Origin of the sequence: Paraburkholderia sp. J7, from assembly GCF_905220155.1 — a bacterium.
In the GTDB taxonomy this organism is placed as follows: Bacteria; Pseudomonadota; Gammaproteobacteria; order Burkholderiales; family Burkholderiaceae; genus Paraburkholderia.
In genome coordinates, this window is the sequence record NZ_CAJMYZ010000004.1 from 285849 (window position 1) to 399784 (window position 113936).

Below are 113936 nucleotides of genomic sequence, written 5' to 3' on the forward strand. Positions count from 1 at the left end.
CGAACCACGACGGGTCCGAATTCGGCGTGGCGTGCGGCAGCAGCAGGAATTCCTCGGCGCTTGCGAGGCGCGTCTTGAGGAAGTCGAAGTTTGCGCGCCGCTTGGCCACGAACTCGTCGATGCGGTCGATCTGCGCGAGCGCGCAGGCCGCCTGCATGTCGGTGATCTTGAGGTTGTAGCCGAGGTGTGAGTACGTGTACTTGTGATCGTAACCTTCGGGCAGATTGCCGAGCTTCCAACAGAAGCGCTTGTTGCAGGTGTTGTCCTTGCCCGGTGCGCAGTAGCAGTCGCGGCCCCAATCGCGGAACGACTCGGCGATCATCTTCAGTTCCGTGTTGTTCGTGAACACGGCGCCGCCTTCGCCCATCGTGATGTGGTGCGCGGGGTAGAAGCTCAGTGTGCCGATGTCGCCAAACGTCCCGACTTTCTCGCCGTTGTAGGTCGCGCCGAGTGCGTCGCAGCAGTCCTCGATGAGCCACAGATTGTGGCGCTCGCACAGTTCCTTGATGATGCCAAGGTTGTACGGATTGCCAAGCGTGTGCGCGAGCATGATCGCTTTGGTCTTGCTCGAAATCGCAGCCTCGATGCGGGTAGCGTCGATGTTGTACGTACCCAGTTCGACGTCGACGAACACCGGCACCGCGCCGAATTGCAGAATCGGGTTCACGGTGGTTGGGAAGCCAGCGGCCACGCCGATCACTTCGTCGCCCGGCTTGATGGCGCGGTCGCCGAGCTTGGGCGACGTGAGGGTGCTGAACGCGACCAGGTTCGCCGACGAGCCCGAGTTCACGGTGATCAGATGCTGCACGCCCAGATACTGTGCGAGGCGTTTTTCGAATTCGTCGTTGAAGCGGCCCGTCGTGAGCCAGCCATCGAGCGAAGCCTCGACCATGTTGCGCAGTTCGGCCGCGCCGATCACCTTGCCTGACGGCGGAATCGTGGTCTGTCCGGGAACGAAGGGTTTGTCGGCGAAGGCGAGGGCGGCGTATTCGTCCACCAGCGTAGCAATCTTGCCGCGAATCGCGTCTTGCGCCTGCTTCTTGGAGTCGATGATTTCGATATTCATTTGGGAGACCTTTAGCAATCCTTGAGCTACTGGGTGCCGGCGCGTTGTTTCGCGGCTTCTACGTAATTTCTGATCTGGGTGAGGCAGACCTGCTGCATGTCCTCGCCGCCCGAGCGGGCGCGGTGCCAGTCAACAGTGGCGCCGATCGCCTGCTCGAGATGCCAGCTCGGGCGCCAGCCCAGGTACTGCTTTGCCTTCGAACAGTCGAGCTTGAGGAAGTGCGCTTCGTGCGGCTGCTCGGCCCCGTCCTGTTCCCAGCGTGCGCAATCGCCCCACTTCTTGATGACCAGTTCGACGACTTCGCGCACGCTGCGCGCATCGTCGTCGCTCGGGCCGAAGTTCCAGCCGCCGTCGAAGGCGACGCCCTGTTCAACAAGCGCTTGTGCGAGCACGAGGTAGCCAGAGACCGGCTCCAGCACGTGCTGCCACGGGCGCACCGCGCCGGGGCTGCGGATTTTGAGCGAGACGCCGTTCTGGAACGCGTTGATCGCGTCCGGCACGAGTCGGTCCGCAGACCAGTCGCCGCCGCCGATCACGTTGCCCGCGCGGCCCGATGCGATCGCCACGCCATGTTCAGCGTAGCGCCCAGCAGGGAAGAACGACTGGCGGTACGCTGAAGTCACGAGCTCCGCGCAGCCCTTGCTGTTGCTGTACGGGTCATAGCCGCCCATCGGTTCGTCTTCGCGGTAGCCCCACGGCCACTCGTTGTTCTGGTAGCACTTGTCGGAAGTGACAATCACCGCGGCGCGAACGCCGGCGCACTGGCGGATTGCGTCGAGCACATGCACTGTGCCCATCACGTTGGTGGCGTAGGTCTCAACCGGCTCGGCATACGAAAAACGTACGAGTGCCTGTGCCGCCATGTGGATCACGACGTCCGGGCGGAACGCCACCATCGCCGCAGTGAGCTTCTCGCGGTCGCAGATGTTGGCGCTATGGTTTTCTTCGAGCGCGGCGGCCACGTTCGCGACCTCGAAGAGGTTGGGCTGCGTGCTGGGCGGCAGAGCGTAGCCCGCCACCTTGGCGCCCATCGAGGCGAGCCAGAGCGACATCCAGCCGCCTTTGAAGCCCGTGTGCCCGGTCAGGAAAACGCGCTTGCCTTGCCAGAATGCCGGATTAACGGTCATCGTCATTCCCACGTCTTCCACGGCGCGCGGCCCGAGCTCCACAGCTCTTCGAGATGGGTCTTGTCGCGCAGCGTGTCCATGGGCTGCCAGAAGCCGCGGTGGAACCATGATTGCAGCTCGCCGCTGGTCGCAAGCGTTTCAAGCGGCTGGCGCTCCCAGAGGGTTTCGTCGCCTTCGATCAAATCGAGGACCGACGGGTTCAGTACAAAGAAGCCGCCGTTGATCCAGCCGCCGTCACCAGTCGGCTTTTCGATGAAGGAGTTGACTTGCGTGCCGTCGAGTTCGAGCGCGCCGAAGCGGCCCGGCGGCTGCACCGCCGTCATCGTCGCCTTCTTGCCGTGTGCACGGTGGAACTTGATCAGTTCGCTCACGTCGATCGAGCCGACGCCGTCGCCATAGGTCATGCAGAAGTCGCCGTCGATGTAGTCGCGCACGCGGCGCAGGCGGCCACCCGTTTGCGTGGTTTCGCCCGTGTCGACAAGCGTGACGCGCCAAGGCTCGGCTTTCTTCTGGTGCACTTCGATCGAGTTCTTGCCGAGGTCGATCGTCACATCGGACATGTGCAGGAAATAGTTCGCGAAGTATTCCTTGATCAGATATCCTTTGTACCCGCAGCAAACGACAAAATCTGTCAAGCCATGTGCGGCATAGATCTTCATGATATGCCAGAGAATGGGCTTGCCGCCGATCTCCACCATCGGCTTCGGGCGAACGGACGTCTCTTCGGAGATGCGAGTCCCCAGACCTCCAGCAAGCAAAACGACTTTCATCTAAGCATAGCTCCTTCAGAATTGGTGATTGAACGATCCCGCGCTCAACGACTGATCATCGCTCCGGCACATGCTTCATGCGGCGGCAGCGCACTTTGGGTCCGGGGGGGGGCCGTCCATCGTGTATGAACCGGGAAATTCTCTAGCGATTCCTCGCCAGTGGTGCAGGACACTCAAGACTACGCGCATTGAAAGGAGCTCGTGATTCCTCGCCGAACAGACGCGGCGCGAGCGACGACCCATGCCGCTGCGGGCAAGCGTAGAGCGCGAAACGTTCGACGATTCGCAATGCGTTCGGATATTCGCAATGCACCTGATCGAGCAGACCTGTAGAAAGCGATTCTGAATTGGAACTTCCAGCGCGGCAATAATACCCCACCAATGGAGCAGCGACGAACGCTTTCTTCCCGCGAGCCCGCATAGGTCACGCGCGCCTGCGCCGGTAGTGCTTGCGCAGTCATCGCCGGGCGATGACGGATGTTGTTTCTGCCCTCATTGCCTTGCCAGAGCGCGAGAAACGGTTGCGCGTTCAGGCATCTATCGGAAACAGCGCCAACTCCACTGACTCGCAAATGCTGTGCGCGAGCACGATGTGCAATTCCTGGATCGTGCTGGTGCGATCGCCCGGGACCACCAGCGGGAAATCGGCGAGCTCTGCAGCGGGGCCGCCGCCGAAGCCGGTGAAGACGATCGACTTGACGCCTTTCTGCCTACAGACTTCCAGGGCGGTGAGAACATTCTTCGACTTGCCGGACGTCGTGATGCCGAGGAACACATCGTTTGGCTGCAGCTTTGCGAGCAACTGACGCGAAAATACGTGCTCGTAGCCGTAGTCGTTGCCGATTGCGGTGAGGATAGACGTGTCGGTGGTGAGCGCTTCGGCCGGCAGGGGATTGCGGTCGCGCGCGAGCTTGCTGACGAACTCTGCAACGAGGTGCTGCGAGTCGGCTGCTGAGCCTCCGTTGCCCGCTACGTAAAGTCGGCCACCGGCCTTGTAGGAGGCGATCAGATGTTCGCTTGCCGCTGCGAACGTTTCGATCAACCCGGTATTCTCGAGAAGTGCAGCCTTTGCACGCAGCGATTGATCGACGTTCGTTCGCAGCGTTTCAGCCGGGCTGTATGTAGTAATCATGGGGTCCGTCATCCGTGAATCGCAGTAGTATAACGAGAATACCTTTGGCGCGGTAAAGTTGGGGCGCTGCAGCGAAGCAAAATGTATCTATTTGTGCATACATGTGGCCCCTCTACATGTTGTAACGACTGAAAACTACTCGCCGTCAGGCGCCGCCCCCTTTCTCATGCGAAATGGATTTTCATCTGCGTCATGCGGTGCCGAGCGAATGACACATCTAGTGCGGTAAGTATTTCCAATAGATAAACGGGATCTCGGAAAAGATTGCATTCGTATGTTGATTGTTCGAGTGCAAATAATTTATTTTTGCCTTGGAATCACTACTTGGGATTACTAATGCGTTAGTTTTTGCGAAATATCAAGGACAGGCGGTGCAAAGCGAAGTGCCAGCCGCGCACAATTTCGCCGTTCCAGATTCGCCCAACGAATACTGCGCCCCATCCCCACGCGATGGCGAGCGGACGCGGCAGCGCAATGATCGGTGCGCAGAACAACAGGAACGCGGGCTGCCAGCCGAAATGCGCTGCGAAGCGCCGCCAGGTCGCGCGGTTGTCGCCTTGGCGCGCGAGGCGCTGCCGCAGCAGATTGAACGGGTAGTAGGTGATCAGTAGCTTGGTGCCAAGGCGTTTGACAGCGTCATGCGACAGTCCGGATGCTTCGTAGTGCTTGAGGATGCTGAAGAAATTCGCGACGAAAATCTCCGAAAAATCGTAGCCACCTGAATTCGCGCGCTTGCACGCAAGCGTGTAGTCGAGCACGTAGGTGTTCAGTGTGCCGCGCAGCATGGCCTGCACAACGAGATGGACCTGCACGAGGTTGCTGCCGCAATAGGCGCGTGCGTCGACGTCGGGCAGCCGCCGCTTGTTGACGATGCAGGACGAGATGAACGTGATGAGCGGCCCGACTTCACAGAGAAAGTCCGTCGCGCGTTCGCAGTCCACCCGGCCTGTGGCGCCGGTCGGGAGTTCCTTCAGAAAGTCGTGCTCGTAGCCATAGGGTTTCAGGCAGACAAGCCCACGCTCGCGTTCGCCGAGCATCGCGATGACCTCACGAAGCCGGCCGGGCAGGTAGAGATCGTCGTCGCCAAGAATCTGTACGTAGTGTCCACGTGCCTCGTTGAAGCACTGTGCGATGTTCGCATCGGAGCCGATATTGGTTCCGTTGCGAATAGAGCGGATGGCCAGTCCGCGTGCGCGGAGTGCATCGACGACTTCGGCGGTCGAGTCGGTGGAGCAGTTGTCGGAGACGAGGATTTCGAGCGTGCCGCTCTGGACAAGATCGGCCTCAGGAACGAACTGAGCCAGACAGAGATCCAGATAGCCCGCGCGATTGAACGTGGGAATGGCAATGCTGAGAAGCGGGCGGGGTGGATTTCGGCCATCCATGTTGAGGTGGGAAAGTGATCGGTATCTTGGAACAGGGGTGCACGAGGTCGTGGGCGGCGCGGAGTTTAGCTTGCGTGTTGGCGTGTCAAATTTCCGTGCGCAGCCAGTCGATCGCGTCGCGCGGCGTGGTGATCTGCACGCCCGGCGCGTAGTCGGCCTCGTCGCCGAGATAGAGCAGCGTCCCGACACCCGCGCGGCGCCCGGCTTGCATGTCCGAGCGTTTGTCGCCCACGAAAATGGAGTGCGCGAGGTCGATATCGTAGTCGCTCGCGGCTTGCAGCAGCATTCCGGGTTCCGGCTTTCTGCAAGTGCAGTCGACGCAGTATTCGCCGATACCATGCTCTGGATGATGGGGGCAAAAATAGGTGTGCTCGATTCGGCCGCCGGCCTGCACGAACTGCTCGTGTATCCACGCCGTCAGTGCGTGGAAATCCGCTTCCGTGTAATAGCCCCGGCCAATGCCGGCTTGGTTTGTTATCACGAAGACCTTGTAGCCGCACGCGGTGGCCGCGGCCACAAGTTCGAAGATGTGGTCGACGAACTGGATTTGGTCGGGGCGATGGGCATAGCCGGTATCGACGTTGATGACGCCGTCCCGGTCGAGAAATAAGGCGAGAGTGCGCATTGGGTTTGATCGTCGTGCTGGTGCGGTCAACGGGCAGGGCGGACGTCCGCCGCGTCAGCCATTCCGTGCCGGTTCGTTGACGGCATGACCCGTTCCGCGGGTGCGGTCGAAGCGCACGCGCTTCAGGATGAGCTTGCGCAGCGGCAGTTCGATGAGCTTGTAGCAGATTATCGAGAGAATGACGCTCGCCACCAGGAACACTGCGATGAGGACCACTGCATGCGTCTGCACGTGCAGTGCGTGGACCGCGCCCGCCATTAGGCCGAGGAGCAACGCGTGAGTCATGTAAAGCGAGAACGACGCTTCGCCGATCAACTGGAGCAAACTGTGCGTCAAGAGACCGGTCTTGCGCTGAATGTCGTTCGCGGCGCCGCTGCAGATAAACAGCAGGAACGCAGGGACGCAGAGGTTGACCATTGCCACGGCGCTGCGGTGATCGTTACCGATCAGGTAGAGTGTGATGGGCACGAAGGCCGCGACCTTCAACGCTAAGCCGGCGTGGATTTCCATGCCGCGCTGCACCAGCCGCGCGGCGATGATGCCGTAAATGAATTCGGGCAGGCGCGCGACCGGGTTGTACTGCATGAAGTCATAGATCCGCTCCCAATTGAAGGCCGCGCACGCAATTCCGAAGGCGCTGATCAGTAGGTAGAGTGCGGCGCCCACGTTCAGCAGCGTTGCGCTTTTGGCCTTTGCAGACCATTTGAGCAGTGGCGGCGCGCAGAGATAGAACGCGAATTCGGCGCTCAGCGACCAGGAGACGCCGTTCCATGCCTGACGCACGTTGGGGTGGCCGGGCAGCCAGTCGTGAATGAGAAAGAGTTGCGCGGCCGTACCCCAAGGCGTGCCCACGTAGCCGGCGAGCGGACTACCGAGCAGCCAGAAAGCCATTAGCGAAACCGCGAGCGTGATGATGTGCAGCGGATAAATGCGCGCGATGCGGTGCACATAGAATTCCGTGGTGGCGCGCTCCGGCGACCACGACCAGGCAAGGACAAAACCCGAGAGGACATAAAAGTATGCGACGCCGAGCCATCCGACATTGCCGACCGGCGTCAGGATGCCGCCCCAGTCTAGGCAGGCATGGTGGATCGCAACCAGCAGGGCTGCGATGCCACGACCAGCCGTCAGGGAGGGGAGCCTTTGATAACCTTTCATTTCATCATATTTTTGCGGCCGGCGGGGATGCCGTCCATCATTCGAGGGACGGAGCAATGTGCGATCCGGTCGAATATTACAATTGCAAGCTTTCAGCCTTGCGGGCGGACGCCCGATAGTCTAGCAAGGCTGTCTCACTAAGGCACTATCTCCACGCAACTGGCTGGTCGGCGTCGAATTGGGGAGCTAAAAGACCGATGAGGGCTGATCAGCGGATTCCGCACGCGTCGGCAATACCCCCTTGATGTCGTGCGGTGAGAAGCGCGTGCCCATTCGAGACGCTGGCTGCTTGCTTGCGCGGCCTCCCGATGCCGCGAGCGGCATGTCCGTTCAGTTAGAATTCATGCTTTGCTCCACCTGCAGTCTATTCGAATCCCCTGATGAAGGTTACTAGCGACGTAAAGAGCGACGTTAAACGCGTGATTGAAGGCGCTGCGAGAAGCGCTGAAAACGGCGTGGCGCCGGACGAAGGCGAAGGCTTGTCGATTTCCATCGTCGTTTATCACCCCGACGTGGCGCTGCTGGGGCGCACGCTGCACACTCTGGGGAGGGCGTGCGAGCGTTTGCGCGCCATGTCGCCGGGTCTGCCGATCGAGGTCTTTCTCGTCAACAACGGCGGCTTCGACAGCGGCTCGGCCATCCTCGGGGAGTTGGCTGCGTACGATATCCGCTGTGAGGTCATCGCCGGTCACGGCAACGTCGGGTACGGATGCGGTCACAATCTCGCTATCGTGCGGGCGACGAGCCGCCTGCATCTGATTCTGAATCCCGATGTGGATCTCGATGCGCAGGCGTTCGTTGTAGCGGCAGCGTTCTTCGACGCGCATCCCGAAGTCGGACTGCTCACTCCGCGCATCGAAGAAGAAGATGGCTCGCTCCAGTATCTGTGCCGCCGCTATCCGTCGCTGTTCGATCTGTTCGTCCGCGGCTTCGCGCCCGCGAGCGTGCGACGCCTCATGGCGCGGCGTTTCGCGCGCTACGAAATGCGCGACACGATCGACGGGACCTCGACCGTTTGGGATCCACCGATCGTAAGCGGCTGCTTCATGCTGTTCCGGACCGGGCTGCTTCAAAAGCTCGGTGGCTTCGACGCGCGCTATTTCCTCTATTTCGAGGACTACGATTTAAGCCTGCGCGCGCACGAGTTGATGCGCGTGGCCTTCGTGCCCGACGTCCGCGTCGTGCATCACGGCGGCGGCGCCTCGCGCAAGGGTATGAAGCACATTCGCCTCTTTGGCGTGTCTGCGTTCAAGTTCTTCAACCGCTTCGGATGGAGACTGTGGTGAGCCATATCGTCGTAACTGGCGCGAACGGCTTCGTCGGGCGCGTGTTCTGCACGCTGGCGCTCGAGCGTGGTCATGAGGTCACGGCGCTGGTGCGCCGTGCGGGCAGCGCGGTGCCCGGCGCGCGGGAATGGGCGCACGATGCGCGCGATTTCGAGGGACTCGGTGAGGCGTGGCCCGCCGGTCTTCATGCCGATTGTGTTGTCCACCTTGCCGCACGCGTGCACGTGATGCGCGAAGAGGCGTCCGACCCGGACGCCGCCTTCGAGGCGACCAACGTGACGGGCACACTGCGCGTCGCCGAGGCGGCGCGCGCACATGGCGTATCGCGTTTCGTGTTTGCAAGCAGCATCAAGGCGGTGGCTGAGCGCGACGCCGGCGTGCCGCTCGCAGAAGACGCGGCCCCGGCGCCGGAAGATTCGTACGGCCGCTCGAAGCGGCGCGCGGAGGAGTGCCTCGAGCAGTACGCAGACGCTTCCGGTCTCGATGTGGTGATCGTGCGTCCGCCGCTCGTTTACGGTCCCGACGTGCGCGCCAATTTCCTCAGCATGATGAACGCGGTCGCGCGCGGTGTGCCCTTGCCGCTGGGCGGAATCGCTGCGCGGCGCAGCCTTGTCTACGTCGGGAATTTTGCCGATGCGCTACTGCATTGCGCTACCGATCCGCGTGCGGCGCACGGCTGTTTTCACGTCGCCGACGACGACGCGCCCTCGATCGAACAACTGCTGCGCATGCTGGGCGAGGCGCTCGGGCGTCCCGCGCGTCTGATTACGGTGCCGGCCGGGCTGCTGGGCGCACTCGGCAAGCTCACGGGGCGCGGGCCGCAAATCGATCGCCTGACCGGCAACCTGCAGGTGGATACCGCACGCCTGAAGCAGGTGCTCCAGTGGCACCCTCTCTACAGCACAAAACAAGGCCTCGCCGCGACCGCAAGCTGGTATCGCGCGCGCAACCTTCGATAGCCGCAAACATGAATTTCACGAGTGCCTCTCCCGGTCTTTGCGCCGCTGTCATGCTCGCCGCGGCGATTCTCGCGACGCTGATCCTGCGCGTGCTGATCGCGACCGGCTGGGCTTGGCGAATTGCGACGGACATTCCGAACCATCGATCGCTGCACACGTTGCCGACGCCGCGTGTGGGCGGGCTCGGCATCGTGCCTGTGAGCGCCGCATTCATGTTCGTTGCCGGCCACTCGCTGTGGCTGATCGTCGTGCTGACACTTGGATTGGCACTCGTCTCGCAGGTCGACGACCGCAAGGGATTGCCGGCGCGTGTCCGCTTCGCCGCGCATCTGGTGGCAGTCGTCGCGCTACTGGCCGTGTATCCGGCGCCCACGCCCGTCTGGCTTCTGGTACCGGTCGGTTTTTTGATGCTGTGGCTGATCAACCTCTACAATTTCATGGACGGCATCGACGGGCTGGCAGGCGGTATGGCGCTGTTCGGATTCGGCGCCTATGCGCTTGCCGCACTCGGCCACCCGCACGTGTCGCCCGAGTTGTCGATATCGGGTGCAGCGATTGCTGGCGCTGCGCTAGGCTTCCTGCTTCTCAACTTCCACCCGGCGAAATTGTTTCTGGGCGATGCAGGGTCCGTCCCGCTTGGCTTTCTGGCAGGTGCGCTCGGTTATTGGGGGTGGCGCGACGATGTCTGGCCGATCTGGTTCTCTCCGCTCGTATTTTCTCCGTTCATTGGCGATGCTTCGGTCACGCTTATCCGGCGTCTGTTGCGCGGCGAGAAATTTTGGCAGGCCCACCGCGAACACTACTATCAACGCATGGTTCGTCTCGGGACAGGGCACACGGTGACGGCACTGATTTGGTATCTGGTGATGTTTGTCGGCATAATGCTTGCCCTCTGGGCCTTGGGATGTTCGACGATCGTTCAATGGGAGATCGTCGCAGGTTGGGCTGTCGTTCTTTTTCTGATGGGCGCGGCAATCGACATGCGCTGGCGCCGTTTCCAGTCCCTTACCAGACAACCAGAGGTAGACGCCGATGCTTCGCACTAAAGCCTCCTGGCTCTCGTTCAGTGCCTTTCTGTTCGACTGCACTGCGGTGGGTGCCGCATGGCTGGCCGCCTATCTTTTGCGCTTCAATGCGTCGGTTCCGCCTGAATTCTGGCATGGCGCGCGCAGCAGTCTCGTCTGGGTGTCTCCCGTTTATGCAATCATGTTCCGCATATTCGGGCTCTATCGCGGCATGTGGGTGTTCGCGAGCCTGCCCGATCTGATGCGCATGTCGAAGGCGATCGGCGCGGCGGCGCTGATCGTGGTGATCGGTTCTGCCATGCTCCAGCCGGCGCCGATCATTCCGCGCTCCGTGCTGATCGTCTCGCCACTCCTATTATTCTTCATCATGGGAGGCGCGCGGGCGCTCTATCGTGCGACGAAGGAGTTCTACCTGTATGGCGGACTCGTCGCACAGGGGAAACCGGTGATTGTGGTGGGTGCCGGCGGCGCAGGTGCGAGCCTCGCGCGTGAGCTGTCGCGCTCGGCTGATTGGCGCCTCGTCGGGCTGCTCGACGACGACCCGGCCAAGCAAGGGCGCGAAATTTACGGCTACAAGGTACTGGGCCCGATCGGCGAGATCGCGCGCTGGGCGGAGGCGCTGCGCTGCGAGTTCGCAATAATCGCTATTCCATCAGCCTCGGCAGAAGTGCAACGTCATACCGCCACGCAATGTGTGCGCGCGGGCATGAAAGCGCTGCTGCTGCCGGCATTGACGGAACTCATGCCGGGCCAGGGCTTCCTCTCGCAAGTCCGCAACATCGATCTCGAAGATCTGCTTGGACGCGATGCGGTCGAAATCGACACGCCACACGTTGAGGCGCTGCTCAGCGGCCGCGTCGTCATGGTGACGGGCGCCGGTGGCTCGATCGGATCGGAGTTGTGCAGGCAGATTCTGCGTTTTGAGCCCGCGCAGCTGGTCGCGCTCGATTTATCCGAATACGCAATCTACCGGCTGACCGAGGAAATTCGCGAGCGTTTCCCCGATCTTGCCGTAGTCCCGATCATCGGGGACGCCAAAGACGCGCTTCTTCTCGACCAAGTCATGGCGCGCTACACGCCCCATATCGTGTTCCATGCGGCCGCATACAAGCATGTGCCGCTCATGGAAGAACTCAATGCTTGGCAGGCGATTCGCAATAACGTGCTTGGCACTTACCGCGTAGCTCGTGCAGCGCTCAAGCACCAGGTGCGGCATTTCGTTCTCATCTCGACCGACAAGGCAGTCAATCCGACGAACGTGATGGGCACGAGCAAGCGCCTTGCGGAGATGGTTTGCCAAGCGTTGCAGCAGTCCAGCGAGCGCACCCATTTCGAAACCGTACGCTTTGGAAACGTGCTGGGCAGCGCAGGCAGCGTGATTCCGAAGTTCCAGCAGCAGATCGTAAAGGGTGGCCCGGTGACGGTCACGCACCCGGAGATCACGCGCTTTTTCATGACCATTCCCGAGGCATCGCAGCTCGTGCTGCAGGCGTCGAGCATGGGGCACGGTGGCGAGATTTTCATTCTCGACATGGGCAAGCCCGTCAAGATTGTCGATCTTGCGCGCGACCTGATTCGTCTCTATGGATTCACCGAAGAGCAGATTCGAGTGGTTTTCACGGGTCTTAGACCGGGCGAAAAGCTTTACGAAGAACTGCTTGCGGACGACGAAGCCACGACGCGCACCCCGCATCCAAAACTGCGTATTGCCCGTGCTCGCGAGGTGCCGGGCAACTTGCTCGACGAGTTATTGCCATGGCTCATGCAACACCGCATACCCGGCGACGACGAGGTCCGGCGCGATTTGCGCCGTTGGGTGCCGGAATATCAGCCATCAAGTGCGCCGAAGCTGCAAAGTGTGGGCGGCAGCGCGGGAAGAGTCGCTGGCTGAGCAGTCAGGCAGAACGATGCGGCCGTTTTGCCTGCGATGTGCCGGGTGGTGCGCCAGCCCTAGCGACCGGCGAGGCGTTCGAACCCGTCGGCGCCCGTTCAAACGAGGTTCAAGGTGCGGCGTGTGCGGGTGAGGTAATTGACAATCTGGTCGACACATTCTTCGACACGGCTTTCTTCCGTACGCAGGGTGAGTTCCGGGTGGGTCGGCGGATGATACGAGGAATCGACACCCGTAAATTGTGAAATTTCACCATTGCGTGCTCGCCGGTAGAGGCCTTTGGGGTCGCGCCGTTCGCAGACTTCCAGCGGCGTGTCAACAAACACCTCGACAAACGAGTCAGCGCCGATAATTTTCCGTGCGCTCTCGCGATGCTCTGGTTCGGGAGAAATGGTCGCCGCGACGACGACAAACCCTTCCTTGCAGAAAAGTGCCGCCACATGGGCGACGCGGCGAAGGTTTTCTGAACGTTCTGCTTCGCTGAAGCCGAGATCTGAATTGAGGCCCGTACGCAGCACGTCGCCGTCGAGCATCGTTGCGTGAAGTGCAAACGTTTGCATTCGATTGACCAACGCGCTCGCGATGGTCGACTTGCCCGCCCCGGACATCCCGGTGAGCCATATCACAACCCCCGCCGACGTTTTTGTTTCCACGTGCACTGCCTCAATCCAAAACAAGACTGATCACTAGTCTAGCTTTCCAATCGTCATCTGTAACCTCGACGTAATAAGCCGAAACAAAGTTGCAGGCTTGTAACTCTATGTGATGGCGGGCGCTTGAGGAAGGTCGTTTGCCGACGTCCCGTCATTGCACGCAAACCCATTGGGCTTCTTTTGTTGCCAGAGGTGGTGATCGACGTTTTGGGCTCGCTTCAACCAATTGACACGCGGCCTGGGCCTTTGAGGTGATGAGCGATTTTATGGCGCTCGTGTCGCCCAGCAAATCCTCAAGTCAAGTATTGAGGCGCTGTCAGGCACGCCATGTGCTGCCAATGCCGCCATATCCAACACTTCGAATACCAGCAAATCGATGCAATCCACGGAAAAACCAAAAAAAAAGTCATCGTCGAGGGATCAATGGGCACTGCTCGCATTCGCGCGCTTCCTGCTTGCCTTCTGCGTTGTGATGACCCACTCGGGTATCGTTGCCCCCGACTATTTTTTTGCAAGGCATTTCGGCGCCACAGGCTATCCGGCAGTATTTGGCTTTTTCATGATCAGCGGCTATAGCATCGCAGCTAGTCTTGCATCGCGCCCGGAAGGCTATGTTGCTCGCCGTCTGCTGCGTATTTACCCCACCTACCTGTGCGCCCTGGCTTTCTCAGTCGCCATACTCATTCCAGGGCCGCTGCATTTGCCGCTCGGGCAGGTGCTCGTGCTGGACAACTGGAAGACCATCCTTTCCAACGTGTTCATGCTGCAAGGGGTACTTACGGAATCCATTACGTCGAACGGCGCAGTGTGGTCGCTGGCCGTTGAGTGGTGGTGTTATATGGTTGCCATTCCACTGATTCGCGTGAGCATAAAATGGACGTTTATCCTCATTGCAGGGTCGTTCACGGCCCTGATGATTTACATGAGGGCACACGGATACCTGTTCGGGAACTCAGACATGCCCCTCAACGGTATGGCGATGCTCGCGCTATCCTGGGGTTGGTTGACCGGCTTCCTGTTTTACCGTAGACGGTCAATGGTGACTTTCGCGGCCATGCTACTGCTGCCGCTCATCATGTTCGAGGTGGGATTTCGTCTGCCGCTGGCGTCGGTGATCATCGCCGCAACTGCCGCGGTGGTTTATTTCTCGAAGGAAATACGCATCAAGTGTCAGTTGATCAAGCGCGTGATGCAATGGCTCGGAAACATGTCATATCCGCTCTATCTCTTCCACCCGCCGCTGCTGTATGTACTGACGTCGCACGGCATCATCAAGAACGGTAATGTGTTGATTGTCGCGGTCGTGATTGTTGTATCGATCGGCTACTTCATCGGCAGTCGCGTGATGGACTTCATTATCGAACGCTTTGGCACAACGAACGACCGCGATCCCAATCCGTCGGTATCGTCAGCGACTTGACGGTAGTGGGCACATCACTATCGATAATTAGTCGAATTGCGCGGTGCTGCTCGCACCGTGCAACATCGGTCAGCCTTGCTCAAATCCGCCCGGATTCTTCTCTTGCCAGCGCCAGTGATCAACGCACATCTGCTCGATCCCGAACTGTGCCTTCCATCCAATGAGGCGTTCCGCTGCACGCGGATTCGCATAGCATTCGCCAATATCGCCAGGTCGCCGTGCCACAATCTCATAAGGCACGGGCCGCCCCGAAGCCTGCTCGAACGCCTTCACGACTTCCAGCACGCTATAACCGCGACCGGTCCCGAGATTCACGACAAAGCCTTCGCCGCGCGAACCGAGTGCATCGATCGCCTTGAGGTGGCCCTTGGCCAGATCGACGACGTGAATGTAGTCACGCACGCCCGTCCCATCGGTCGTCGGATAATCGCCCCCGAAAACGCGCAACTTCTCGAGCTTGCCGACCGCCACTTGCGCAACATACGGCATGAGGTTGTTCGGAATGCCGGCCGGATCTTCGCCGATCAGTCCGCTTTCATGCGCGCCCACCGGATTGAAATAGCGCAGCACGGCGATTCGCCACGACGGGTCCGAAATCTCGACATCGCGCAAGATCTGCTCCGCGATGAGCTTCGACTGACCGTAGGGGTTGGTCGCGGAAAGCGGAAACGATTCGTCGATCGGCGAGCGCTCGGGCACGCCATACACCGTGGCCGACGAACTGAATACGAACTGCTTCACGGCGTGCTGGCGCATGACGTCGAGCACGACCAGCAGGCCGTCCACATTGTTGCGGTAATAATCAATAGGTTTCGCGACCGACTCGCCCACGGCCTTGAGCGCCGCGAAATGGATCACCCCGGTGATGCTATGCGCTTCGAAGATGCGCGAGAGGGCAGCCACGTCGCGCACGTCGGCCTCATAAAAGACGACCGGCTTGCCGGTGATCTGCTCGACGCGCTTGAGCGATTCGCTGCGGCTGTTCACGAGATTATCGACGGCGACCAAGTCATAGCCGTCATTGAGCAGTTCGACGCAGGTGTGAGAGCCAATATAGCCTGCGCCGCCAGTGACGAGGATGGTGCCCTTTGAATTCGTCGCAGTCATACCGTGTTCGTTCCCGTGAAAGCCAGACTCAATCAAAACGTCGACCCGGTAATTTCCCGAATCAGTTCCCGGTAGCGTTGTACCACAACGCGCTCGTCGAATTCTTTCTCGATTTTTTTTCGGCCACGCGCGGCCATGGCGGCGCGCGCGGCGTCACCCAGGTCGAGCATGCGCGCGAGCGCATGCTGGAGCGAGTCTGCGTCGCGCGCTCCGCACAGCAGGCCGTTCACGCCGTCGGCGACCACTTCACGGCAGCCGGGCACGTCGGTGGCCACGATCGGCCGGCCCATCGCGCTCGCCTCCATCAGCGTGCGCGGTACGCCTTCGCGGTACGATGGCAGCACGACGCAATCGGCATCGGCGATGTAGGGGCGCACGTCGGCAGTCTCGCCCAAGTATTCGATCACGCCTTCGCGTTCCCACGCCGTCACATCTTCGCGTGAAATTGCGCTCGGATTGTCCACGCCCACTGGGCCGAGCAACTGAAAGCGCGCATGCGGATAGCGCGTGCGCAGCGCCCGCGCGGCCTCGACATATTCGCCTACGCCTTTGTCCCACAGCAATCGGCCAATCAAAACGAAGGCAAATTCTGTGCGCACGGGCAGCGACGTGAACGGGAAGTCTTCGAGGTCGACGCCTTCGCCGTGGAGAAGCCGGGCGCGCTCGGGATGCGCGAGGAGATTGCCGTCCTTGAAGGTGGCTTCGTCGTCGCGATTGAGGAACCAGACTTCGCGCGGGAAACGAAATGCGAAACGGTAGAGGCGCTTGGCGACTTCCGCGGCGCGGCTCTTCTGGATGAATACGTAACCCAAGCCGGTCGTCACCGCGACAGAAGGCACGCGTGCTAGCCAAGCGGCGATCGAGCCGTAGATGTTGGGCTTGATCGTGTAATGGAAGACGACGTCGGGCCTGAGCGCGCGATAGTGGCGATAGAGCGCAAGTAGTGTCCACAGGTCGTGGAGCGGGTTCGTGCCTTTCGATGCCACCGGCAAGTCGATGCAGCGGCAGCCCATTTGCTCGAGCGGTTCGAATGTGCGGTCGCGCGGGGCGATGATGGTGACCTGTGCGCCTCTTTGTGTGAGCGCACGCAGGAGGCCGCGGCGGTAGGTGTAGATCGCCCAGGCCGTGTTGCAGACGAGGGCGATGCGCAGAGGATAGGCGAGGTCGGCTTGACGAGGCGCGACCGCGGCCGGGCTTTTGCTGGTTGTCACGAAGGTAATGGCGGTATTCAGTGGGAGTGGACGGCTGTGCCCGAAGAACCGGCAGTTTACCGAGGAATGGCAGGCTCGCGCGGAAGACAGCTTTGGAGGTCAGTTCAAAAAGCCGGCTCCGCTCGTTTGAATATGTTCCAGTAGACGGTGACGTCGTGACGGTCTGCGTCGGTCAATGTCAAACTGCCCGGTACTCCGTTGGCGTCTGCGAGGATGTGGTGCTTCGAACCCGGTCGCGCGCGATCCGTCGGGGTTGGCCCGGTTTTTCGCCCGCCCCAACAGCCCGCACAGAGGAAGAATCGACGGCAGCATACGAAAGTCCAGTTGCCCGGATTCGCGCAGTTTGTCGAGCAGCAGCGCATGCAGCCTGTTCCAGCGCCCGCCTTCAGCCATGCGTCCAGGCGACGCCAGCAGGTCGCGCCCGCGCCAAACTCCAGTGCGCTCGGCAAGTGGTTTCATCGCATCCCGGTGCGTAACACGAACAGGACGCCATTGAGCGCTGCCCGGTCCGACACACGAGGTCGGCCTCGACGTTCGTTGTTTCGACGCTTCGGCTTCGGCACTGACGGTTCGATCAGTGTCCACAATTCGTTGTCAATGATCGGCGCCTGCATCCCCTCGGTCTCCGTTGTCTGGACGGCTGAGGTTAACTTCGTTCTCGGAAAGTAAACAGCCGCTTACAGGAATTTTTTTGAACTGGCCTCTTACTTTCGGGCAGGCTGGTCGGCTCGACGGCCGACGCCTCGGACGCGGGTTTCTGGTGCCGCCCGCAACTCCACGTGCGCCGCAAGCTTCTCGCCGCAAGCTGCACAGCAAACGTGCCCCGAAGAAAAAGCGCCCGCTTATGCGGGCGTTCGAGAGTCAGGTCGCTGGCGCGGTCGCTGCCCGCTTCTTCCTGAAGATCCGGCGCGCCGGATAGTCGACCGCATACAGGGCGATTAGCGACACCAGAAACGCCGAGCCGAGCGTGATGGCCGATCTGTTCGATCCGAAGGTCAGCGCGACCAGAAATGACGGGAAATGAAACAGGTAGAGCGGGTAGGACCAGTCGCCCAAGAAATTCAACGATGCGATAGCCCTTTTTGAGAAGCCTCTTCTGCTTTCGCTAAGAATCAAAACGAAGGCCGTGATGAACATCGGAACGCCGGGAGAGTGCTGAATCGTGAGGGCAAACAGAGCTGGCGCAAAGAGGACGGTGAACCCTGACGCGGTGCCGCGCAGCCGGTAATACACGAAGCCCGTAAGCCAGACCCAGGAGAGTGCGGCAACCGGGATTGCATCCGGAAAACAACCGATGCAGCCTATGCCCGGGCCCGGTTCGTGCAGATGGATGAAAAGCACAAATGACGCCGCCATCCAAACCAGAAGAATTTTGTTCGAGAGACGATTCAGCGCTGGAGCGATCATATAGTGCCACCACTCGCCCGAGATCGACCAAATCGGGCCAATCGTTGCAATAGGAGGACTGATGATCGTCTGTAGCATCAGCAAGGATGCCACGATTTGCAGTACGTCCGGAACCGACGCTATCTGCGGCGCGACTGGCCATGCGAAACCCGTCGGAGATAGTGAAAATATCGCCAGCCCAAATGCGATGGCTGCCAGATAGAGCGGCCAGATTCGCAGTACGCGTCGACGACAGAAACCCGCGCTTTCACGATCCAGACTAGCCGCAATGCTATAGCCAGAAAGGATAAAGAATCCAAATACTGCACTGAGAGGATTCAAGTATCCGTCACCGAAGATTCGGTAGGGATCTGGTCGTATAAAGAGGGAGAAATGCCCGAGTACGACGATCGCCGCGAGGAAAAATCGCAGTCCGGCGAGAATAGCCCAATGCGTTTCGGTGGTAGTCGATGGACTCTTCATCGTAGGAAAATTTAGCCTGCCTCGCCAGCGAGTATAACCGCAGTCACTTCCCCACCACTTTCTACGCAGGGAGGCAGCACCGAAAAACAGGACGCCTGCTCGAACCGGTAGCCTGCATCGCTTGCGTGGACGCCGTCGACGTACATCATCCACCTTGCGTAAGCATGCGATTCCGAGTGGGGAACAGCGAGCGATCACGCGGCTGCCCTGACTGCGCAACGAGTGTCTTCACTCGCGTGACCGATGATTCAACGCTCGACAGTTGCTTCACGCAGATACAGAAGGCCGGCGATATGCAATTCTCCGCATTGCACTTTTAACGGCCGGTTCAGCAAACTTTGCAATGACCCAACCAACAGTAATGACAAGCGCCATTCCTACTATCGCTACGACCGTTGGCGGCATGAATGAAACGTGCGCACGCAGCTTGAGCATCGTCGATACCATCATGTTTTGATGGACCAGATAAAGCGGATAGGAAACGAATCCCATGAATACAAGTATCGGATTCCCGAAGAATTTCCGGGCTGACGGTATCGCACATGACATCGGGATAAGGCACATTAGCAGCGTGCCCATGACCATGCCGCCCAACACGTGTCCGATTCCTGGGTTACTGCATCCGAGCATCAGGCCTGACGTCAGTCCAAGGAAAAATGACAACGCGAACAACCATGGATTACGTGAAATCATATAGCGCGAAAATACAGCACCACATGCAAACATGCCGTAATAAATGGAGTCACTCAGGCCGTAAGACATGAACTTCGCATAGACCACGTCAGCCCGCGAGGCGACGTAGTGCCACGCCGGGATCGTTTCGAGGAACGGCACCGAGTGCATGAATCGGATGTAAAGGCCGACGATATAGAAAGCGATCAATGCCCCGATTGCCTTTCGCGCACCGAAAAGGAAGTAGACGATTCCAAAGAAGACGTAAAAACGCATCTCCACATAGAGGGACCAAAACGATCCCTCGAGGATCGGTTGCGGACGCTGCAACAAGTCGCCGATCCATTGTGGTTCGATGAACGTGAGACCGGGGATGAGGCTCGCCAGCGTCGGGGTGCCGAGCGGACGTTCGTGGAAAATACCTGCTGTGCAATAGACGATCAATGAACAGATCAACATCGCTGGAAACAGTCGAAGCCACCGTCGACGCATGAATTCCCAAAAGCCTTTGCACTTCTCAAGCGTGATAAGAATTACGTATCCGGAAATAAAGAAGAAGAGCTGGACCGCCAGATAGGAGTACAGGATTGGTGGTGCAAATGCTACGCGGTCCGAAAACGGCGAGACGATGGCCGGATTGTGGAACATGACGGACCACGGTCCGAGAGCGTGGTGAAAAAGGACGAGCAAGATCGAGACGCCTCGAAGTCCATCAAGGAATGCGAGGCGCTGTCTATGGCTATTGCCCTCGAGGGACGGTAATGTCATTGGGCTTTTCGAGTGTGTATTTACCATGAAGACTCAAGTGATCTTGCAGTTTCGCGACCGTCTCGCCAGTTCAGTTTGCTTGAGGCTGCGTTCCTGCCCTATAAGGATCGAAGTTATCCTCCCGGTAGGAGCCGTCGTAACCAGGCTAGTAAGCATAGGTGCTCCCGGCGTCGCAGCCGCCTGCAGACCGAGCAAACCGCTCAACAAACGCTCGCGCAAACTCCGGTAGCACGGCCCAGACCGTGTGCGATGTAAGTATTTTGTTAGGTATTTTGAGGTAACAGGAGTATAGCGCGTCATTTGCCAAGCAACTTTTGCAGGATTGGCAGCGGCGTCGGGGGGGCGGTTTGCCTTTTTCAGGGCATGGCCCGGATCGTTCGGACGCACGCGATTCGATGAGACCAGTTTGAAATCCCACAGTTCGCAGGGCCTGCACACATGATAGGTCGGTCGAATCGCGAGATTTTGGATTGTGGTGAACCGGCGGATCGTCGCGACAAATTCGTTAGTCAGCGGAATCTCGAAACCCGGCTCGCAGATCGGGGTTGGGACGGCAAATGTGGCAGGCTCTCTCGTGGAGGGGGCTATGTCTCTCTTCACGCTTCAATCGCACGAAGAAGACGCCGTCGAGACGGATTTACCTGCCCGTGAGCGCAGTCTTCAATTTGCGTAATGGAGCTGTCACGCGCCAACTCGTTGAAGCGTGCAATTTCGACAGCCTCTCCTGCAACTCATCGACTCGCATGTCGCGAATGTGGAGTTGCTCTTCCATGGCAAGCAGCCGCTGGCTGGTCTCGGCGAACTGGCCACCAAGAACTTTTAACTGTTTGTTGACGTCGCCTAGCATCTCGGTCTTGCTGCGCAAGTCTGATTCGATCTTGCCAATATGCGCGCGAGCCTCGGCCAGCTCGATCTCCTTCGACATCGCCGTCTCGAATGCCTCTTCGTCGAACTCGTCCGTCGAACGGACCATTGGCGCCGGGTAGCGATAGACGAGATGAGGGTAGGCCTGTTCTGCGTGTAATCCAATTGTCTGAATCATGTCCTCAACTGCTTCGAGCGCGCCAAGGCAGGTTGCCTGCAGAGGGTCGTCGAAGGCAAGGTAACCGCCGGCGGGATGCATCTTGGGCCGCACGGCCGCGACCGCAAACTTCACTGCGGGGTAGATGTCGCAATCGATATGTGCCAGCGTGACCGCACTGATCTTCTCCAGGAGTGCGGGCGCCGTGTCTTCGAACAAGCCTTGGACGGGCGTGAGATTCGTCAGCTGATGCTCTTCCACAAATGCGCGGAGTTTGACAAGCGACGCGTCATTGAAATCACCCGCAATATGGAGGTCACGCTCCTGATCGGTCTCGGGCATGCCCGCAAAGGTATCGAGCGCATAGATTCGGGCTTTCATCCCGAGCCGGCGTGCGACGTTCGCCATGAATACTGCCGAACCGCCCTTGTAACTTCCGAATTCGACGATGTCGCCGTCAGCCCCGGCGAGACCATACTTCATGATCAGGAAGAGGTTCATCAGCTTGTGCTCGGCGACCAGAGTCAGGCCGCGCGCGAGTTCCATACTCTCCTGATAGACGGGATCTTGTGCGATTGCACGTGCGAACCCGTCTTCTTCGGAAAGCCCCCAGGAACGAATATACCCGGCGGTTACGTTCCTGCCAGCGACAATGTTTTTCGACGTGTTGATGTGGAGCCTGGCAAGCGCGCGGTCGAGCGCGGGTCCGTACGATTGATTTCTGACGAGCGAGATTGCCGCGAGATGAGAATTCATGATTTCTACTATCTGGAATGGCGGTTCACAAAGACAACTGAATGGCGAGGATATTACCTCAGATCATCGTGCAAGCTCGCGCAGCGAATTACGTCCAACAGAGTATCCCGCCAGTTCAGCACGTTCAGATAGCGCTGTTGCAGAGGCAGCGTGGACACGATCTGCCGCCGCGGCTTCGTCGCGGTGATGCCGCGTCCATTCAGTTCGCAGTTCAGCCCAAGTTCCCTAAAATTTTCACACTCGTAGCTTGCTGCGCGTTCACTCACGAAAATCGCCTCGGCGGTGGGCGTCGCGAGCTCTTCGGTGCCTCACATAGGGCGAATGTAAATTTGTTAAGCCGCGCGCAGGCGCCTAATCCACCTTACTTAAACCGTCGCGGACACCGGCCGGATCTTCGCCGATCAAGCCGCTCTCGTGTGTCCCCACCGGATTGAAATAACGCAGCACGGCAATGGTTGAACAGCGCGAGCAGCGTGCGCAAGTCGTCGCGCGGGTTCGTACCTTTCGAAGTCACTGGCAGCGCGATGCAACGACAGCTCATTTGTTCGAGCGGTCTGAACGTGCGGTCTTGTGGTGCGATCACGGAGACTCGCGCGCCGGACTGCGTGAGCGTGCGCAGGAGGCCGCGGCGGTAGGTGTAGATCGCCCAGGCCGTGTTACAGACAAGAGCAACGTGGAGGAGGGCGGGCGCGGCCGGTTTGCAGGGCGTTGTCGTTGGTGCGGAAGTTCACAGGCGGGGCGATCCGGAGCGTGGCTGAATGCGTGCGGTGCGCACATACGCGCTGGAACCGGCGTGTTTGGTGCGGTGTGCAGCATTCTAACCGAGCGCAGACCGTCCTCGCGGACACGTTAGATTGCCTGAAGGAATTCGCGTCCATCGCGCAGTTCGACAGACGTCGGAATTCAGGCGCCCCCGACAGGCAGTTTTTGCAGGATCGCTTCGACGCAGTCCTGCTTGCTCATCTGAGCCGTCTGCACATGGACATCATGGAACGCGGGCGGCTCATAAACCGAGCCGATGCCGGTGAACTGGCGGATAGCACCTTGGCGGGCTAGTGCGTAAAGGCCTTTTACGTCACGTGCTTCCGCAACTTCGATGGGCGTGTCGACGAACACTTCAAAGAACTCGTTCTCATTGAAGAGGGCGCGTGCTGATTCACGTGCTGCGCGAATCGGCGAAATGGTCGCGACGATCGCAATCAGACCGGCGTTGACCATGAGCTTTGCCACCTCGGCGGCTCGGCGGATGTTTTCACCGCGATCGGAGTCGGAGAAACCGAGATCGCTGTTCAGGCCGAGACGGAGGCTGTCGCCATCGAGCAGTGCGGTATGCAGGCCACGCGCATGTAAGCTCTGCTCAAGCAGATTAGCGAGGGTGGATTTGCCTGCGCCGGATATCCCCGTCATCCAGACAACGAATGCTCGTTGCCCTTTGATCCGCGCGCGTTCCGATGGCTGAATGCTCGTCTGGCTTTCGACGACGATCTGCGCTGGCTCTCGTTTCATGTGGCGTTGTGTTCTTCGCGCTTTCTGCGCCTGGGCGCTTGCGCGATCTGAATCTAGTTTTGCTGCGCTGGCAACACTCTCGTGGCGACGATGGGCGACCGGGAAAGCGTGCGTTGCTGCACGTGGGCGGTGATGTGCTGCGCGATGGCAGACATGGTTAGAGCAGCCGGGGCGGGGACATCTCGCCCTGGTAGCGCGGTTGATAGTAAAACAAGAAGGATTGATGGCGCCAGAACGCTGAAGCTGTCATCGAGCGGGTGATAGGCATCGCCGCGTTGCGACGCATGCGCCAACGCACTAAGGGCATCCGTCTGGAAGACGTCGTATTCGGCGCAAAACAGATAATCGGGTCGTGAGGGCTTGTAGAATGATAGCGCGGTCGCGTGCCGGGATGCGAAAAAGCGTCCCGGCAAACGGTGTCGCCGGGGCATTGTATCCCGTTGCCCGCTTTCTCCGCTGCGAACTGCTCATGGCGACGCCAGACTCTCTCTCGCCGGTGCGATGGTCCTCTCGCATATCGCGGCGTTGCGTTAGGTGCGAGAAGGTGGCTGACATGTTGCTTCAATCGCAGGCGAAGGCTCGGTGTTGCGTTGTCTATGCCGTAGGTGCAGTCCTCATCCCCGCAGCAGTCACATTCGAATTGCGTCCAGCACGCTCTCTCACGACTGCTCTATCGCCAGCGAGCCGAACTCAAACGCGGTGCGCTGCTTGTGCTCAGCCGCCTCTTTGCGTGCTCGCTCACGGCAACGTCTCGGTGGTCGGCGTCGCCATACTCTTCGGTGCCTTGCTTCAAACGATCGCCTTGCTCGCGGCTCAGTCTGGTGCCACACCGAATGCCATAGCCGTCGCCGAGAGACTGCCCTGGACTCCCTCGTTCACCCCTGCCCTTGAAGCTCAGCGTTCGGGAGAGTCGTTGGTATCCGTGCGTTCGGCAATCGCCGCGAGAACGGCCAGCATGGTCGCGTAGAAAGAAACCGTACTCTTCAGGTCGAAGGTCTCGACCGTCAGTCCGAAGACGAAGAACATCAGGGCAAAGGACAGGCCCATGAGCGCCGTGCGCCGCGTCGTCCTCGATGCGGACTTGAGCTTCGCCGCGAAAAAGACCGCCGGCACGATGTAGATCGCAAGCAGCGCGAGGCCGCCCACAATGCCGTAGTTGGCCATGTAGGCGAGCAGCTGGTTGTGCACTTCGCCCTCGCCGAATGCCGCCGCCGTGGGTGTGAGCGCGCCTTGCTTCGCCATCAATGTCATCTTGTCCCGAAACCCGTCGCCACCGAGGCCAAGAACCGGATGTTCGGCGATCAGCGTGGATGCTGCCTCATAGAGCTGCAGACGGATGCCAACCGACGTGTCGCGGTGGCCTTGCGTGTACTGCGTCAGGTCGGAGGACACGCCGTTGACGCGCTCGCGCACGGTCCCCGAAAGTCCGTACACGAGCCCGAGCAACACCGTAACGGTCACCGGCATCAGCACCTTCCAGTGAAGCGCCTTGTTGCGGCCGAGCTCCCACACAATCAGCAAGGCAACCAGCGGAATTGCCGCCCAGCCGCCGCGCGCTCCTGAAAGCAGCGAAGCCGCGAGGCCTGCAAACAGTCCCGCGATCTTGAGTGCGCGCCAGAGCGCCGAATCCTTGCGCCACCAGTTGATCGCAATTGCGGACAGCACGCCGAGCGCGAGCGCGAGATCGCCAAAATGGATCGGGTTCAGGAACGCACTGCCGATGCGGCCATCGCCCCAATCGCGCGGCATGAAGAGGGCCAGCGCCAGCGCGGATAGGGCGCCCAGCGTAAAGGAGAGGTCCGCCCAGACGAAAATTCGCTGCGGCGCGCGCCGCAGTGCCAGAAAAATCGGGATCGCGAGCAGGAACCGCGACGGCGAATCCCAGGTCCGGAACAAAGGATGCCCATGCGAGAGCGTACTGAGGGCCACGGCGCAAACGGGACCGCACAACGCAATGCAAAACGCGAGTTCGTGACGCTCAAGTGGCGCATACCCATAGGGTGCGCCTGAGGGCCGCCAGCACAGCGCCGCTAGTGCAATGACGCCCGCTCCGATGGAGACGGCGCTCGAGGCGCCTTGCACGAGCATGGCGAGGGAGGGAAAAGCGAGCAGGAAAGCCGCGGTCAGCCAGTCGCCGGGCACGGTGCGTCGGGAATCAATCGTAACTGCTGTGGGCATCGCTATACTGCTGTTGTCTGTAAGGGCGGGTTATTTGCACTACGTCCCCGTGTTACGTCCTCACTGCGCAGCCTTGTGGGCGAGGAGCATGACGCGAAACCCGCTATTGTACGCGTAGATGTTTCTTGCTCGCGGTTGCCCCCGTAATCGGCGCACTATGTTGGTGATCACCGTCGGGCCGATAAAAATCGGGAGCAAACGCGATGTGTGTAGTCTACAGCGTCCGTGCGGAGGGGCGCGCATCGCCCGTTGGTATGACGATTCGCTGCACCTCGAGCCCCGTTGGGCTACACTGCGCGCGCCGCGCATGTTTCCAGTTTCGCCCGACCCTCAGCCATGCTTCGTTCCCTTGCCGCCCTCCTGATCTTCCAGTGTCTCGGCGAGAGCGTGTCCTACGTGTTCTCGCTACCCGTGCCCGGTCCCGTGATCGGCATGCTGCTCCTCTTCGCCTTCGCGTTGATGAGGCCCGCCGCCGTAGTGGCCATAGAGCCTACTGCACTCGAATTGCTGCGGCATCTTTCTCTGCTTTTCATTCCGGCGGGCGTGGGCATCATGGTGTCCGCGCAGGCGGTGCGCGGCGAGGCGCTTGCCGTGATCGCGAGTCTTCTCGTGAGCACGACGCTTGGCATCGCCGTGACCGCGATTGTCACGCGCGCATTGTTGCGTCGCCAGCTGCGAAGCACGACGGCTGGAGAGGGCGCATCGTGAACAGCCACCTGCCCATGACGAAGCTCGACGCGATCTGGGTTTATCTCGCCGCCACGCCGCTGCTCGGTTTAACGGTAACGCTCGTCGCCTATCTCATCGCCATCAACATCTATGCGCGTGCGAAGCACAATCCGCTCGCGAACCCAGTGCTCATCGCCGTCGCGCTCGTCGTTGTCGCGCTCAAGGTCACGGACACGCCGTATCGCACCTATTTCGAAGGCGCTCAGTTCGTGCACTTCCTGCTCGGCCCCGCCACGGTCGCGCTCGCACTACCGCTCTATCGCCAGTGGGACAAGCTCAAGCGCGGCGCGCTGCCATTGCTTGGCGGGCTCGTTGCGGGCTCGCTCACGGCGATCGTGTCCGCGGTCGGCGTTGCGAAGCTGTTCGGCGCTTCGCATCAGACCATTGCGTCGCTCGCGCCGAAGTCTGTCACCACGCCGATTGCCATGGCCGTCGCCGACAAGATTGGCGGCATCCCGTCGCTTACTGCCGTGCTCGTGATATCGACGGGCGTGTTTGGCGCGGTGACCGCGCGCTGGATTCTCAACGTCATTCGCGTGCGTGAGGCCGAGGTACGTGGCTTTGCGATCGGCGTGGCGTCGCATGGCATCGGTACTGCGCGCGCGTTTCAGGTGAGCGAGGAGATGGGTGCATTCTCCGGGCTCGGCATGGGCCTTAACGGTGTTTTTACCGCCTTCGTTGTGCCGGTGCTGTTGCCCGTGCTGCTGCGCTGGATTTAGGTCGAGCGGTTCGCAAACAGCGCCCGTTTCATCTTCTGCAGCGTGCGATACGGCGTCACGAAGTGCAGCAGGCTCTTCGCAATGCCTGCCCAGTCGCGCCAGTTCAGCACGTTCAGATAGCGCAGTTGCAGGCGCAGCGTGGAGACGATCTGACGCCGCCGCTTCGTCGCGCTGATGCCGCCTTCATTCAGCTCATAGTACAGCCCAAGTTCCGGCAGATTCGCGCACTCGTAACGCTCCATCAGCCGCAGAAACAAGTCGAGGTCCTCGGCGGCCGGATACTGCACACGATAGTTGCCCACAGCAAGCACAGCATCGACGCGCAACATCACCGACGGATGCACGAGCGGCGAGCGCATGAGCCGCGTGCGGCGCAGCGTGCGCGCATCGGCGCTCGGGCGCAGCATGAAAAGCGGCTCGCCCGCGCGATTGACCACTTGGGTCCACGTGCCGAGCGCTGCGAGCGCGGGCTCGGCCTGCATGCGCGCGCGTTGCTTCGCGAGGCGCTGGGGCGCGGCGAGATCGCCCGCGTCGATACGCGCCGCATAGCGAAAACCGCGCGCCGCAAGCGCGTCGACGCCCGCCTCCAGCGCGCGCTCGATGCCGCCGTTTTTCGCCATACGCAAGACTTCCACGCACATGCCAGGCACCGCGGGCACGACGATAGGCGGCGTGCTGCCATCGTCGACGACGAGCGCATAGATGGTGGCGTCCTCATCAAACGAAGCGAGCGTGCGCGCGACGTCGTCTTGCCCGTTGTACGCGGGCATGAGCACGGCGACGTCGGCGAGGGCGCCTTCGCGTGCATCGCTCGCTGGGAGCGCGGCGGAATTCATCATGAAGCTAGCTTGAAGCGGATGTAATAGAGATTCACGCAGGCGGCCGCGAGATAGCCCGCCGCGAGCCCGCAAAGCGCGCCATACGAGCCAAGCCGCGGAATCGCAACGAGATTCACGGCGAACGCCACGGCGAGCGCGAGCAGCCATTTCGCGAGCAGCACGAACTTCGCCTGGTATTTGAGCACGACGAGGTTGCCGATGGCTTCGAGCCCCGCCGGCACCGAAAGCCATACGGCCCAGCGGAAGATGCCGATCGCGCCTTCGTAGTCCGGCCCGAACACGCGGCCGATGATGAAGCCCGCGAGCGCGTCGAGCACGAGCGCGCCCGCCACCATCAGCACGGCAGTCATCGCGAAGAGTCGCACGAGGTTGCGGCGCAGTTGCGCGGTCTGCTGCACGCGGTAGATGAAGGCGGGTGCGATGGTTTGCGAGAGCATGAGCGCGAGCGTGATCCAGTTCTCGTTGAGCTGCTGCGCGGCCGAATAGCGGCCGAGATCGGCGAACGAAATCGTGCGTTCGAGCATCAGGCGGTCGAGCTTCAGGAACAGATACATGCAGATGAGGCCGAGCCAGAACACCGTCCCCGCGCTCGCAAAATGCTTGAAGAGCGAGCGGTCCACGTGCCAGCCGAGCTTGCCGCCGTGGCGGTGCCGGAAGTAGAGCACGAGCGCAGCGCCAATCGCCGCCGATTCGAGCGCCCAGAGCCAGCCGAAGGTGGCGGGCGCGAACGCCGCGCGCGCGAGCAGGTAGACGAGCAGCGCCTTGATCACGGCCGTCGTCATGCTCGCGAGCAGCTGCGGCTTGCTGTACGTCATGCTCTGCAGCCAGGCGTTGATCACGCCCACGAACGGCTCGCGAAACAGCATCGTCACGGCGAGCCCGGCGAGCATGGCGCCGACGAGCGAGTCGGTCACGCCAAGCGCAATGCCGGCCCACGTGACAAGGAGCGCCGCCGCCGACACGCCAATGCGCAGCGCGAACGCGCTCCCGAGCACGGTGCCGAGTTGCGCGGGAGGTTTGTTGACGATGGTGGGCACGAGAATCTCGGCGCCGCAGACCCACGTGATGGGCGCGAGTACGAGCAAGAGCGTGTTGGCGTACTGCCACTTGCCGAATACGTCGGGGCCGAAATAGCGCGCGAGCACGCCGCTGATGACGATGGCCACCGCGATCTGCGTGACGCGCTCGAGGCCGAGCCACACGATGTTTGAAAACGCGCGCGCGACGTCCGGGTTGCCAAAGCGCTTGAGGCTCAGCATCGCGCCTCGCCATCGCGGGCGGCGTTAAAAAAGGGGCAGGCACGCGGCATGCGCGATCTCTCCGCCATTTTTGACGAATATTTTGGCGATAAAAGGAAACGGCGAAGCATTAAAATGGGTGCATACCACTGCCGAAAAACGGCAATTATAGTTTGTAACGGATCCCACTTTTCGTAACGTCAGAGGCTTTCAACTGCCTGTCCGTGTTACGAATAGACCCGAATCCCCATCTGGACGTGAGCCTCAACATGATTTCCAAATCGATTTTCAAGGCATATGACATTCGCGGCGTGATCGGCAAGACGCTCGACACCGACACTGCGCGCGCCATCGGCCGTGCCTTCGGCAGCGAAGTGCGTGCACAGGGCGGCGACGCCGTGGTGATCGCGCGCGATGGCCGGCTCTCGGGTCCGGATCTCTCGCGAGCGCTCGCCGACGGCCTGTGCGACGCCGGCGTGGACGTGGTCGACGTCGGCATGGTGCCTACGCCCGTGGGCTACTTCGCCGCGAGCGTGCCGCTCAAGCTGGTGGGCGGCGAGCGCAACGTGGACTCCTGCATCGTCGTGACGGGCAGCCACAATCCGCCCGACTACAACGGCTTCAAGATGGTCCTGCGCGGCAAGGCGATCTACGGCGACCAGATCCAGGGCCTCTACGAGCGCATCGTTGCAGAGCGTTTCGACGCGGGCGAGGGCAGCTACACGCAGTACGACATCGCCGACGAATATGTGGCGCGCATCGTGAGCGACGTGAAGCTTGCGCGTCCGCTGAAGATTGTCGTCGATACCGGCAACGGCGTGGCGGGGGAGCTTGCACCGCGTCTGTTCAAGGCGATGGGCTGCGAACTGGTCGAGCTGTTCACGCAAATCGACGGCAACTTCCCGAACCACCATCCGGACCCGGCGCACCCCGAAAATCTGCAGGACGTGATCCGCGCGCTCAAGGAAACGGATGCGGAAATCGGCTTCGCGTTCGACGGCGACGGCGACCGTCTGGGCGTCGTGACCAAGGACGGCCAGATCATTTACCCCGATCGCCAGCTCATGCTGTTCGCCGAGGAAGTGCTCTCGCGCAATCCGGGCAAGCAGATCATCTACGACGTGAAGTGCACGCGTAATCTCGCGAAGTGGGTGAAGGCCAAGGGCGGCGAGCCGCTCATGTGGAAAACGGGCCACTCGCTCGTAAAGGCGAAGCTGCGCGAAACCGGCGCGCCGCTCGCGGGTGAAATGAGCGGCCACGTGTTCTTCAAGGACCGCTGGTACGGTTTCGACGACGGCTTGTACACGGGCGCGCGTCTGCTCGAAATCCTCTCGCGCGTGGCCGATCCGAGCAAGCTGCTCAACGACCTGCCGAACTCGCACGCCACGCCCGAGCTGCAGCTGAAGCTCGAGGAAGGCGAGAACTTCGAGCTGATCGCCAAGCTGCAGAAGAACGCGAAGTTCACGGGCGCCGACGAAGTCATCACCATCGACGGCCTGCGTGTGGAATATCCGGACGGCTTTGGTCTTGCCCGCTCGTCGAACACCACGCCCGTGGTCGTGATGCGCTTCGAAGCCGACAACGATGCGGCGCTTTCGCGCATCCAGGCCGACTTCAAGCGCGTGATTCTCGCCGAGAAGCCGGACGCGAAGCTGCCGTTCTAAGCCGCGGGGGCCGTTTGTGCCCCCTCGCGCCCCTTACGGCCCCTTGCGGCCAGATGACGCGCCCAATGGCGCCGCGCCAGTCATGGCGCGGCGCCGTTTGCATTCCTTTCCGCGCATTTCCCCGGTTTTTCTTCGCATTTGCGTGCGGCGCGCTAAAATTGCGCACCTTTTTAATCTGTCTGGCCCAAAAGCCTTGAGCGTGCAAAAGATCCTCATCGTGCGCGTGTCGTCGCTTGGCGACGTCGTCCATAACATGCCCGCCATTGCCGATATCCGTCGGCGCTACCCCGACGCGCAGATCGACTGGCTCGTCGAAGAGAGCTTCCAGTCGCTCGTCGAGCTCGTGGAGGGCGTGCGCCGCGCGATTCCGTTCTCGCTGCGCCGCTGGCGCAAAGGCCTCTTGTCGAGCGCCAACTGGCGCGAGATCGGCGAGTTCCGGCGCGCGCTCGCGGCCGAGAAGTACGACCTCGTGATCGACTGCCAGGGGCTCATCAAGACAGCATGGGTCGCGAGCTGGGCGCGCGGGCCGCTCGTCGGGCTCGGCAACCGCACCGATGGCGCGGGCTACGAATGGCCCGTGCGTTTCTTCTACGACCGCTCGATCCGCATCGAGCCGCGCACCCACGTGGTCGAGCGCACGCGCCAACTGGTTGCGGGCGCGCTCGAACTCGCGCCGCCTTCTGTCACCGACGACATCGACTTCGGCCTCGACACCTATCGCGCCGCTCAGGCGCTCGCGGGTGTGGGGCTCAACCTGCCGGTGCCCTATGTGGTGTTCGTGCACGCCACGTCGCGCGCCGACAAGCAGTGGCCGGACCAGAACTGGATCGAGCTGGGCCAGGCGCTCGTGCGGCGCGGCGCGTCGCTCGTGCTGCCTTGGGGCAGCGAGGCCGAGCGCGCCACCAGCGAGCGCCTTGCGCGCGAATTCGGCGAAGCGGCGATCGTGCCGCCCAAACTCTCGCTGCCTGCCGTGGTCGGCCTGATCGACGGCGCGGCGGCCACGGTAGGCGTGGACACGGGTCTCGTGCACATCGCGGCGGCGCTGAAGCGCCCGACCGTCGAGTTGTACAATTTCGCGACCGCCTGGCGCACGGGCGGCTACTGGTCGCCGAACGTCGTCAATCTGGGCACGGCAGGCCAGCCGCCAACGCTCGCGCAGGTGAAGGGCGCGCTGGCGGGCTTCGGGTTGCTGTAGCGGCGCGCCGCCGCAGCGCGAGCGCTCGCCAGACTGAGGGGCTGCGGCGCGTCAAGGCGCACCCGGGAGGCTGCGGGTATAAGAATCGGCGCGCACGAGGGTGCACGAATGTGCACAAGCGAGCGCCAGGGCTTGTCCGGCATGAGCCGCGCGAGATCGCAAAAGGCGGGCAACGAAGCGTGCAACAAGCCGCGCCACGCGCGCACCGCGCCACACCGGCAGGCAATCAGATCCATCGCTTCCAGGGGCGACCATGAACGAATCCCAGATCATCGAAATCACTTCCGCCGACTGGCACGGCCAGCAGCTCTCGCAACCGCGCGAGACACTGCTCGATGCCGTCGAGCAGGGCAAGGTGCTGTATTTCCCGAACCTGGCCTTTGCGATCGAAGGCGGCGAGCGTGCGCTGCTCGACCCCGCGATCGCCGACCCGAAGCGCAAGAACATCAGCCTCGACCCCAACGGCGGCGCGCTGCATGGCGTGCTCGGCGACGCCGTCACGCAGTCGGCTGTGCGCGCGTTGATCGCGCGTTACCAGACGTGCGCCCGCACGCTGGTTGACGGACTCTTTCCCGAGTACACGGGCAAGCTGCGCGTGGCGCCCACGAGCCTGCGCCTGCACCAGGTGGAAACGCGTGAGACCTCGTGGCGCAAGGACGATTCGCGCCTGCACGTGGATGCGTTTCCCTCGCGCCCGAACTACGGCGAGCGCATTCTGCGCGTGTTCACCAACGTCAACCCGAACGGAGTGCCGCGCGTATGGCGCGTGGGCGAGCCGTTCGAGGACATGGCAAAGCGCTTCCTGCCGAACATCAAGCCGCAGTTTCCGGGTTCGGCGTGGCTGCAGAACCTGCTGCACATCACGAAGTCGCCGCGCAGCGAGTACGACCATCTGATGCTCAACCTCCACGACGGCATGAAGGCCGATCTCGGCTATCAGAAGGCGTGCCCCCAGGAGACCATCGGCTTTCCACCTGGCAGCGTGTGGGTGTGCTTCTCCGATCACACCTCGCATGCCGTGATGTCCGGTCAATTCATGATGGAGCAGACCTTCTTCCTGCCGGTGAAGGACATGGTGCATCCCGAATGGGCGCCGCTCGGCATTCTCGAACGCCTCAAGGGCAAGGAACTGGTTTGAATCCACACGCGATGAGCCTGCAGATCGACGTGCCGACCAACGTGCCAACCGACGCTTCCAGCCGCGCGGCCGCGGCGTTTTGCATGACCCTGGCCGTCGCGGAGGCCCGATGCTAAGAGCGATCTATCGCGCGGCCTGGTGGCTCATCGCACCGCTCGCGGTGCTGCGGCTATTGATTCGCTCGCGCCGCGAGCGCGGCTATCGCGAGCATATCGGCGAGCGTTTCGGCTATTCGGCGGGGCGCTTGCCCGAAGACGACGCGCCGCTCATCTGGGTGCATGCCGTCTCCGTGGGCGAGACCCGCGCGGCGCAGCCGCTCGTCGACGCGCTGCTGGCGGCACGCCCCGACGCGCGTGTCCTGCTTACGCACATGACGCCGGGGGGACGCGCCACCGGCGAGCAGCTTTTCAGTGATCACGTGCTGCGCTGCTATCTGCCGTACGACATGCCGCACGCGGTGCGGCGCTTCCTGCGCGCATGGCGGCCGTCGCTTGGTCTCGTGATGGAAACCGAGGTCTGGCCCACGCTCATCGACGAATGCAAGCGCGCCGATGTGCCGCTCGTGCTCACCAATGCGCGCATGTCGGCACGCTCGTTCAAACGCGCGGCGAAGTTCGGCGCGGGCGCGCGCGAGGTGTTCGGCGGCTTTACGCGCGTGCTCGCGCAAAGCCCCTCGGACGCCGAGCGCCTCACCGCACTTGGCGCGCGCAATGTGGCGGTGCTCGGCAACCTCAAGTTCGACATGGCGAGCCCGCCGGCGCTGATCGCGCGCGGCCGCGAATGGCGGCGCGCGATAGGCGAGCGGCCGGTGTGGGTCGCGGCGAGCACGCGTGAAGGCGAAGAGGAACTCGTGCTGCAGGCTTTCGCTGGACTGAACGTACCGGACGCGCTGCTGATCCTCGTGCCGCGCCATCCGCAGCGTTTCGATGAAGTGGCGGCGCTCGTGGAGCGCAAGAACTTCAAGCTCGAGCGGCGCTCGCGCTGGGCGCCGGCCGCAGCTGCCGCGGCCGCGGCGCATGAGGGCGTGCGTGTGTTGCCGCAGGACGTGAGCGTGCTGCTCGGCGACTCGATGGGGGAGATGGGCGCGTACTACGCGGCTGCCGACCTCGCGTTTATCGGCGGCAGTCTGTTGCCGCTCGGCGGGCAGAACCTGATCGAAGCGTGCGCCGTGGGCGTGCCGGTGCTGATCGGGCCGCACGTGTTCAACTTCACGCAGGCCACCGCCGACGCCACGGCCGCGGGCGCAGCCCTGCAGGTTCAGGACCCCGCCGATCTCGCGCGCGCCTTGCGCGAACTCTTCAGCGACAAACCGCGCCGGGTCGCCATGGGCGCGGCTGCGGCCGCGTTCGCGTCGCGCCACCGCGGCGCGACGGCGCGCACGGTGGATGTTATCCAGGCGCTCGTCTCGGATGTTTGACTTCGCGTGCGGTTACGCGTAGCCCGCTCAGTTTCAGCGCGTTCGCCGCACGCACCCCAATGGCAAGGTTGAGCGTTCATCGCCTGGAAACGATGTCTGCGAATCGGACGATTCACCCCAGCAGAACATTTCTTATGACATTCACCACATCTTTGGGCTCGATGCTCGTCACATCACTCGCCCCCATCAGTGGAGAACATTTGAAAAAATCATTCTCGACGTATCGGGTTCTTGGGTCGATGTCATTGCTGAACAAAGCGATGGTCGGCGCGCCGGCAGCGTGAGCAATATGCAAAAGTCCGCCGTCCGCCCCGACAAATAGCCTGCTCTGCGCTATCACGGAAAAGCATTCATGAATCTTCAGTTTGCCCACTAACGAGGTCAGCTTCAAATTCCTGTATTGCATACCGATCAGATCGTTTGCTTCCTTGAGTCCGTTATCCGATCCGATCAGGACATACTCAAAACGCGACAACCCCTCATCGTTGTCAAGCCGGGCTAGAACATCCGCCCACTTACCGTAGATGCGATGAGACTCCCTGCCGCCGACAGAGATGGCGACCCTCCCGGCACGGCTTTCCGATGCATAAGCATCACACCTGGGCGCGTCGAGAACCAGACGTGAACTTTTATAGAGATCGCTGCCGTCGACTCCGCATTTCAGGATCTTGTTGAACGAGTAGTAGCTAAACTGTATGTGATTGTAATTGCGCCCTGCGTACCATCCGATCAGGCTCGTAAATCTGGATTGACTCGCATGTTTGACTTTCTCTTTAATTACGCGAATTCCGAGCTTGTTCAGTATGACGAAATCGTATTCACCGAAATCGACCTCACGAAAATCCGTGTAGATTCGCGAAAAGTACCGGTCATGCCGAAAGAGTTCAGCCAGGGACGGATCGAGCAGCACATCCAGTTTGTACGGGGTGCCGCCAATGAGCGCCCGCCCGGAAAGATCCATCAACGCGTCGCCGATGTTGTTGACGCCGCTGTACATCAATAAAATCCGGGCGCCAGGACGCAAGTCCGCAGCTTCTGCGTAGAGACCGAGTTGCCGGTTAAGTGCGAGTAGCGACCATTTATGCAGCTGCTTTTTCAGGAGCGGAATCTTCTTATAAAAAGAGAGATTCTCGACCTCATCCTGGATAATTTCCGGATGAGGAACGCGAAGGCTTTTGCTTATAAAACCACGGACCGTTTCGCCTTTCCTTTTTTCACTCTGCATGAGCTTGCCCGCAACATCCGTATCCTTTGATCGAGGGGCTATTATGCCACCGTGCGGGTTGCGCTCTCGCTGTCCAGCAGCCCTGACGTCAGGGCGTCTTCAGTCATTCCTTCGGCCTCGAATCAGATCGGTCATCGTTCTGATGCACACACGTCATTTCGCTTAGCAGGCGTCGTCGCCTGCAGCAACGCACAGCCGACTTGGCCAGGCGAGTTCCTCTGGGCTTTCCTCTGATTTTTCCGTAGCGGATCGTTTCGCACACAAGCGATCCGGTTGGCTACGCGCGCCACAAACGTTTGCGAGGAAGCGTTTCCATTACGGCAAATTACCGCATACACGGGCGTCTCCACGAACGTTGGCCGCCGAACATACTTCCATTTCTATGCGCTTTAGCTTTCACCGGACGAAACGTTGCCTATCAATAATTACGTTGCCAACGCAGAGCCGACATGTACATTATCTTTCTCCTACTAAGTGGGACGTTTAGCGCGATCGCCAGCATCCTGCTGCGCGTGGCAGGGCGCTCGACCGAGGATTTCACTCATCTGACGAATGCACTCTTCGACCGCCCGATGTTATTTCGGCTCGGCGCGCTTTGCGCATATGGTCTCGGCTTCATCTGCTACGCGGTCTCGCTCAAGAAGATCGAACTGGGCATCGCGTATCCGTTGATGGTCGGCATCACGATCCTCGAGATCTTCTTCTTCGGCATCTTTAGCAACGAAGCGGTCACCTTGCGTTCGGTGACGGGCGCCGGCTGTCTTATCGTCGCGATGTTCCTCCTGTACTCGCCGAGGTTCGAGCATGGGTAATCCGGTCGATCTCGCAAATCGCCCCGCCGGGCACGAAAGCACGTCGTCGCTGCATGGCATGGACCTGCCGGTCTCCGGGGAGCGTCGCGCGTCGCGTGACGCCGCGCGGCTCCGGCAATTGCTGCTGGTGGCGACCACGCTGCTGGGCGGCGTGCTGTTCTGGATCGCGCCGCGCCCGCCGATGGGCGATCTCGCGCAGCATGCTGCGCAGATCGCGCTGCTGCACGATCTCGTGACCGGCACCTCGCCGTGGACCGATATCGTGTGGATCAACTGGTTCACGCCCTATCTGCTTGGCTATGGACTGGCCTTCGCGTTTTCGTTCGTGATGCCCGTGCTCGCCGCGCTCAAGCTCTTCATGATGCTCGCGTACTTCGGCACGGTGGCTGCGGGCGTCGCGCTGCGCAAGACGTTTGGCGCCGACGGCCGCCTCGACTGGCTCCTCGTGCCCGGCTTCTTCGGCTTTGCCTGGCAGTACGGCTTCTACACGTTCCTCGTGGCCGTGCCGCTCGGCTTGCTGTTTCTGATCCTCGCGCGCCGTTACGCGGTGTCGCCCACCGCGGGGCGCGGATTCGGCGTGTTCGCCGCTGGCGTCGTGTTGTTCTTCTCGCACGGGCTCGTGTTCGTGTTCGCTTGCGGCGTGGGCGCAGCCTTTATCCCGTGCTTTACGCGGCGCATTGGCGCAATCGCGCGGACAGCGTTGCCGTATGTGTTCCTGGGACTGCTGATCGTTGCGTATCTATGGTTCGTCAAGCACAGTGCGCTCGTGATACCGGGGGACCCCGGCAACTCGCAGTCGGCGCTGTCGTGGGACTGGACGGGGCCGTACGGCTGGCATCGCGCGTACAACTTCGTGCTCGACACGGTCGCGACCGAGATGAAGGACTGGTACCTCATGCTCGGTGCGGTGTTCATGCTGGCCGCGCCGTGGCTCATGGGTGCGAAGCTCAACCGCCATGATCCCAGCGCATGGCTGCCCATGATCGCGATACTCGCCGTGTGGTTCCTCGCGCCCGAGGAAGGGCTCGGCATTGCTTTGCTCTATCCGCGCTTTGCCGTGTTCTTGCTGCCGGCGTACGTGCTGCTGTTCCGCGCCGATGACTCGGCGAGCGAGCGGGCGGCGTTTTCGGCGATCTCGCCGCGTATCTGGCTCACCGAAGCGCTGCTCGTGCTGTTCTGTTGGGGCTACTTCGGCACGCTCGCGGTGCGCGAGCATCGCTTCGCCGTCGAGAACGAGCCGTTTGAGACGCTGCTCGCGCTCGCGCAGCCGGGGCAGCGCGCGCTGGGTCTCATCTACTCGCCCGAGAGCGATATCGTCCACAACCTGTGGACCTATCACACCTTCGCGCTCTGGTATCAGGCGGAGGACAAGGGCTTCGTCGACTTCAACTTCGCGTTCTTCCTGCCCGAGGTCGTGCGATTCAAGCCTGACCATATTCCACCGCTGCGGCCGGGGCCCTTGATGAGCGAACCGTCTGCGTTCGACTGGCACAAGGTCGACGGGCGGTTGTATCGCTACTTCTTCGTGCGCCATACGAAGCCGTTGCCCGCGCATCTGTTCGACAACGACGAATGCGACGTGAGGCTCGTGAAATCGGTGCAGGACTGGTCGCTCTACGAGCGCGGCGCTTGCCGCTGAAGCGTTCCATGCGCTCGCCCGCAAGCCTCTCTTTTCGATGAAAGGGATCGTCTGGGGCCTGCGCACCCACACCGATCAAAAGGCGCCGGTCTCCATTGTTTAGTCGTTCGAGCTTGCGCTCGGGCGGCGGTCCCTCGGTTGATGATTCAGTGCCAGGTCGCTTCGCGTGAAAGCGATCTGGCGGCACGCGCACACCGCCTGCGAAAGGGACTCACCCATCACATCTATGGCGGCACACGTGGGAGGCATCAGTAACGTGATCAGCCGAACATACTTTCATATCTATTAATAATAGCTTTCGTGTATCGGGGATGCGCACTGTTGTACCAGCCTGGCATGACCCATGGCTGAGTTGCTCAAGCGTTCAAAATGACCTGCCGGACCGGAGGCTGGATTGCCCATGAATACCATTCTCAATCTCCCACTTGACGCGAGCCATGCAGTCAGCGGAGCCGCGCGATTGAGGTTGATTTTGCTCGTTACGACAACGCTTTTGGGCGGCGCGTTGTTCTGGATCGCACCGCGTCCGCCGATGGGGGATATCGCGCAGCATGTCGCGCAGATCGCGCTGCTCCAGGATCTCGTGACCGGCCCCTCGCCTTGGGCAGATATCGTGTGGGTCAACTGGTTTACGCCCTATCTGCTGCCCTATGTATTCGCGTTAGCGCTGTCGTTTGTGATGCCGGTGCTCGCGGCGGTCAAACTGGTCATGATGCTCGCGTACTTTGGCTTCGTGGCGGGGGGCGTGGCGCTGCGCAAGACCTTCGAAGCGGACGAGCGCCTCGACTGGCTTCTCATGCCAGGTTTCTTTGGCCTCGCCTGGCAATACGGCTTTTATCCATATATCGTGGCGGTGCCGTTGGGCCTGTTGTTCGTGATCCTCGCGCGCCGGTATGCCGCTGCACCCACGGTGGCGCACGCGCTTGGCATTTTCGCCGCCGGCGTCGCGCTGTTCTTTGCGCATGGACTCGTGTTTCTGTTCGCATGCGCGGTAGGCGTCGCGTTCATTCCTTGCTTCACGCGCCGGGCAGGCGCGATTGCGCGAACCCTGCTGCCTTATGTGCTGCTCGGTTTGCTGATCGTTGGGTACCTGTGGTTCGTCAAGCGCAACGCACTCGTGATCCCTAACGATCCGGGCGCCGCGGATCCGGTAGCGGTCTGGGACTGGGCGGGGCCGTATGGATGGCATCGTGCGTACAATTTCGTGCTCTACACGCTCGCTACTGAAACGCGCGACTGGTACTTCCTGCTCGGCGAGGTGTTTCTGCTGGCCGCACCGTGGTTAATGGGTGTGAAGCTCAACCGTCGTGCTCCAGGAGCGTGGGTGCCCATGACGGCGATTCTCGCCGTCTGGTTCCTCGCCCCAACGAACGCACTCGGCATCGACCTGCTTTACCAGCGCTTCGCGATCTTCCTGCTGCCGGCCTATGTCTTGCTGTTTCGCTCCCAAAGCACGGGCGAGCGGTGGACCCTGCCCGCAGCGCGCATCGGCGTAGTCGAAATGCTGCTCGTGCTTTTCTGCTGGGGCTACTTCGGCACGCTCGCCGTGCGCGAGTATCGTTTCGCCGCCGAGAACGAGCCGTTCGAGGCACTACTCGCGCTCGCGCAGCCGGAGCAGCGCGCGCTCGGCCTTATCTATTCGCCGGAGAGCGATATCGTCAACAACCGGTGGACGTATCACACCTATGCGCTTTGGTATCAGGCGGAAAACAAGGGCTTCGTCGATTTCAACTTCGCATTCTTCCTGCCGGACGTCGTCCGCTTCAAGCACGATCGTATTCCGGTGGTTCGCCCCGGTCCCTGGATGGACCAGCCCGGCACGTTCGACTGGCACAAGGTGGACGGCCGGATCTATCGCTACTTTTTCGTGCGCCACACCGAGCCGTTGCCAGCGAACTTCCTGCGCAACGACGAGTGCGAAGTCGCGCTCGTGAAGTCGGTGCCGAACTGGTCGCTGTACGAGCGGCGTGCGTGTCATTGAAAACCGACGCGCGCGTGCTGGTGACTCAGCCGATCAGCAATCCTTTCTTTTCGATGAAGGCAATGACCTGATCGAGCCCATCGAGCGCCTTCAGATTGCACATCACGAAGGGCCGCTCGCCGCGCATTTTCTTCGCGTCGGAGGCCATGACGTCGAGATTTGCGCCCACGAGCGGTGCGAGGTCGGTCTTGTTGATGACGAGCAGGTCCGACTTCGTGATGCCGGGGCCGCCCTTGCGCGGGATCTTTTCGCCGCCCGCCACGTCGATCACGTAGATCGTGAGGTCCGAAAGCTCGGGGCTGAAGGTCGCCGCGAGATTGTCGCCGCCCGATTCGATGAAGACGATGTCCGCGTCCGGAAAACGCGTGAGCATTTGGTCGACGGCTTCGAGGTTGATCGACGCGTCTTCGCGGATCGCCGTGTGCGGGCAGCCGCCGGTTTCGACGCCCATGATGCGCTCCGCGGGTAGCGCGCCAGCAACGGTCAGGAGGCGCTGGTCTTCCTTCGTGTAGATGTCGTTCGTAATGGCGACGAGGTCGTAGCGCTCGCGCATGGCCTTGCAGAGCATTTCGAGCAAGGTCGTCTTGCCGGAGCCAACGGGGCCGCCCACGCCGACGCGCAGCGGCGGCAGTTTCTTCGTTCGTTTGCTGGATGCGTGCGAATTCATGGTTGGTATCAGGTTCAGGAGCGGAAAAGCCGCGAGTATTGCGATTCATGGCGCGCGGAGAGCACGCCGAGCTGCGGCGCAAACGTGTTGAGCGCTTCGGGCGGCGTGGCGAGCGCGCGCGCCACGGCTTTTTCGATTTCGGGCCGCAGCGCGACGATAATGCGCTGCCCCGCAAGCTGGCCGAGCGGCACGGCCTTGAGGGCGGCGGCCGTTTGATTTTCGATCCAGCTGAACGCGTAGGCGGCGAGCGCGGCGTCGGGCGCGGCCTCGTGCGCCCACGCTGCGAATGCGAAGGCTGTGGGTTGCGCAATGGGCGTCATCCGCTCCAGCGTGGCGCGCCGCTCTGCATCGCCCCATTCGAGCTGTGCGCAGAGCTGACGCAGCGACCAGCCCATCTGCGCGGTTTCACGCCGCAGTTCCGACGATTCGCGGCTCGCGACGAGTTCGTCGTTCGCCACGACGAGCGCGTGCGCGTCATGCGTGCGCCAGCGTTCCATCTGGTGCGCCAAAAAGGGTAGCTCGCCGCAAGCGAGCACGTTCGCGAGGCCACCCGCTATCCAATGCGCGGCGTCGTCGCCGTCCTTCACGAGTTGTGCATCGATTGCGGCTTCGAGGCCCTGCGAGTAACTGAACGCGCCAATGGGCAGTGCTGGCGAAGCCAGATGCAGCAGGGCAGTGAGTTCAGCGATGTTCATGGCTGTGGTCGTGCGCGTGGCCGTCGCAATGACCGTGATCGTGTCCGCATTCGTGGTCGTGCGCGTGATCATCGCCATGAGCGTGATGGTGCGCGTGACCCTGCGAATGGTCGTCAGAATGCGCGTGTCCGTGATGTTCGTCGTACACGCGTTGCGCAAGTGCGTAGTCGTCGGCGAAGGTTTCGTCGTGGCCATGTCGGTGGCCGCCGCCGTACGCGCCCGATTCGGGCTGGAACGGCAATTGCACGCGCTCGACTTGCGCGCCGAGGCGCTTGAGCATGTCTTCGAGCACGGGGTCCGCTTCGAGCTTGAGTTCCTCCGCGCCGACTTCCACCGGGGTATGACGATTGCCGAGGTGATACGCAGCGCGCGTGAGCGTGAGGCGATCGGGCGCGCGAACACGCAGCACGCTCTCGGCTGCCGCGATCACGCGCACGAGGCCGCCGTCGTCGGCCACGAGCATGTCGCCGTCGCGCAGCACGGTGCCGCGCGGCATGACCACGCCCACTTCCTCGCCGGTGTCGAGCGTGGCCGCGAAGCGGCTCTTGCAGCGCGCGTCATAAGGCAGCGTGAGCGTGGGCGCGCGCTGCCTGAGCACCGGCGCGAGCTTCGCGTTGAGTCGTTTGTCGATCGTGCGCATGGCCAAAACTTTAGAACAGGAAGTAACGCTGAGCCATCGGCAGCACCGTGGCGGGCTCGCAGGTGAGCAACTGGCCGTCGGCGACGACCTGGTACGTTTCGGGATCGACGCTGATCGTGGGCTGCCAGGCATTGTGAATCATGTCGGCCTTCGTCACGCTGCGGCAGTTGCGGACCGCCACCACGCGCTTTTGCAGACCATAGCGCTCGGGAATGCGCTTGTCGAGCGAGAGCTGCGAAACGAAGGTGAGCGACGTTTGCGCGAGCGCCCGCCCGCGCGTGGCGAACATCTCGCGGTAATGCACGGGCTGCGGCGTGGGAATCGAGGCGTTCGGGTCGCCCATCTGCGCGAGCGCGATCATGCCGCCCTTGAGGATGAGCGAAGGCTTGATGCCGAAGAACGCCGGCTCCCAGAACACGAGGTCGGCCCATTTGCCTGGCTCGAGCGACCCTACTTCATGCGCAATGCCATGCGTGAGCGCAGGGTTGATCGTGTACTTCGCCACGTAGCGCTTCACGCGGAAGTTGTCGTGGCGCGCGTTATCACCGGGCAGCGCGCCGCGCTGCACCTTCATCTTGTGCGCGGTCTGCCACGTACGAATGATGACCTCGCCCACACGGCCCATTGCCTGGGAATCCGAAGAGAGCATCGACAGTGCGCCGAGATCGTGCAGGATGTCCTCGGCGGCGATAGTCTCGCGACGGATGCGCGACTCGGCAAACGCAATGTCTTCGGCAATCGACGGATCGAGGTGATGGCACACCATCAGCATGTCGAGATGCTCGTCGAGCGTGTTGATCGTGTACGGGCGCGTGGGATTCGTCGAGGAGGGCAGGACGTTCGCTTCGCCGCACACCTTGATGATGTCCGGCGCGTGGCCGCCGCCCGCGCCTTCGGTGTGGTACGTGTGGATCGTGCGGCCCTTGAAGGCGGCCACGGTCGCTTCCACGAAGCCCGACTCGTTGAGCGTGTCGGTGTGAATGGCCACCTGCGTGTCCGTTGCATCCGCAACGCTCAAGCAATTGTCGATGGCGGCGGGCGTCGAGCCCCAGTCCTCGTGCAGCTTCAGGCCAATCGCGCCCGCGGCGATCTGCTCTTCGGCGGGTTTGGGCAAGCTCACGTTGCCCTTGCCGAGAAAGCCGAGGTTGATTGGCCAGCCGTCCGCGGCCTGGAGCATGCGCTCCATATGCCACGGGCCCGGCGTGCAGGTGGTCGCGTTGGTGCCCGTGGCGGGGCCGGTGCCGCCGCCGAGCATGGTCGTCACGCCCGAGGCGAGCGCTTCGTCGATCTGCTGCGGGCTGATGAAGTGAATATGCGTGTCGATGCCGCCCGCGGTGACGATCTGGCCTTCACCGGCGATCACTTCGGTCGAAGCGCCGATGGGAATCGTCACGCCCGGCTGCACGTCGGGGTTGCCCGCCTTGCCGATTTTCCAGATGCGGCCGTCCTTGATGCCGATGTCGGCCTTCACGATGCCCCAGTGATCGATGATCACGGCGTTCGTGACGACGGTGTCCGCAACTTCCGCGTGCGTGCGCTGCGACTGGCCCATGCCGTCGCGGATCACCTTGCCGCCGCCGAACTTCACTTCGTCGCCGTAGACGGTGTAGTCGCGCTCGATCTCGATGATGAGTTCGGTATCGGCGAGGCGCACGCGGTCGCCGGTGGTGGGGCCGAACATCTCCGCGTAGGCGCGGCGGCCGATCTTCAATGTCATGTCGGATTCCTGATGAATTCGCCTGAATTCGCTGGCCGCGCTCAGAGCGGGCCCATTACGCGGCCGTTGAAGCCGTACACGGCGCGCTCTCCCGCGAGCGCCACGAGCTCCACGGTGCGCTCCTGTCCTGGCTCGAAGCGCACGGCCGTGCCCGCTGCAATGTTCAGGCGAAAGCCGCGCGCGGCATCACGGTCGAACGAGAGTGCGTCGTTGACCTCATAGAAGTGGAAGTGCGAGCCGATCTGCACGGGGCGGTCGCCCGTGTTCGCCACCTTCACGGTGACGGTCTCGCGGCCTGCGTTGAGTTCAATTTCGCCGTCGTCGATCAGCATTTCGCCGGGGATCATGGCTGGCTCCTCCCGACTCAAGGGATCGGATGGTGAACGGTGACGAGCTTGGTGCCGTCGGGGAAGGTCGCTTCGACCTGAATGTCGGGGATCATCTCGGGCACGCCTTCCATCACGTCGTCGCGCGTGAGCAGCGTGGTGCCGTAGTGCATGACCTCGGCGACGGTCTTGCCGTCGCGGGCCGCTTCCATGAGCGCCGCGCTGATGAAGGCGACGGCTTCCGGGTAGTTGAGTTTGAGGCCGCGGGCGCGGCGCCTTTCGGCGAGCAGCGCGGCGGTGAAGATCAGGAGCTTGTCTTTCTCGCGTGGCGTGAGCTTCATCGTTCTGGGTCGGTTGGGGCAAGGCTGTCGGCCCAGCTTACGGGAGCCGGGTTACGCGCAGCTTGCGGCCTCGCGCGCGGCGCGCACGAATCGATGCAAGCTCACAGCAAGGTGTGTGCCAATGAAGGGGATAGCGTCGATGCACCAATTTAATGACGGATTTGCACCGTATTGGCGTTGCTGCGCTGCGCTACTGTGCGTGGAAGTGCTAACGAGCACCGCTGCGGTGCGCGCTCAGGTCGTCCACAAGCGCAGCGGCGCGGCCTTCACGCCATGCACGAACGGACGCAGCGCCGTCCAGCACTGCGTGAGCGTGTGCTGCAGCGGTTCCATCGACCGCGCGACCACGCGCACGAGCAGGACGCCCGGCACGATGCAGGTCGCGCCCGATCGCTGGGCGTCGTCGAAGGGCAGGATAGCGGCGAGGTCTTGCGCGAGCGCGTCGTTGCACGCCGGGCCGATCGCCCACAGCACGCCGAACGCGGGGTAGCCCGCGAGCCCTTGCGGTGCGTCGCGCAGCGGGTCGTTGGCGTCGATGAGCGCGCGCTCGAGCCAGAGCAGTTGATCGTCGCCGTCGCTTTCCGGCGCTGCGCGCGTCACGCGCGTGAGCGCCCGCACCATGCCCGCCGACCAGCGCTCGCCCGCGGCCTGGCGGCCTAGCTGCGTCGCATCCCAGCCAATGGCTGTGGCCCCCGCGCCAAGCGTGAGCGCGAATTCGAGTTCAGCGTGGGCGTGATCGAACACGAGGTTGTTCTGCGGCAGCCAGTCGAGCTTCGCGCCTGCGCCCACGCGCACATTGATGCGCTGGCGCGCCACACGGCCGTTCGACTTGTACCACTTGGTCGCGCCCGGCGTGGTGAGTACGGCGTGAGCGCCATCGCCCACGTTCACGTCGATGTCGAGCCGGTCGCCGCCAGCAATCCCCGCGGGCGGATGCACGATCACCGCGTGGCAGATCGCATCGCCTTCTGGGTAGAGCGGCCGTTGCACGCGCAACGGACCCGCGTGCAGGCGATGGGTGAGCGCGGTGCGCGCGCCCTGGCGCTCGAAGCCGAGTTCGAGCTTCGCGGCCCATTCCTGATGCGCGGTGCTGCGAAACGTGGTGTTGGCGAGTGAGGCGTGATCGACGTGGAGCGTCATGCGTAGTGAAGGGGAAGAGGCGAACAATGGCGTGCAGGATAGCACGCTCGCCCACGCGCGCTGGTCACGCGCGAGGGCACTTGCGAGGGCACTTGCGCGCCGGAAACGATGGCATTTTTTTCTCCGCCTATACTCACTTTCGCCTGCGCGGCTCACGCCCAGGCCCCACGCTGCACGCCGAAAAACAAGCATGACATCCGTCGACAACACGGCACGCGATTCACTTCTCGCAACCGCAGTTCTTAAACAAGGTGGGGCCTCTTATGCTAAATCGTGCTTTTGGTGCGGTGCTTTCGTCGTTGTTCATGGCCAGCGCGGCCGTTGCACCGGTCGTCGCGCATGCCGACGACAGCTTCTCGCAGGACGACGGCGGCTCGCATGGCCGTCCGGTCAAGGTGATGATCATTTCGATGTTCGGACCGGAAGGCCAGGTATGGCTCGATCATCTCGGACCGTGGCAGGACATTACGGTCGCCGGTCTGTCTCCTGACTACCCGGCCGTGCACTGCAATCGCCAGGATGTATGCGTGATGACGACGGGCATGGGGCACGCGAATGCCGCCGCGTCGATCATGGCGCTGACGTTCTCGCAGCGTTTCGACCTGCGTCGTACGTACTTCATGGTGGCGGGCATCGCCGGTATCGATCCGGGTCAGGGGACCGTCGGTTCCGCTGCGTGGGCGAACTGGCTCGTCGACTTCGGCATTCAGTGGGAGATCGACGGGCGCGAAATTCCCCAGGGCTGGAACACCGGCTATCTCGGCATCAACACGACGAACCCGACGCAAAAGCCGCCGCTCGACTATCGCACGGAAGTGTTCCAGCTCAATCCGGCGCTCTCGAACGCGGCATACGCGCTGTCGCGCAGCGTGACGCTCTCCGACGACGCGCAGGCGCAAGCCGCCCGCGCCAAATACGGCTATGCGCCCGCGAACCGACCGCCCACCGTCCTCCAGTGCGACACGCTGGCGGGCGATACCTGGTGGTCGGGCACGGACCTCGGCGAGCGCGCGCGGCAATGGACGAAGATCCTGACCGACGGCAAGGGCACCTATTGCACGACGCAGCAGGAAGACAACGCCACGTTCGAGGCGCTCACGCGCGCGGCGACCGTGAAGCGCGTCGACCTGAGCCGCGTCGCGGTGCTGCGTGCGGGTTCGGACTTCGACCGGCCGTATGCGGGCCAGTCGAGCGCCGACAATCTGCTCAACTACGCATCGCAGGGCGGCTTCACGATCGCGATCGACAACCTGTACCTCGCGGGCAATCCGCTCGTGCAGGACATCGTCACGCATTGGGGCGAGTGGCGCGACGGCGTACCCAAGCGGTAGCGCGTTCGCGCGTGCCATCCTGTCTGCCGGGCAAAAGACAGGATGGCAGCACAAACCTTGATGTCCCTTAAACGGCGATCAACTCCCGCACGCCATCCGCATCCATGTTTGCGCCAGCACCGCCCGCCACGATTTCGCCGCGGCTCATCACCCAGTAGCGGTCCGCAATGGCCTTGGCGAAGTCGTAGTACTGCTCGACCAGCAGCACCGTCATGTGCATCTCTTCCACGAGCCTGCGCAGCGTGCGGCCGATGTCCTGGATGATCGAAGGCTGAATGCCTTCGGTAGGCTCATCGAGAATGAGCAATTGCGGATCGCTCATCAGCGCGCGGCCGATGGCGAGCTGCTGCTGCTGGCCGCCTGAGAGGTCGCCGCCACGCCGCGCCTTCATGTCCTTGAGCACGGGAAAGAGTTCGTAGATATGCGCGGGCACGGCGGAAGGCATGCGTTTCTTGCTCGCCGCGCCCACCAGCAGATTCTCTTCGACGCTCAAGCGCGGAAAGATATCGCGCCCTTGCGGCACGTAAGCGAGGCCCTGTGCCACGCGCGCATGTGTGGGCAGCTTCGTGAGCGCCTCGCCGCGCCACGCGATCGCGCCGTTTTTCGTCGGCACGACGCCCATGAGGCAGCGCAGCAGCGTGGTCTTGCCCACGCCGTTGCGCCCGAGCAGCACGGTGAGTTCGCCTTCGGGCACCGTCATCGAGACATTGCGCAGGATGTGGCTGCCGCCGTAATACTGATTCAGCGATTCGATAGTTAGCATGGCTGATATTGTCGATACGGCCTAGCGGCCCAGATACGATTCGATCACCGTTTCGTCGCGCTTGACTTCGTCGAGCGTGCCGTGCGCGAGCACGCTGCCTTCGGCCATCACCGTCACGCGGCCCGTTTCGCCCGCGAGCGCCGCGACGAACTCCATGTCGTGTTCGACCACCATCATCGAGCAGGTGCCGCGCAGGCGGTTGAGCAGGGTGGCGAGTTCCATGGTTTCGTCGTCGGTCATGCCTGCGGCGGGCTCGTCGAGCAGCAGCAGTTGCGGCTTTTGCATGAGCAGCATGCCGATTTCGAGCCGCTGCTTCTGGCCGTGCGAAAGCTCGCCCGCGAGGCGCCGCGCGTCGCTCTCGAGCCGGATCACTTCGAGCGTTTCCTCGATCTTCGCCTGCGCCTCGCGCCCAAGGCGCGCGCGTAGCGTGGCGAACCATCCCTTGTCGGCTTTCATCGCGAGTTCGAGGTTCTCCCATACAGGATGCTGCTCGAACACCGTGGGCTTCTGGAACTTGCGGCCAATGCCCGTGCGCGCGATGGCGGGCTCGTTCATACGCGTGAGGTCGAGCGTCTGGCCGAGGAACACCTTGCCCGAGTCGGGCGAAGTCTTGCCGGTGATGACATCCATCATCGTGGTCTTGCCCGCGCCGTTCGGGCCGATCACGCAGCGCAGCTCGCCCACGTCGATCACGAGCGAAAGCTTGTTGAGCGCGCGAAAACCGTCGAAGCTCACGGTCACGTCTTCCAGGTAGAGGATCGTGCCGTGCGAGATATCGATGGCGCCGGGTTCGACCACGTGCCCGAGCGCCGCCACGCCCGAGAGGGCGAGTTCGTCGTGCTTGAGGGCGTCGTCGAACGGGTTGTGGTTGAGCGGGTCGTTGAGCAGGATATGTCCGTTCATGGGCGTTCGCTCCGCGCCGTGATTCGCGCATGGGTCCGGTCAGTGATCCGGTTCCGGATGAGTTCGATGAGACCCATGATGCCGTTGGGCAGCAGCAGCGGCACGAGCACGAACATCAGGCCGAGGAAGAACAGCCAGTACTCGGCGAAATGCGCGGTGAAGAAGCTCTTCGCGCCGTTCACGGCGAAGGCGCCGATGATCGGCCCGATTAGCGTGCCGCGACCGCCCACGGCCACCCAGATCGCCATTTCAATCGAATTGCCGGGCGACATCTCGCTCGGGTTGATGATGCCGACCTGCGGCACGTAAAGCGCGCCCGCGATTCCGCACAGCACGGCCGAGACGGTCCACACGAACAGCTTGTAGCCGAGCGGGCTGTAGCCGAGAAACATGAGGCGCGTCTCGCCGTCGCGCACGGCGGTCACCACGCGCCCGAGCTTCGAGGTGACGATGGCCCGCGCGCCGAGAAACGCGAGTACGAGCACGGCGAACGTCAGCAGGAACAGCACGGTGCGTGTGCCTGGATGCGTGATCTGCATGCCCGCAATGCGCTTGAAGTCGGTGAAGCCGTTGTTGCCGCCAAAGCCCGTTTCGTTGCGGTAGAACAGCAGCATCGCGGCGAACGTCATGGCCTGCGTGATGATCGAGAGGTAGACGCCTTTCACGCGCGAGCGGAACGTGAAGAAGCCGAACACCCACGCGACCACGGCGGGCACGAGCACGACGAGCAGGAGCGCATACCCGAGATGCTCCGTGCCTTGCCAGTACCACGGCAGCGCGTGCCAGTCGAGAAATACCATGAAGTCGGGCAGGTCGCTGCCGTACTTGCCGTCGTGACCGATTTCGCGCATGAGGTACATGCCGATGGCGTAGCCGCCCAGCGCGAAGAACAGGCCATGACCGAGGCTCAGAATGCCGCAATAGCCCCACACGAGATCGAGCGCGAGCGCCGCGATCGCGTAGCACATGAGCTTGCCGCCCAGCGTCATCGCATAGGCGGAAAGATGCAGCGCGCTCGATTGCGGCAGCACCAGCGCGCAAAGCGGCACGCCCACGCCGATCGCGAGGATCAGCACGATGAGCGCGAGCCATGCGCGCGGCGAGAGCAGGGCGGGGCGCGCGGGCAAGCCGAGGGCGAACGTTTCCGCGTCGCCGCCAGGGCCATGCGATGCGCCCAGCGTGTGACGCGCGGAAGAGGAAGTGACGCTCGTCATGTCATGCCTCCGCGCTGCGGCCCTTGAGGGCGAAAAGCCCCTGCGGACGCTTCTGGATGAAGAGCACGATCAGCACTAGCACGGCGATCTTCGCGAGCACGGCGCCCCAGAACGGCTCGATGGCCTTGGAGACGAGCCCGAGACCAAAGCCGCCGATCACGGTGCCCGCGATCTGTCCGACGCCGCCCAGCACCACGGCCATGAACGAATCGATGATGTAGCTCTGGCCCAGATCGGGACCGACGTTGCCGATCTGCGAGAGCGCGCAGCCGCCGAGGCCCGCCACGCCCGCGCCGAACGCGAAGGCCCATGCATCCACGCGCGCGGTGCGCACGCCCACGCACGCGGCCATGCGGCGGTTTTGCGTGACGGCGCGCACGAAGAGGCCAAGACGCGTTTTCGTGAGCACGGTCCACGCAATGCCCACCACGATCAGCGCGAACGCGAGGATCGCGAGACGGTTGTAAGGCAGGATGAGGTTGGGCATGACGGTCACGCCACCGCTCATCCACGAAGGGTTTTCGACCTGCACGTTCTGCGCGCCGAAGATCATGCGCGTGGCCTGAATGAGAATGAGGCTGATGCCGAACGTGGTGAGCAGCGTTTCGAGCGGGCGGCCGTAAAGATGGCGGATCACGAGCCGCTCGATCACGGCGCCGACGAGCGCCGCGGCGACGAACGAAGCGGGAATCGCGAAGAGCGGATACCAGTCGAACGCGCCGGGCGCATAGCGCTGCACGAGCGTTTGCACGACATAGGTTGCGTACGCACCGATCATGAGGAACTCGCCGTGCGCCATGTTGATGACGCCGATGAGCCCGTAGGTGATGGCAAGACCGAGCGCCGCGAGCAGCAGCACGCTGCCGAGCGACAGGCCCGCGAACAGCGTGCCGAAGATCTCGCTGCGGCGCTGGATCGAATCGAGCGCGTCGATGCCTTGCTGGGCGGCGGCGCGCACGTCGGCATCGGGCTCGTTGTACGCGCCGCTCGCGTTCTTCGCGACGAGCGGGCGCAGCAGTTCGTACATGTCGAGATCGTGCCGCGCCGCGACGAGCTTCGCCGCTTCGAGACGCGTGGCCGTGTTCGGATCGTGCAGCGCCGTCATGGCCCACAGCGTGTCGAGGCGGCGCTTGAGGGCGGGGTCGGTTTCCTTCGCGCGCGCGGCGTCGATCATCGGCTTCATGGCCGGGTCGGGGTTCTTCAGCAGTTCCGCGATGGCGGCGCGGCGCGTTTCCAGGTCAGGCGAGGCGAGTTGCAGGCCCGAGACCGCGCCCGCCACCTTCGAGCGCAAGAGGTTGTTCAGCGTGATGGGCTGGGCGCTCGACGCGGCGTTTGCGGCGACCGGCTTGCCCGTTGCGGCATCGCGCGCAGTGTCGCCATCCTGCACGAGCACTTCGCCGGAATCGGTCGCCGTGACGTTGTCGTCAGCGAGCGCTTTCAGGAGCGCAAGCGAGGCGGCGTCATGCGTGGCGATGAGCTTGTCGATGGCCGCGGATTTCGCGTCGAAGTCGTCGCCGCCAAGCGGCGCGACGTCGGCCGCATCGAGTGCGTGTGCGCCAGTGCAGAGCGCCGAAAAGAGCGCAGCCGCGGCGAGCGCGTGGCGCAAGCCCGCGCGCGCGTACCTCGGGAGTGAGAGAGCCATGATGTTTTCTTTTGGTGCGGACCGCGGCAACGGCCTGGCCGTTACGCCGCGTGTCCGTAGACAGAGCACGCAAGCGCACGCCGCGGTGCGGCGCTTGCGAAGGGCAACGTCAGGCTACGCGCGAGCGGCGCAGGAAGGCGGGCAATGTGGTCGAGGTGACCACGTCAGGCTTGCCTTCGTTGCCGGCGATGAACGGGCTCCACGGTTGCGCGCGGATGGCGGTCTTCGTTTTCCACACCACATTGAACTGACCGTCGCCGCGAATCTCGCCGATCATGACCGGCTTGTGCAGGTGATGGTTGCCGTCCATCGTGAGCGTGAAGCCCGAGGGCGCCGCCACGGTCTGGCCGATCATCGCCACGCGCACCTTGTCGACGTCGGTGCTCTTCGCCTTTTCCACGGCTTGCTTCCACATATGGATGCCCACGAAGGTCGCTTCCATCGGGTCGTTGGTCACGCGCTTGGCGCCGCCGGGCAGGTTGTTCGTCTGCACCCAGGCTTCGAACTGCTCCTTGAACTTCGTGTTGCTTGCGCCTTTCACCGACATGAAGTAATTCCACGCCGCGAGGTGTCCCACGAGCGGCTTCGTGTCGATGCCGCGCAGTTCTTCCTCGCCCACGGAGAACGCGACCACGGGCACGTCGGTCGCCTTGATGCCCTGATTGCCGAGCTCCTTGTAGAACGGCACGTTCGAGTCGCCGTTGATGGTCGAAATGACGGTGGTCTTGCCGCCTTGCGAGAACGTCTTGATGTTCGCGACGATGGTCTGATAGTCGCTATGGCCGAACGGCGTGTAGACCTCCTGAATATCGGTGTCGCTCACGCCCTTCGAGTGCAGGAACGCGCGCAGGATCTTGTTGGTCGTGCGCGGATACACATAGTCCGTACCGAGCAGGAAGAAGCGCTTCGCGCCGCCGCCTTGCGCGCTCATCAGGTATTCGACAGCGGGAATGGCCTGCTGGTTGGGCGCGGCGCCCGTATAGAACACGTTGCGCGACATCTCTTCCCCTTCGTACTGCACGGGGTAGTAGAGCAGGCCGTTCAGTTCCTCGAACACCGGCAGCACCGACTTGCGCGACACCGAGGTCCAGCAGCCGAACACGCACGCCACCTTGTCCTGCGTGAGGAGCTGGCGCGCCTTTTCGGCGAAGAGCGGCCAGTTGGAGGCGGGGTCGACCACCACGGGCTGGATCTGACGCCCCATCACGCCGCCGTTCTTGTTGATGTCGGCAATCGTCATCAACGCGGTGTCTTTCAGTGAGGTCTCCGAAATGGCCATCGTGCCCGAGAGCGAATGCAGGATGCCGACCTTGATCGGCCCGCTGCCGGTGTCCGCGTGCGCGAACGGCATGCGCCCCGCTGCCGCGAGTGCGCCCGACATCGTCCCGAGTTTCAACAGACTGCGACGTTTCATTTTTGTGCCTCTTGTCCGTGAGTGAGTCGTGGGCCGTGGCGCGTGGTGGTTTGTCGTCGTGCGCGCCGCCCGGTGTGTGTGGCCTGTCTTGCGCACACCCTTCTGCAAGCGTTGTGCCAGCGCGAGGGGAAAGCGCGAGGCTTGCCCCATAAGGCACGCGGCGATGCGAGGCGCATCGGTGCACGTGCGGCGGGCGGGCGATTGTGGTGCAGCGAGATGCATGTTCGGGCGCGCTGCATCGTGTCAGTGCGCGCCTGCATGAAGCGGGCCGACCGGGATCGCCGGGCACGCTGCATCGTTGTGCATGAGCGCAACGCTGGTGCTGCGCGAGGTGGACCGCGATGGAACGGAGGGGGAACTGAGTTAGAACTGAGTCGGAACGGAGTCGGAACTGGGCGAGCGGCCCAGAAATGACAAAGGGCGCGGCCTGAGCAGCCGCGCCCCTTCTTTAAGCTGGCGTGCGCCGGCTTAGTACGTGGGCACCTTGGGGTCGACCTGACGCGACCAGGCGTCGATGCCGCCTTGCAGGTTGAACACCTTCGTATGGCCGCGCGATTCGAGGAACATCGCCACCTGGGCGCTGCGCGCGCCGTGGTGGCAAATGCAGACGATCTGCGCCTCGTCGTCCAGCTCCTCGCTGCGCGCGGGGATCTCGCGCATGGGGATCGACGTGCTGCCGGCGATCTTTGCCGTTTCGATTTCCCACGGCTCGCGCACGTCGAGCAGCACGGGGGCCTCGCGGGTGGTGTCGGCAAGCCATTCGGCGAGGGCGGGGGCGGTCAGATTCTGCATGGAAGACTCGATCGGGTAAAAGGCCGGGCAACCATGAAAGACACCCGGCGATACAACAGGTTAGCTGCGCTCAGAACTTGAAGCGCGGCGGATGCACGGCGTTCTGCAGCGCTTCGACATACGTCTCGAACACGCCCGCAATGCGGAACTGCTTCTCGTCGATGCGCGTGATGATCTGCGCTTCCATGACCGGCGCGCCGCCCACGAAAGCGGCGAGACGCCCGCCCACCTTGAGCTGCTCGAGCAGTTCCTGCGGCACGACCGGCAGGCCGCCCGAGACGCAGATCACGTCGTACGGCGCATTCGCGGCCCAGCCGCGCGCGCCGTCGCCGACCACGACTTCGGCGTTCAGCACGCCGTTCTTGACGAAGTTCGCGCGCGCGAATTCGGCGAGTTCCGTATCGATTTCCACGGTCAGCACCTTCTGCGCGCGGTGCGCGAGCAGCGCCGCCATGTAGCCGGAGCCCGCACCGATTTCCAGCACGCTCTCGTGCTTCTTCACCGCGAGTTCCTGCAGCACGCGCGCTTCGACGCGCGGCGCCAGCATGTGCTGGCCGTTCGGCAGCGGCAGTTCGAGGTCGGCGAACGCGAGGGCGGTATAGGCCTCGGGGACGAAATGCTCACGCTTGACGATCGCGAGCAGGTTCAGCACGTCCTGGTCGAGCACTTCCCAGGTGCGAATCTGCTGTTCGATCATGTTGAAACGCGCTTGTTCGATGTTCATGGTGACTCGGCGTTGTGGTCGGGATCGGTTCGTATCAAAGCCCGGCAAAAAAGGCGTCGGGCAATCGGAGAATTGTAGCAAACCGGCTTCCGGCCCGGCCGCGCCGCCGGCAGCGGGCGGGCGTTGCGGGGGCGCTAACGGATCGGTGTTTGTCCTGGCTTCGTGAGCCTTGCGATTTTGCGGTTCTCGTACCAAAAATGTAATCGATTACATCTGGCCGCGCCCGCAGGCCCCGTGCCTGCGCCGCCGCGCCGTTCCGAACCGGTCACGATCGCTTCTCGCCCATGCCCGCTCGCTCGTCCCGATCGCCGCAAGCGCAACACGAAGACGCCAGCGCCAGCGCCGCCGAGCGCGGCGGCTCGATCGCGGCGGTGGCGCAGCGCGCGGGCGTGTCGGTCGCGACGGTCTCGCGCGTGCTCAACGGCCACGCGAACGTGCGCGCCGCGACGCGCGAGCGCGTGCTCACCGAAATCGAGACGAGCGGCTATCGCGTGAACGAACTCGCGCGCAACCTGCGCACCGCCGAAAGCCGCCTGCTGCTGACGATGGTGCCCGACTTCGGCAACCCGTTTTACGCGGAGATCGTGCGCGGCATCGACAGCGTGGCGCGCCAGCACGGCTTTTTCCTGCTGCTGTGCGACACGGGCGCCGACGCCGGCCGCGAGCGCAGCTACTTCGACCTGCTGCGCCGCCACCGCGCGGACGGGGCGATCTGCCTCGACCCGGCCACCGTCCAGCACGCGCTTGCGGCGGAATCGACGGCGCTGCCGTGGGTGGCCTGCTGCGAGTTCGATCCGGACGTGGGCGTGCCGTATGTGGGCATCGACAACTACCGGGCCGCACACGACGCCGTGCGGCATCTGATCGCGCGGGGGCGGCGGCGTGTCGCGCTCATCAACTCCGACGAGCACTATCTGTACGCGCAGCAGCGCCGCGACGGCTGGCGCGATGCGCTCGCCGAAGCGGGCATCGCAGTGCGCGACGCCTGGCGCGTGAACGTGAACTGCCTCGACTACGACGCGGGCGCGCAGGCTGCCGCCGCGCTCATGCAGTTGCCCGCAGGCGAGGCGCCCGACGCGATTTTCGCGGTGTCGGACACGCTCGCGGTGGGCGTGGTCAACGGCTTGCGCGGCGCGGGGCAGCGCGTGCCGCAAGACGTCGCCGTGGTCGGCTTCGACGATATCGCGCTTGCCGCGCAGATCGACCCGCCGCTCACGACGATCGCGCAGCCCATGCGGGAGCTGGGCGAGACGGCTGCGCGGCTGTTGCTGCGGCGTTTCGCCGACCCGCGCGCGAGCGTGCCGGGCGTGCTGTTGCCGCACAGGCTGGTGGTGCGCGAGAGCGGGTGAAGTCGGCAGACGTCAGTGAACACATAGCAGGGGAGACCAGCGGAGCAGAGGCTGACGGCGCGAGCCGTCAGCCAAAACCCGCAGACAAGGCCACTGGAGGAGCGCACGCGCATGAGCGTCGCCGTGAAGTTCAACGACATCCGCAAGGACTTCGGTCCCGTGCGCGTGCTGCACGGCGTGAGCTTCGAGCTTGCGCCGGGGCGCATTCACGGGCTGCTGGGCGAGAACGGCGCGGGCAAGTCCACGCTCATGAAGATCCTCGCGGGCTACGAAGAAGCGAGTGCGGGCGAGATGCTGGTGGACGGCGTGGCGCGCCGCTTCGAAGGCTCGCGGCAAGCCGAGGCCGCCGGCATCGTGCTGATCCACCAGGAGTTCAACCTTGCCGAGCACCTGACGATCGCGCAGAACATTTTCCTCGGCCACGAGAAGCGCAAAGGCTGGCTGGTGGACGACGCCGCCATGCGCCGCGAAGCGCGCGAACTGCTCGCGCAGGTGGGGCTCGCGCGCGACCCGGACGTGAAGGTGCGCGAGCTGATCGTCGCCGAAAAGCAGCTCGTGGAGATCGCCAAGGCGCTCTCGCGCCACGCGCGCCTGCTGATCATGGACGAGCCCACGGCCACGCTCACGCCCGCCGAAACCGCACGGCTTTTCGCGCTGATGACGAAGCTGCGCGCCGCCGGCACGACGCTCGTCTACATCTCGCACAAGCTCGACGAAGTCGAGCGCATCACCGACGACGTGGTCGTGATGCGCGACGGCCGCTTCGTGGCTGCGAGCGCGACGGCGGGGCTCGCGCGCCAGCAGATGGCGAACCTCATGGTGGGCCGCGACGTCTCCGACATGTTTCCGGAGAAAAGCGCAACCAGCGCGGATGCGCCCGTCGCGCTGCGCGTGACGCATCTCGCCGTGCCGGGCTGGGTCGAGGATCTCTCCTTCGAGGTGCGCGCGGGCGAGATTCTCGGCTTCGCGGGGCTCGTGGGCGCGGGGCGCAGCGAGGCGTTCGAGGCGATCGTGGGCTTGCGCCACCGGCACGCGGGCGAGATCGAGATCGACGGCCGCGCCGTGACGTTGCGCCACCCGCGCGACGCAATGCTCCACGGCCTCACGTACCTGAGCGAAGACAGAAAAGGACGCGGCCTGCACATGAACCTCACGCTGCAGGACAACCTCACGCTCATGACGCTCGAGCGCTACGGCCATCCGCTGCTCGACCTCAAGGCGGCCCGCCGCGCGCTGGAAAAAGCGGTGCGCGAATTCGGCATCCGCACCGGCGACCTCGACAGCCGCGCGCGCATGCTCTCGGGCGGCAACCAGCAGAAGCTCGCGCTCGCCAAGTTTCTGCAGCCCGACCCGCGCGTGATCGTGCTCGACGAGCCCACGCGCGGCGTGGACGTGGGCGCGAAACGCGACATCTATTTCCTGATCCAGCGGCTCGCGGCCTCGGGGCGCGCGGTCGTCGTGATTTCGTCCGAACTGGTCGAGCTGATCGGCCTGGCGCATCGCGTGGCCGTGATGCGCGCGGGCCGCCTCGTCGCCACGCTCGGGCGCGAACATCTGAACGAAGAGGAGCTGATCGCTCATGCAACCGGCACCCACTGATGCACCGTCCGAAGGCCGTGGCGCGCGCTCGGCCGCAGCGCGTTTCGTGCATCGGCTCGCGGGCGTCGGGCCGCTCATCGGCCTGATCCTGCTGTGCGTGCTCGGCACGCTGCTGAACCGGGATTTCGCCACCGCCGGCAACCTGCTCAACGTGCTCACGCGCACCTCGTTCATCGGCATCATTTCCGTGGGCATGACGTTCGTGATCATTTCGGGCGGCATCGATCTTTCGGTCGGGTCGATGGCGGCGCTCATCGCGGGCGTGATGATCTGGGTCATGAATACGCTGGCCGCGAGCGAACACGCGTTTGCCCCTTTGGCCATCGTCGCGATCGGCATCGCGATCGCGCTCGTGCTCGGCGCGGTATTCGGGCTCGCGCATGGCTTGCTGATCACGCGCGGGCGCATCGAGCCGTTCATCGTGACGCTCGGCACGCTCGGCATCTTCCGCTCGGTGCTCACGTGGCTCGCCGACGGCGGTGCACTCACGCTGCAAAACAATCTCGTCGATCTGTATGGCCCGGTGTATTACGCGAGCCTCTTCGGCATTCCGGTGCCCGTGTGGGTGTTCGCGCTCACGGCAGCGGGCGGCGCGCTCATTCTGAACCGCACCGCGTTCGGGCGGCACGTGCAGGCGATCGGCTCGAACGAGCAGGTCGCGCGCTATGCCGCGATCCGCGTCGACCGCGTGAAGTGCGCAACCTACGTGCTGCTGGGCGTGTGCGTGGGGGTGGCGACCGTGCTCTATGTGCCGCGCCTCGGCTCCGCCACGCCGACAACGGGTTTGCTGTGGGAACTGGAGGCGATCGCCGCCGTGGTGGTGGGCGGCACGGCGCTCAAGGGCGGCGAAGGCCGCGTGGCGGGCACCGTGGTCGGCGCGGTGTTGCTATCGGTCATCGCGAATATTCTCAATCTCACGAGCATCATCAGCGTGTATCTGAATGCGGCGGTGCAGGGCGTGGCGATCATCGCCGTGGCCTTCCTGCAGCGCGGCAGACGATAAGGATCACGAAACAGATCTGGCAAGGCAGTCGGGAAGTCGAAGGAGGCAGCGAAAACTCAACGCAAGAACGGGCGCGGGCCCGCACGAAAAGGAGACGGCATCATGAAGAAGATGATTCGAACGATGTGTGCGGGCGCGCTGGCGCTCGGCGTGGCGGCGACGGTCGGTGCGGGCGCGGCGCGCGCCGACGACAAGGTCACGCTGGGCGTGGCCATTCCCACCGCCGACCACGGCTTCACGGGCGGCATCGTCTGGTGGGCGAATCAGGCGAAGAAGGATCTGGAGAAGGCGCACCCGGACCTCAAGGTCATCGTCAAGACCGCGGCGAACGCGCCCGATCAGGCGAACCAGTTGCAGGACCTCGTGACCGTCAACAAGATCAACGCACTCGTGATCTTCCCGTATGAATCGGCTTCGCTCACGCAGCCGGTCGCACAGGTAAAGAAGCAGGGCGTGTACGTGACGGTGGTCGATCGCGGCTTGACCGACACGAGCGCGCAGGACGCCTATGTCGCCGGCGACAACACGGCGTTCGGCAAGATCCCCGCCGAATATCTCGCGAAGCAACTGGGCGGCAAGGGCGATATCGTCGCGCTGCGCGGCATTCCCACCACGCTCGACAACGAGCGCTGGACCGCGTTCACGTCGGTGCTGAAGAACTATCCGGACATCAAGATCCTCGACGCGAAGTACGCGAACTGGAACCGCGACGACGCGTTCCGCACGATGCAGGACTACCTCACGCGCTTCAAGCACATCGACGCCGTCTGGGCTGCCGACGACGACATGGCCGTGGGCGTGCTCAAGGCCATCGACCAGGCCAAACGCAACGACATCAAGATCGTGTTCGGCGGCGCGGGATCGAAGGAGATGGTCAAGCGCGTGATGGACGGCGATCCGCTCATCAAGGCCGACGTGTCGTATTCGCCGAAGTTCATCTACGACGCGATCAAGCTTACGGCCGAAGCGCGCTTGCAGGGCAAGTCGCTGCCGCCCACGACGATCATCCCTTCCGTGCTGATCACCAAGGAGAACGCGAAGCAGTTCTACTTCCCTGATTCGCCGTTCTAAGGACGGGGCGTGCGATGAAGACGATCAAAGGCCCGGCCATATTCCTCGCGCAGTTTCTCGGCGACGACGCGCCGTTCGACAGCTTCGGGCACATGGCCGGCTGGGCGGCCCAGCTCGGCTACAAGGGCATCCAGGTGCCCACGGACGCGCGCCTCGTCGATCTCGCGCAGGCGGCGTCGAGCACCGCGTACTGCGACGACCTGCGCCAGCAGGCCGACGACGCGGGCGTGACGATCACCGAGCTTTCCACGCATCTGCAAGGACAGCTCGTGGCCGTGCATCCCGCCTACGACACGCTATTCGACGGCTTCGCGCCGCCGCAGGTGCGGGGCAATCGCGAAGCGCGCACTGCGTGGGCCATCGAGCAGTTGATGCTGGCCGCGCGCGCCTCGAAGAATCTGGGGCTCAGCGCGCACGTGACGTTTTCGGGCGCGCTGGCGTGGCCGTACTTCTATCCGTGGCCGCAGCGGCCGGCGGGTCTCGTCGAAACCGCCTTCGACGAACTCGCGCGCCGCTGGCGGCCGATCCTCGATGCGTTCGACGCGGCGGGCGTGGACGTCTGTTACGAACTGCATCCGGGCGAGGACCTGCACGACGGCGTGACGTTCGAGCGCTTTCTTGCGGCCGTGGACGATCATCCGCGCGCGAACATCCTCTACGACCCGAGCCACTTCGTGCTGCAGCAGCTCGATTACCTTGCGTTCATCGACCTCTATCACACGCGCATCAAGGCCTTTCACGTGAAGGACGCCGAATTCCGCCCCACGGGCAAGCAAGGGGTGTACGGCGGCTACAGCGGATGGGTCGAGCGTGCGGGGCGCTTTCGCTCGCTCGGCGACGGGCAGATCGACTTCGGCGCGATCTTCTCGAAGCTCACGCAGTACGGCTATCCGGGCTGGGCCGTGCTCGAATGGGAATGCGCGCTCAAGCATCCGCACGACGGCGCGCGCGAGGGCGCCGAATTCATCAAACGGCACATCATCCGCGTGGCGGAGCACGCGTTCGACGACTTCGCGGGCAGCGGCGTCGATGCGGCGCAGGTGAAGGGCGTGCTGGGCCTCTGAACGCGTTTCTCACGGGAGCCAGGCAATGACACGAAGACTCAGGCTCGGCATGGTCGGCGGCGGCGAGGGCGCGTTCATCGGCGCCGTGCATCGCATCGCGGCCCGTCTCGACGATTGCTGGGAGCTTGTAGCGGGCGCGCTGTCGTCCGATGCGGCGCGCGCGCAGGCGAGCGCCGAGGCGCTCGGCCTCGCGCGCAGCTATGACCACTGGCGCGAGATGGCGAGCGTGGAAGCCGGGCGCGAGGATGGCATCGACGCGGTGGCCATCGTCACGCCGAACCATCTGCACGCGCCGGTCGCGCATGCATTCATGGATGCGGGCATTCACGTGATCTGCGACAAACCGCTCGCGGTCTCGCTCGCCGAGGGCGAAGCGCTCGCGCAGCACGCGCGCGACGCGAATCTCGTGTTCGCGCTCACCCATACGTATTCGGGTTATCCGCTCGCGCGGCATGCACGTGAGCTGGTGGAGGCGGGCGAGATTGGCGACGTGCGCATCGTGCAGGTCGAGTATGCGCAGGACTGGCTCGCCAACCCTGTCGAGCGCGGCGGCGCGAACCGCCAGGCGGTGTGGCGCACCGATCCGGCGCTCGCGGGGCCGGCGGGGTGTCTGGGCGATATCGGCACGCATGCGTATCAGCTGGCGGCGTTCGTGAGCGCGCTCGTGCCGGAATCACTTGCTGCCGAAGTGCATACCTTCGTGCCGGGCCGCCGCGTGGACGATCACGTTCAGGCCATGCTGCGCTATGCCAACGGCGCGCGCGGCATGTTGTGGGCGAGCCAGGTGGCGAGTGGTGCGGAAAACGCGTTGCGGCTGCGCGTGTATGGCACGAAGGCGGGGCTCGCGTTCGATCAGGAGGAGCCCAACGTGCTGTGGTTCACGCCCCAGGGCGGCGAGGCGCAGCGCCTCACGCGCGGCCGCGTGACGGGGGCGGCCGCGCTGCACGCCACGCGTGTGCCGCCGGGGCATCCGGAAGGCTATCTGGAGGCGTTCGCGCAGCTCTATCGCGACGCCGCCGTGCAGATCCGCGCGCGCGAGGCGGGCGTTGCGGCGCCGCCCGAGAGCCGGCTGCTGACCACGGTCGACGACGGCGTGGAAGGGTTGCGCTTCATCGAGGCCGTGCTGGCGAGCAATAAGGCCGGCGGCGCGTGGTGCAGCATCGTGCGGCCGTGATTGGCCATTCGGATGAATTGAGCGCGCAGGGCCAGGCAACGAAACTTGCGACATGTTTAACCCGCTTCAAAGGTAGCGCATGTCTAACGTCATTCAATTGAATTACACTGCGTATTCGACGAGGCCGGCCTCAAGGCTAACGGCCAAACCAGGGAGTGAGTCGATGAACGCAAACGCATTGGTACAGGTTCGCATCGATCACGCGCTCAAACAGCGCGCGGCCGAAGTGCTCGACAACATGGGGCTCACGGTATCGGACGCCGTGCGCATTCTGCTCACGCGTATTGCGAACGAGGGCGCGTTGCCGTTCGATTTCGCCGTCGATCCGGTGGCGCACGACGCGTGGTTCCGGGCCAAGGTGCGCGAGGCGCTGGAGGACCCGCGGCCGGCAGTAGCAGACGAAGCGGTGGAGGCGCACTTCGCGAAGCGGCGCGCGGCGGTGGCCGGCGAGCCTGAGCGTGCGCGCAAGCGCCAGGCGAAAAGTTGAAGGTATGCTGGTCGCCGTTCGCGCTGGCTGACCGCGAGGCGACATTCAACTTTACGGTGATTAACAGCCCGCGCCGGGCTGTCGTGTGGGACGAGCGGATTTCGGCATCCGTCCGACGGTTACGACTTTTTCCCAACCTTGGCCGGGTCGGCCGCGTGAGCGGCACGCGCGAGCTGGTGGTCGAGTCAACGCCGTTCGTGCTCGCTTACCGGTACGAAAACGAAGCGCTCACGATATTGCGTGTCCTGCACAGCGCGCGCCGCTGGCCGGACACGGTCGACTGAGCGGCGGCAGGGCGCCGCCGCTCGCGCAACTTATTGCCCCAGATACACGAACTTGCCGCCGCGTACCGTGCCCATCACGCTCGCGCGCTGGTCGAGGCCCACGTGGTCTGTCGGGCTCGTGTTGACCATGCCATTGGGCACGACGACTTCGTGCGCGTGCTCCAGTTCGCTGCGTAATGCCACGCGGAACGCTTCCGTGCCCGGCTGCGCGGTCTTGATCGCGCGTGCGACCGCGTCTTGCAAGCGCGGATACACGCCTGCCGCGTCGCCCGCGAACTGCGTGACCGTGCCCGGGCCGTACTTCGCCTCGTAGGCATCGACGAAGGCGAGCGCCGCCTTCTGCGCCGGCTGGTCGGCGGGCAGCGTGCGCGCCACCACCACGGGCTGAGTCGGGAACAGGGTGCCTTCCACGTCCTTGCCGCCGAGCTTGATGAATTCAGGCGTGGCGATGCCGTGCGTCTGGTAAATCGGCCCCTTGTAGCCGCGCTCGATCAGCGTGCGTTGCGGCAGCACGGTCGGCGTGCCTGCGCCGGCAATCAGCATGGCGTCGGGTTTGGCCGCCATCAGCTTGAGGATCTGGCCCGTCACGCTCGCGTCGGTGCGGTTGTAGCGCTCGGTCGCCACGATCTGGATGTTGCGTTCCTTCGCGTACTTCGTGAATTCATTGAGCCAGCTGTCGCCGTAGCTGTCGGCAAAGCCGATGAAGCCCACCGTCTTCACGCCGTGCGCGGCCATGTAGCGCGTCATGACGTCGGCCATGGCGGCGTCGGTCTGCGCCATCTTGAACGCCCACACGCGCGCGCCCTGCTGCGGCTCGACCACCGAGCCCGAGCCGACCAGCGTGATCATCGGCGTCTTGCTTTGCGCCACCGGGTCGAGCGCCGCGAGCGCCGCCGGTGTGATGTTCGGCCCGACGATCACGTCCACGTGATCTTCGTTGATGAGCTTGTGGATGTTGCGCACGGCGGCGCCCGGGTCGGAGCCGTCGTCGAGCACGATGTAGTCGGCCTTCTGTCCCGCGATCGTGTCGGGCCACATCAGCATGGCGTTCTTGCTCGTGATGCCGATGGCGGCTGCCGGACCCGTGCTCGAGAGGTCGATACCGACCTTGATGTCGGCATGCGCGACAGACGCGCAGGCGGCGGCAGCAAGGGCGGCGGCCACGACGAGCGGGCGCAGGGACTGCACGAAAGTAAAGCGCGGCTTCATCCGTTGAATCTCCAGGCGAGAAGTGATGTTGTTGTATTGCGGATTTTGTCTGTTCTTTCTTCCGGCACCGATCCTGCGGCGGGCCGCTACAGCTCGTAAGTCTCGTGCTCGCCCTTGAGCGCCTGCTCGATCAGCTTGCGGTTCAGGCTCGGCGAAAGCAGCTCGACGAGCGTATACACATAGCTGCGCAGGTAAGCACCCTGCTTGAGCGCCACGCGCGTGACATTGCTGCCGAAAAGGTGCCCCACGGGCACCGCGCGCAGGTGCCGGTCGCGCTCGGCATTGAAGGCGATGTCGGCCATGATCCCCACGCCGAGACCCAGCTCGACATAGGTCTTGATCACGTCGGCGTCGATGGCCTCCAGCACGATGTCGGGCGAGAGGCCGCGCAGGCGAAACGCGTCGTTGATCTTGGTGCGCCCGGCGAACGCGTTGTCGTAGGTGATCAGCGGATATTGGGCCAGATCGTCGAGCGAGAGCGGCTTGCGCTCGAGCAGCGGGTGGTCGGGCAGCATCACCGCCACGTGGTGCCAGGTGAAGCAGGGCAGCGACACCAGTTCCTTGTAGCCCGAGATGGCCTCGGTCGCGATACAGAGATCGGCCTGGTCATGGAGCACCATTTCCGCGACCTGCGTGGGGCTGCCTTGCAGGATCGAAAGGTGCACCTTCGGGAAGCGCCGCTTGAACTCGGCAATGGCGGCCGGCAGCGAGTAGCGCGCTTGCGTGTGCGTGGCGGCGATGGTCAGGTTGCCCTGGTCCTGTGCAGCGTAGTCCTTGCCGACGCGCTTCAAGCTTTCCACTTCCTGCAGAATGCGCTCCACCGAGGCGAGGATGATCCGGCCCGGCTCCGTGAGCGAGCGCACGCGCTTGCCATGTCGTGTAAAGATTTCGACCCCAAGCTCGTCCTCCAGCTCGATGATCGCCTTCGAGACGCCCGGCTGGCTCGTATACAGTGCCTTGGCCGCTTCCGTGAGGTTGAAGTTCTGGCGTACGGCCTCGCGGACGAAACGGAACTGGTGCAGGTTCATAGATAACCCTTATAACCTGATTGCATATCGACCTGATTTTTGAGTCGTTTGAAATATAAAGCGAGTTTATTACCATTCCTCCAACTTTTCCAATATGGATATCTGTTTTGGTCATTAGCAAATGACCGGCGCGATTGAAGGCGCGGCCGCCTCGAGCAGGCAAAACAGTGCGGAAAGAACGAAGTCGAGAAGTCGGAGCGCGGCGTAACCGGAACGCCGCGATTGAACCAACCCTGGGGTCCCCGAATGTACCAATACGATCAGTACGACCAGACCATCGTCGACGAACGCGTCGCGCAATATAGCGACCAGGTTCGCCGCCGCCTGTCGGGCGAATTGAGCGAAGAAGAGTTCCGCCCGCTGCGCCTGCAGAACGGCCTGTACTACCAGCGCCATGCCTACATGCACCGCATCGCGATTCCGTACGGCAATCTGCGCAGCGACCAGCTGCGCATGCTCGCCACGATCGCGCGCGAGCACGACCGCGGCTACGGCCACTTCTCGACGCGCTCGAACATCCAGTACAACTGGATCAAGCTCGAAGAAACGCCGGAAATCCTGCGCAAGCTGGCCTCGGTCCAGATGCATGGCATCCAGACGTCGGGCAACTGCATCCGCAACATCACCGCCGACCAGTTCGCGGGCGTCGCGCCCGACGAAGTCGTCGATCCGCGTCCGTGGTCCGAAATCCTGCGTCAGTGGTCGACGTTCCACCCCGAATTCGCGTGGCTGCCGCGCAAGTTCAAGATCGCTGTCTCGGGCACGAAGGAAGACCGCGCCGCCGTGCAGATCCACGACCTGGGCGTCTACCTCGACCGTAACGAGCAGGGCGAAGTCGTCGCGAGCATCCTCGCGGGCGGCGGCCTTGGCCGCACGCCGATCGTCGGCGCCATCATCAAGCGTGACCTGCCGTGGCAGCACCTGCTGACCTACTGCGAAGCCGTGCTGCGCGTGTACAACCGCTACGGCCGCCGCGACAACATGTACAAGGCGCGCATCAAGATTCTCGTGAAGGCGCTCTCGCCGGCGAAGTTCGCCGAGCAGGTCGAAGAAGAGTGGCAGCACCTGAAGGACGGCCCTTCGACGCTCACGCAGGAAGAAGTCGACCGCGTCTCGCAGTACTTCGTGCCGCCGGCGTATGAAAAGATCGCCGACACGGACACGTCGTACGAAAAGCATCTGCTGGAAAACCGCGCCTTCGCGCGCTGGGTCGAGCGCAACGTGCGTCCGCACCGCGTGACGGGCTATGCGTCGGTCACGCTCTCGCTCAAGCCGCGCGACATCGCGCCGGGCGACGCCACCGACGCACAGATGCAAGCCGTGGCCGACTGGGCCGACGAGTACTCGTTCGGCCAGATCCGCGTCTCGCACGAGCAGAACCTGATTCTCGCAGACGTGAAGAAGCGCGACCTCTTCGCGCTGTGGGAAAAGGCGAAGGCGCAAGGTTTCGCGACGGCGAACATCGGCCTGTTGACCGACATCATCGCGTGCCCGGGCGGCGACTTCTGCTCGCTCGCCAATGCGAAGTCGATCCCCATCGCGCTGGCGATCCAGGAACGTTTCGACAACCTCGACTTCGTCTACGACCTCGGCGACCTGTCGCTCAATATCTCGGGTTGCATGAACTCGTGCGGTCACCACCACGTCGGCAACATCGGCATTCTGGGCGTGGATAAGGACGGCTCGGAGTGGTATCAAGTGTCGCTCGGCGGCGAGCAGGGCAACGGCGCCAACGGCGCACGCCTTGGCCGTGTGATCGGACCGTCGTTCTCGGCGGAAGAAATGCCCGACGTGATCCAGAAGGTGGTCGACACGTTCGTCGAGCTGCGCATCGACGGCGAGCGCTTCATCGACACGTACGACCGCGTCGGCATCACGCCGTTCAAGGAGCGCGTGTACGCATCGCGCCAGCCGGCCCACGCTTAACCGCACGCAACGAGAGACGAGATTCGAGCAATGGCATTGATCATCAAAAACCGCGAGATCGTTGAAGACAACTGGCAAGTCGTGCGTGCGGCCGAAGACGGCGCGCTGCCCGAGGTGTCGGCGCTGCCCGCAGGCAAGGTGCTGGTTCCGCTCGCTTACTGGCAGGCGCAGCGCGACGCGCTCGTCGCCTCGCGCGGCAAGGACGAACTCGGCGTGTGGCTCGCGCCGGACAGCGAACCGGCCGATATCGCCGCCGACTTCGACAAGCTCGCGCTGATCGGCGTGGATTTCCCCGTGTTCCGCGATGGCCGCGGGTTTTCGATCGGCCGTCTGCTGCGCGAGCGCTATGGTTACAAGGGCGAGCTGCGCGCGATCGGCGACGTGCTGCGCGACCAGCTGCGCTTTCACGAGCGCTGCGGCTTCGATGCGTTCGCCGTGCGCGCCGACAAGGACATCCACGACGCGCTCAAGGCGTTCACCGAGTTCACGGTGCAATACCAGGGCGCGTTCGACGAGCCGTCGCCGCTGTTCCGCCGCCGTCTGGCACAACAAGGCGCAGCAGCATGAGCACCGCTTTGACAACCCCAGCGACCGAAATCACGGCTGACCTGCAGGCGAAAATCGAGCGCCTCGATGCGCTGCTCGATTCGATCGCCGCGCGTCACGCCAGCGTGAAGCTGGCCAGCAGCCTCGCAGCCGAAGACATGCTGCTCACCCACGCGATTCTTTCGCGCGGCGTGAAAATCGGCATCTTCTCGCTGAACACGGGCCGTTTGCACGCGGAAACGCTCGGCATGCTCGACGCAGTGCGCGAGCGCTACGGCTACGAGATCGAGCAGTTTCATCCGCAACAGGACGCGGTGGACGAGTACGTCGCCCAGCACGGCCTGAACGCGTTCTACGAGAGCGTGGACCTGCGCAAGCGCTGCTGCGAAATCCGCAAGGTCGAGCCGCTGAACCGCGCGCTTTCTGGCGTCTCCGCCTGGGTCACGGGCCAGCGCCGCGAGCAGTCGGTCACGCGCGCGGAACTGCACGAGGAAGAACGCGACGAAGCGCGCAACATCGACAAGTTCAATCCGCTCGCGGACTGGACCGAAGCCGATGTCTGGGCTTATCTGGGCGCCTTCGAGGTGCCGGTGAACCCGCTGCACGCACGCGGCTACCCGAGCATCGGCTGCGAGCCCTGTACGCGCGCCATCCGTCCCGGCGAGGACAGCCGCGCCGGCCGCTGGTGGTGGGAGTCGCGCGACACGAAGGAATGTGGCTTGCACATCACGTCCGTGTCAGCCATTCCGGTCGTCGAAGTGTCGTCGATCCGCCCGGCGAACTAAGATTGAGTTTTGCCGCGCCGTCGTGAAGACCGGCGCGCTACCGTATACCGAGTACCGCATGCCCCGTAAAAGGGGTGCGAATAAAGGAAGGATCCGAACATGAGCACCACGCTCGACTCAGCAGTGAACGCGCCGCTCCAGGTCACGGCGAACCGCATGGACCATCTCGACTGGCTCGAAGCCGAGTCGATCCACATCCTGCGTGAACTCGTCGCCGAATGCAGCAAGCCGGCGCTGCTGTTCTCGGGCGGCAAGGATTCGGTCGTCGTGCTGGCGCTCGCACTGAAGGCGTTCGGCCTTGGCGCGAACCGCAAGACCGCGCTGCCGTTCCCGCTCGTGCACATCGACACGGGTCACAACTACGAGGAAGTGATCGACTTCCGCGATCGCCGCGCAGCCGAAATCGGCGCGGAACTCGTGGTCGGCCATGTGGAAGATTCGATCAAGAAGGGCACCGTCCGCCTGCGCCGCGAAACCGATTCGCGCAACGCCGCGCAAGCGGTCACGCTGCTCGAAACGATCGAGCAATACGGCTACACGGCGATGATCGGCGGTGCGCGCCGCGACGAAGAGAAGGCCCGCGCGAAAGAACGCATCTTCTCGTTCCGCGACGAATTCGGCCAATGGGACCCGAAGGCACAGCGCCCGGAACTGTGGAGCCTCTACAACGCGCGCCTGCACAACGGCGAGCACCTGCGCGTGTTCCCGATCTCGAACTGGACGGAACTGGATGTGTGGCAGTACATCGAGCGCGAGAAGCTCGAGCTGCCGTCGATCTACTACGCGCACCAGCGCGAGATCGTGCGCCGCAACGGCCTGCTCGTGCCGGTCACGCCGCTCACGCCGATGAAGGAAGGCGAAGTCAGCGAAATGGCGCAGGTGCGCTTCCGCACGGTGGGCGACATCAGCTGCACGTGCCCGGTGGCGAGCGACGCGGACAACGTCGAGAAGATCATCGCCGAGACGGCCGTGACCGAGATCACGGAACGCGGCGCGACGCGCATGGACGACCAGGCGTCGGAAGCGGCGATGGAACAGCGCAAGAAGCAAGGTTATTTCTAAAGAGCACGCGAGAGGAAAGATTAGACATGGTTACGACGCATCAACCTGAAGACCTCGGCGTGCTGCGCTTCATCACGGCGGGCAGCGTGGACGACGGCAAGAGCACGCTGATCGGCCGACTGCTGTACGACAGCAAGGCGGTTCTCTCGGATCAGCTCTCGGCGCTTTCGCGCGCGAAGAACAAGCGCACGGTGGGCGACGAGATCGACCTGTCGCTGCTCACCGACGGCCTCGAAGCCGAGCGCGAGCAGGGCATCACGATCGACGTGGCGTACCGTTACTTCGCCACGGCCAAGCGCAAGTTCATCATCGCGGATACCCCTGGCCACGAGCAGTACACGCGCAACATGGTCACGGGCGCTTCCACGGCGCACGCCGCGATCATTCTGATCGACCCCACGCGTGTGACGGTCGAGAACGGCGTCACGCAATTGCTGCCGCAAACCAAGCGCCACAGCGCCATCGTCAAGCTGCTGGGCCTGCAGCACGTGATCGTCGCGATCAACAAGATGGATCTGGTCGAATACAGCGAAGCCACGTTCAATCTGATCCGCGAAGCGTATGTCGCGCTCGCGCGCCAGCTCGGCCTCAATGACGTGCGCTTCGTGCCGGTCTCGGCGCTCAAGGGCGACAACATCGTGGCCGCGAGCGAGCGCATGCCCTGGTACGCGGGCGAGCCGCTGCTCGACGTGCTCGAGCAACTGCCGGTCGCGCAGGCCACGGGTGAAGCGCTGCGCTTCCCGGTGCAGTGGGTCGCGCGCCAGGACGGCTCCAGCGCCGACGACTTCCGCGGTTACATGGGCCGCGTCGAAGCGGGCGAAGTGAAGCTCGGCGACGCCATCACGGTGCTGCCGGCTGGCCGCAGCGCAACGGTGGCCGAAATCATCGCGCCGGTGCCGGGCGGCACGGCGCAGGTCGACCGCGCGTTCGCGGGCCAGACCGTCACGATTCGTCTGACCGAAGACGTGGACGTCTCGCGCGGCGACACCTTCGTGCCGGCGTCGGACAGCGCGCAGCCGGCGAAGAAGCTCGAAGCGGACCTCTGCTGGTTCGACGACGAGCCGCTCTCGCCGCAGCGCAAGTACCTGCTCAAGCAGACCACGAGCACGGTGTTCGCGAAGATCGGCGCGGTCAAGCAGGTGCTCGACGTGCATACGCTCTCGCATGCCACCGACCGCCACGAACTCGCGATGAACGATATCGGCCGCGTGGCGCTCTCGCTGCAGAAGCCGCTCGTCTGCGACCTGTATGATGCGAATCCTGGCACCGGCGCGTTCGTGCTGATCGACGAGGCGACGCATCACACGGTGGCCGCGGGCATGATCCGCGCGTTCTCGGCCTAAGGCGTCGCGCGACGTTGCGGCCGCGCGCGGCCGCAATAATGGATTCGAAGCAAATGGGTAAGGTATATCTGATCGGCGCGGGACCGGGCGCAGCGGACCTCATCACGGTGCGCGGCGCGCGGCTGCTCGCGAGCGCCGACGTCGTGCTGCACGACGCGCTCGTCGAGCCGGCCATGCTCGAGTACGCGCCGCCAACCGCGAAGTTCATCGCGGTCGGCAAGCGCTGCGGGCAGCGTTCCACGGCGCAGCACTTCATCAACAAGCAACTCGTCGACGCCGCGCGTGAGCATGGCGTGGTCGTGCGCCTGAAGGGCGGCGACCCGATGCTGTTCGGCCGTGCCGACGAGGAAATGCGCGCGCTCGAAGCGGCCGGCATCGACTTCGAAGTCGTGCCGGGCATCACGGCGGCGCTCGCCAGCGCGGCGACGCTGCAACGTTCGCTGACGCTGCGCGGCGTGGCCCGCAGTGTTGCGCTCGCCACGTATTCGCGCGCGGCGGGCAGCGAGGAGATTCGCGAGCAGGTCAACGCCGATTCGCTCGTGTTCTACATGGGCCGCGACAGCGCGCCCGAGATCGCGCGCCAGCTCATCGAGGCGGGCCGCGCGGGCGCCACGCCGGTGGCGATCGTCGAAGCTTGCAGCACCGCGCGCGAGCGCACGCTCACGCTGACGCTCGCGGGCCTCGAAGCGGGCGAGGCGCAGGACTGGCTCGACCCGGCGCAGCCAAGCCTGCTGATGATCGGCGATGCGTTCGCCGAACGCGCAGGGCAGGCGCAGCGCGAAGATGAAGCACAGGGCGATCGCCAAAACCGCCGCGCCGCCGCCTGAGCGTCACGCGATCAAGGCCAGGAAAGCAAAACGGGCTCGCTGAAAGGCGAGCCCGTTTTTTTATGCGTGAGCGTTGTTAGTCGTGTTCGTTGTCGATGCAAAAGCGCACGATCGCGTCGAGCACCGCGTCGTCCTCGCCGACGGCGCCCGCGCAACGCAGGCGCACACCCGGATGTTCGCTCTGGCATTGCGCAATCAGCGCGGGCAGGTCGCGCCGCACGTGGCCGCCCTGGCCGAAGAACACGGGTATGACCGTGATCGTGTCGCAGCCCGCCGTGACCTGTGAGGCGATGGCATCAGGCAGGCTCGGGGCCATGAGTTCCAGGAAGGCGAGGCTGACCGGACCCGCATCGCCGCGCACGGCGGCGAGCTTTGCGGCCAGGCGCTGAAACGGCTCTTGCCAGCGCGCGTCGCGCGCGCCGTGGCCGAAGAGGATCATGCCGTGCGTGCCCATGCTTGCGAGCCTGTGCGAATCAGCGAATTGGACGAGCTAGCGGACGAGGGCGCCCGGCATCAATGCCGGTCGACCCATTTGAGCCCGATCAGCCCGACCGCGAGGTAGATGAGCCCCGGTGTCGCCGCAGTAAGCGGCGCGGGCCAGGTGTTCAGTGTACCCACGTGCGAGAACAGCGTGTTGACGAGCTGGAAGCTCATGCCGAGCATGATCCCGCCGAACACCTTCATGCCCACCACACCGGCGCGCGTATGCAGATACGCGAACGGCAGCGAGAGCACGAGCATCACGAACACGGCGAACGGGTACAGCAGCTTGCGCCAGAACGCGATCTGGTAGCGCTGCGCGTCCTGATGGTTCTCAGTCAAATGCTGGATGTAGCGGAACAGGTTGAACATCGACATCCGGTCGGGCGAAACGAGCAGCACCGAGAGAATGTTCGGCGTGAGCTCCGAGCGCAGCGAGTATTCGGGCGCCGAGGTCTGTTCTGCGCGATAGACCGGATTGAGCGCATCGACCGGCTGGTTCTGCGGCGGCGGCACGCTGATGAGCTGCGTATCGGTCACGTCCTTGAGCAGCCAGTGACCCGGCGGCTGGAACGTGCCGCTCTTCGCGAGTCGCACGTTGGAGAGCCGGAACTTCGAATCGAATTCGTAGATGCGCACGTTCGTGATGGTCGCATTGGGCAGCAACTCGCCGACGTTCACGAAACGCGTGACCTGTTCGCCGTCGGCGCGCGCGGTGAGCGTGTCTTTCACCCACACACCCGACTGGAAGTTGCTCGACACCGCCGAGCCCAACGCCTCGAGACGCACGCGCTCGGAAAGCTGGTCGGTGTAAGGGCCGACCACTTCGCCGATCAGATAGGTCAGCAGCACGAGCGGCACGCCGATCTTGAGCAGCGAGCGCAGCGCCTGGTTCGTGGCGAGGCCCGACACACGAAAGATCGTGTACTCGGAATTCGCCGCCATTTGCGCGAACACGTAGATCGCGGCGATGAGCGCTGCGACCGGGATGATCTCGTAAAGCCGCGAGGGCGCCTGGAGCGCCACGCGCAGCACCGCGTACTGGAACTTGTAGTTGCCGTGCCCGACCGAATTCAGCTCGTTGATGAGGTCGAAGAAGAAGAACAGGCCGGAGAAGGCAAACAGAATGAAGATGAACGTCAGGTAAACCTGGCGAGCGAAGTATTTTTCGTAGATGCGCATCGGTCAGTTTTCCTCTCAGTTTCCTGAAGAGGCGCGCCGGAACATCGCACGTGTGAAGAGCGGCCGGTTGCGCACGCGTATCCAGAAGATGAACACGACGAGCGCGAGCACCACGGCGTGCAGCAGGACGAGGCCGACGCCGAACGGCATCTTGCCTTGTTCGATCTGCGACTGCACGACGTTGAGCAGGTTCGAATAGGTGAGGTAGATCAGCACCGCCATCACGAGGTTGATCGTGCGGCTGCGGCGCGGGTTCTGGTACGCCAGCGGAATGCCGAGCAGCATCAGGTTGATTGCGATGAGCGGCAAGCCGGCGCGCCAGGCGAGCTCGCCCAGGTTGTCGTTGGTGGGATGGCGCAACAGGCCCGGCGTGGACGTGGTGCTCGCCGAAGGCGTGTTGACGAGCGGCTGGCTCGTGATCTTCACGCCGTAGCGCTGGAACTCGCTAATGCGAAAGTCCGGGTGACCCGGCTCGCCGTCGTAGCGGCGGCCGTTTTCGAGCACGACGAAGCGGTCGCCGCTCTGCATGGTTTCGGTGTGGCCCGTCTTCGAGACGATTACGCTGACCTTGCCGTTTTCCGTGCTCGTGACGAACACGTTCTCCACGCGCGCCTGGTCTGGGCTCATGCGCTCGATGAAGAACACGCGGTGCGTGGTGGGCGATTCGCGAAACTGGCCAGGCGCGAGCAGCGACACTTCATCGCGCTGCTGAAAGCGCGCGCGAATGAGCTTGCTTTGCGCGTTCGACCACGGCCAGCCGATGAACGCGAAGAACACGATAAGCAGGATGATCGGCGCGGAGAAGGTGGCGACCGGCTTGATCAGGCGCGTGAGGCTCACCCCGGAGGCGAGCCATACGACCATTTCCGAATCCTTGTACCAGCGCGTGAGGACGAACAGGATCGACACGAAGAGCGTGACGATGAGCATGACGGCCATGTAGCCGATCACGGTCAGTCCGATCAGCACCAGCACGTCGCGCGGGTCGATCTGACCGGACGCGGCGAAGCCGACGATGCGGATCATCATCGTCGTCAGCATGATCGTGAGCAGAACCATGAACACGGCGCCGGCCGTGTACGCGAGTTCGCGCTGCAGGGAACGTTCGAAGATCATTCTTGATGGGCAGGGCGGGCGGCCCGTGCCGGGAGGCGCGCAGCTCGCGCAACCGCCCAGGAGCCGCCGCGGGAAAAATAGCGGATAATTGCGGCTTTCATCCTAAGCCCTGATTTTATCCGAGGACAAGCGCGATGGACTTTAGCATAAAAGCCTGTGACTGGAGCAAAGGCGGGGAAGGCTCCTTCCTGACCGGCAAGTCGGATTGTGTCGTAGTCGGCGTGTTCGAGGCGCAAACCCTCTCGGGCCCGGCGTTCGCGATCGACAGCGCCATTGGCGGCGCAATCGCGCGCGTCGTCAAGGCCGGCGACATCGACGGCAAGGCCGGCTCCACGTTGTTTCTGCCGGAAGTGAGCGGCATCGGCGCCTCGCGCGTGCTGCTCGTGGGTCTCGGCAAGCAGGACTCGTTTAGCCAGAAGGCCTACGGCGACGCGGTCAAGGCCGCCTGGCGCGCGATCCTCGGCACGAAGATCGCACAGGTCACGTTCACGCTCGCGCAACTGCCGGTGAAGGAGCGCACGGGCGAATGGGGTGTGCGCGCCGCCATTCTCGCGCTGCGCAACGAGACCTACCGCTTCACGCAGATGAAGAGCAAGCCCGACGTCGCGCAGCGGGCGCTCAAGCGCGTGGTCTTCAGCATCGACGCCACTGAAGAGAAGGCCGCGAAGGTCGCGGCGAAGCAGGCCGTCGCGCTCGCCAACGGCATGGACCTCACGCGCGACCTCGGCAATCTGCCGGGCAACGTGTGCACGCCCACCTATCTCGCCGCCACGGCCAAGAAGCTCGCGCGCGACTGGAAGCTCAAGGTCGAGGTGCTCGGCCAGCGTCAGATCGAGACGCTCAAGATGGGCTCGTTTCTTTCAGTAACAAAGGGCTCGGTCGAGCCGCCGCAGTTCATCGTGCTGCACTATCAGGGCGCAAGCGCCAAGGCCGCGCCGATCGTGCTGGTCGGCAAGGGCATCACGTTCGACACGGGCGGCATCTCGCTCAAGCCGGGCGAGGGCATGGACGAGATGAAGTACGACATGTGCGGCGCGGGCTCGGTGCTCGGCACGATCCGCGCGGTCGCAGAAATGGGGCTCAAGCTCAATGTGATCGGCATCATCCCGACCTGCGAGAACATGCCCGCGGGCAACGCCACGAAGCCGGGCGACATCGTCACGACGATGGCGGGCCTCACGGTCGAAGTGCTCAACACCGACGCCGAAGGCCGCCTCATCCTGTGCGACGCGCTCACCTACGCCGAGCGCTTCAAGCCGGCCGCCGTGGTCGACATCGCCACGCTCACAGGCGCGTGCATCATCGCGCTCGGTCATCACAACAGCGGCCTGTTCTCGAAGGACGACGCGCTCGCGGGCGAGCTGCTCGACGCTTCGCGCGAAGCGGGCGACCCGGCCTGGCGCCTGCCGCTCGACGACGAGTATCAGGACCAGCTCAAGTCGAACTTCGCCGACCTCGCCAACATCGGCGGGCGTCCGGCGGGCAGCGTGACGGCGGCGTGCTTCCTTTCGCGCTTCACCGAAAATTACCCGTGGGCGCACCTGGACATCGCGGGCACGGCGTGGAAGAGCGGGGCGGCGAAGGGCGCAACGGGCCGTCCGGTGCCGCTGCTCGCCCAGTTCCTCATCGACCGCGCGGCGCAATGAAGGCAGGCATGACGATTGCTGCATGCCAGGCGGCGTTTAGAGTGGTGTGGGCATGACGCGCATTGATTTCCACACGAACGTCGGCGACTCGCTGCTGTATGCGTGCCGCCTCGTGCGCAAGGCGTATCAGGCGGGCCAGCAGGCGGTGGTGCTGGCCGAGCCCGCGCGCCTGCGCGCGTTCGACGAAATGTTGTGGACCTTTTCGCCGCTCGACTTCGTGCCGCACTGCATGGCGGAGAGCCCGCATGCGGGCGAATCGCCCATCGTGCTGGCAACGGATCTCGAGCGTGCGCCGCATCATCGTGTGCTGCTCAATCTCGGCGCGCAGGTCCCGCCTCAATTCGCACGCTTCGAGCGCCTGCTCGAAGTGATTGGCGATGCGCCCGACGAACTCGCGTCGGGCCGCGAGCGCTATCGTTTCTACCGCGACCGCGGTTACGCGCTCAACAACTACAAGCAGGGCGGCTGAGGCCGGACGCGCGAGGCGTACCGGCGCGAGGCCGACTGCCCCGATCGATGGAGGTAAACATGTCCGGCATGCACGATCCGGAAGAGGCGATCCCGCTCTTGAGCGAGGTGATGGTGGCCGGCAATCCGCTGCGCGCGCACAACGTCGAAGAGGCGAAGAGCGCGACGGCCGCCGCCGTGAAGGCGGCCGTGGCCGAACGCGAGGAAGGCCTCTTTGCGCACGACGCCGACGCGCTCGTCGAGCGCCTGCGCGGGCGCTGCCTCACATGGCTCACCGGCGAAGGCCGCGCCGTGATCGAGGCGCGCTGCAGCGCGGCGATGCAGGAACATTCGAACTGGCTCGTGGGACAGGTGTCGCGCGAGATCGGTCTCGCGCTCGAAACGGAACTCAACAACTGGGTGAAGGCCGCCGTGCGTGAGGAACTGGCTGCGCGCGCGGGACACCCGCCTTCGGCCTGATTCCGCGGTGGGCGCGGCGCTCGGAGGTCACCCGGCGCCGCGCGCCGTCACACCGTTCGCCTCATTTGAGCGTGAGGATCCAGTTCGCAAGCTGGGCCGCCTGACCGGGGTTTAGCTGCGTGTTGGCCGGCATCGGCACCGTGCCCCACACGCCGGTGCTGCCTTCGAGAATCTTGTGCGAGAGATAGGTCTGCGCGTCGGGCTTGCCTGCATATTTTGCGGCGACGTCGCGCAGGGCCGGACCCATGAAATTGCGCGTGACCGAATGGCAGCTCATGCAGTTCTGCTGCTGAGCGAGCGCGAGGCCGGTGGGTCCATGCTGCGCGCGGGCCGGGGCTGCCCCGAGTGCGCCGGCAATGCCGATGGCGAGCGCGGCGGCGAGCGTCGCTGTCTTGTTCCTGGCTTGCGACTTACTGTTCATACAGGTCTCCGCCCGCGTGTGCGCCGGCTGTGTCGTCGCATTATAAAAGCAAAGGGCGCACGTTCCGGACGTGCGCCCTTTGCTTTATCGCAGGCGAAGGTTTGAGCGGCGTCTAGCCGCGCTCGGCCGCGCCGTTAGCCGCGCCTTTAGCCGGTTACCGCGCCTTGGTTCGCCGGGCGCGCGAGCGCTGCGTACTTCGCCATCACACCGCGCGTGTAACGTGGCGCGGGTTGCTTCCACGCCGCGCGGCGGCGCGCGAGTTCGGCGTCGTCCACATTCAGTTGCAGCAGGAGCTTGTGCGCGTCGATGGTGATCGAGTCGCCTTCCTGCACCAGCGCGATCGTGCCGCCCTCAAACGCTTCCGGCGCGACGTGTCCCACCACCATGCCCCAGGTGCCGCCCGAGAAGCGCCCATCGGTGATGAGCCCAACCGACTCCCCGAGCCCCTTGCCGATGATCGCCGAAGTCGGCGCGAGCATCTCCGGCATGCCGGGCCCGCCCTTGGGGCCGAGGTAGCGCAGCACGACCACGTCGCCCGCCTGGATCTTGTCGGCGAGAATCGCGTCCATCGCGCTCTGCTCGTCGTCGAAAACGCGTGCGGGGCCCGTGATGACCGGATTCTTCAGGCCGGTGATCTTGGCGACCGCGCCTTCTGTCGCGAGGTTGCCCTTGAGGATCGCCAGGTGGCCTTCCTTGTACAGCGCCTGGCTGATGGGAAAGATCACCTTCTGGTCGGCGCGCGGCGTGGACGGCACGTCCTTGAGCTCTTCGGCAATGGTCTTGCCGGTGATGGTGATGCAGTCGCCATGCAGCAGGCCCGCATCGAGCAGGATCTTGAGCACCTGCGGAATGCCGCCTGCCGCGTGCAGGTCGGTCGCGACGTATTGGCCCGAGGGCTTCAGGTCGCAAATCACCGGCACCTTCTTGCGCATGCGCTCGAAGTCGTCGATGGTCCATTCGATTTCCGCGGCATGTGCGATGGCGAGATAGTGCAGCACGGCGTTGGTCGAGCCGCCCGTCGCCATGATGAGCGCCACCGCGTTCTCGATCGACTGCTTCGTGATGATGTCGCGCGGCTTGAGGTCCTGCTTCACGGCTTCGACGAGCACACGCGCCGATTCCGCCGCCGAGTCGACTTTCTCCTCGTCGGGGTTGGCCATCGTCGATGAGTACATGAGCGACATGCCAAGCGCCTCGAACGACGAGCTCATCGTGTTCGCGGTGTACATGCCGCCGCACGAACCCGTGGAGGGGCAGGCGTTTTTCTCGACGCCTTCGAAATCCTCTTCGGTCATGCGGCCCGCCGTGAATTCGCCAACGGCCTCGAAGGCCGAGACGATGGTCAGCGCTTTGCCCTTCCAGTTGCCCGGGCGGATCGTGCCGCCGTACACGTAAATGCCGGGCACGTTGATGCGCGCGAGCGCGATCATGCCGCCGGGCATGTTCTTGTCGCAGCCGCCGATCACGACCACGCCGTCCATCCACTGGCCCTGCACGCAGGTCTCGATGCAATCGGCGATGACTTCGCGCGAGACGAGCGAGTACTTCATGCCCTCCGTGCCCATCGACATGCCGTCCGAGATCGTGGGCGTGCCGAAAGTCTGCGGGTTCGCGTCGGCGCGCTTGATGGCTTCAACGGCCGCGTCGGCGAGGCGCTGCAGGCCGGCGTTGCACGGCGTGATGGTCGAGTGGCCGTTCGCGACGCCGATCATCGGCTTGTCGAAGTCGGCCTTCTCGTAGCCGAGCGCGTAATACATCGAACGGTTGGGCGAGCGGGCAACGCCTTGCGTGATGTGCTTCGAACGACGGTTATAGGACATGGGGACCTCCGGTGGTTTTCGTCTCGGATGCCGGGTGTGTGTTCTGGTTCGGGGTGCGCCGGCACGTCTGTCGAAGCATGCGATTTCGCGAGAACGCTGTCCAATATATTATTCGTGGTCTATTGAGTCGAAAAAAGAATCAACAAGATAACCGCGCGAGACCGCTGCCGATGAACCCGACTATCCCCGATCTGCGTCAGCTTCGCTATTTCGTTGCCGTGGCCGAAGAGCAGCATTTCGGCCGCGCGGCGGCACGCCTTTCAATGACGCAGCCGCCGCTCTCGCAGGCCATTCGCGCGCTGGAGGAGACGCTGGGCGTGGAGTTGTTCGCGCGTACGCGCCGGTCGGTGGAGTTGACGGCCGTGGGCGCCGATCTGTTGCCTGAGGTGAGGCGCCTGCTGGCGAGCGCCGAGGCGCTGCGCCCGCTCGCGCAGAGCCTCGCGCGCGGCGAGGCGGGCGTGCTCGCGTTGGCCTTCGTGTCGACCGCCGACTACGGCTTGCTGCCGCTTTTGCTGCGCGATTTCGGCGCGCGTTATCCGCGCGTGCGCTTGCAGCTCGCCGAAGCGACGAGCGACGTGCAGGTGGAAGAGCTGGTGGCGGGACGCATCGACGCGGGCCTCGTGATCGCACCCGTGCCGCCGCGCTACGCGGCTCAGCTTGCTTACCAGCCGATCGCACGTGAGCCGCTCGTGGTCGCGATGCCGTCGGCGCTATCGGCGCGCCTTGGTGGCCCGTCCGGCGACGACTGGCATGACGAGCCCGTGAGTCTGCGCGATTTCGCCGACGCGCCGCTCGTGGTCTTTCCGCGCCATCTGGCCCCTGGTTTTTACGACACCATCATGGACTGCTACGGCGCGGCGGGCCTCGCGCCGCTCATCGGGCAGGAAGCGATCCAGATGCAGACAATCGTGAGCCTCGTCTCGGCCGGCATGGGCGTGGCGCTCGTGCCGCAGTCGCTGCGCCATCTGCGGCGCACGGGCGTCGTGTACCGGCCGCTTGCCGGGGCGCTGCCGGCCATCGAAACGGGGCTCGTCTGGCGCTCGGCCGAGGTGAGCCCGGTGCTCGCGGCGTTTATCGAGATTGTGCGGGCCCATGCAGCGACGGCGGGTTTGCACAGGCGCGAGGGCTAGCGCGAAGGAGAGCATGCAAGCTACGTCATCTGTCACCGTTACACTCGCGGCGCATCGCCCAACGTGCATTTTGGTTCGCGCCTACTCGCGTCGGCGATAATGTCACGCCATGACACGCTGGCGGCGAACCTCGCCGCTTTGCAAACGTCCAACGCCCTTTGCCTGTTTAGCCAGTGGCGCGTAACTGCTTACAACCCGATTTCAACTGATATCGCCGACAAGACTTCATCCACGATGCTCATCCACCCGAACTTCGACCCCGTCGCCATTCATCTGGGGCCGCTCGCCGTGCGCTGGTACGGCCTCATGTATCTCGTCGGCTTCATTCTGGCGATCGTGATCGGCCGTCTGCGCCTGCGTCTGCCTTACGTGGCCGCCCAGGGCTGGACCGCGAAAGACATCGACGACATGCTGTTCTACGGTGTGCTCGGCACGATTCTGGGCGGGCGCCTGGGCTACGTGCTGTTCTACAAGGCGAGCTGGTATTTCGCGCATCCGCTCGACATCTTCAAGGTGTGGGAAGGCGGCATGTCGTTTCACGGCGGCTTCCTCGGCGTGACGTTCGCGATGGTTCTGTTCGCGTGGCAACGCGGCCGCACCTGGCTGCAGGTCACGGACTTCGTCGCGCCGATGGTGCCCACGGGGCTCGCCTTTGGCCGGCTCGGCAACTTCATCAACGGCGAATTGTGGGGCCGCGTGACGTCGCCCGACTCGCCGTGGGCCATGCTGTTTCCGGGCGCCGCGAACGACGACGCCGCGTGGCTTGTCGCGCATCCGCAACTGGCCGCGCAGTGGCATTTGAACGAAGTGTTCGCGCAGTACCACTTGCTGCCGCGCCATCCTTCAGAGCTGTATGAAATCGCGCTGGAAGGCATCGCGCTTTTCATCGTGCTGATTCTTTTCGCGCGCAAGCCGCGCCCCGTTGGCGCGATTTCGGCCATGTTCCTGATCGGCTATGGTCTCGCGCGCTTCACGGTCGAATTCGCCCGCGAACCCGACGACTTCCTCGGCCTGCTTGCGCTCGGCCTTTCGATGGGCCAATGGCTCTCGCTGCCGATGATCATCGCGGGCATCGGCTTGATGGTGTGGGCGTATCGCCGCGCCAATCGAAACAAGAACGGCAACGACAGCGCGCAGGTCGCGGGCGCGAAGAGCTGACACGCGCATACGCACCACGCGTTTTAGCCCATGAAAAAGGCCACGGTTTTCACCGTGGCCTTTTTTACTTGCGTGCTGCTTGTATGGCGCGCCTTACTTCATCTGCACCGAGCCGGAGACATTGACTGTCACCGTGGATGTGCCGCCTTCGAGCGGCACGGGCGACGACATCTTCGCGTCAGCCGAAGCGGCGCGCGCGCTCATCATCATCATGGGGCGCGGCATCACGCCCGAGTGCCCCACGTTCACGTCGCGAATCGTGTAGCTGCTGTAGCCGAACGCGCGCGTGGCAGAGAGGGCCTGGTCGCGAAACGAGGCGATGGCCTGGCCTTGAAGCTTTTGCTCGGCGGCACGCTGCGCTTCGGGCGACAGCGAGAACTGCACGTTGCCGACCTGCATGATCGACGAGAGATCGCCGGCGAGCTTCGACGCAGCCGCGAAATCATGCGATTCGAGCACGACTTCCGTGCGGCCGCGCCAGGCAGAGATGCGCCCGTCGCGATCGGTGGAAGGGAAGATCGAGAACTGGCCCGAGTGCGCGGTCACGCCCGTGACGCCTCTCGCGCGTTGCAGCGCGGCGTCGGCGCGCTGATTGAGCGTGGCCGTGAGCGAGGCGGGATCGCTCGCTTCCTGTTCATAGAACAGCGTAATGTTGACGACGTCTTGAGGCACTTCGGCGCTGGCCTGCGCGGAAAGCGACAGCACGCCCGAGGGTTGCTGGAAACGCGCGTCGCTCTGTGCGAACGCGGCGCCCGGCGCGAGCGTCATGGCGAGGGGGAGGGCGGCTGCGAATGCGGCGGCGAGCGTGACGGCGGTTTTTCGGTTCATTGAGGCTCCTTGCAGAACTTGCGTCGCGCGCGAGGTGCTCGTGCGGCATCGTAACGCCGCCGCAATGGCAACGTAACAGCAACGTAACTGCGCGCGACTGTGCGCGATTGTGCTTGAAGTCGCGCGCGGGTGCTGTGTGCGTGCCCGGTCTGCGTCAAAACCGCATCACATCAGATGTTTCGTGATGAAGTTCCACTCGGCCGTGGTGACCGGTGTAATCGACAGGCGATTGCCTTTGGCGAGCACGCGCATGTCCGCGAGTGCCTCGTGCTCGCGCAACGCGGCCAGAGCGATCAGCGGACACTTCTTCTTGAACACGACGTCGACGAGCATCCAGCGCGGATTCTCCTGCGTCGATTTCGCGTCGTAGTAAGGGCTTTTCGGATCGAACTGCGTGGGGTCGGGGTAGGCCGTGGACGACACCTGCGCGATGCCCGCAATGCCCGGCTCGGGGCAGCTCGAGTGATAGAACAGCACGCCGTCGCCTTGCTCCATGGTGTCGCGCATGAAATTGCGCGCCTGGTAGTTTCGTACACCGGTCCAGGGCAGCGTGCGCTGCGGCGCGTTTGCGAGGTCGTCGATGCTTGCTTCGTCGGGTTCGGACTTCATCAGCCAGTAGCGCATGAGTCGAAGTTCACGTCGAAAGGGGAGAGGGGCAGGCATGCACGCGCAATTCGCGCCGCACAATGGAAAACGGCATCGGACTGTGGTCCGATGCCGTTTGAATAGGTCCCCGCCATAGCCGCTAGGCCGGCATCCTGAACCGAGGGTTCAGAATTGGTCGCAGTTAGCAGCACTTCGGGTACATCAGACTGTGTGACGCGCACGCCCGTGCTACAAATTTCCGCAACCGTGCACATGGCATTGGTTCAAGGAATATATGACCTTGGCGAACCAGGCAGGGAAGCTGACAAACTTTAACTAAGCCGTTTGGCGGCGTGTCTAGAAACGCGCGTTTCTAAACAAATCAACGCCACCGATGAACAACATCATACCGCACGTTAGCTCTTACAACCGCAGCGTACTGCAGCGCTTATTGCACACCGTACTGGTGAATCACCGCGCCCAGTTGTTCATTCATTTGGCGCATTGTACGACGGATTTCTTCGGCTGGGAATGCTTCTCCGTGACGCACGCTGGTTTGCAGGCGCAGCAGTTCCGAAGCGAGCGAGAGCGCTGCCATGACGGCAATGCGATCGGTGCCGCGCACGTTGCTGTGATTGCGGATCTTCGACATTTCGGCGTCCACGCGCGCCACGGCTTCGAGCAGCGCCTGTTCCGTTTCCGGCGAACAGACGAGGCGATAGGTTTGGCCGAGTATCGTCGCTTCGATCTGCTTGGTGGTCATGCATTTTCTCCGTGGCGGGCCGCGTTGCTGTCGTCGTCGTTGCTCTGCGACGGTTCGAGCAGATCGAGCTGGTTGTCGCGCTCGTTACCAGCGCGTGCGCGCGGCAGCTTTTCGAGGATCGCGTTCAGACGCACCTGCGCATCGTCGATCTTGGCCGAGAGTGCGTCGCGCTCTGCTTGCAGCGTGGCGCGCTCCTCGCGGACCTGTTCGAGTTCGGCGCGTGTTTCGTCGCATTGCGCACGCAGCTGCGCGAGTTGCTCTTCGAGTGCGAGGCGTGCTTCGTGTTGGCGCTGATTAATCTCGATCAGCCGCCCGATGTTTTGTGAGAGTGTTTCGAGTTCGTTGAGCATGTGCTGCGTCCTCTAAAGACAGGCATTCTAGCGCGGATTAACGCGTATTTTGATGATTGTGTCGTTTCCAGACGTAACAACCCGGCTTCTTACCCGAATCAGGCACGAATCCCTCGCTACGTGTGCTGCATAGGCCGGGCGGGAACGCAATTTGCCACGGCCGCGCGCAGCGCGTCGTCTCGCTCAGGGTCCGCGCGTTATAACATCACGGATTCATGATCCATTGCCAGTGCTTTTGTGAACGGCATTTGCCATGCCGCTTTTGCCACGCTCTGCCACACATCATGCAGAATCCTTAGCGACAAAAATACTGCACGCTGTCGTGGCCTGCGATATCCCTGCTGTCTTTCTGTGTGAGCTTGATTGAAACCCGCTGCTGAGTTCCTCGATGCGTTCCATGAGCCGCGATGAGTCCCATGCTGTGCCGCCGTTGCACGCGCTGCCGCGCCGCGCGATGAGCGCACGCCGCGCGTGCGTGATCTGGGGCGCGCTCGCTGCGGCCGCGCTCGCGGTGTTCGTCGCATCGCTTGCAACAGGTAGCGTGAGCGTGACGTTTGCACAGGCGCTCGCGGCGCTCACCCCCGCGCACGGCGCACCCGACATGGCGATTGAAATCGTGCGCACGCTGCGCTTGCCGCGCGCGCTGGCGGGCTTTGCTTGTGGCGCGCTGCTGGCGCTCGCGGGTGCGCTGTTGCAGGTGCTGCTGCGCAATCCGCTTGCGGAGCCCTACGTGCTCGGTGTTTCGGGCGGCGCTGCCGCGTTCGCACTGGTGGCGATGATCGCGGGCGTGGCATGGTGGGGCGTGCAGGCGAGCGCATGTGCGGGCGCGTTCGTTTCGATCCTGCTCGTGCTCGGCTTCGCGCGCCGCGAGTTGTGGCGTGGCGAGCCGCAGGACAGCTCGCCGCGGCTCCTGTTGACCGGTGCGGTGACGGCGGCAGGCTGGGGCGCATTGATCACGCTGCTGCTCACACTCGCGCCCGACACGCGGCTGCGCGGCATGCTGTTCTGGCTCACGGGCGACCTCAATGGCGTGGGCGCGCCGTGGCCTGCGCTCGTTATGCTTGGCGTGGTCCTTGCGTGCATCGTGCCGGCCGCGCCGATGCTCAACGTGCTGCTGCGCGGCGACGCCGCTGCGCAGGCGCTCGGCGTGCCGGTGCTGCGTCTGCGCGTGGGCATTTATCTTGCCGCCTCGCTCGCGGCGGCCGCTGCCGTGACGACGGGCGGCACCATCGGCTTCGTTGGGCTCGTCGTGCCCCACATGCTGCGCCTCGCGTTCGGCAACGACCAGCGCATGCTCGTGCCCGCCGCCGCGCTCGCCGGCGGTGTTGCCGTGATGGGCGCGGATCTCGTCGCGCGTACGGTGGCTGCGCCCGCGCAGTTGCCGGTGGGCGTTGTGACTGCGCTCGCGGGCGTGCCCGTTTTCCTGTGGATGCTACTCGCGAGGCGCGCACGATGAGCGGCACACTTCCACCTCTTCTCGCGGTCCACGCGCTCACGTTGCGAGCCGGCGCGCGTACGCTTGTCGAATCGCTCACGCAAAGGTTTGCCGCCGGCGAAATCTGGTGCATCGCGGGCGCGAATGGCGCGGGCAAGACTACGCTCATCGGCGCGCTCGCGGGCCTGCGCGAGCCTTCGGCGGGAAGCGTGGAAGTGGAGGGCATCGCGCTCGCACACTGGCAACCGGTGCGCCTCGCGCAGCGCCGCGCGTTGATGCCCCAGGACCAGCGCGACGCATTCAGTGCGAGCGTGCTCGACACCGTGCTGCTCAATCGCTATCCGCATCTTTCGGGCTGGGGCTGGGAAGGCGACGCCGATCGTGCCGCCGCGCACGCCGCGCTCGCCATGCTCGGCCTCGAAGCGTTCGCCGCGCGCGATGTGCTGTCTCTCTCGGGCGGTGAGCGCCAGCGCGCCGCGCTTGCGGCCGCGTTGTGTCAGGGCGCGCCGCTTCTGCTGCTCGACGAACCGCTTGCTCATCTCGACCTGCATCATCAGATTGCGTGCCTTGAAGCGCTCTCGCGCTGGGTGCAAAGTGAGGCGCGCGCCGTACTGTTTTCCTGCCACGATCTCAATCTTGCGCGGCGTTTCGCGACGCACGCGCTCCTGCTCGACGGCCGCGGCGGCTTTCACGCAGGCCCCGTGCGCGAGGTGCTCACGCCGCAGCGCGCGAGCGCTGCATTTGGCCATCCGCTCGTGCTGATACGCGAGGGCGAGCACGAGGCGCTTGTGCCCGCGCTTTCGCCAACTCTCGGATCGACTTCTTCCCTATTGCATTCGCCGGGATCGAACGGCGCGCACTAACGCGCCGTTCGCGCCCGCATCACTTCGAAACGAAACACACCATGACGTCATCGCTTACCGAACTGCTCGCCGTCGAACCGCTCGACATCGCGTTGCGCGACGAACTGCAACGCCTTATCGACACGAAGACCAAACCCCCCGGCAGTCTTGGCCGCCTCGAAACGCTGGCGCGCCAGCTTGGCATGATCCAGGGCACGACGCGCCCGAGCGTCGCGCGTCCCGTGATGATCGTGTTCGCGGGCGACCACGGCATTGCTGCCGAAGGCGTGAGCCCGTACCCGCAGGCCGTGACCGCGCAGATGGTCGCGAACTTCGTGGCGGGGGGCGCAGCCATCAACGCGTTCAGCGGCGTGGCAGGGCTCACGCTCGAAGTCGTCAACGCAGGCGTGGCGACGCCGCTGCCGCCGTCGCCCACGCTCGTCAATGTGCCCATCGCGCAAGGCACACGCAACTTCGCGCGCGAGCGCGCCATGACACGCGACGAAGCCCTCGCCGCGCTCGCGGCGGGCGCTGAGCGCGTTCGCCACCACGCGGCGCTCGGCACGAACGTGATCGGCTTTGGCGAGATGGGCATTGCGAACACGTCGTCGGCAGCATGTCTGATGAGCCGGCTGTGCGGCGTGCCGATCGATGAATGCGTCGGGCGCGGCACGGGCCTCGACAATGCGGGCCTCGCGAAAAAGCGCAACGTGCTCGCGGCGGCGCTCGCGCATCATGCTGACGCGCGCGAGCCGCTCGACGTGCTCGCCGCGTTCGGCGGCTTCGAGATCGCGATGATGGCGGGTGCGTACCTCGAAGCGGCACGCTCGCGCATGGCGATTCTCGTGGACGGCTTTATCGCGACCTCGGCGCTGCTCGTGGCCGACTCGCTTGCGCCAAACGTGCGCGACTACTGCGTGTTTGCGCATGCATCGAACGAAGCGGGGCACCGCCGCATGCTCGATCACTTCGGCGCGCGCGAACTGCTGACGCTCGATCTGCGTCTGGGCGAGGGCACCGGCGCGGCGCTCGCCGTGCCGCTGCTGCGCGCGGCGGTGGCGTTCCTGAACGAAATGGCGAGCTTCGAGTCGGCCGGCGTCGACGATCGCAGTGACCGACACGCCTGAGCGCCGCGCGATGAACCCGCTTGCGGAACTGCGCTATTTCTTCACGGCGTTGGGCTATTTCACGCGCGTGCCGGTGCCGCGCTGGGTCGGCTTCGAGCCTGCGTGGCTCAATGCGGCGGCGCGCTACTTTCCGCTCGTCGGCGCGTTGATCGGCGCGCTCGGGGCGCTCGTCTATCTCGCCGCCTTGCGCGTGTTTCCCGCGAGCGTGGCCGTGCTGCTGTCGATGGCGCTCACGCTCCTCGCGACGGGCGCCTTCCACGAGGACGGCCTCGCCGACTGCCTTGACGCATTCGGCGGCGCGTACACCCGTGAGGACGTGCTGCGCATCATGCACGATTCACGCATCGGCGCGTTCGGTGCGATTGGGCTTGTGGTGGCGCTGGCGCTCAAGTGGCAGACGCTTGCCGCGCTGCCCCCCGCGCGCGCCGCGATGCTGATGATCGCCGGTCACGCGGCGAGCCGTGCGTGCGCGATCAGCTATCTCGTCTCGCTCGAGTACGTGCGCCCCGAGGGCAAGGCCAAGCCCGTTGCGCAGCGCATGAGTGTGGCCGCGTGGCTGTGCGCGTGTGTGTTCGGCTTGCCTTGGCTGTTCTGGCCGGTGTGGTCCGGTGCGCCTGACTGGCGCGCGGGCGTTGCGACGCTCGTCGTACTTGCCGTGCTGCGCTACGCGCTCGCGCGCTACTTCGTGCGCCGCATTGGCGGCTATACGGGCGACTGTCTCGGCTTCGCACAGCAGGTGTTCGAGATCGCCATCTACCTCGTGGGGCTCGCATGGATCTCGTTCTGATCCGCCATCCCGCCGTGGCCGTGGATGCGGGCGTGTGCTACGGCGCGAGCGACGTGCCGCTCGCGGGCGACGCAACGCAACAGGCCGCGCTGCTGGCCGAGCGGCTTGCTGCGCTCGGCGTGCGCGAACCGCAACGGATTGAAACGAGCCCGCTCACGCGCTGCGCGAGCGTGGCGGCGTCGCTTGCCGGCGTGCGCGGCCACACGCCGCAAGCCGAAGCACGCCTGGCTGAAATGGATTTCGGCGCGTGGGAGATGCAGCGCTGGGACGCAATCGAACGCGCGCAAATCGATGCATGGGCCGCGAATTTCGAGCACGCGCGCGAACACGGCGGGGAGAGCGTTGCGCAGTTCGATGCGCGCGTGAGCGAGTGGTTCGGCACGCTCGAGGCGCACGAGAAGTCCACCGTCTGGGCCGTGACGCATGCGGGCGTGATACGCGCGGTCACGGCGCGCGCGCTCGGCACGCCGCTCGCGCGCTGCGTGCGCTGGCCGCTGGAGATGGGCGCCATCGTCTGCCTGCGCTACGACGCTTCTAGCTCGCAGTGGCTGCTTTCGCGCTGGAACGCGTAGCAAATCGCTTCGGAGATCGAATCAATGCGCCGTGGCGTTGCGCGAGCGGGCGAGGTCGAGATCCTTGCACAGTTGCGCCGCGCCCTGGGCGATGCGCGGCGCGGGGCGTGTGAGCAGATCGCCGTCGACGGCGAAGAGATTGCCGCGTGCAACGGCGGCAAGCGCGGGCCAGGCGCGCCAGCGCTCGAGGCCCGGCAGCGGGCGGTCCGGCGAAGTCGCGCCTTGCGAAGCGGTGACGATTGCCTCCGGATTGGCGGCGAGCACGGCTTCCGTGGAAACCGTCGGCACGAGCGGATCGAGTGTCGCGAACACGTTGCGGCCGCCGCACAGCGCGATCACGTCGCTGATCATGTGCGAACCGTTGATCGTCATCAGCGGCTGATCCCAGACTTCGTAGAAGACACTCACGGGTGCGCGCTGTGCATAGCGTGCGCGTAGCTGCGCAATATCGCGCCGGTAGGTGCTTGCCGCAGCCTGCGCCGTGGATTCGGTGCCGAGCAACACGCCAAGGCGCGTGAGCGAGGCCGCGACATCGTCGAGCTTATGCGGCTCGCTGAAAAAGAGCGGGATGTGCAGATCGCGCAGACGATCGAGCTGTTGCTGCGCGTTGCCGTGACGCCAGACCACGATGAGATCCGGCTTGAGCGCGGCGATGCGTTCGAGGTCGAGCGCTCGATTGTCGCCTACGCGCGGCACCTTTTGTGCTTCGGGCGGGTAATCGCTGTAAGCCACGGCGCCGACCAGTTTCGCGCCGCCGCCCGCGGCATAGAGCAACTCGGTCACGTGAGGCGCGAGACTCACCACGCGTTGCGCGGGAGCCGCAAGGGTGACGGTGTTGCCTGCGTCGTCGATGGCGGTGACGGTTGCATTTGCGATGCAGGGTCCGAGCGCCGCGACGGCAAGCGATAACGCGAGGATCGCCGCGCGCATCAGCCGATCGCCCGTACGGCTTGCTCGAGCGCGCTTTCGAAGCGTTGCCACTCGTCTTCGGACGCGGGCAGGCCAAAGCGCAAGCTGGCCGGCGCGTCAAAACGGCGCGTCCACACCGCGCGTCGCGCGAGCGCGTCTTGCAGCGCTGCCGCGCGCGAGTCTGTGATCCACGCGAAAAGCGGCGTGGCGTGCGGCGCGAAGCCGTGAGCGCGCAACAGCGCAACGAGGCGCGCGCTCTCGGCGGCGAGCCACACGCGCATTGCGTTTTGCCACGCACTGTCTTCGAACGCATGGGTGACGGCGTGGCGTGCGGGTCCGCTCACGGTCCATGCGCCCAGATGCGCCCCCAGCGCGGCCAGCAGCGCGGGTGCGCCGAGTGCGAAGCCACAGCGCACGCCGGCGAGCCCGAAGAATTTGCCTGGCGAGCGCAGCACGACGAGTCCATCGCGATTGGTTGCGTGCGCAAGCGTTTCGAATCGCTCGCTGCCGGTGGCATCGGCAAACGCATAGCCAAGCGCATCGCCAAACGCTTCGTCGACGATCAACGTACCGCCGCGCGATGCGAGTTGCGCATGCCAATGCAGCAGGCGCGCGGCAGCAAGATGCGTGGCCGTCGGATTGTTGGGGTTCACCACGACGGCATGCGTGACGGTATCGGGCAGCATGTCCTGCATGACGTCGAGCGGCACGATTTCATGGCCCGCGCGCGCGAACGCCGGCGCGTATTCGCCGTAGGTGAGCGGCGCGATCGCTACACGCGCAAGCGGCAGCAACGCGGGCAGCGCGCGGATTGCGGCCTGGCTGCCCGCCACGGGCAGCACATGGTGAGCGTCTGGCGCGCCGTAATAGCGCGCGGCGCACGCGGCGAAGCCGTCGCCGTCGTCCGGCAGACGCCGCCATGCTGTTGGCGGCACGGGCGGCACCGGATAGCCATGCGGGTTGATGCCGGTGGAGAGATCGATCCAGGCGTCCCACGCGATGCCGTAACGCTCGGCGGCTTCGTGCAGATTGCCGCCGTGTGCGACGAGAGCGGCGGGATGCTCAGACATGGGTCGCCACGCTCACGAAGGCCAGTGCGAGCAGCGCCGCGAGCCAGAGGATGGTGGTGCGCTCGACGAGCCGCAGCGCCGCATCCACGTGCTGCGCGTGCGGCGGCGAGCCCGCGCCGAGCGCCGGGCGCTCCTCAAGCGTGCCGTGATAGACGGCCGCGCCGCCCAGCAGTACGTTCAGGCTGCCCGCGCCCGCCGCCATCACCGGGCCCGCGTTCGGGCTCTCCCAGCGATGCGCCTGCTCGCGCCAGCAGCGCAGCGCCATGCGCGTGTCGCCGAGCAGCGCGTAGCTCGCGGCAGTGAGGCGCGCGGGAATCCAGTTGAGCACGTCGTCGATGCGTGCGGCCGCCCAGCCAAAGCGCAGGAAGCGCGGCGTGCGGTAACCCCACATGGCGTCCAGTGTGTTGGCGAGACGGAACGCGAGCGCACCGGGGCCGCCCGCGATCGCGAACCAGAACAGCGCGCCGAAGATCGCGTCGTTGCCGTTTTCGAGCGCCGATTCGACGGCGGCGCGCGAAAGCGCTGTGGCGTCCGCGCCCGCTGTGTCACGCGAGACGATGCGGCCCGTCAGCTCGCGCGCGGCGGCGAGGTCGCGCCGCGCCAAAGCGGCGCCGATCGGCGCGATGTGTTCGGTAAGACTACGTGCGCCGAGCGCGAACCATAGCAGCGCGACATGCAACGCCCAGGCGAGCGGCCAGGGCAGCAGCGCGCAAAACAGCGCGGCGACGATGACGGGCGGCGCGACGGCGGCGAGCCATGCGAGCAGGCCGAGCGGACGGCCGCGGCGGCCGGTGTTCAGGCGCGCTTCGATGCGGTTCGCGTAGCGGCCGAAGGCGACGAGCGGATGTGCGCGGCGCGGCTCGCCGAGCCAGCGGTCCACAGCGACGCCGGCCACGGCGAGCGCGGCGGTAACGGGTAGCGTGAGCATCATGAGGCCCCGTGCGGCGCCTTGAGCGCGAGAGGCAGACCCGCGACGACGAGCGTGGCGCGGTCGGCAAGCGCCGCGATGCGCTGATTGAGGCGGCCGAGTTCGTCCACGTAAAGGCGCGTGGCCGCGCCCATCGGCACGACGCCCATGCCGATCTCGTTGCTCACCACGAGCACCGTGCCTTGCGCGCGCTCGCAGGCGGCAGCGAAAGCGTCGAGGCGCTCGCGCCAGTCGGGCAGCGGCGAGTCGGAGTCGGAGGGGCACAGCAGGTTCGCGAGCCACAGCGTGAGGCAGTCGATCAGCACGCATTGGCCGGGCGCGGCCGTTGTGTCGAGCGCGAGCGCGAGATCGAGCGGCGCTTCGGCGAGCGCCCAGTGCGCGGGCCGGCGCGCGCGATGGTGGCCGATGCGCTCGGTGAATTCGATGTCGTCCGTCACGCGCGCGGTGGCGATATAGGTGACCGGCAGGCCGCTTGCGGTGGCGAGGCGTTCGGCGTGCGCGCTCTTGCCCGAGCGCGCGCCGCCGACGATGAAGGTGAGATCGCGCGAATTCATCGCGTGATTGTAACGGCTGAAGTCGGACGCACCGTCATCCGTTCGGCCAACGTCGCGCTGGGGTTCTGCAGGGTGCGGCGGGGCGATGGGATAATGCGCGTTCGCTTTCCCGTGTCTTTCAGGCCCACCGAAGGACCAACCCAGGCCCACGCATCCGCTTCATGACCGCCACGCTACCCGCCGTGCCTCGTGTACCCACCGGCACGCTGATGATCCAGGGCACGACCTCCGACGCCGGCAAGAGCACGCTCGTCGCCGGTTTGTGCCGCCTCGCGCGCCGCGCGGGCGCGCGCGTTGCGCCGTTCAAGCCACAGAACATGGCGCTCAACAGCGCCGTGACCGTGGATGGCGGCGAGATCGGCCGCGCCCAGGCGCTGCAGGCTGTCGCTGCCGGCATCGAGGCGCACACCGACCTGAATCCGGTGCTGCTCAAGCCGAATAGCGATCTTGGCTCGCAGGTCATTATCCACGGCAAGGCGCGCATGAATCTCAACGCGCGCGCGTACCAGGACTACAAGCCGCTCGCGCGCGAGGCCGTGCTCGAGTCGTATGGGCGTCTGCGCGCGCGCTATGACACGGTGTTCGTGGAAGGCGCGGGCAGTCCCGCCGAAGTCAACCTGCGCGCCAACGACATCGCGAACATGGGTTTCGCCGAGGCGGTCGATTGCCCGGTCGTGCTCGTGGCCGACATTGACCGTGGCGGCGTGTTCGCGCATCTGATCGGCACGCTGGCCTGTCTTTCGGAGAGCGAGCGCGCACGCGTCAAAGGCTTCGTCATCAACCGCTTTCGCGGCGACCGCACACTGCTGGAACCCGGCCTCGCCTGGCTCGAGCAGCAGACGGGCAAGCCGGTGCTGGGCGTCGTGCCGTATCTGCACGGCCTCACGCTCGACGCCGAGGACATGTTGCCGGGCGCGGCCCACAGCGGCGCGCAGGCCGAGGGTGAGACGCTGCGCGTCGTCGTGCCGGCGCTGCCGCACATCAGCAATCACACCGACTTCGACGCGCTGCGCGCCCACCCGCAGGTCGATTTCACGTATGTGCGCACGGGCGAAGCGCCGCCCGCCGCCGATCTCGTGATCCTGCCGGGCTCGAAGAACGTGCGCGACGACCTCGCGTGGCTGCGCGCCCAGGGCTGGGAGACGGCGCTCGCGCGGCATCTGCGGTATGGCGGGCGCGTCATCGGCATTTGCGGCGGCATGCAGATGCTCGGCCGGGCGATTGCCGATCCGCATGGCGTGGAGGGCGAGCCAGGCGCGGTCGAGGGCTTCGGCTGGCTCGATTACGAGACCGTGCTCACGCGCGAGAAGACGCTGAAGAACGTGACAGGCGCGCTCGCGCTGGAAGGCGCGCACGCGGCGCTTGCCCGCGTGGCGGGCTACGAAATTCATATGGGCGAGACGCACGGGCCGGCGCTCGATTTCCCGGCGCTGAGGCTTACCGCGGGCGACGAGGGGACGACGCGCCCGGACGGCGCGCGTTCGGCGGACGGCCAGATTCTCGCCACCTACGTGCACGGTCTCTTCGACACGCCCGAGGCGTGTGCGGCGCTCGTGCGCTGGGCGGGGCTTGCGCAGGCGCGCACGGTGGACTACCCGGCGCTGCGCGAGGCGTCGCTGGAGCGGTTGGCGGATACGCTCGCGGCGAGCCTCGATCTGGAGAGGGTGTTCGGCGTGATCGGCTAAAGGCGCGGCTAAATGCGCAGCTAAAAGCTCGGCCGACCGGCTCAGTAAAGCACCATCTGCGTACAGCGGAACAGCGCGATGGTCTTGCCGTCCGGGCCCTTCACCGTAGCGTCCCAGACCTGCGTGCTGCGCCCGAGGTGCACGCCCGTCGCCACCGCCGAGATCGTGCCTTCGCGCGCGGTGCCGAGATGGTTGCTCTTGATCTCGATGGTCGTGAAGTTTTTCGCGTTGGGCGGCAGGTGGGCGAGGCAGGCGTAGCCGCAGGCTGTATCGGCGAGCCCGATCACCGTGGCGGCGTGCAGGAAGCCGTTCGGGGCGAGCAGGTCGCTGCGCACATCGAGTTCGGCGCGCAGCAGGCCTTGCTCGAGGGCGATCGGGCGAAAGCCCAGCAGATCGGGCAGGCGGCCGCGCTGCCGTTCGAGCAGGGTTTCGATCGTGACGTCGTGGCGTAGCGTACTCATGGTCGGTCAGTCTCCGTATTTGATATGAACAATGCGGTGAACAATGCGGGTGCGCGCACGTGGGGGACTTCGGCGGCGCGCAATTTGCCGATATTATCGGACGGTTGATTCGGGGCGCTCGCTCGTTCGCAAGTCGCCTCGCCAGGTATCGAACAAGGCATCAGGCAAAAATCACGGCAATCCGGCTGGCGAGGCGCCAGCCATCCTGACGGGAGCATTCATGACGGTAATCGTGGTGGCGAATCCCAAGGGCGGCGTGGGGAAGAGCACGCTGTCCACCAATCTGGCCGGCTATTTCGCCGCACAAGGTGAGTGGGTCGCGCTCGCGGACCTCGACCGGCAGCAGTCTTCGCACGCCTGGCTCGATCTGCGGCCCGCGACGCTGCCAGCCATCGAAAGCTGGCAGGTCGATCTGGACAACCCGGCGAAGCCGCCCAAGGGACTCGAGCACGCGGTCATCGACACGCCCGCGGGCCTGCACGGCAACCGGCTCCAGGCGATCATCGAACTGGCGGACAAGGTGATCGTGCCGCTGCAGCCTTCGATGTTCGACATTCTCGCCACCCAGGACTTCCTGAACCGCCTTGCCAAGGAAAAGGCCGTGCGCAAGGGCGCGATCCAGGTGGGCGTGGTGGGCATGCGGGTCGATGCGCGCACGCGCTCGGCCGAGCAGCTGCAGCGCTTTGTCGAGGGGCTGGAGTTGCCGGTGCTCGGCTATCTGCGCGACACGCAGAACTACGTGCAGCTCGCCGCGCACGGCCTCACGCTCTGGGACGTCGCGAAGAGCCGGGTCGAGAAGGACCTCGACCAGTGGCAGTCGATTATCGGCTGGGTGGACGGCAAACCAGCGGGCAAATGAGCGGGCAACCCAGTGCGCAACGACGGCGGCGCGGGCCGCGTGCGCCGCGCCGGCCGCACTCGCGTGTCAGCTCCAGCTTTGCGTGGGCACGTGGTCGCGGCTGCCCTTGATGCGGTTGTTCTCGTCCACGAACACGAGGTCCGGCTTCCAGCCGGCCTTCAGTTCTTCCTCTTCCACATTCGCGAAGGCCGCGATGATCACGAGGTCGCCCAGTTGCGCGCGGCGCGCGGCCGACCCGTTCAGCGAGATCATGCCGCTGCCGCGTTCGCCCTTGATCGCGTAGGTCGTGAAGCGCTCGCCGTTGTTGATGTTCCAGATGTCGATGCGCTCGTTTTCGACGATGTTGGCCGCTTCGAGCAGGTTTTCGTCGATGGCGCACGAGCCTTCGTAGTGCAGTTCGCAGTGCGTGACCGCGACGCGGTGGATCTTCGACTTCAGCATATGGCGTTGCATGGAGGGTCTCCTCAGGCGAGCGGGCGCGCGGCCCGCCGCGGGTAAGCGGAATCTGGCGGAATCGGGTGAGCGCGGGGCGGCGCGGCCGTCGCGCGCGCGTCGTCAGATTTCGAGGTTGTCGATGAGGCGCGTGGCGCCCAGCTTCGCCGCGGCCAGCACGACGAGCGGCGACTCCGCGTCGCCGGCTACGCCCGGCGCGGGCGGCAGCAGGTTCGCGCGCTTGCGGATCGCAATGTAGTCGGGCTTCCAGCCGCGCGCGGCGAGCGTGGCCATGGCGTCGAGTTCGAGCTGCTGGAAGTCGCGGCGGCCCGACAGCACCGACTCGCGGATCGCGCGCAACACGCCCGCCAGTTGCGGCGCCTCGGCGCGTTCGGCCTCGGTCAGGTAGCGATTGCGCGAGCTGAGGGCGAGGCCGTCGGCGTCGCGCACCGTTTCGGCGGCGATCACTTCGGTCGGTAACGCGAACTGGTTGCACATCGCGCGCACGATCATGAGCTGCTGGTAGTCCTTCTTCCCGAACACGGCCACGCGCGGCTGCACGCACGACATCAGCTTCATGACGACCGTGCACACGCCCTCGAAGAATCCGGGGCGGAATTCGCCTTCCAGAATATCGCCGAGGTCGTGCGGCGGGCGGACGCGGTATTCCTGCGGCTGCGGATACATGTCGCGCTCGGTGGGCGCGAACAGCACGTAGACGTTTTCCTTCTGCAGCTTCTCGATGTCGTCCTGGAGCGTGCGCGGATACTTGTCGAAGTCCTCGTTCGGGCCGAACTGCAGCCGGTTGACGAAGATGCTCGCCACGACCGGGTCGCCGTGCTGGCGCGCGAGGCGCATCAGCGAGAGATGGCCTTCGTGCAGGTTGCCCATGGTCGGCACGAACGCGGTGCGGTTTTGGCCGCGCAACTGGTCGCGCAATTCCTGAATCGAGCTAATGACTTTCATGATCGGATGCTTTATGCCTCGCGCGGGGCAAGACTTGGGTGGCACGGCCGCAAGCCAGAGACCCGGACGAAGGGCCGCGAGCGGACGTCGCGCGCCCGGTCCGCGCAGGTGGCGCGGCAAGTATGACGTGTGCCCCGTATATGGGACGAGACCGGGCAGGCGCGGGCGATTGTAGTGGATTTGTGAATGCCGCGCACCCGCCTCGGATAGGGGGTTCTCCTGGCGTTCCGCTGTGCGGCCCTTCGCAGCCGCCCCATGCGATGCGAACCTATTTATTGACCCAGCGTGTGCCCGGACAAAGATCAGGCGGGCAAATACGCGAGCCGCACGTAAATCGGCGCGAACGGCTCGGGCTGGGTGATCTCGATGAGCGACTCGCGCGAAAGCTCCAGCATGGCGATGAAGTTCACGATCACGACGGGCACGCCGCGCGTGGTGTCGAAAAGCTCGGAGAACTCCATGAAACGCTCGCCCTGGAGTTTGCGCAGGATGATGCTCATGTGCTCGCGCACCGACAGTTCCTCGCGCGAGATCTTGTGATGCTGGACGAGCTTCGCGCGCTTGATGACGTCGGCCCACGCGGCGCGCAGGTCGTTGCTGTCCACGTCGGGAAAGCGCGGCGTGATGCTCTGCTCGATATAGACCTCGGCGCGCAGGAAGTCGCGGCCGAGTTGCGGCAACTGGTCGAGGCGCTGGGCGGCGAGCTTCATCTGCTCGTATTCGAGCAGGCGGCGCACGAGTTCGGCGCGCGGGTCCTCGGCTTCCTCGCCGGTGTCGGCCTTCTTGACCGGCAGCAGCATGCGCGACTTGATCTCGATGAGCATGGCCGCCATCAGCAGATATTCGGCCGCGAGCTCGAGGTTGGTCTTGCGCAGTTGCTCGACGTAGCCGAGGTACTGGGTCGTGACCTCCGCCATCGGAATATCGAGGACGTTGAAGTTCTGCTTGCGGATCAGGTACAGCAGCAGGTCGAGCGGGCCTTCGAAGGTTTCGAGGAAAACTTCGAGCGCGTCCGGCGGGATGTAGAGGTCCTGCGGGAGCTTGAAGAGCGGCTCGCCGTAAAGGCGTGCGAACGCGACGCCGTCGACCGTGTCGGGCGTCGAGTCGGTCGCGGGCGTGGTCAGCGCCTCACCGGGCGTTTGCCCGGGCGCATGGCCCGCGTGACTGGCCGCGTGCTCGCCCGCTGGCGGCGCGCTGGCCCCGTCGGCCTCGGCCATCAGAAGTTCTGGTAGTAGACGTAGGACGTTTGCTTCACGCGCGAAGCCTGCTGGCGCTCGCGCTCGTCGAGGTCGATCGGCTGCTTGTCCCACAGGAGCGCGCGGCCCTTGCGTTGCTGTTCTTCGAGCTGCGGCTTTTGCTGCTTGAGCTGGTTGATGAACTGCGTGATGTCCGACTGATACATGGCTTGCGTCCGTCCAGTAAGGCGGGGCGCCTGATTGCGCCGCGCCGCTAATTCTGTCGGCGGCAATTTTACCGCAAGCCAACGCCGCGGAACATCCGCGCCGACTTTCGTGCGCCTCGACCTTTGCAGCTGTCTTGCGGCCCCTTTGCGCCGCCTCCTGGGGTTTTTACGCGCCGATGTGGTGAAATAACGCGTTTGCGCCCCGTTGCCGCCCCCCGTGCCCTGCGCGCGAGCGGCGCAACCGGTGCCAACCAGTTCTACGACGGCCGGAGGTGGCGTTTGGCGGGATGGGTGATCCAAGCATTGTGCGCACGGCGGCGCCCCTCGCGGGCGGCGCGGCCACGGCTCGCCGCATGCCTGTTCATGTGCCTCGCCGTGTTCTCTGCCGTCGCGCCGCCCGCCCGGGCCGACATCCTGACTACCCTCCTGCCGTGGATGCGCCCGCGCACCTACTACGATGTCGACATCCAGGCCACTCCGCGCGATCTGCGCAAGCTCCTCGAGACGCACCTCGACATCGCGCGCTTTGCCACGCGCGCCGACGTGAACGAGGACCAGTTCGAGTTCCTCGTGACCGCGACGCCGCAGCAGGCACGCGACCTTGCCTCGACCGCGGGCTATTTCACGCCGGTCGTGCGTACCGACGTGCGCACGATCGACGGCAGGCGGCACGTGCGGGTGAGCGTCGACCCGGGGCCGCGCACGACGATTTCGTCGGTGAAGCTCGTCTTTCGCGGTCCCGTGCTCACGGAAGACCCGGCACAGGAGAATACGGCGCGTTTCGCGTTCTCGCTGCACGACGGCGACGCCTTTACGCAGTCAGGCTGGGACGATGCCAAGAACGCCTCGCTCAAGGCGCTGCAGGCGCGCCGCTACCTCGGCGCCAAGATCGTCTTTTCGGAGGCGCGCGTCGATCCGCTGCGGCATGACGCGCAACTTTCCGTAACCTTCGACAGCGGGCCGACCTTCACGCTGGGCAAGCTCGACGTTTCGGGCCCGCAGCGGTATCCGGGCTACATCATCGACAACGTGAATCCGCTCTCGCCAGGCGAAATCTACGACCTGAACCGCGTGGCCGAACTGCAGCGCCAGGTGCAGAACACGCCTTACTACGCGAGCGTGGCGATCGACGTCGACGCCAACCCGCAAAAACCGGTCGATACGACCGTGCACGTAAAGGTGAGCGAGTTCCCGTACAACAACTTTCGCGGTGGCGTAGGTTATTCGACTGACACCGGCGCGCACGTCCAGGGCTCCTATACGTACCTGAATACGTTCGGGGCGGCGTGGCCGTTCCAGGTGCAGGGGCGGCTCGACCAGATCCAGAAGTTCGGCCAGGTCCAGCTTTCGATGCCGCCGGGCCCGCGCGCCTGGACCAACAGCCTCGTCGCTTCCTACACGACCACCGATGTCTCGGACACGAACATCTATAGCGCGCGGGTCGGGGTGCAGCGCACGCGCACGTCGCAGAACATCGACTACGCCTACGCGCTGATGTTCTACGACGATCGCCTGACACAGAACGTGGGGCCGTCGTCGCGGGCCTATGCGCTCGTGCCGACCTGGGGCTGGACGCGCCGCAACGTCGACGACCCGCTCTTTCCGCGCTCGGGCAACATCATCCGCATGGAGGCGGGCCTCGCGCTCAAGAACGTGGGCGCCGAACAAAGCTTCCTGCGCGCCTACATGCGCGGCCAGCAATACCTGCCGATCGGCCACAGCGACATCATGGTGTTCCGCGCGGAACTGGGCGGCGTGTTCACGAGCGGCCCGTCGAGCGGCATCCCCGCGTCGCTGCTGTTCCGTGCGGGCGGCTCGAACTCGGTGCGCGGCTACTCGTTCCAGAGCATCGGCAACGACCAGTCGGGCTCGATCCTGCCAACCAAGTATCTCGTCACCGGGTCGGCGGAGTACCAGCACTGGTTCAGCCACGACTGGGGCGGCGCGGCGTTCTTCGACGTCGGCACCGCCACCGACACCTGGGGCGAAAAGGATTTCGACCCGGGCGCGGGTATCGGCGCGCGCTGGCGCAGTCCCGTCGGGCCGGTCAATCTCGATCTCGCCTATGGTTTTCGCACTCACAGCGTGCGGCCTTACCTGACACTCGGGATCGCCTTCTGATGATGACGCGCTCGCTGCTCCGTTTCGCCACGACCCCTGCGCCGCACGGCGAGGTGGCCGCATGAGCGCGCGTCGTTTCGCGGCTTCGGCGTGGCTGCCCGCCACATTCGCGGTGCCGCCGGAGGAGGCGGGGCGCAGCCCGGATGATGATGCGCGCGCTCAGCCCAGTGGCGACGGTGGCGACGGCGGGCGTGGCGCGGGCGCGGGCGGGGACGCCGGTGCGCCGCCGCCGCACCGCGGGCCGCGGCTCTGGAAGGCGCTCGCCTGGGCGATCGTCGTGCCGGTGCTGCTGGTCGGGCTGGTCGCCGGCTTGCTCTATGGCGTGCTGACCACCGAGCGCGGCACGGCCTACGCGTGGCGCGCGGCCGTCAAGCTGCTCGACGGCAAGCTGGCGGGCACGCTCGAAGGCGGCACGCTCGCGAGTGGTGTGCGCTTTTCCAACGTGAGCTGGCGCGGCACGGACGGCACCACGCTCAAGGTCGACCGCATTGGCGGCCAATGGGAGCTGCATGGCTTCGGCCAGAAGCCCTGGCGCTTCGTGGTGGACTATCTGCACGCTGGCGACATCGAGATGCGCATCGTGCCGTCGCACGAGCCTTCTTCGCCCATGAAGCTGCCTGAGAATCTGCAACTGCCGCTCGGGCTCGAGATCCGCGATTTGCAGGTGGACAAGCTCACGATCCACGAAGGCACCTCCACCAACGAGTTCTCGCGGTTCCAGTTCCATGGACGCAGTGACGGCCGCCATCACGAGGCCGCCATCGAGCGCCTCGACACGCCTTTTGGCGCGGTGAACGCGCGGGCGAAGCTCGACGGCGTGCGGCCGTTCGCGCTCACGGGCGACCTGGGCTACGCGGGCAAGGTGAACGGCGAGGACGTGCAGGTCAGCGCCAATCTCGCCGGCTCGCTCGAAGCGCTCACGGCCGACGTCGAGGCAAGCGGCATGAAGCTCACGGGCCGCGCACATGTGGAGGCAACGCCGTTCGCTTCCGTGCCGCTGCAACGCGCAACGCTCGCATTCGATCACGTCAATCCGCAGGCGTTCGCGCCGGGCGCGCCGTTCGCCGACCTCGCGGTGCGTGCGCAGTTGCAGCCGGTGCCGGGTGGCGCGGCGGGCGTGCCGGCGGCGCTCGCGGCGGCGGCATCGGGCACAGCGTCGGCCTCGGCGGTGACGCCGGCATCCGTTCCGGCGTCGGCATCGGCGCCAAAAGGCCGAGCGAAGCACCACGCCGTGGAGTCCGATGCGGCCGGCTTCACGGTGGCGGGGGCGGTCTCGATCGTCAACGCGAAGCCGGGCGCCATCGACGAAAAGCTGTTGCCGCTCATCGACGCGCACGCCGATGTCGTGCTCGATGCAAAGACGCAGCGCATCCCGAAGCTCGCCGTGCGTCTCGTGAAGAACGCGACGATCACCGGCGGCGGCACGATCAGCGGGCGCGACGGACGTTTCGATCTGAAGGTGGCCGGGCTCGACCTCAACGCGATCGAGTCGAGCGTGCGCGCCACGCAATTCGCGGGGCCGATTGGCGTGCGGCTGAGCGGCGACGTGCAGAGCGTCACGCTCGATCTCGCCGATCCGAGAGCGGCGCTGCGCGTGCAGGGCAAGGTCACGCAGGACCCCGCGCGCCTGTCGCTCAACGACGTGCGGCTGACTTCGGGAGCGGGGCGCATCGACCTCTCGGGCGCGCTCAAGCACGACGCCAGCTCCACGTATCAACTCAAGGCGGTGCTGACCAATTTCGATCCGTTGTCGCTCACGTCGCAAACACCGGCGCGCACGGCCGCGAAGTCACCCGCCCCGGCCGCGCGGGCGCGCCCCACGCCTGGGGCTCAACCCGCGACCCAGCCCGCTGCCGACGCCCTCAACCCGCAACGCAATCTCGCGCTCAATCCGGCGCTGAACCCCTCGCTCAATCCTGCGCAGTCCGGCGAGCAGGCCGCCGAGCAAAAGCGCGTGGAGAACGCGAAAGAGACCCAGCCGGGCGGGGCGGCCCCACCCGAAGCGCGACCCAGACCCGCCGCGCGTCCCGCCGGCCGGCCGATCGAGGCGCGCGTGAACGGCACACTCAACGCGAGCGGCACGCTCGCGCCTACTTTCACGACGAGGGCCGAGTTCAAGCTCGGCCCGAGCGTCTACGACGACCTGCCGCTCACGGGCGAGGGCCTCATTCAGCTCGCGGGCTCGCGCATTCTGCCAAGCCGCGCGAACCTTTCTATTGCGGGCAATACCGTCGATCTGCAAGGTAGCTTCGGCGCGCGCGGCGACCGCCTGCGCTTTCGCGTGGATGCGCCGCAACTCGACCGGCTCGGCTTCGGCATAGCGGGCCAGCTCGCGGCGAACGGCGACGTGACCGGCACCTTCGCGCATCCCGACGTCTCGCTCGACTACAAGGCCGACCACGTGGTGTTCGGCGACAACCGCGTCGGCCATGCGGAGGGCCATGCGCTCGCGCGCGACGGCGCGAACGGTGCGCTCGCCTTCAGCACCGACGCGAGCGAGATTGCCGTGGCCGGCGTCGATATCACGACGCTCACCGCGCGCCTCGACGGTACGCGCGCGAAGCACACGCTTACCGCGAGCGCGAAGGGCAAGGTGCAGGGCCAGCCGATCGACTTCGTGGTGGCGGCAAACGGCGGCCTTCAGGACACGCGCGAGGGCTCGCGCTGGAACGGCACGCTCACGCAGCTCGAGAACCGCGGCGTGCCAGGTGTGAAGCTGCAATCGCCGCTGACGGTGAGCGCGGGCCCCGGCAAGGTCACGCTCGGCGCGACACGCCTCGTGGGCGAAGGCGCGACGCTCGAACTGAAAGGCTTCGACCTCGATCATGGCCGCATTCGCTCGGCGGGTACGCTCACCGGCGTGTCGCTTGCACGCATCATGCAGATCCGGCAGCAGTTCACGGGCGTGCCGTCCACGCTCAGGACCGACCTGATCTTCGACGGCGACTGGGACTTCTCGCTCGGCCAGACAGCCACGGGCTATGTGCAGATCAAGCGCCGCTCGGGCGACATCACGACCGAAGTCGGCCGCGGCTTTGCCTCGCTCGGCGTGGGCGACCTCAACGTGCGCGCCGCCTTCAGCGGCGGCAACCGCCTCACGCTCACGGCGCATGCGCTGGCGAGCCGCGTGGGCACGCTCGACATCGACGCCTACACGACGCTCGCGCCGCGCGACGGCATCCTCACCGTCACGGACGAAGCGCCGATTGGCGGCACCATCAACGCGAACGTGCCCTCGCTCAGGAACACGGGCGGCATGTTAGGCCCGACCTATCTGCTCGATGGCCATCTCGCTTTGCAACTCGCGCTCGGCGGTACGGTCGCGAAGCCGAATCTCACGGGCTCGCTGGTCGGCGACGGGCTTTCGGCCACCGTGGTCGATCAGGGCGTGGAGTTGAAGGACGGTGTGATCCGCATCGCGCTTTCGCAGAACCTCGTCGACTTCCAGCAGGTGGAGTTCCACGGCGCGACGAGCGGCACGCTGCGCGCAACGGGCCGCGTGCGTCTGGACAATGCCGAACCCGATCTGACGGCGAGCATCGTCGCGGACAAGCTCGAACTGTTCGCTTCGCCCGACCGCAAGATGTCGCTCTCCGGCAGCGCGAGCATCGCCAACGGCGGCCATCTCGGCGGCATGCAGATCGACGGCAAGTTCACCGTCGATCACGCGCTATTCGACATGCCCGAGTTGCCCGCACCTTCGCTCGGCGACGACGTCGTGATCGTGCGCCCCGACGGCACGACGGTAGGCGGCAGGCCGCCCATCGAAGAAACGGCGTCGACCAAGCCCGCGCCGCGCTTTGCGCCGCGCGCGAACGTCGAGATCGACCTTGGCCACGACTTCCGCTTCCGCGGCCAGGGCGCGGATCTGGGCCTTGCGGGCCTGATCTCGGTGAACAGCGCGCCGGACGTGCCGCTGCGCGCGGTCGGCAACGTGCGCGTGACCGAAGGCTCCTCGTACACCGCGTTCGGCACCAAGCTCAACATCGAGAACGGCTTCTTCACGTTCAACGGGCCAGTCGGCAATCCGGGCATCAACATTCTGGCCATGCGCCGCAACCAGCAGGTCGAGGCGGGCGTGCAGGTGACGGGCACGGTTCAGGCGCCGGTGGTCAAGCTCGTTTCCGAGCCGAACGTGCCCGACAACGAAAAGCTCTCCTGGCTGCTGTTCGGGCACGGCACCGACCAGGGCAACAACCTGGGCCAGCAGAACGCCATGACGACGGCGCTCGCGTTGCTTGGCAGCGCACAGGGCAAACGCATTGCGCAAAGTATCGGCCTCGACGAATTTTCGATCGGGCGCAGCGAGGTGGGCCTGACCGACCCCGAAGTCGTGATGATCGCGAAGGTCATCAACCAGCGGCTCGTGATCGGCTATGAGCAGGGCCTGCAGTCGGCTTCGAACGCGGTGAAGGCCACGATCAACCTCTCGCGCTACTGGTCGCTGGTGGTGTATGGCGGGACGTTCAATGGCGCCGATATTCTCTATACGCGGCGTTTCGATCGAATTCGCTGGTAGCGAGATTACCAATCAACAGCAAAAAAAAAGCACACCTGGGAGGTGTGCTTTTTTTCGCGTGTAGCGCAACGCCGCGGCGTGTGCGCTGGTGTCGCCTTAACGCACGCGCATGCCCGGCTTGGCACCCGAATGCGGTTCGAGAATATACAGCCCCGGTTCGGCCTTCTCGTCGGCCGCGGAGGCCGCGAGCACCATGCCTTCGGACATGCCGAACTTCATCTTGCGCGGCGCGAGGTTCGCGACCATCACGGTGAGCTTGCCCTTGAGGTCTTCCGGCTTGTACGCGGAACGGATGCCCGAGAACACGTTGCGCGTCTTTTCTTCGCCCACGTCGAGCGTGAGTTGCAGCAGCTTGTCCGAGCCTTCGACGATATTGCAGTCGACGATCAGCGCCACGCGCAGGTCGATCTTCGCGAAGTCGTCGATGGAGATGACTTCGGGCGTTTCATCGGCGGCAGGCTTCTTCGCTTCCTTGGCAGCCTTCGACTTCTTGCTGGCGTCCGCAGCCGCTGCGGCGGGCGCATCGGTTGCCTGCAGCGAATCGCGGTTGGCAGCGAGCAGCGCTTCGATCTGCTTCGGATCGACGCGCGTCATCAGGTGCTTGTACGCGTTGATCGGCTGTCGCGACGACAGCGCCTTGCCTGCATCGGCCCACGTGAGCGGCTCGATGCCGAGGAACTGCTCCACGCCTTGAGCGAGTTGCGGCAGCACCGGCTTGAGCGCGAGTGAAAGCAGGCGGAACGCTTCGAGGCTCACGCTGCAGCTTTCGTGCAGCGCCACCGCGTTGGCCGGATCCTTGGCCTGCTCCCACGGCTTGGCCGTGTCGACGTAACCGTTCACGGCGTCGGCGAGTTCCATCGTCTGGCGCAGCGCGCGGCTGTATTCGCGTGCTTCGTAGTGCGCAGCGATTTGCGGAATCGCCGCGCGCAGCTGTTCGAGCAGCGGATGATTCATCGCGCTATCTTGCACGCGGCCTTCGAAGCGTTTGATCAGGAAGCCCGCCGCGCGGCTCGCGATGTTGATGTACTTGCCGACGAGGTCGCTGTTCACGCGCGCCTGGAAGTCTTCGAGGTTCAGGTCGAGGTCTTCCATCGTGCTGTTGAGCTTCGCGGCGAAGTAGTAGCGCAGCCACTCGGGGTTCAGGCCCGTGGTCACATAGCTTTCCGCCGTGATGAACGTGCCGCGCGACTTCGACATCTTCGCGCCGTCCACGGTCAGGAAGCCGTGCGCGAACACGTTGGTCGGCGTGCGGTGGCCCGAGAACTGGAGCATGGCCGGCCAGAACAGCGTGTGGAAATACAGGATGTCCTTGCCGATGAAGTGGTACTGCTCTGTTTTCGAACCGGCCTTCACCCAGGCTTCAAAGTCGATGCCGCGCTGCTCGCACAGGTTCTTGAAGCTAGCGTAATAGCCCACCGGCGCGTCGAGCCACACGTAGAAGTACTTGCCGGGCGCGCCCGGAATCTCAAAGCCGAAGTAGGGCGCGTCGCGCGAGATGTCCCAGTCGGCGAGCTTCGATTCGCCCGAGTCGCCGAGCCACTCGCGCATCTTGTTGGTCGCTTCCGGCTGAGCGAGTCCGCTCACCCAGCCGCGCAGGAAGTCTTCGCAGCGCGGGTCCGAGAGGCGGAAGAAGTAGTGCGTCGAAGTCTTGCGGATGGGCGTCGCGCCCGAGACCACCGAGTACGGATTCTTCAGGTCGGTAGGCGCGTAGGTGGAGCCGCACACTTCGCAGCTGTCGCCGTATTGATCCTTCGCGCCGCACTTCGGGCACTCGCCCTTGATGAAGCGGTCCGGCAGGAACATGTTCTTGACCGGATCGTAGGCCTGCTCGATGTCGCGCGTCTCGATGAAACCCGCTTCCTTGAGCGCCAGGTACACCGACTCGGAGAGCACGCGGTTCTCTTCGGAGTCCGTGGAGTAGTAGTTGTCGAACGACACGCCGAAGCTGTCGAAGTCGCGCTTGTGCTCTTGCCAGACGCGCGCGATCAACTGCTGCGGCGTGAGGCCTTCCTTCTCTGCGCGCAGCATGACGGGCGTGCCGTGCGTGTCGTCGGCACCGACGTAGTAGACCTCGTGGCCATGCATTCGCAGCGCGCGAACCCAGATGTCCGTCTGGATGTACTCGACCAGGTGGCCGATATGGATCTGACCGTTGGCGTACGGCAGAGCAGACGTAACGAGAATCTGGCGGCGGCCGCTTTGATTGGCATGCGCGCCGGCTGCTGCGAGGTCGGTGGCGGGTGCTGACATAAGTGAGGGGAAGTCCGATGTTGCGGGGGGAAAGGGCGATTTTAGCAGGGCGGACGCAGCACCGTTCGGCCAGCAGGTGCGCGCTCGTATGCGCCATGCCTCGTGCGAACGCGGGCCACGCGAGCAACGGCTATGTTGCGCTGCACAAATCAGGGCCAAAAAAAACCGGGGCAAGAATGGCCCCGGAGCAACAACGACAAGAGGAGAATGGTGACGCGGCGGCACTGCCGCACACGTACCGTAAAGACAGACAGCACGATTTCCCGAGAGTTCGAAAATTTTTTTCGTTTCTCTGCCAGCGCTTGGAAGCCGGCGTTCGATGGCCGTCTAACACGGGTTTCGGAGCGCTCGAAATGCAAACGGGACGGCATCGCTGCCGTCCCGTTGATGTGTCGCTGTTTTCTCCTGCACAGTTGCCGGCAACTCCGCGCCCGGCAACTGCGTCGGCCGGCTTAGCCGCCCTGGTGCTGCGCCGTTGCGCGCAGGTAGATTTCCACGCGGCGGTTCGCGGCGCGGCCGGCTTCCGTGCTGTTGTCGGCGATCGGCTGGGTGTCGCCGCGGCCCTCGGCCGACATGCGCTGCATCTGGATGCCGCGCGAGGCGAGGTAGTTCACCACGCTCTGCGCGCGGTTGGCCGACAGCGTCTGGTTGTACGCGGGTTGGCCGGTGCTATCCGTATGACCCACGACTTGCGCCACGACTTCCGGGTTCTGCTGGAGCGTTTGCGCGACCTCGTCGAGCACCGGCGCGAACGAGGGCTTGATCGCGAAGCTGCTGGTGTCGAAGGTCACGTTGCTCGGAATGTTGAGCTTGAGCGAGCCGTCCGGCTGCTCGGTGATCTGCGTGCCCGTGCCCTTGGTCGAGCCCGACAGCTTGTTCTTGATGTTCTGCCAGTTGTAACCGGTGACGCCGCCGACCAGCGCGCCCGCGCCCGCGCCGATCGCCGCGCCCTTGCCGCCGCCGAAGATCGCGCCGATGGCCGCGCCCGTGCCTGCGCCGACACCGGTGCCGATCGCCGTGTTGGTGCCCTGTTGCGTCGCGCAGCCGGCGACGAGCGCGCCGGCAATGGCGAAGACGGACAGGCGAGTCAGGATTCTTGTGTTCATTTGCTTTCCTTTCTTGAGTGGAACGGACGCTGCCTGCGGCGTTCGCGGCCCCGCATGCGAACAGGGTCTTCGAACGGCGCGCGGCGGCAGCTACTACAATGACGCCTTGAGGTTAGCGCCGCCAGGCGAAAAGCCGCTGGATTGCAGCTTCGAAAGCACCTGGCCGGCATACGAAATCGATGCTGCCGCGAAGCGTGCCCTTTCGGGCAATTTTGCGCAATGCAGCTTAACAATTTCTTTCGATTTCCGGCGCGTAGGCGATCAGTCCTCACTCGGACAGGCGAAAACGCAGACCGGCATTCTCCCCACGGAGTTTCAATGAGCATAGATCGGGCTTTGGTCGACGCCGCGCTCGCGGCCTTGACGGATCCGAACACGGGCCATCCCTACACGGTGGCCAAGGGCGTGCGCAACGTCACCGTCGAAGGCGATACGGTCGGCGTCGAGGTCGTGCTCGGCTATCCGGCGAAGAGCCAGTTCGAAGGCGTGCGCAAGCAAGTCGAGGCGGCGCTCGCCGCGGTGCCGGGCGTGCAGGCGAGCCGCGTCGCGGTCAGAAGCGAGATTGCCGCGCATACGGTCCAACGCGGCGTGAAGCTGCTCCCCAATGTGAAAAACATTGTCGCCGTCGCCTCGGGCAAGGGCGGCGTGGGCAAGAGCACGACCGCCGTGAATCTCGCGCTGGCGCTCGCGGCCGAAGGCGCTTCGGTGGGCGTGCTCGACGCGGACATCTACGGCCCCTCGCTGCCGATGATGCTCGGCATCGAAGGCCGCCCCGAGTCGCCCGACGGCCAGTCGATGAATCCGCTCGAAGGCCACGGCGTGCAGGCCAACTCGATCGGCTTTCTCGTCGAGCAGGACAACCCCATGGTCTGGCGCGGCCCGATGGCGACTTCGGCACTCGAGCAATTGCTGCGTCAGACGAACTGGCGCGAACTCGACTATCTCGTGGTCGACATGCCGCCGGGCACCGGCGACATCCAGCTCACGCTCTCGCAGCGCGTGCCCGTCACGGGCGCCGTGATCGTCACGACGCCGCAGGACATCGCGCTGCTCGACGCGAAGAAGGGCCTCAAGATGTTCGAAAAGGTGGGCATTCCGATTCTCGGCATTGTCGAGAACATGGCCGTGCACATTTGCTCGAACTGCGGCCACGCCGAGCATGTCTTCGGCGCGGGCGGCGGCGAGCGCATGGCGAAGGAATACGGCGTGGAAGTGCTCGGCAGCCTGCCGCTCGACATCGCCATTCGCGAGCAGGCCGATTCGGGCAACCCGACCGTCGTGGCCGCGCCGCACGGGCAGGTGGCGGAAATCTATCGCGCCATTGCGCGCCGCGTGGCGATCCAGATTGCCGAGCGCGCCCGCGACATGACCTCGAAGTTCCCGACCATCGTCGTGCAGAACACCTGAGGCCCGGTGTGCGCCGCGGCGCTTGTGCGGCGCCCCGCGCATGGGGACAGATAGGCGCGCGGCGCGCCGCGTGCGCGGTATCATGTGGGCTTCATCGGGTCCGGTATGGCGGCAGCAACGGGGCTGCCGCCGCCCGGCAAGAGGATCGCATGGATAAAGGACACGACAGGCAAGCGGGGAATGCGCACGTCGTCTGGAGGATCGCGCTCGTCGCGCTGTGCAGCAGCGCGCTGCTTGCGGGCTGCACGAGCTTCATGGGCCAGCAGGACAAGCGTGCGAACGCGCAGCTGCTGCCCACCGTCGGCAGCCAGGTGCGCGGCACGGTTTCGTTCGTCGAGCACTCGGACGGCGTGCAGGTGAGCTACAACCTCGCGGGCCTGCCGCCCGACAGCGATCACGCATTGCAGGTGCACGAGCGCGGCGACTGCAACGCCACCGACGCCTCGAGCGCCGGCGCCGTGTTCGCTCCGGCCGCGGAGCACCTGAAGCCCGGCGCGCGCGTGGAAGGGGACCTCGGCAACATCCACGCGGATTCGAATGGCGTGGCGACGGGCTTTATCGTCGCACCCGACGTCTCGCTCGACGGCGTGCGCTCCGTGCTGCAACGCGCGGTGATCGTGCATCGGGACGCCATCGACCCCTATGCCTACCCGCAGCGCGGCACGGGCCCGGCGCTCGCCTGCGGCCTGATCCGCGCCGAGTGAGCGCGGCCGAATGTGGCTGAGCGTGGCTGAATGCGACATTTGCGGCCGCGCGAAGCGTAGTTCCAGGCACGCCGATCCACATCGCGTAAAATAGGCGCCTTTCGCACGCGGCGCCCGCCCGGTGGGTCCGTCCGCATGCATTCCCGACCCGATTTCTCGTTAAGTAGCGAACATGGCAATCAAGTCCGACAAGTGGATCCGGCGCATGGCCGAAGAGCAGAAGATGATCGAGCCGTTCGTGCGCGATCAGGTCCGGATGTCGGAAGACGGCCGCAAGATCGTGAGCTATGGCACCTCGAGCTACGGCTACGACATCCGTTGCGCCGACGAATTCAAGATCTTCACGAACATCAACTCGACGATCGTCGATCCGAAGAACTTCGACGAAAAGTCGTTCGTGGACTTCAAGGGCGACGTCTGCATCATTCCGCCCAATTCGTTCGCGCTCGCGCGCACGGTCGAGTATTTCCGCATTCCGCGCAACGTCCTGACCGTGTGTCTGGGCAAGTCCACCTATGCGCGCTGCGGGATCATCGTGAACGTCACGCCGTTCGAGCCCGAGTGGGAGGGCTACGTGACGCTCGAATTCTCAAATACGACACCTTTGCCTGCGAAAATCTACGCGAACGAGGGTGTGGCTCAAGTGCTGTTCTTCGAAAGCGATGAGATCTGCGAGGTCTCGTACGCGGATCGCGGCGGCAAGTATCAAGGCCAGCACGGCGTCACCCTGCCGAAGACCTGACGCACACAACCACCGGACACAACGACATACGGGGACCGCTGCGCGTTATATGCAGCGGTCGTTTCTTTTGGAGAATCGCCCATGAAGTTTCGTTTTCCCGTCGTCATCATCGACGAAGACTTTCGCTCCGAGAACATCTCGGGTTCCGGCATCCGGGCACTGGCCGAAGCCATCGAGAAAGAGGGCGCGGAAGTCCTCGGGCTGACGAGCTACGGCGACCTCACGTCGTTCGCGCAGCAATCGAGCCGCGCGGCCTGCTTCATTCTCTCGATCGACGACGACGAGCTGCTGCCCTACGTGGAAGGCTCGGATGGCGAAGCGCCGGAGCACGCGCCCGCGATCGTCGCGCTGCGCGCGTTCATGGAGGCGGTGCGCAAGCGCAACGCCGACATCCCCATCTTCCTGTACGGCGAAACGCGCACCTCGCGCCATTTGCCCAACGACATCCTGCGTGAGCTGCACGGCTTCATTCACATGTTCGAGGACACGCCGGAGTTCGTCGCGCGCCACGTGATTCGCGAGGCGAAGGTGTATCTCGACGCGCTCTCGCCGCCGTTCTTCAAGGAACTCGTGAAGTACGCCGACGAAGGTTCGTACTCGTGGCACTGCCCGGGTCACTCGGGGGGCGTGGCGTTCCTGAAGAACCCGCTTGGCCAGATGTTCCACCAGTTCTTCGGTGAGAACATGCTGCGCGCCGACGTCTGCAACGCGGTCGAGGAACTCGGCCAGTTGCTCGATCACACGGGCCCGGTCGCGGCCTCGGAGCGCAACGCGGCGCGCATCTTCAGCGCCGACCACGTGTTCTTCGTGACCAACGGCACGTCCACGTCCAACAAGATCGTCTGGCACGCCACGGTGGCGCCGGGCGACATCGTGCTGGTGGATCGCAACTGCCACAAGTCGATCCTGCACGCGATCACGATGACGGGCGCGATTCCCGTGTTCCTCACGCCCACGCGCAACAATTTCGGCATCATCGGCCCGATTCCGCGCGACGAGTTCAAGCCGGAAAACATCCGCAAGAAGATCCTCGCGAATCCGTTCGCGCGCGAGGCGCTCGAGAAGAACCCGAACATCAAGCCGCGCATCCTCACGATCACGCAGAGCACGTACGACGGCGTGATCTACAACGTCGAGATGATCAAGGATCTGCTCGGCGACATGCTCGACACGCTGCACTTCGACGAAGCCTGGCTGCCGCACGCCGAGTTCCACGAGTTCTACCAGGACATGCACGCGATCGGCGCGGGCCGTCCGCGCACGAAGGCGCTCGTGTTCGCCACGCACTCCACGCACAAGCTGCTCGCCGGCATCTCGCAGGCTTCGCAGATCGTGGTGCAGGACTCGGAAGACAGCGCATTCGACCGCCACCGCTTCAACGAGGCGTATCTCATGCATACGTCCACGAGCCCGCAGTACGCCATCATCGCGTCGTGCGACGTGGCCGCGGCGATGATGGAAGCGCCGGGCGGCCCGGCACTCGTGGAAGAGTCGATCGCCGAAGCGCTCGACTTCCGCCGCGCCATGCGCAAGGTCGACGCCGAATACGGCGACGACTGGTTCTTCCAGGTCTGGGGTCCGGACGAGCTGGCGGAGGAAGGCATCGGCTCGCGCGAAGACTGGATGCTGCGCCCGAACGACCACTGGCACGGCTTCGGCGCGCTCGCCGAAAACTTCAACATGCTCGACCCGATCAAGGCGACCATCGTCACGCCGGGCCTGGACGTGGACGGCGAATTCGGCGACACGGGCATTCCGGCCGCGATCGTCACGAAGTACCTGGCCGAGCACGGCATCATCGTCGAGAAGACGGGTCTCTACTCGTTCTTCATCATGTTCACGATCGGCATTACGAAGGGCCGCTGGAACTCGATGGTCACCGAGCTTCAGCAGTTCAAGGACGACTACGACAACAACCAGCCGCTGTGGCGCGTGTTGCCCGAGTTCGTCGCGCAGCATCCGATGTACGAGCGCGTGGGCCTGCGCGATCTGTGCCAGCAGATCCACAGCGTCTACCGTGCCAACGACATCGCGCGCCTCACGACCGAGATGTACCTCTCGAGCATGGAGCCTGCGATGAAGCCTTCGGACGCCTTTGCGAAGCTCGCGCACCGCGAGATCGACCGCGTGCCCGTGGACGAACTCGAAGGCCGCGTCACGTCGATCCTGCTCACGCCGTATCCGCCGGGCATTCCGCTTCTGATTCCGGGCGAGCGCTTCAACAAGACGATCGTGAATTACCTGAAGTTCGCGCGCGAGTTCAACGAGCGCTTCCCGGGCTTCCACACCGACATCCACGGGCTCGTGGGCGAGACCATCAACGGCCGCATCGAGTATTTCGTGGATTGCGTGCGCGACTGAACGCGCGAGGGCAGGGCAATGTTAGGTGGTTCATCGGCGCGGCTAACGCGTTTCTTTGCTGCGACGGGCTCGGCGCTGTCGTTGGTCTCGGTGGCCACGGTGCTGTTCGCCGTGGCGCCGGCGGCGCATGCCGAGGTCGCGGCGGCCGACCCGATCGACACGGCCATGCGCACGTGCCTCGCGCGCGCGGACCGGTCGTCGACGGCCGGGCAGATCCAGTGCATGGACGACGCGCGCAGCGCGTGGCGCACGGCCGCCGGCACTGCCCTCACGCAACTGCTCGCGAAGTTGCCGCCCGCGCAGCAAAAGCGCTGGCAGCTGAGCCAGCAGAAGTGGGTGGCCTGGCGCGACGCCGAGGACACCATGCTCGGCGCCGCGTTCGCGACCACGAGCGGCAGCACCTACCCGCTCTACGAGGCGGACATGCGCCTGCAACCGGTGCGCGAGCGCGCGCTCGCGCTGCGCAACCAGGCGGCCACATACAGCGGCGACACGCCGCAGGCGCGCGCCTGCAGCGCCGACGCGCGCTGCGAGCACGTGAGCTACGACCTCAATCGCTACTACCGTCAGCTGTATGCGCGCATGCCGAAGCACGCGCGGCCGACGCTCGCGCGCGCACAAAGCGATTGGCGCGCGTATCGCGACGCGACCACGCCGCTCATCGACGAGCATGCGCGGCTCGATCTGCTAGGCGGGCGTCTTGCGACCTTGAAGCGTCTGGCCGAGACGGTGAACAACCACTGAGGCCGCGGTTGTTCAGTCGATGATGAACTGCTCCGGCGCACGCGTCGGCAGCGACGTGGGCTCGCCCATCAGGTCGTGCAACGCGACCTCGATGCCGGACGACATCATGTTGAGCGCGAGGTCGTTGTCCTCGGTGCCGAACGGGTCTTCGAGCTGCGAGGCGATCGCCTCGTGGGCCATGAACGCGTAGGCCACGAACACGGCGAAGATCGGCGTCAAACCGCCAATGCTGTCGACGAGGCCGAACGGCAGCATCGCGCAGAAGAAGTACACGGTGCGATGAATCATCACCGTATAGGC

The 113936-nt window shown here is 64.4% G+C and carries 104 protein-coding genes, 1 other RNA gene and 2 pseudogenes (2 of these 107 cut by a window edge); 48 read left to right on the top strand and 59 right to left on the bottom strand.

Annotated features, from left to right (window positions below; translation table 11 throughout):
• From rfbH to U5A58_RS08795, 7 genes are all read right to left on the bottom strand, one after another.
• On the bottom strand, positions 1-1066 hold the 5' portion of the coding sequence (gene rfbH / locus U5A58_RS08765; RefSeq protein ID WP_321961143.1) for a lipopolysaccharide biosynthesis protein RfbH. It extends 278 nt beyond the left edge of the window; only the first 1066 of its 1344 coding nucleotides appear in the window; the start codon lies at positions 1064-1066; its stop codon lies beyond the left edge, outside the window.
• 26 nt (positions 1067-1092) lie between these two features.
• On the bottom strand, positions 1093-2199 hold the full coding sequence (gene rfbG, locus U5A58_RS08770; protein WP_321961144.1) for a CDP-glucose 4,6-dehydratase: 1107 nt from the start codon (positions 2197-2199) through the stop codon (positions 1093-1095).
• Entirely contained in the window at positions 2196-2963 is a 768-nt protein-coding gene (rfbF, locus tag U5A58_RS08775; protein ID WP_321961145.1) for a glucose-1-phosphate cytidylyltransferase, read from the bottom strand. The genes rfbG and rfbF overlap by 4 nt, the downstream gene beginning before the upstream one ends.
• Before the next feature lie 529 nt (positions 2964-3492).
• Positions 3493-4095, bottom strand: coding sequence for an SIS domain-containing protein (locus U5A58_RS08780; protein ID WP_321961146.1), 603 nt, complete (start codon positions 4093-4095; stop codon positions 3493-3495).
• A gap of 341 nt (positions 4096-4436) precedes the next feature.
• Positions 4437-5480 (bottom strand): glycosyltransferase family 2 protein, encoded by a 1044-nt coding sequence (locus U5A58_RS08785; RefSeq protein ID WP_321961147.1) that lies wholly within the window; start codon positions 5478-5480, stop codon positions 4437-4439.
• An 85-nt stretch (positions 5481-5565) separates the two neighbouring features.
• The gene (gene gmhB / locus U5A58_RS08790; RefSeq protein ID WP_321961148.1) at positions 5566-6105 is read right to left on the bottom strand and encodes a D-glycero-beta-D-manno-heptose 1,7-bisphosphate 7-phosphatase; all 540 of its coding nucleotides are present in this window, start codon (positions 6103-6105) and stop codon (positions 5566-5568) included.
• 54 nt (positions 6106-6159) lie between these two features.
• Positions 6160-7263 (bottom strand): acyltransferase, encoded by a 1104-nt coding sequence (locus U5A58_RS08795; protein ID WP_321961149.1) that lies wholly within the window; start codon positions 7261-7263, stop codon positions 6160-6162.
• A 380-nt stretch (positions 7264-7643) separates the two neighbouring features.
• Between U5A58_RS08795 and U5A58_RS08800 the strand changes: the two genes are divergently transcribed.
• The 4 genes from U5A58_RS08800 to U5A58_RS08815 are packed head-to-tail and all read left to right on the top strand — an operon-like array spanning position 7644 to position 12424.
• On the top strand, positions 7644-8549 hold the full coding sequence (locus U5A58_RS08800; RefSeq protein WP_321961150.1) for a glycosyltransferase: 906 nt from the start codon (positions 7644-7646) through the stop codon (positions 8547-8549).
• Positions 8546-9508 carry an SDR family oxidoreductase gene (locus tag U5A58_RS08805; protein WP_321961151.1) on the top strand — a complete coding sequence of 321 codons (963 nt, stop codon included), beginning with the start codon at positions 8546-8548 and terminating at the stop codon, positions 9506-9508. Before U5A58_RS08800 ends, U5A58_RS08805 begins: the two co-directional genes overlap by 4 nt.
• A gap of 8 nt (positions 9509-9516) precedes the next feature.
• The gene (locus U5A58_RS08810; RefSeq protein WP_321961152.1) at positions 9517-10554 is read left to right on the top strand and encodes a glycosyltransferase family 4 protein; all 1038 of its coding nucleotides are present in this window, start codon (positions 9517-9519) and stop codon (positions 10552-10554) included.
• Positions 10541-12424: a nucleoside-diphosphate sugar epimerase/dehydratase gene (locus tag U5A58_RS08815; protein WP_321961153.1), complete on the top strand. Its 1884-nt coding sequence runs from the start codon at positions 10541-10543 to the stop codon at positions 12422-12424. The genes U5A58_RS08810 and U5A58_RS08815 overlap by 14 nt, the downstream gene beginning before the upstream one ends.
• 98 nt (positions 12425-12522) lie before the next feature.
• Here U5A58_RS08815 and cysC (U5A58_RS08820) read toward each other — a convergent pair whose 3' ends face one another.
• On the bottom strand, positions 12523-13077 hold the full coding sequence (gene cysC, locus U5A58_RS08820; RefSeq protein ID WP_321961154.1) for an adenylyl-sulfate kinase: 555 nt from the start codon (positions 13075-13077) through the stop codon (positions 12523-12525).
• A 376-nt stretch (positions 13078-13453) separates the two neighbouring features.
• On the opposite strand from cysC (U5A58_RS08820), the gene U5A58_RS08825 reads away from it, so the two are divergent.
• Positions 13454-14497 carry an acyltransferase gene (locus tag U5A58_RS08825; protein ID WP_321961155.1) on the top strand — a complete coding sequence of 348 codons (1044 nt, stop codon included), beginning with the start codon at positions 13454-13456 and terminating at the stop codon, positions 14495-14497.
• A 69-nt stretch (positions 14498-14566) separates the two neighbouring features.
• Here the strand turns inward: U5A58_RS08825 and galE are convergent, their stop codons facing one another.
• The 10 genes and pseudogenes from galE to U5A58_RS08875 all read right to left on the bottom strand — a co-directional run bounded on the left by galE (position 14567) and on the right by U5A58_RS08875 (position 25585).
• Positions 14567-15604: a UDP-glucose 4-epimerase GalE gene (gene galE / locus U5A58_RS08830; protein ID WP_321961156.1), complete on the bottom strand. Its 1038-nt coding sequence runs from the start codon at positions 15602-15604 to the stop codon at positions 14567-14569.
• Positions 15605-15636: 32 nt separating this feature from the next.
• On the bottom strand, positions 15637-16755 hold the full coding sequence (locus U5A58_RS08835) for a glycosyltransferase family 4 protein (protein WP_321961242.1): 1119 nt from the start codon (positions 16753-16755) through the stop codon (positions 15637-15639).
• A gap of 206 nt (positions 16756-16961) precedes the next feature.
• A pseudogene (locus tag U5A58_RS08840) lies at positions 16962-17429 on the bottom strand (IS5 family transposase); the annotation flags it as partial.
• A gap of 247 nt (positions 17430-17676) precedes the next feature.
• Complete coding sequence (locus U5A58_RS08845) at positions 17677-18684, bottom strand: acyltransferase (RefSeq protein ID WP_321961157.1); 1008 nt, start codon at positions 18682-18684, stop codon at positions 17677-17679.
• Positions 18685-18951: 267 nt separating this feature from the next.
• Complete coding sequence (locus U5A58_RS08850) at positions 18952-20151, bottom strand: acyltransferase (protein WP_321961158.1); 1200 nt, start codon at positions 20149-20151, stop codon at positions 18952-18954.
• A gap of 610 nt (positions 20152-20761) precedes the next feature.
• A complete protein-coding gene (locus tag U5A58_RS08855; RefSeq protein WP_321961159.1) occupies positions 20762-21901 on the bottom strand; it encodes a TylF/MycF/NovP-related O-methyltransferase in 1140 nt (379 codons plus the stop codon).
• A 53-nt stretch (positions 21902-21954) separates the two neighbouring features.
• Positions 21955-22167, bottom strand: coding sequence for a hypothetical protein (locus U5A58_RS40835; RefSeq protein ID WP_415774195.1), 213 nt, complete (start codon positions 22165-22167; stop codon positions 21955-21957).
• A 176-nt stretch (positions 22168-22343) separates the two neighbouring features.
• A pseudogene (locus U5A58_RS08865) lies at positions 22344-22544 on the bottom strand (glycosyltransferase family 1 protein); the annotation flags it as partial.
• 260 nt (positions 22545-22804) lie between these two features.
• Entirely contained in the window at positions 22805-23407 is a 603-nt protein-coding gene (cysC, locus tag U5A58_RS08870) for an adenylyl-sulfate kinase (protein ID WP_321961160.1), read from the bottom strand.
• Positions 23408-24301: 894 nt separating this feature from the next.
• Positions 24302-25585 (bottom strand): O-antigen ligase, encoded by a 1284-nt coding sequence (locus tag U5A58_RS08875; protein WP_321961161.1) that lies wholly within the window; start codon positions 25583-25585, stop codon positions 24302-24304.
• A 336-nt stretch (positions 25586-25921) separates the two neighbouring features.
• Here U5A58_RS08875 and U5A58_RS08880 point away from each other — a divergent pair, with 336 nt between their 5' ends.
• Entirely contained in the window at positions 25922-26293 is a 372-nt protein-coding gene (locus U5A58_RS08880; RefSeq protein WP_321961162.1) for a CidA/LrgA family protein, read from the top strand.
• A 14-nt stretch (positions 26294-26307) separates the two neighbouring features.
• On the top strand, positions 26308-27033 hold the full coding sequence (locus U5A58_RS08885) for an LrgB family protein (RefSeq protein ID WP_321961243.1): 726 nt from the start codon (positions 26308-26310) through the stop codon (positions 27031-27033).
• Here U5A58_RS08885 and U5A58_RS08890 read toward each other — a convergent pair.
• Together U5A58_RS08890 and U5A58_RS08895 are read right to left on the bottom strand one after the other, a co-directional pair.
• The gene (locus U5A58_RS08890) at positions 27030-27869 is read right to left on the bottom strand and encodes a glycosyltransferase (RefSeq protein WP_321961244.1); all 840 of its coding nucleotides are present in this window, start codon (positions 27867-27869) and stop codon (positions 27030-27032) included. The two genes, U5A58_RS08885 and U5A58_RS08890, sit on opposite strands and share 4 nt — an antisense overlap.
• The gene (locus U5A58_RS08895) at positions 27869-29131 is read right to left on the bottom strand and encodes an oligosaccharide flippase family protein (RefSeq protein WP_321961163.1); all 1263 of its coding nucleotides are present in this window, start codon (positions 29129-29131) and stop codon (positions 27869-27871) included. Before U5A58_RS08895 ends, U5A58_RS08890 begins: the two co-directional genes overlap by 1 nt.
• A 248-nt stretch (positions 29132-29379) precedes the next feature.
• On the opposite strand from U5A58_RS08895, the gene U5A58_RS08900 reads away from it, so the two are divergent.
• The 4 genes from U5A58_RS08900 (at position 29380) to waaA (ending at position 34524) form a co-directional block, all read left to right on the top strand.
• Entirely contained in the window at positions 29380-30774 is a 1395-nt protein-coding gene (locus U5A58_RS08900) for a phosphomannomutase/phosphoglucomutase (RefSeq protein WP_321961164.1), read from the top strand.
• Between the two features lie 193 nt (positions 30775-30967).
• Positions 30968-31969 (top strand): lipopolysaccharide heptosyltransferase I, encoded by a 1002-nt coding sequence (gene waaC, locus U5A58_RS08905; protein WP_321961165.1) that lies wholly within the window; start codon positions 30968-30970, stop codon positions 31967-31969.
• A gap of 253 nt (positions 31970-32222) precedes the next feature.
• Positions 32223-33107, top strand: a complete 885-nt coding sequence (locus tag U5A58_RS08910) for a Kdo hydroxylase family protein (RefSeq protein ID WP_321961166.1) — start codon at positions 32223-32225, stop codon at positions 33105-33107.
• A gap of 109 nt (positions 33108-33216) precedes the next feature.
• A complete protein-coding gene (gene waaA / locus U5A58_RS08915) occupies positions 33217-34524 on the top strand; it encodes a lipid IV(A) 3-deoxy-D-manno-octulosonic acid transferase (protein ID WP_321961167.1) in 1308 nt (435 codons plus the stop codon).
• 112 nt (positions 34525-34636) lie between these two features.
• Here waaA and U5A58_RS08920 read toward each other — a convergent pair whose 3' ends face one another.
• Complete coding sequence (locus U5A58_RS08920; RefSeq protein ID WP_321961168.1) at positions 34637-35749, bottom strand: glycosyltransferase family 9 protein; 1113 nt, start codon at positions 35747-35749, stop codon at positions 34637-34639.
• Between the two features lie 449 nt (positions 35750-36198).
• Between U5A58_RS08920 and U5A58_RS08925 the strand changes: the two genes are divergently transcribed.
• The 3 genes from U5A58_RS08925 (at position 36199) to U5A58_RS08935 (ending at position 40181) form a co-directional block, all read left to right on the top strand.
• Positions 36199-36561, top strand: a complete 363-nt coding sequence (locus tag U5A58_RS08925) for a ligand-binding protein SH3 (RefSeq protein WP_321961169.1) — start codon at positions 36199-36201, stop codon at positions 36559-36561.
• Positions 36554-38200 (top strand): hypothetical protein, encoded by a 1647-nt coding sequence (locus tag U5A58_RS08930; protein ID WP_321961170.1) that lies wholly within the window; start codon positions 36554-36556, stop codon positions 38198-38200. Before U5A58_RS08925 ends, U5A58_RS08930 begins: the two co-directional genes overlap by 8 nt.
• Before the next feature lie 460 nt (positions 38201-38660).
• Positions 38661-40181 carry a hypothetical protein gene (locus U5A58_RS08935; RefSeq protein ID WP_321961171.1) on the top strand — a complete coding sequence of 507 codons (1521 nt, stop codon included), beginning with the start codon at positions 38661-38663 and terminating at the stop codon, positions 40179-40181.
• A gap of 25 nt (positions 40182-40206) precedes the next feature.
• On the opposite strand, the gene ureG is transcribed toward U5A58_RS08935, so the two are convergent.
• The 7 genes from ureG to U5A58_RS08970 all read right to left on the bottom strand — a co-directional run bounded on the left by ureG (position 40207) and on the right by U5A58_RS08970 (position 45707).
• A complete protein-coding gene (gene ureG, locus U5A58_RS08940) occupies positions 40207-40848 on the bottom strand; it encodes an urease accessory protein UreG (protein ID WP_321961172.1) in 642 nt (213 codons plus the stop codon).
• Positions 40849-40862: 14 nt separating this feature from the next.
• A complete protein-coding gene (locus U5A58_RS08945; RefSeq protein WP_321961173.1) occupies positions 40863-41543 on the bottom strand; it encodes an urease accessory protein UreF in 681 nt (226 codons plus the stop codon).
• Complete coding sequence (ureE, locus tag U5A58_RS08950; protein WP_321961174.1) at positions 41530-42183, bottom strand: urease accessory protein UreE; 654 nt, start codon at positions 42181-42183, stop codon at positions 41530-41532. Before ureE ends, U5A58_RS08945 begins: the two co-directional genes overlap by 14 nt.
• 10 nt (positions 42184-42193) lie before the next feature.
• Entirely contained in the window at positions 42194-43900 is a 1707-nt protein-coding gene (ureC, locus tag U5A58_RS08955) for an urease subunit alpha (RefSeq protein WP_321912807.1), read from the bottom strand.
• Positions 43901-43941: 41 nt separating this feature from the next.
• Positions 43942-44247 (bottom strand): urease subunit beta, encoded by a 306-nt coding sequence (locus U5A58_RS08960; protein WP_321961175.1) that lies wholly within the window; start codon positions 44245-44247, stop codon positions 43942-43944.
• Positions 44248-44264: 17 nt separating this feature from the next.
• On the bottom strand, positions 44265-44567 hold the full coding sequence (gene ureA, locus U5A58_RS08965) for an urease subunit gamma (RefSeq protein WP_017773123.1): 303 nt from the start codon (positions 44565-44567) through the stop codon (positions 44265-44267).
• Positions 44568-44801: 234 nt separating this feature from the next.
• Complete coding sequence (locus U5A58_RS08970) at positions 44802-45707, bottom strand: urease accessory protein UreD (protein WP_321961176.1); 906 nt, start codon at positions 45705-45707, stop codon at positions 44802-44804.
• 263 nt (positions 45708-45970) lie between these two features.
• Between U5A58_RS08970 and U5A58_RS08975 the strand changes: the two genes are divergently transcribed.
• Positions 45971-47038 (top strand): purine nucleoside permease, encoded by a 1068-nt coding sequence (locus U5A58_RS08975; protein ID WP_321961177.1) that lies wholly within the window; start codon positions 45971-45973, stop codon positions 47036-47038.
• Positions 47039-47105: 67 nt separating this feature from the next.
• Here the strand turns inward: U5A58_RS08975 and urtE are convergent, their stop codons facing one another.
• The 7 genes from urtE to U5A58_RS09010 form a co-directional block, all read right to left on the bottom strand.
• A complete protein-coding gene (gene urtE / locus U5A58_RS08980) occupies positions 47106-47801 on the bottom strand; it encodes an urea ABC transporter ATP-binding subunit UrtE (protein ID WP_321912799.1) in 696 nt (231 codons plus the stop codon).
• Between the two features lie 21 nt (positions 47802-47822).
• The gene (gene urtD / locus U5A58_RS08985; RefSeq protein ID WP_321961178.1) at positions 47823-48704 is read right to left on the bottom strand and encodes an urea ABC transporter ATP-binding protein UrtD; all 882 of its coding nucleotides are present in this window, start codon (positions 48702-48704) and stop codon (positions 47823-47825) included.
• Entirely contained in the window at positions 48701-49918 is a 1218-nt protein-coding gene (urtC, locus tag U5A58_RS08990) for an urea ABC transporter permease subunit UrtC (RefSeq protein WP_321961179.1), read from the bottom strand. Before urtC ends, urtD begins: the two co-directional genes overlap by 4 nt.
• A gap of 1 nt (position 49919) precedes the next feature.
• Positions 49920-51560, bottom strand: a complete 1641-nt coding sequence (urtB, locus tag U5A58_RS08995) for an urea ABC transporter permease subunit UrtB (protein ID WP_321961180.1) — start codon at positions 51558-51560, stop codon at positions 49920-49922.
• Positions 51561-51669: 109 nt separating this feature from the next.
• Positions 51670-52974: an urea ABC transporter substrate-binding protein gene (gene urtA, locus U5A58_RS09000; RefSeq protein ID WP_321961181.1), complete on the bottom strand. Its 1305-nt coding sequence runs from the start codon at positions 52972-52974 to the stop codon at positions 51670-51672.
• 468 nt (positions 52975-53442) lie between these two features.
• The gene (locus U5A58_RS09005; RefSeq protein WP_158757209.1) at positions 53443-53766 is read right to left on the bottom strand and encodes a rhodanese-like domain-containing protein; all 324 of its coding nucleotides are present in this window, start codon (positions 53764-53766) and stop codon (positions 53443-53445) included.
• Between the two features lie 70 nt (positions 53767-53836).
• On the bottom strand, positions 53837-54490 hold the full coding sequence (locus U5A58_RS09010; RefSeq protein ID WP_321912788.1) for a protein-L-isoaspartate O-methyltransferase: 654 nt from the start codon (positions 54488-54490) through the stop codon (positions 53837-53839).
• 284 nt (positions 54491-54774) lie between these two features.
• Between U5A58_RS09010 and U5A58_RS09015 the strand changes: the two genes are divergently transcribed.
• The 8 genes from U5A58_RS09015 (at position 54775) to U5A58_RS09050 (ending at position 62521) form a co-directional block, all read left to right on the top strand.
• Positions 54775-55839 (top strand): LacI family DNA-binding transcriptional regulator, encoded by a 1065-nt coding sequence (locus U5A58_RS09015; RefSeq protein ID WP_321961182.1) that lies wholly within the window; start codon positions 54775-54777, stop codon positions 55837-55839.
• A 111-nt stretch (positions 55840-55950) separates the two neighbouring features.
• Positions 55951-57438 (top strand): sugar ABC transporter ATP-binding protein, encoded by a 1488-nt coding sequence (locus tag U5A58_RS09020; protein ID WP_321961183.1) that lies wholly within the window; start codon positions 55951-55953, stop codon positions 57436-57438.
• Complete coding sequence (locus U5A58_RS09025) at positions 57419-58441, top strand: ABC transporter permease (protein ID WP_321961184.1); 1023 nt, start codon at positions 57419-57421, stop codon at positions 58439-58441. The genes U5A58_RS09020 and U5A58_RS09025 overlap by 20 nt, the downstream gene beginning before the upstream one ends.
• Positions 58442-58543: 102 nt before the next feature.
• Positions 58544-59512 carry a substrate-binding domain-containing protein gene (locus tag U5A58_RS09030; RefSeq protein WP_321936458.1) on the top strand — a complete coding sequence of 323 codons (969 nt, stop codon included), beginning with the start codon at positions 58544-58546 and terminating at the stop codon, positions 59510-59512.
• Positions 59513-59526: 14 nt separating this feature from the next.
• Positions 59527-60576 (top strand): sugar phosphate isomerase/epimerase family protein, encoded by a 1050-nt coding sequence (locus U5A58_RS09035; RefSeq protein ID WP_321961185.1) that lies wholly within the window; start codon positions 59527-59529, stop codon positions 60574-60576.
• A 25-nt stretch (positions 60577-60601) separates the two neighbouring features.
• Positions 60602-61750, top strand: a complete 1149-nt coding sequence (locus tag U5A58_RS09040) for a Gfo/Idh/MocA family oxidoreductase (protein ID WP_321961186.1) — start codon at positions 60602-60604, stop codon at positions 61748-61750.
• A 163-nt stretch (positions 61751-61913) separates the two neighbouring features.
• Positions 61914-62237 (top strand): type II toxin-antitoxin system RelB/DinJ family antitoxin, encoded by a 324-nt coding sequence (locus U5A58_RS09045; protein ID WP_321912776.1) that lies wholly within the window; start codon positions 61914-61916, stop codon positions 62235-62237.
• A complete protein-coding gene (locus U5A58_RS09050) occupies positions 62234-62521 on the top strand; it encodes a type II toxin-antitoxin system RelE/ParE family toxin (RefSeq protein ID WP_321961187.1) in 288 nt (95 codons plus the stop codon). The genes U5A58_RS09045 and U5A58_RS09050 overlap by 4 nt, the downstream gene beginning before the upstream one ends.
• A 30-nt stretch (positions 62522-62551) precedes the next feature.
• On the opposite strand, the gene U5A58_RS09055 is transcribed toward U5A58_RS09050, so the two are convergent.
• Both U5A58_RS09055 and U5A58_RS09060 read right to left on the bottom strand, forming a co-directional pair.
• Entirely contained in the window at positions 62552-63730 is a 1179-nt protein-coding gene (locus U5A58_RS09055) for an ABC transporter substrate-binding protein (RefSeq protein WP_321961188.1), read from the bottom strand.
• Positions 63731-63816: 86 nt separating this feature from the next.
• Entirely contained in the window at positions 63817-64758 is a 942-nt protein-coding gene (locus tag U5A58_RS09060) for a CysB family HTH-type transcriptional regulator (protein ID WP_321912771.1), read from the bottom strand.
• A 246-nt stretch (positions 64759-65004) separates the two neighbouring features.
• Between U5A58_RS09060 and U5A58_RS09065 the strand changes: the two genes are divergently transcribed.
• The 6 genes from U5A58_RS09065 (at position 65005) to cobA (ending at position 71247) form a co-directional block, all read left to right on the top strand.
• Positions 65005-66684: a nitrite/sulfite reductase gene (locus tag U5A58_RS09065; protein WP_321912770.1), complete on the top strand. Its 1680-nt coding sequence runs from the start codon at positions 65005-65007 to the stop codon at positions 66682-66684.
• Positions 66685-66714: 30 nt separating this feature from the next.
• Positions 66715-67251 carry a DUF934 domain-containing protein gene (locus U5A58_RS09070; RefSeq protein WP_321936461.1) on the top strand — a complete coding sequence of 179 codons (537 nt, stop codon included), beginning with the start codon at positions 66715-66717 and terminating at the stop codon, positions 67249-67251.
• Positions 67248-68015, top strand: coding sequence for a phosphoadenylyl-sulfate reductase (locus U5A58_RS09075; RefSeq protein WP_321936462.1), 768 nt, complete (start codon positions 67248-67250; stop codon positions 68013-68015). Before U5A58_RS09070 ends, U5A58_RS09075 begins: the two co-directional genes overlap by 4 nt.
• A 99-nt stretch (positions 68016-68114) precedes the next feature.
• Complete coding sequence (cysD, locus tag U5A58_RS09080; protein ID WP_321912767.1) at positions 68115-69077, top strand: sulfate adenylyltransferase subunit CysD; 963 nt, start codon at positions 68115-68117, stop codon at positions 69075-69077.
• A gap of 26 nt (positions 69078-69103) precedes the next feature.
• The gene (locus U5A58_RS09085) at positions 69104-70420 is read left to right on the top strand and encodes a sulfate adenylyltransferase subunit 1 (RefSeq protein ID WP_321961189.1); all 1317 of its coding nucleotides are present in this window, start codon (positions 69104-69106) and stop codon (positions 70418-70420) included.
• Positions 70421-70473: 53 nt separating this feature from the next.
• Positions 70474-71247, top strand: a complete 774-nt coding sequence (cobA, locus tag U5A58_RS09090; protein WP_321936464.1) for a uroporphyrinogen-III C-methyltransferase — start codon at positions 70474-70476, stop codon at positions 71245-71247.
• 76 nt (positions 71248-71323) lie between these two features.
• Here cobA and U5A58_RS09095 read toward each other — a convergent pair whose 3' ends face one another.
• Genes U5A58_RS09095 through lptF form a run of 3 tightly spaced genes read right to left on the bottom strand, consistent with a single transcriptional unit; the run spans position 71324 to position 74025 of the window.
• Entirely contained in the window at positions 71324-71701 is a 378-nt protein-coding gene (locus U5A58_RS09095) for a CbiX/SirB N-terminal domain-containing protein (protein ID WP_321961190.1), read from the bottom strand.
• 59 nt (positions 71702-71760) lie between these two features.
• Positions 71761-72909 (bottom strand): LPS export ABC transporter permease LptG, encoded by a 1149-nt coding sequence (lptG, locus tag U5A58_RS09100; protein ID WP_321912761.1) that lies wholly within the window; start codon positions 72907-72909, stop codon positions 71761-71763.
• Positions 72910-72924: 15 nt separating this feature from the next.
• Positions 72925-74025, bottom strand: coding sequence for an LPS export ABC transporter permease LptF (lptF, locus tag U5A58_RS09105; RefSeq protein ID WP_321961191.1), 1101 nt, complete (start codon positions 74023-74025; stop codon positions 72925-72927).
• Between the two features lie 134 nt (positions 74026-74159).
• Here lptF and U5A58_RS09110 point away from each other — a divergent pair, with 134 nt between their 5' ends.
• From U5A58_RS09110 to U5A58_RS09120, 3 genes are read left to right on the top strand one after another with little or no spacing between them, the layout of a single operon-like run.
• Positions 74160-75671, top strand: coding sequence for a leucyl aminopeptidase (locus U5A58_RS09110; RefSeq protein WP_321961192.1), 1512 nt, complete (start codon positions 74160-74162; stop codon positions 75669-75671).
• A gap of 52 nt (positions 75672-75723) precedes the next feature.
• Positions 75724-76140: a DNA polymerase III subunit chi gene (locus U5A58_RS09115; protein WP_158757228.1), complete on the top strand. Its 417-nt coding sequence runs from the start codon at positions 75724-75726 to the stop codon at positions 76138-76140.
• A gap of 59 nt (positions 76141-76199) precedes the next feature.
• Positions 76200-76598 (top strand): DUF2486 family protein, encoded by a 399-nt coding sequence (locus tag U5A58_RS09120; protein WP_321912754.1) that lies wholly within the window; start codon positions 76200-76202, stop codon positions 76596-76598.
• Between the two features lie 61 nt (positions 76599-76659).
• Here the strand turns inward: U5A58_RS09120 and U5A58_RS09125 are convergent, their stop codons facing one another.
• Together U5A58_RS09125 and ilvD are read right to left on the bottom strand one after the other, a co-directional pair.
• A complete protein-coding gene (locus U5A58_RS09125; RefSeq protein ID WP_321961193.1) occupies positions 76660-77019 on the bottom strand; it encodes a c-type cytochrome in 360 nt (119 codons plus the stop codon).
• 146 nt (positions 77020-77165) lie between these two features.
• Entirely contained in the window at positions 77166-78839 is a 1674-nt protein-coding gene (gene ilvD, locus U5A58_RS09130; protein WP_321961194.1) for a dihydroxy-acid dehydratase, read from the bottom strand.
• A gap of 170 nt (positions 78840-79009) precedes the next feature.
• On the opposite strand from ilvD, the gene U5A58_RS09135 reads away from it, so the two are divergent.
• Together U5A58_RS09135 and lgt are read left to right on the top strand one after the other, a co-directional pair.
• Positions 79010-79969 carry a LysR family transcriptional regulator gene (locus U5A58_RS09135; protein ID WP_321961195.1) on the top strand — a complete coding sequence of 320 codons (960 nt, stop codon included), beginning with the start codon at positions 79010-79012 and terminating at the stop codon, positions 79967-79969.
• A 234-nt stretch (positions 79970-80203) separates the two neighbouring features.
• Entirely contained in the window at positions 80204-81127 is a 924-nt protein-coding gene (gene lgt, locus U5A58_RS09140) for a prolipoprotein diacylglyceryl transferase (RefSeq protein ID WP_321961245.1), read from the top strand.
• 93 nt (positions 81128-81220) lie between these two features.
• Here lgt and U5A58_RS09145 read toward each other — a convergent pair whose 3' ends face one another.
• The 5 genes from U5A58_RS09145 to U5A58_RS09165 all read right to left on the bottom strand — a co-directional run bounded on the left by U5A58_RS09145 (position 81221) and on the right by U5A58_RS09165 (position 83653).
• On the bottom strand, positions 81221-81955 hold the full coding sequence (locus U5A58_RS09145; RefSeq protein ID WP_321961196.1) for an SIMPL domain-containing protein: 735 nt from the start codon (positions 81953-81955) through the stop codon (positions 81221-81223).
• A 165-nt stretch (positions 81956-82120) separates the two neighbouring features.
• Positions 82121-82579, bottom strand: a complete 459-nt coding sequence (locus tag U5A58_RS09150; protein ID WP_321961197.1) for an EVE domain-containing protein — start codon at positions 82577-82579, stop codon at positions 82121-82123.
• Between the two features lie 102 nt (positions 82580-82681).
• A non-coding RNA gene (gene ssrS, locus U5A58_RS09155) (6S RNA) lies at positions 82682-82863 on the bottom strand.
• 125 nt (positions 82864-82988) lie between these two features.
• Positions 82989-83303, bottom strand: a complete 315-nt coding sequence (locus U5A58_RS09160) for a cell division protein ZapA (RefSeq protein ID WP_042268772.1) — start codon at positions 83301-83303, stop codon at positions 82989-82991.
• Complete coding sequence (locus tag U5A58_RS09165) at positions 83300-83653, bottom strand: ATPase (RefSeq protein WP_321912746.1); 354 nt, start codon at positions 83651-83653, stop codon at positions 83300-83302. The genes U5A58_RS09160 and U5A58_RS09165 overlap by 4 nt, the downstream gene beginning before the upstream one ends.
• Positions 83654-84050: 397 nt before the next feature.
• Here U5A58_RS09165 and U5A58_RS09170 point away from each other — a divergent pair, with 397 nt between their 5' ends.
• From U5A58_RS09170 to cobC, 5 genes are read left to right on the top strand one after another with little or no spacing between them, the layout of a single operon-like run.
• Positions 84051-85109, top strand: coding sequence for an iron ABC transporter permease (locus U5A58_RS09170; RefSeq protein ID WP_321961198.1), 1059 nt, complete (start codon positions 84051-84053; stop codon positions 85107-85109).
• Positions 85106-85951 carry an ABC transporter ATP-binding protein gene (locus U5A58_RS09175; protein ID WP_321961199.1) on the top strand — a complete coding sequence of 282 codons (846 nt, stop codon included), beginning with the start codon at positions 85106-85108 and terminating at the stop codon, positions 85949-85951. Before U5A58_RS09170 ends, U5A58_RS09175 begins: the two co-directional genes overlap by 4 nt.
• 41 nt (positions 85952-85992) lie before the next feature.
• Positions 85993-87057, top strand: coding sequence for a nicotinate-nucleotide--dimethylbenzimidazole phosphoribosyltransferase (gene cobT, locus U5A58_RS09180; RefSeq protein ID WP_321961200.1), 1065 nt, complete (start codon positions 85993-85995; stop codon positions 87055-87057).
• 10 nt (positions 87058-87067) lie between these two features.
• Positions 87068-87844, top strand: coding sequence for an adenosylcobinamide-GDP ribazoletransferase (locus tag U5A58_RS09185; RefSeq protein WP_321961246.1), 777 nt, complete (start codon positions 87068-87070; stop codon positions 87842-87844).
• Positions 87829-88416 (top strand): alpha-ribazole phosphatase, encoded by a 588-nt coding sequence (cobC, locus tag U5A58_RS09190; protein ID WP_321961201.1) that lies wholly within the window; start codon positions 87829-87831, stop codon positions 88414-88416. The genes U5A58_RS09185 and cobC overlap by 16 nt, the downstream gene beginning before the upstream one ends.
• A 21-nt stretch (positions 88417-88437) precedes the next feature.
• Here the strand turns inward: cobC and U5A58_RS09195 are convergent, their stop codons facing one another.
• The 4 genes from U5A58_RS09195 to cobU are packed head-to-tail and all read right to left on the bottom strand — an operon-like array spanning position 88438 to position 91877.
• Positions 88438-89346: a cobalamin-binding protein gene (locus tag U5A58_RS09195; protein WP_321961202.1), complete on the bottom strand. Its 909-nt coding sequence runs from the start codon at positions 89344-89346 to the stop codon at positions 88438-88440.
• Positions 89346-90395, bottom strand: a complete 1050-nt coding sequence (gene cobD / locus U5A58_RS09200; protein WP_321961203.1) for a threonine-phosphate decarboxylase CobD — start codon at positions 90393-90395, stop codon at positions 89346-89348. Before cobD ends, U5A58_RS09195 begins: the two co-directional genes overlap by 1 nt.
• Positions 90388-91326, bottom strand: a complete 939-nt coding sequence (cbiB, locus tag U5A58_RS09205) for an adenosylcobinamide-phosphate synthase CbiB (RefSeq protein WP_321961204.1) — start codon at positions 91324-91326, stop codon at positions 90388-90390. The genes cobD and cbiB overlap by 8 nt, the downstream gene beginning before the upstream one ends.
• A complete protein-coding gene (gene cobU / locus U5A58_RS09210) occupies positions 91323-91877 on the bottom strand; it encodes a bifunctional adenosylcobinamide kinase/adenosylcobinamide-phosphate guanylyltransferase (protein ID WP_321961205.1) in 555 nt (184 codons plus the stop codon). The genes cbiB and cobU overlap by 4 nt, the downstream gene beginning before the upstream one ends.
• A gap of 161 nt (positions 91878-92038) precedes the next feature.
• Between cobU and U5A58_RS09215 the strand changes: the two genes are divergently transcribed.
• On the top strand, positions 92039-93562 hold the full coding sequence (locus U5A58_RS09215) for a cobyric acid synthase (RefSeq protein WP_321961206.1): 1524 nt from the start codon (positions 92039-92041) through the stop codon (positions 93560-93562).
• Between the two features lie 41 nt (positions 93563-93603).
• Here U5A58_RS09215 and U5A58_RS09220 read toward each other — a convergent pair whose 3' ends face one another.
• A complete protein-coding gene (locus U5A58_RS09220) occupies positions 93604-94023 on the bottom strand; it encodes a PaaI family thioesterase (RefSeq protein ID WP_321912735.1) in 420 nt (139 codons plus the stop codon).
• 220 nt (positions 94024-94243) lie between these two features.
• On the opposite strand from U5A58_RS09220, the gene U5A58_RS09225 reads away from it, so the two are divergent.
• Positions 94244-94882, top strand: a complete 639-nt coding sequence (locus U5A58_RS09225; protein WP_321936474.1) for a ParA family protein — start codon at positions 94244-94246, stop codon at positions 94880-94882.
• A gap of 66 nt (positions 94883-94948) precedes the next feature.
• On the opposite strand, the gene panD is transcribed toward U5A58_RS09225, so the two are convergent.
• The 4 genes from panD to U5A58_RS09245 all read right to left on the bottom strand — a co-directional run bounded on the left by panD (position 94949) and on the right by U5A58_RS09245 (position 97682).
• A complete protein-coding gene (panD, locus tag U5A58_RS09230) occupies positions 94949-95335 on the bottom strand; it encodes an aspartate 1-decarboxylase (protein ID WP_028207747.1) in 387 nt (128 codons plus the stop codon).
• 102 nt (positions 95336-95437) lie between these two features.
• Complete coding sequence (panC, locus tag U5A58_RS09235; RefSeq protein WP_233880631.1) at positions 95438-96280, bottom strand: pantoate--beta-alanine ligase; 843 nt, start codon at positions 96278-96280, stop codon at positions 95438-95440.
• Positions 96281-96582: 302 nt separating this feature from the next.
• Complete coding sequence (locus U5A58_RS09240) at positions 96583-97497, bottom strand: ScpA family protein (protein WP_321961207.1); 915 nt, start codon at positions 97495-97497, stop codon at positions 96583-96585.
• On the bottom strand, positions 97497-97682 hold the full coding sequence (locus U5A58_RS09245; RefSeq protein WP_069265440.1) for a DUF3460 family protein: 186 nt from the start codon (positions 97680-97682) through the stop codon (positions 97497-97499). Before U5A58_RS09245 ends, U5A58_RS09240 begins: the two co-directional genes overlap by 1 nt.
• Before the next feature lie 363 nt (positions 97683-98045).
• Between U5A58_RS09245 and U5A58_RS09250 the strand changes: the two genes are divergently transcribed.
• Both U5A58_RS09250 and U5A58_RS09255 read left to right on the top strand, forming a co-directional pair.
• Positions 98046-99803, top strand: coding sequence for an autotransporter assembly complex protein TamA (locus U5A58_RS09250; RefSeq protein WP_415774196.1), 1758 nt, complete (start codon positions 98046-98048; stop codon positions 99801-99803).
• A 61-nt stretch (positions 99804-99864) separates the two neighbouring features.
• Positions 99865-104322, top strand: a complete 4458-nt coding sequence (locus U5A58_RS09255; protein WP_321961208.1) for a translocation/assembly module TamB domain-containing protein — start codon at positions 99865-99867, stop codon at positions 104320-104322.
• Positions 104323-104418: 96 nt separating this feature from the next.
• On the opposite strand, the gene metG is transcribed toward U5A58_RS09255, so the two are convergent.
• Both metG and U5A58_RS09265 read right to left on the bottom strand, forming a co-directional pair.
• Positions 104419-106572, bottom strand: coding sequence for a methionine--tRNA ligase (gene metG / locus U5A58_RS09260; RefSeq protein ID WP_321961209.1), 2154 nt, complete (start codon positions 106570-106572; stop codon positions 104419-104421).
• Positions 106573-107024: 452 nt separating this feature from the next.
• Positions 107025-107678 (bottom strand): OmpA family protein, encoded by a 654-nt coding sequence (locus tag U5A58_RS09265; RefSeq protein WP_321912722.1) that lies wholly within the window; start codon positions 107676-107678, stop codon positions 107025-107027.
• Between the two features lie 318 nt (positions 107679-107996).
• Here U5A58_RS09265 and apbC point away from each other — a divergent pair, with 318 nt between their 5' ends.
• The 5 genes from apbC to U5A58_RS09290 all read left to right on the top strand — a co-directional run bounded on the left by apbC (position 107997) and on the right by U5A58_RS09290 (position 113636).
• Positions 107997-109085 (top strand): iron-sulfur cluster carrier protein ApbC, encoded by a 1089-nt coding sequence (gene apbC, locus U5A58_RS09270; protein WP_321961210.1) that lies wholly within the window; start codon positions 107997-107999, stop codon positions 109083-109085.
• Between the two features lie 149 nt (positions 109086-109234).
• Positions 109235-109789, top strand: a complete 555-nt coding sequence (locus U5A58_RS09275) for a superoxide dismutase family protein (protein WP_321961211.1) — start codon at positions 109235-109237, stop codon at positions 109787-109789.
• A 172-nt stretch (positions 109790-109961) separates the two neighbouring features.
• Positions 109962-110531, top strand: a complete 570-nt coding sequence (gene dcd, locus U5A58_RS09280) for a dCTP deaminase (RefSeq protein ID WP_028207739.1) — start codon at positions 109962-109964, stop codon at positions 110529-110531.
• Positions 110532-110612: 81 nt separating this feature from the next.
• Positions 110613-112892, top strand: coding sequence for an arginine/lysine/ornithine decarboxylase (locus U5A58_RS09285; protein ID WP_321961212.1), 2280 nt, complete (start codon positions 110613-110615; stop codon positions 112890-112892).
• 18 nt (positions 112893-112910) lie between these two features.
• Positions 112911-113636, top strand: a complete 726-nt coding sequence (locus tag U5A58_RS09290) for a lysozyme inhibitor LprI family protein (RefSeq protein WP_321936477.1) — start codon at positions 112911-112913, stop codon at positions 113634-113636.
• Between the two features lie 12 nt (positions 113637-113648).
• Here the strand turns inward: U5A58_RS09290 and U5A58_RS09295 are convergent, their stop codons facing one another.
• On the bottom strand, positions 113649-113936 hold the end of the coding sequence (locus U5A58_RS09295) for a bestrophin family protein (RefSeq protein ID WP_321961213.1). Its footprint extends 642 nt past the window's final position; the window shows 288 of its 930 coding nt (coding positions 643-930); the start codon falls outside the window, past its right edge; the stop codon is at positions 113649-113651.

Coding starts and splice junctions, on each gene's coding strand:
- rfbG (WP_321961144.1), bottom strand. CDS start 2,199: ATGACGATGACCGTTAATCCGGCATTCTGGCAAGGCAAGCGCGTTTTC.
- rfbF (WP_321961145.1), bottom strand. CDS start 2,963: ATGAAAGTCGTTTTGCTTGCTGGAGGTCTGGGGACTCGCATCTCCGAA.
- U5A58_RS08780 (WP_321961146.1), bottom strand. CDS start 4,095: ATGATTACTACATACAGCCCGGCTGAAACGCTGCGAACGAACGTCGAT.
- U5A58_RS08785 (WP_321961147.1), bottom strand. CDS start 5,480: ATGGATGGCCGAAATCCACCCCGCCCGCTTCTCAGCATTGCCATTCCC.
- gmhB (WP_321961148.1), bottom strand. CDS start 6,105: ATGCGCACTCTCGCCTTATTTCTCGACCGGGACGGCGTCATCAACGTC.
- U5A58_RS08795 (WP_321961149.1), bottom strand. CDS start 7,263: ATGAAAGGTTATCAAAGGCTCCCCTCCCTGACGGCTGGTCGTGGCATC.
- U5A58_RS08800 (WP_321961150.1), top strand. CDS start 7,644: ATGAAGGTTACTAGCGACGTAAAGAGCGACGTTAAACGCGTGATTGAA.
- U5A58_RS08810 (WP_321961152.1), top strand. CDS start 9,517: ATGAATTTCACGAGTGCCTCTCCCGGTCTTTGCGCCGCTGTCATGCTC.
- U5A58_RS08815 (WP_321961153.1), top strand. CDS start 10,541: ATGCTTCGCACTAAAGCCTCCTGGCTCTCGTTCAGTGCCTTTCTGTTC.
- U5A58_RS08825 (WP_321961155.1), top strand. CDS start 13,454: ATGCAATCCACGGAAAAACCAAAAAAAAAGTCATCGTCGAGGGATCAA.
- galE (WP_321961156.1), bottom strand. CDS start 15,604: ATGACTGCGACGAATTCAAAGGGCACCATCCTCGTCACTGGCGGCGCA.
- U5A58_RS08845 (WP_321961157.1), bottom strand. CDS start 18,684: ATGAAGAGTCCATCGACTACCACCGAAACGCATTGGGCTATTCTCGCC.
- U5A58_RS08850 (WP_321961158.1), bottom strand. CDS start 20,151: ATGGTAAATACACACTCGAAAAGCCCAATGACATTACCGTCCCTCGAG.
- U5A58_RS08855 (WP_321961159.1), bottom strand. CDS start 21,901: ATGAATTCTCATCTCGCGGCAATCTCGCTCGTCAGAAATCAATCGTAC.
- cysC (WP_321961160.1), bottom strand. CDS start 23,407: ATGAAACGAGAGCCAGCGCAGATCGTCGTCGAAAGCCAGACGAGCATT.
- U5A58_RS08875 (WP_321961161.1), bottom strand. CDS start 25,585: ATGCCCACAGCAGTTACGATTGATTCCCGACGCACCGTGCCCGGCGAC.
- U5A58_RS08880 (WP_321961162.1), top strand. CDS start 25,922: ATGCTTCGTTCCCTTGCCGCCCTCCTGATCTTCCAGTGTCTCGGCGAG.
- U5A58_RS08885 (WP_321961243.1), top strand. CDS start 26,308: ATGACGAAGCTCGACGCGATCTGGGTTTATCTCGCCGCCACGCCGCTG.
- U5A58_RS08890 (WP_321961244.1), bottom strand. CDS start 27,869: ATGAATTCCGCCGCGCTCCCAGCGAGCGATGCACGCGAAGGCGCCCTC.
- U5A58_RS08895 (WP_321961163.1), bottom strand. CDS start 29,131: ATGCTGAGCCTCAAGCGCTTTGGCAACCCGGACGTCGCGCGCGCGTTT.
- U5A58_RS08900 (WP_321961164.1), top strand. CDS start 29,380: ATGATTTCCAAATCGATTTTCAAGGCATATGACATTCGCGGCGTGATC.
- U5A58_RS08910 (WP_321961166.1), top strand. CDS start 32,223: ATGAACGAATCCCAGATCATCGAAATCACTTCCGCCGACTGGCACGGC.
- waaA (WP_321961167.1), top strand. CDS start 33,217: ATGCTAAGAGCGATCTATCGCGCGGCCTGGTGGCTCATCGCACCGCTC.
- U5A58_RS08920 (WP_321961168.1), bottom strand. CDS start 35,749: ATGCAGAGTGAAAAAAGGAAAGGCGAAACGGTCCGTGGTTTTATAAGC.
- U5A58_RS08925 (WP_321961169.1), top strand. CDS start 36,199: ATGTACATTATCTTTCTCCTACTAAGTGGGACGTTTAGCGCGATCGCC.
- U5A58_RS08930 (WP_321961170.1), top strand. CDS start 36,554: ATGGGTAATCCGGTCGATCTCGCAAATCGCCCCGCCGGGCACGAAAGC.
- ureG (WP_321961172.1), bottom strand. CDS start 40,848: ATGAATTCGCACGCATCCAGCAAACGAACGAAGAAACTGCCGCCGCTG.
- U5A58_RS08945 (WP_321961173.1), bottom strand. CDS start 41,543: ATGAACATCGCTGAACTCACTGCCCTGCTGCATCTGGCTTCGCCAGCA.
- ureE (WP_321961174.1), bottom strand. CDS start 42,183: ATGCGCACGATCGACAAACGACTCAACGCGAAGCTCGCGCCGGTGCTC.
- ureC (WP_321912807.1), bottom strand. CDS start 43,900: ATGACATTGAAGATCGGCCGCCGCGCCTACGCGGAGATGTTCGGCCCC.
- U5A58_RS08960 (WP_321961175.1), bottom strand. CDS start 44,247: ATGATCCCCGGCGAAATGCTGATCGACGACGGCGAAATTGAACTCAAC.
- ureA (WP_017773123.1), bottom strand. CDS start 44,567: ATGAAGCTCACGCCACGCGAGAAAGACAAGCTCCTGATCTTCACCGCC.
- U5A58_RS08970 (WP_321961176.1), bottom strand. CDS start 45,707: ATGACGCTCCACGTCGATCACGCCTCACTCGCCAACACCACGTTTCGC.
- U5A58_RS08975 (WP_321961177.1), top strand. CDS start 45,971: ATGCTAAATCGTGCTTTTGGTGCGGTGCTTTCGTCGTTGTTCATGGCC.
- urtE (WP_321912799.1), bottom strand. CDS start 47,801: ATGCTAACTATCGAATCGCTGAATCAGTATTACGGCGGCAGCCACATC.
- urtD (WP_321961178.1), bottom strand. CDS start 48,704: ATGAACGGACATATCCTGCTCAACGACCCGCTCAACCACAACCCGTTC.
- urtC (WP_321961179.1), bottom strand. CDS start 49,918: ATGACGAGCGTCACTTCCTCTTCCGCGCGTCACACGCTGGGCGCATCG.
- urtB (WP_321961180.1), bottom strand. CDS start 51,560: ATGGCTCTCTCACTCCCGAGGTACGCGCGCGCGGGCTTGCGCCACGCG.
- urtA (WP_321961181.1), bottom strand. CDS start 52,974: ATGAAACGTCGCAGTCTGTTGAAACTCGGGACGATGTCGGGCGCACTC.
- U5A58_RS09005 (WP_158757209.1), bottom strand. CDS start 53,766: ATGCAGAATCTGACCGCCCCCGCCCTCGCCGAATGGCTTGCCGACACC.
- U5A58_RS09010 (WP_321912788.1), bottom strand. CDS start 54,490: ATGAACATCGAACAAGCGCGTTTCAACATGATCGAACAGCAGATTCGC.
- U5A58_RS09015 (WP_321961182.1), top strand. CDS start 54,775: ATGCCCGCTCGCTCGTCCCGATCGCCGCAAGCGCAACACGAAGACGCC.
- U5A58_RS09020 (WP_321961183.1), top strand. CDS start 55,951: ATGAGCGTCGCCGTGAAGTTCAACGACATCCGCAAGGACTTCGGTCCC.
- U5A58_RS09025 (WP_321961184.1), top strand. CDS start 57,419: ATGCAACCGGCACCCACTGATGCACCGTCCGAAGGCCGTGGCGCGCGC.
- U5A58_RS09030 (WP_321936458.1), top strand. CDS start 58,544: ATGAAGAAGATGATTCGAACGATGTGTGCGGGCGCGCTGGCGCTCGGC.
- U5A58_RS09035 (WP_321961185.1), top strand. CDS start 59,527: ATGAAGACGATCAAAGGCCCGGCCATATTCCTCGCGCAGTTTCTCGGC.
- U5A58_RS09040 (WP_321961186.1), top strand. CDS start 60,602: ATGACACGAAGACTCAGGCTCGGCATGGTCGGCGGCGGCGAGGGCGCG.
- U5A58_RS09045 (WP_321912776.1), top strand. CDS start 61,914: ATGAACGCAAACGCATTGGTACAGGTTCGCATCGATCACGCGCTCAAA.
- U5A58_RS09055 (WP_321961188.1), bottom strand. CDS start 63,730: ATGAAGCCGCGCTTTACTTTCGTGCAGTCCCTGCGCCCGCTCGTCGTG.
- U5A58_RS09060 (WP_321912771.1), bottom strand. CDS start 64,758: ATGAACCTGCACCAGTTCCGTTTCGTCCGCGAGGCCGTACGCCAGAAC.
- U5A58_RS09065 (WP_321912770.1), top strand. CDS start 65,005: ATGTACCAATACGATCAGTACGACCAGACCATCGTCGACGAACGCGTC.
- U5A58_RS09070 (WP_321936461.1), top strand. CDS start 66,715: ATGGCATTGATCATCAAAAACCGCGAGATCGTTGAAGACAACTGGCAA.
- U5A58_RS09075 (WP_321936462.1), top strand. CDS start 67,248: ATGAGCACCGCTTTGACAACCCCAGCGACCGAAATCACGGCTGACCTG.
- cysD (WP_321912767.1), top strand. CDS start 68,115: ATGAGCACCACGCTCGACTCAGCAGTGAACGCGCCGCTCCAGGTCACG.
- U5A58_RS09085 (WP_321961189.1), top strand. CDS start 69,104: ATGGTTACGACGCATCAACCTGAAGACCTCGGCGTGCTGCGCTTCATC.
- cobA (WP_321936464.1), top strand. CDS start 70,474: ATGGGTAAGGTATATCTGATCGGCGCGGGACCGGGCGCAGCGGACCTC.
- U5A58_RS09095 (WP_321961190.1), bottom strand. CDS start 71,701: ATGGGCACGCACGGCATGATCCTCTTCGGCCACGGCGCGCGCGACGCG.
- lptG (WP_321912761.1), bottom strand. CDS start 72,909: ATGCGCATCTACGAAAAATACTTCGCTCGCCAGGTTTACCTGACGTTC.
- lptF (WP_321961191.1), bottom strand. CDS start 74,025: ATGATCTTCGAACGTTCCCTGCAGCGCGAACTCGCGTACACGGCCGGC.
- U5A58_RS09110 (WP_321961192.1), top strand. CDS start 74,160: ATGGACTTTAGCATAAAAGCCTGTGACTGGAGCAAAGGCGGGGAAGGC.
- U5A58_RS09115 (WP_158757228.1), top strand. CDS start 75,724: ATGACGCGCATTGATTTCCACACGAACGTCGGCGACTCGCTGCTGTAT.
- U5A58_RS09120 (WP_321912754.1), top strand. CDS start 76,200: ATGTCCGGCATGCACGATCCGGAAGAGGCGATCCCGCTCTTGAGCGAG.
- U5A58_RS09125 (WP_321961193.1), bottom strand. CDS start 77,019: ATGAACAGTAAGTCGCAAGCCAGGAACAAGACAGCGACGCTCGCCGCC.
- ilvD (WP_321961194.1), bottom strand. CDS start 78,839: ATGTCCTATAACCGTCGTTCGAAGCACATCACGCAAGGCGTTGCCCGC.
- U5A58_RS09135 (WP_321961195.1), top strand. CDS start 79,010: ATGAACCCGACTATCCCCGATCTGCGTCAGCTTCGCTATTTCGTTGCC.
- lgt (WP_321961245.1), top strand. CDS start 80,204: ATGCTCATCCACCCGAACTTCGACCCCGTCGCCATTCATCTGGGGCCG.
- U5A58_RS09145 (WP_321961196.1), bottom strand. CDS start 81,955: ATGAACCGAAAAACCGCCGTCACGCTCGCCGCCGCATTCGCAGCCGCC.
- U5A58_RS09150 (WP_321961197.1), bottom strand. CDS start 82,579: ATGCGCTACTGGCTGATGAAGTCCGAACCCGACGAAGCAAGCATCGAC.
- U5A58_RS09160 (WP_042268772.1), bottom strand. CDS start 83,303: ATGACCACCAAGCAGATCGAAGCGACGATACTCGGCCAAACCTATCGC.
- U5A58_RS09165 (WP_321912746.1), bottom strand. CDS start 83,653: ATGCTCAACGAACTCGAAACACTCTCACAAAACATCGGGCGGCTGATC.
- U5A58_RS09170 (WP_321961198.1), top strand. CDS start 84,051: ATGAGCCGCGATGAGTCCCATGCTGTGCCGCCGTTGCACGCGCTGCCG.
- U5A58_RS09175 (WP_321961199.1), top strand. CDS start 85,106: ATGAGCGGCACACTTCCACCTCTTCTCGCGGTCCACGCGCTCACGTTG.
- cobT (WP_321961200.1), top strand. CDS start 85,993: ATGACGTCATCGCTTACCGAACTGCTCGCCGTCGAACCGCTCGACATC.
- U5A58_RS09185 (WP_321961246.1), top strand. CDS start 87,068: ATGAACCCGCTTGCGGAACTGCGCTATTTCTTCACGGCGTTGGGCTAT.
- cobC (WP_321961201.1), top strand. CDS start 87,829: ATGGATCTCGTTCTGATCCGCCATCCCGCCGTGGCCGTGGATGCGGGC.
- U5A58_RS09195 (WP_321961202.1), bottom strand. CDS start 89,346: ATGCGCGCGGCGATCCTCGCGTTATCGCTTGCCGTCGCGGCGCTCGGA.
- cobD (WP_321961203.1), bottom strand. CDS start 90,395: ATGTCTGAGCATCCCGCCGCTCTCGTCGCACACGGCGGCAATCTGCAC.
- cbiB (WP_321961204.1), bottom strand. CDS start 91,326: ATGATGCTCACGCTACCCGTTACCGCCGCGCTCGCCGTGGCCGGCGTC.
- cobU (WP_321961205.1), bottom strand. CDS start 91,877: ATGAATTCGCGCGATCTCACCTTCATCGTCGGCGGCGCGCGCTCGGGC.
- U5A58_RS09215 (WP_321961206.1), top strand. CDS start 92,039: ATGACCGCCACGCTACCCGCCGTGCCTCGTGTACCCACCGGCACGCTG.
- U5A58_RS09220 (WP_321912735.1), bottom strand. CDS start 94,023: ATGAGTACGCTACGCCACGACGTCACGATCGAAACCCTGCTCGAACGG.
- U5A58_RS09225 (WP_321936474.1), top strand. CDS start 94,244: ATGACGGTAATCGTGGTGGCGAATCCCAAGGGCGGCGTGGGGAAGAGC.
- panD (WP_028207747.1), bottom strand. CDS start 95,335: ATGCAACGCCATATGCTGAAGTCGAAGATCCACCGCGTCGCGGTCACG.
- panC (WP_233880631.1), bottom strand. CDS start 96,280: ATGAAAGTCATTAGCTCGATTCAGGAATTGCGCGACCAGTTGCGCGGC.
- U5A58_RS09240 (WP_321961207.1), bottom strand. CDS start 97,497: ATGGCCGAGGCCGACGGGGCCAGCGCGCCGCCAGCGGGCGAGCACGCG.
- U5A58_RS09245 (WP_069265440.1), bottom strand. CDS start 97,682: ATGTATCAGTCGGACATCACGCAGTTCATCAACCAGCTCAAGCAGCAA.
- U5A58_RS09250 (WP_415774196.1), top strand. CDS start 98,046: ATGTGCCTCGCCGTGTTCTCTGCCGTCGCGCCGCCCGCCCGGGCCGAC.
- U5A58_RS09255 (WP_321961208.1), top strand. CDS start 99,865: ATGAGCGCGCGTCGTTTCGCGGCTTCGGCGTGGCTGCCCGCCACATTC.
- metG (WP_321961209.1), bottom strand. CDS start 106,572: ATGTCAGCACCCGCCACCGACCTCGCAGCAGCCGGCGCGCATGCCAAT.
- U5A58_RS09265 (WP_321912722.1), bottom strand. CDS start 107,678: ATGAACACAAGAATCCTGACTCGCCTGTCCGTCTTCGCCATTGCCGGC.
- apbC (WP_321961210.1), top strand. CDS start 107,997: ATGAGCATAGATCGGGCTTTGGTCGACGCCGCGCTCGCGGCCTTGACG.
- U5A58_RS09275 (WP_321961211.1), top strand. CDS start 109,235: ATGGATAAAGGACACGACAGGCAAGCGGGGAATGCGCACGTCGTCTGG.
- dcd (WP_028207739.1), top strand. CDS start 109,962: ATGGCAATCAAGTCCGACAAGTGGATCCGGCGCATGGCCGAAGAGCAG.
- U5A58_RS09285 (WP_321961212.1), top strand. CDS start 110,613: ATGAAGTTTCGTTTTCCCGTCGTCATCATCGACGAAGACTTTCGCTCC.
- U5A58_RS09290 (WP_321936477.1), top strand. CDS start 112,911: ATGTTAGGTGGTTCATCGGCGCGGCTAACGCGTTTCTTTGCTGCGACG.